Annotated in this window: 107 protein-coding genes and 7 tRNA genes (2 of these 114 cut by a window edge); 77 read left to right on the forward strand and 37 right to left on the reverse strand. The window is 72.9% G+C overall.

The window, feature by feature from the left end; all coding sequences use genetic code 11:
- From rplT to OG553_RS27375, 7 genes are all read left to right on the forward strand, one after another.
- Nucleotides 1-234 carry the 3' portion of a 50S ribosomal protein L20 gene (gene rplT, locus OG553_RS27345; protein WP_007263143.1) on the forward strand. 153 nt of this gene lie to the left of the window's left edge, so only the last 234 of its 387 coding nucleotides appear in the window; its start codon lies off the left edge, out of view; it ends in the stop codon at nt 232-234.
- Between the two features lie 180 nt (nt 235-414).
- Nucleotides 415-1,269, forward strand: a complete 855-nt coding sequence (locus OG553_RS27350; protein WP_405983154.1) for a TrmH family RNA methyltransferase — start codon at nt 415-417, stop codon at nt 1,267-1,269.
- A 55-nt stretch (nt 1,270-1,324) separates the two neighbouring features.
- A complete protein-coding gene (locus OG553_RS27355) occupies nt 1,325-2,623 on the forward strand; it encodes an ATP-binding protein (RefSeq protein WP_405981513.1) in 1,299 nt (432 codons plus the stop codon).
- 162 nt (nt 2,624-2,785) lie between these two features.
- Complete coding sequence (gene pheS / locus OG553_RS27360) at nt 2,786-3,913, forward strand: phenylalanine--tRNA ligase subunit alpha (protein ID WP_007263140.1); 1,128 nt, start codon at nt 2,786-2,788, stop codon at nt 3,911-3,913.
- Nucleotides 3,913-6,441, forward strand: coding sequence for a phenylalanine--tRNA ligase subunit beta (gene pheT, locus OG553_RS27365; protein WP_405981514.1), 2,529 nt, complete (start codon nt 3,913-3,915; stop codon nt 6,439-6,441). Before pheS ends, pheT begins: the two co-directional genes overlap by 1 nt.
- An 822-nt stretch (nt 6,442-7,263) precedes the next feature.
- Complete coding sequence (locus tag OG553_RS27370) at nt 7,264-8,601, forward strand: transcriptional regulator (RefSeq protein WP_405981515.1); 1,338 nt, start codon at nt 7,264-7,266, stop codon at nt 8,599-8,601.
- Nucleotides 8,602-8,654: 53 nt separating this feature from the next.
- Nucleotides 8,655-9,191 carry an NUDIX domain-containing protein gene (locus tag OG553_RS27375; protein WP_405981516.1) on the forward strand — a complete coding sequence of 179 codons (537 nt, stop codon included), beginning with the start codon at nt 8,655-8,657 and terminating at the stop codon, nt 9,189-9,191.
- Nucleotides 9,192-9,210: 19 nt separating this feature from the next.
- On the opposite strand, the gene OG553_RS27380 is transcribed toward OG553_RS27375, so the two are convergent.
- Nucleotides 9,211-10,113: a 3-hydroxybutyryl-CoA dehydrogenase gene (locus tag OG553_RS27380; RefSeq protein ID WP_405981517.1), complete on the reverse strand. Its 903-nt coding sequence runs from the start codon at nt 10,111-10,113 to the stop codon at nt 9,211-9,213.
- 154 nt (nt 10,114-10,267) lie between these two features.
- On the opposite strand from OG553_RS27380, the gene OG553_RS27385 reads away from it, so the two are divergent.
- Nucleotides 10,268-11,566: a glycoside hydrolase family 10 protein gene (locus OG553_RS27385; RefSeq protein WP_405981518.1), complete on the forward strand. Its 1,299-nt coding sequence runs from the start codon at nt 10,268-10,270 to the stop codon at nt 11,564-11,566.
- A gap of 1 nt (nt 11,567) precedes the next feature.
- Here OG553_RS27385 and OG553_RS27390 read toward each other — a convergent pair whose 3' ends face one another.
- Entirely contained in the window at nt 11,568-11,783 is a 216-nt protein-coding gene (locus tag OG553_RS27390; protein WP_285346032.1) for a DUF1918 domain-containing protein, read from the reverse strand.
- A gap of 59 nt (nt 11,784-11,842) precedes the next feature.
- Complete coding sequence (locus OG553_RS27395) at nt 11,843-12,763, reverse strand: DMT family transporter (protein ID WP_405981519.1); 921 nt, start codon at nt 12,761-12,763, stop codon at nt 11,843-11,845.
- Between OG553_RS27395 and OG553_RS27400 the strand changes: the two genes are divergently transcribed.
- The 3 genes from OG553_RS27400 to OG553_RS27410 are packed head-to-tail and all read left to right on the forward strand — an operon-like array spanning nt 12,762 to nt 15,543.
- Nucleotides 12,762-14,258, forward strand: a complete 1,497-nt coding sequence (locus OG553_RS27400; protein ID WP_405981520.1) for a PLP-dependent aminotransferase family protein — start codon at nt 12,762-12,764, stop codon at nt 14,256-14,258. The genes OG553_RS27395 and OG553_RS27400 overlap by 2 nt on opposite strands.
- A gap of 20 nt (nt 14,259-14,278) precedes the next feature.
- The gene (locus OG553_RS27405; protein ID WP_405981521.1) at nt 14,279-15,049 is read left to right on the forward strand and encodes an N-acetyltransferase; all 771 of its coding nucleotides are present in this window, start codon (nt 14,279-14,281) and stop codon (nt 15,047-15,049) included.
- Nucleotides 15,046-15,543: a GNAT family N-acetyltransferase gene (locus tag OG553_RS27410; RefSeq protein WP_405981522.1), complete on the forward strand. Its 498-nt coding sequence runs from the start codon at nt 15,046-15,048 to the stop codon at nt 15,541-15,543. Before OG553_RS27405 ends, OG553_RS27410 begins: the two co-directional genes overlap by 4 nt.
- Nucleotides 15,544-15,555: 12 nt before the next feature.
- On the opposite strand, the gene OG553_RS27415 is transcribed toward OG553_RS27410, so the two are convergent.
- A complete protein-coding gene (locus OG553_RS27415; protein WP_405981523.1) occupies nt 15,556-16,068 on the reverse strand; it encodes a hypothetical protein in 513 nt (170 codons plus the stop codon).
- A gap of 178 nt (nt 16,069-16,246) precedes the next feature.
- On the opposite strand from OG553_RS27415, the gene OG553_RS27420 reads away from it, so the two are divergent.
- From OG553_RS27420 to OG553_RS27445, 6 genes are all read left to right on the forward strand, one after another.
- Complete coding sequence (locus tag OG553_RS27420) at nt 16,247-16,771, forward strand: hypothetical protein (protein ID WP_405981524.1); 525 nt, start codon at nt 16,247-16,249, stop codon at nt 16,769-16,771.
- Between the two features lie 99 nt (nt 16,772-16,870).
- Nucleotides 16,871-17,899 carry an N-acetyl-gamma-glutamyl-phosphate reductase gene (gene argC / locus OG553_RS27425; RefSeq protein ID WP_405981525.1) on the forward strand — a complete coding sequence of 343 codons (1,029 nt, stop codon included), beginning with the start codon at nt 16,871-16,873 and terminating at the stop codon, nt 17,897-17,899.
- Complete coding sequence (gene argJ / locus OG553_RS27430; RefSeq protein WP_405981526.1) at nt 17,896-19,053, forward strand: bifunctional glutamate N-acetyltransferase/amino-acid acetyltransferase ArgJ; 1,158 nt, start codon at nt 17,896-17,898, stop codon at nt 19,051-19,053. Before argC ends, argJ begins: the two co-directional genes overlap by 4 nt.
- On the forward strand, nt 19,050-19,958 hold the full coding sequence (gene argB, locus OG553_RS27435; RefSeq protein WP_405981527.1) for an acetylglutamate kinase: 909 nt from the start codon (nt 19,050-19,052) through the stop codon (nt 19,956-19,958). Before argJ ends, argB begins: the two co-directional genes overlap by 4 nt.
- Entirely contained in the window at nt 19,955-21,175 is a 1,221-nt protein-coding gene (locus OG553_RS27440) for an acetylornithine transaminase (RefSeq protein ID WP_405981528.1), read from the forward strand. Before argB ends, OG553_RS27440 begins: the two co-directional genes overlap by 4 nt.
- Before the next feature lie 7 nt (nt 21,176-21,182).
- A complete protein-coding gene (locus tag OG553_RS27445; protein ID WP_007263124.1) occupies nt 21,183-21,722 on the forward strand; it encodes an arginine repressor in 540 nt (179 codons plus the stop codon).
- 24 nt (nt 21,723-21,746) lie between these two features.
- Here OG553_RS27445 and OG553_RS27450 read toward each other — a convergent pair whose 3' ends face one another.
- Nucleotides 21,747-22,433: a L,D-transpeptidase gene (locus OG553_RS27450; protein WP_405983155.1), complete on the reverse strand. Its 687-nt coding sequence runs from the start codon at nt 22,431-22,433 to the stop codon at nt 21,747-21,749.
- Between the two features lie 61 nt (nt 22,434-22,494).
- Nucleotides 22,495-23,997 carry a hypothetical protein gene (locus tag OG553_RS27455; protein WP_405981529.1) on the reverse strand — a complete coding sequence of 501 codons (1,503 nt, stop codon included), beginning with the start codon at nt 23,995-23,997 and terminating at the stop codon, nt 22,495-22,497.
- Nucleotides 23,998-24,256: 259 nt separating this feature from the next.
- On the opposite strand from OG553_RS27455, the gene argH reads away from it, so the two are divergent.
- Complete coding sequence (argH, locus tag OG553_RS27460) at nt 24,257-25,684, forward strand: argininosuccinate lyase (protein ID WP_405981530.1); 1,428 nt, start codon at nt 24,257-24,259, stop codon at nt 25,682-25,684.
- Between the two features lie 97 nt (nt 25,685-25,781).
- Here argH and OG553_RS27465 read toward each other — a convergent pair whose 3' ends face one another.
- Nucleotides 25,782-26,282, reverse strand: coding sequence for an HAD domain-containing protein (locus tag OG553_RS27465; RefSeq protein ID WP_405981531.1), 501 nt, complete (start codon nt 26,280-26,282; stop codon nt 25,782-25,784).
- A gap of 101 nt (nt 26,283-26,383) precedes the next feature.
- Between OG553_RS27465 and OG553_RS27470 the strand changes: the two genes are divergently transcribed.
- The 3 genes from OG553_RS27470 (at nt 26,384) to OG553_RS27480 (ending at nt 30,040) form a co-directional block, all read left to right on the forward strand.
- The gene (locus tag OG553_RS27470; RefSeq protein ID WP_405981532.1) at nt 26,384-26,932 is read left to right on the forward strand and encodes a TetR/AcrR family transcriptional regulator; all 549 of its coding nucleotides are present in this window, start codon (nt 26,384-26,386) and stop codon (nt 26,930-26,932) included.
- Complete coding sequence (locus tag OG553_RS27475) at nt 26,932-28,476, forward strand: MFS transporter (RefSeq protein WP_405981533.1); 1,545 nt, start codon at nt 26,932-26,934, stop codon at nt 28,474-28,476. Before OG553_RS27470 ends, OG553_RS27475 begins: the two co-directional genes overlap by 1 nt.
- Nucleotides 28,477-28,564: 88 nt before the next feature.
- Entirely contained in the window at nt 28,565-30,040 is a 1,476-nt protein-coding gene (locus OG553_RS27480) for a membrane-associated oxidoreductase (protein WP_405981534.1), read from the forward strand.
- Nucleotides 30,041-30,049: 9 nt separating this feature from the next.
- Here the strand turns inward: OG553_RS27480 and OG553_RS27485 are convergent, their stop codons facing one another.
- Entirely contained in the window at nt 30,050-30,670 is a 621-nt protein-coding gene (locus tag OG553_RS27485; protein ID WP_405983156.1) for a lysophospholipid acyltransferase family protein, read from the reverse strand.
- A 312-nt stretch (nt 30,671-30,982) separates the two neighbouring features.
- Here OG553_RS27485 and OG553_RS27490 point away from each other — a divergent pair, with 312 nt between their 5' ends.
- The 3 genes from OG553_RS27490 (at nt 30,983) to OG553_RS27500 (ending at nt 33,300) form a co-directional block, all read left to right on the forward strand.
- Entirely contained in the window at nt 30,983-32,161 is a 1,179-nt protein-coding gene (locus tag OG553_RS27490) for a glycerophosphodiester phosphodiesterase (RefSeq protein WP_405981535.1), read from the forward strand.
- 73 nt (nt 32,162-32,234) lie between these two features.
- Entirely contained in the window at nt 32,235-32,759 is a 525-nt protein-coding gene (locus OG553_RS27495; protein WP_405981536.1) for a sigma-70 family RNA polymerase sigma factor, read from the forward strand.
- 37 nt (nt 32,760-32,796) lie between these two features.
- A complete protein-coding gene (locus tag OG553_RS27500; RefSeq protein WP_405981537.1) occupies nt 32,797-33,300 on the forward strand; it encodes a GNAT family N-acetyltransferase in 504 nt (167 codons plus the stop codon).
- 88 nt (nt 33,301-33,388) lie between these two features.
- Here the strand turns inward: OG553_RS27500 and OG553_RS27505 are convergent, their stop codons facing one another.
- Nucleotides 33,389-33,805, reverse strand: coding sequence for a hypothetical protein (locus tag OG553_RS27505; RefSeq protein WP_405981538.1), 417 nt, complete (start codon nt 33,803-33,805; stop codon nt 33,389-33,391).
- Nucleotides 33,798-34,163: a hypothetical protein gene (locus OG553_RS27510; RefSeq protein WP_405981539.1), complete on the reverse strand. Its 366-nt coding sequence runs from the start codon at nt 34,161-34,163 to the stop codon at nt 33,798-33,800. Before OG553_RS27510 ends, OG553_RS27505 begins: the two co-directional genes overlap by 8 nt.
- A gap of 68 nt (nt 34,164-34,231) precedes the next feature.
- Between OG553_RS27510 and OG553_RS27515 the strand changes: the two genes are divergently transcribed.
- From OG553_RS27515 to cobT, 7 genes are all read left to right on the forward strand, one after another.
- A complete protein-coding gene (locus tag OG553_RS27515) occupies nt 34,232-34,885 on the forward strand; it encodes an HAD-IA family hydrolase (protein ID WP_405981540.1) in 654 nt (217 codons plus the stop codon).
- Between the two features lie 406 nt (nt 34,886-35,291).
- A complete protein-coding gene (locus OG553_RS27520) occupies nt 35,292-36,347 on the forward strand; it encodes a methionine ABC transporter ATP-binding protein (RefSeq protein ID WP_405981541.1) in 1,056 nt (351 codons plus the stop codon).
- On the forward strand, nt 36,344-37,012 hold the full coding sequence (locus tag OG553_RS27525; RefSeq protein ID WP_405981542.1) for a methionine ABC transporter permease: 669 nt from the start codon (nt 36,344-36,346) through the stop codon (nt 37,010-37,012). Before OG553_RS27520 ends, OG553_RS27525 begins: the two co-directional genes overlap by 4 nt.
- Nucleotides 37,013-37,118: 106 nt before the next feature.
- A complete protein-coding gene (locus tag OG553_RS27530) occupies nt 37,119-37,985 on the forward strand; it encodes a MetQ/NlpA family ABC transporter substrate-binding protein (protein WP_405981543.1) in 867 nt (288 codons plus the stop codon).
- Nucleotides 37,986-38,233: 248 nt separating this feature from the next.
- Nucleotides 38,234-38,950 carry a GNAT family N-acetyltransferase gene (locus tag OG553_RS27535; protein WP_405981544.1) on the forward strand — a complete coding sequence of 239 codons (717 nt, stop codon included), beginning with the start codon at nt 38,234-38,236 and terminating at the stop codon, nt 38,948-38,950.
- Nucleotides 38,951-39,074: 124 nt separating this feature from the next.
- Nucleotides 39,075-40,295 carry a precorrin-6y C5,15-methyltransferase (decarboxylating) subunit CbiE gene (gene cbiE, locus OG553_RS27540; protein WP_405981545.1) on the forward strand — a complete coding sequence of 407 codons (1,221 nt, stop codon included), beginning with the start codon at nt 39,075-39,077 and terminating at the stop codon, nt 40,293-40,295.
- Nucleotides 40,296-40,547: 252 nt separating this feature from the next.
- Nucleotides 40,548-44,234, forward strand: a complete 3,687-nt coding sequence (gene cobT, locus OG553_RS27545; RefSeq protein WP_405981546.1) for a nicotinate-nucleotide--dimethylbenzimidazole phosphoribosyltransferase — start codon at nt 40,548-40,550, stop codon at nt 44,232-44,234.
- Nucleotides 44,235-44,855: 621 nt separating this feature from the next.
- Here cobT and OG553_RS27550 read toward each other — a convergent pair.
- Entirely contained in the window at nt 44,856-45,146 is a 291-nt protein-coding gene (locus tag OG553_RS27550) for a hypothetical protein (protein WP_405981547.1), read from the reverse strand.
- Between the two features lie 79 nt (nt 45,147-45,225).
- The gene (locus OG553_RS27555; protein ID WP_405981548.1) at nt 45,226-45,456 is read right to left on the reverse strand and encodes an e9imm peptide; all 231 of its coding nucleotides are present in this window, start codon (nt 45,454-45,456) and stop codon (nt 45,226-45,228) included.
- Nucleotides 45,457-45,592: 136 nt separating this feature from the next.
- On the opposite strand from OG553_RS27555, the gene OG553_RS27560 reads away from it, so the two are divergent.
- The 3 genes from OG553_RS27560 (at nt 45,593) to cutA (ending at nt 47,079) form a co-directional block, all read left to right on the forward strand.
- Nucleotides 45,593-46,159 (forward strand): TIGR03086 family metal-binding protein, encoded by a 567-nt coding sequence (locus tag OG553_RS27560; protein ID WP_405981549.1) that lies wholly within the window; start codon nt 45,593-45,595, stop codon nt 46,157-46,159.
- Between the two features lie 109 nt (nt 46,160-46,268).
- Nucleotides 46,269-46,694 carry a hypothetical protein gene (locus tag OG553_RS27565; RefSeq protein WP_405981550.1) on the forward strand — a complete coding sequence of 142 codons (426 nt, stop codon included), beginning with the start codon at nt 46,269-46,271 and terminating at the stop codon, nt 46,692-46,694.
- Between the two features lie 67 nt (nt 46,695-46,761).
- Nucleotides 46,762-47,079, forward strand: a complete 318-nt coding sequence (gene cutA, locus OG553_RS27570; RefSeq protein WP_405981551.1) for a divalent-cation tolerance protein CutA — start codon at nt 46,762-46,764, stop codon at nt 47,077-47,079.
- Here the strand turns inward: cutA and OG553_RS27575 are convergent.
- Nucleotides 47,046-48,335: a helix-turn-helix domain-containing protein gene (locus OG553_RS27575; RefSeq protein ID WP_405981552.1), complete on the reverse strand. Its 1,290-nt coding sequence runs from the start codon at nt 48,333-48,335 to the stop codon at nt 47,046-47,048. The genes cutA and OG553_RS27575 overlap by 34 nt on opposite strands.
- Before the next feature lie 303 nt (nt 48,336-48,638).
- Between OG553_RS27575 and OG553_RS27580 the strand changes: the two genes are divergently transcribed.
- The 3 genes from OG553_RS27580 to OG553_RS27590 all read left to right on the forward strand — a co-directional run bounded on the left by OG553_RS27580 (nt 48,639) and on the right by OG553_RS27590 (nt 51,351).
- On the forward strand, nt 48,639-48,893 hold the full coding sequence (locus tag OG553_RS27580; RefSeq protein WP_405981553.1) for a hypothetical protein: 255 nt from the start codon (nt 48,639-48,641) through the stop codon (nt 48,891-48,893).
- Nucleotides 48,894-49,269: 376 nt separating this feature from the next.
- Nucleotides 49,270-50,493 carry a uroporphyrinogen-III C-methyltransferase gene (cobA, locus tag OG553_RS27585; RefSeq protein ID WP_405981554.1) on the forward strand — a complete coding sequence of 408 codons (1,224 nt, stop codon included), beginning with the start codon at nt 49,270-49,272 and terminating at the stop codon, nt 50,491-50,493.
- Nucleotides 50,494-50,535: 42 nt separating this feature from the next.
- On the forward strand, nt 50,536-51,351 hold the full coding sequence (locus OG553_RS27590) for a TrmH family RNA methyltransferase (protein WP_405981555.1): 816 nt from the start codon (nt 50,536-50,538) through the stop codon (nt 51,349-51,351).
- Between the two features lie 46 nt (nt 51,352-51,397).
- On the opposite strand, the gene OG553_RS27595 is transcribed toward OG553_RS27590, so the two are convergent.
- Complete coding sequence (locus OG553_RS27595; protein WP_405983157.1) at nt 51,398-52,573, reverse strand: serine/threonine-protein kinase; 1,176 nt, start codon at nt 52,571-52,573, stop codon at nt 51,398-51,400.
- Nucleotides 52,574-53,124: 551 nt separating this feature from the next.
- Between OG553_RS27595 and OG553_RS27600 the strand changes: the two genes are divergently transcribed.
- Nucleotides 53,125-53,310 carry a hypothetical protein gene (locus OG553_RS27600; RefSeq protein ID WP_405981556.1) on the forward strand — a complete coding sequence of 62 codons (186 nt, stop codon included), beginning with the start codon at nt 53,125-53,127 and terminating at the stop codon, nt 53,308-53,310.
- Between the two features lie 239 nt (nt 53,311-53,549).
- On the opposite strand, the gene OG553_RS27605 is transcribed toward OG553_RS27600, so the two are convergent.
- From OG553_RS27605 to OG553_RS27625, 5 genes are all read right to left on the reverse strand, one after another.
- Nucleotides 53,550-53,621 (reverse strand) — tRNA-Val (locus tag OG553_RS27605).
- Nucleotides 53,622-53,669: 48 nt separating this feature from the next.
- Nucleotides 53,670-53,741 (reverse strand) — tRNA-Val (locus OG553_RS27610).
- A 23-nt stretch (nt 53,742-53,764) separates the two neighbouring features.
- Nucleotides 53,765-53,836: transfer RNA gene (locus OG553_RS27615), tRNA-Val, on the reverse strand.
- 1 nt (nt 53,837) lies between these two features.
- Nucleotides 53,838-53,911: transfer RNA gene (locus OG553_RS27620), tRNA-Cys, on the reverse strand.
- Nucleotides 53,912-53,951: 40 nt separating this feature from the next.
- Nucleotides 53,952-54,024: transfer RNA gene (locus OG553_RS27625), tRNA-Gly, on the reverse strand.
- A gap of 180 nt (nt 54,025-54,204) precedes the next feature.
- Between OG553_RS27625 and OG553_RS27630 the strand changes: the two genes are divergently transcribed.
- The 4 genes from OG553_RS27630 to OG553_RS27645 all read left to right on the forward strand — a co-directional run bounded on the left by OG553_RS27630 (nt 54,205) and on the right by OG553_RS27645 (nt 57,682).
- Entirely contained in the window at nt 54,205-55,290 is a 1,086-nt protein-coding gene (locus OG553_RS27630; RefSeq protein WP_405981557.1) for a chorismate-binding protein, read from the forward strand.
- Nucleotides 55,287-56,108, forward strand: a complete 822-nt coding sequence (locus OG553_RS27635) for an aminotransferase class IV (protein ID WP_405981558.1) — start codon at nt 55,287-55,289, stop codon at nt 56,106-56,108. Before OG553_RS27630 ends, OG553_RS27635 begins: the two co-directional genes overlap by 4 nt.
- 72 nt (nt 56,109-56,180) lie before the next feature.
- A complete protein-coding gene (locus tag OG553_RS27640; RefSeq protein ID WP_405981559.1) occupies nt 56,181-57,005 on the forward strand; it encodes a GNAT family N-acetyltransferase in 825 nt (274 codons plus the stop codon).
- An 11-nt stretch (nt 57,006-57,016) separates the two neighbouring features.
- Nucleotides 57,017-57,682 (forward strand): hypothetical protein, encoded by a 666-nt coding sequence (locus OG553_RS27645; RefSeq protein ID WP_405981560.1) that lies wholly within the window; start codon nt 57,017-57,019, stop codon nt 57,680-57,682.
- On the opposite strand, the gene OG553_RS27650 is transcribed toward OG553_RS27645, so the two are convergent.
- Complete coding sequence (locus OG553_RS27650; protein ID WP_405981561.1) at nt 57,679-58,182, reverse strand: DsbA family protein; 504 nt, start codon at nt 58,180-58,182, stop codon at nt 57,679-57,681. The genes OG553_RS27645 and OG553_RS27650 overlap by 4 nt on opposite strands.
- 152 nt (nt 58,183-58,334) lie before the next feature.
- Here OG553_RS27650 and OG553_RS27655 point away from each other — a divergent pair, with 152 nt between their 5' ends.
- The gene (locus tag OG553_RS27655; RefSeq protein WP_405981562.1) at nt 58,335-58,775 is read left to right on the forward strand and encodes a hypothetical protein; all 441 of its coding nucleotides are present in this window, start codon (nt 58,335-58,337) and stop codon (nt 58,773-58,775) included.
- A gap of 14 nt (nt 58,776-58,789) precedes the next feature.
- Here the strand turns inward: OG553_RS27655 and OG553_RS27660 are convergent, their stop codons facing one another.
- A complete protein-coding gene (locus OG553_RS27660; protein ID WP_405981563.1) occupies nt 58,790-59,470 on the reverse strand; it encodes an intradiol ring-cleavage dioxygenase in 681 nt (226 codons plus the stop codon).
- A 249-nt stretch (nt 59,471-59,719) separates the two neighbouring features.
- Here OG553_RS27660 and OG553_RS27665 point away from each other — a divergent pair, with 249 nt between their 5' ends.
- Nucleotides 59,720-59,998, forward strand: coding sequence for a hypothetical protein (locus OG553_RS27665; RefSeq protein ID WP_405983218.1), 279 nt, complete (start codon nt 59,720-59,722; stop codon nt 59,996-59,998).
- On the opposite strand, the gene OG553_RS27670 is transcribed toward OG553_RS27665, so the two are convergent.
- Together OG553_RS27670 and OG553_RS27675 are read right to left on the reverse strand one after the other, a co-directional pair.
- On the reverse strand, nt 59,939-60,565 hold the full coding sequence (locus OG553_RS27670; RefSeq protein ID WP_405981564.1) for a CGNR zinc finger domain-containing protein: 627 nt from the start codon (nt 60,563-60,565) through the stop codon (nt 59,939-59,941). The genes OG553_RS27665 and OG553_RS27670 overlap by 60 nt on opposite strands.
- A gap of 211 nt (nt 60,566-60,776) precedes the next feature.
- Entirely contained in the window at nt 60,777-61,190 is a 414-nt protein-coding gene (locus tag OG553_RS27675) for an SsgA family sporulation/cell division regulator (RefSeq protein ID WP_030011909.1), read from the reverse strand.
- Between the two features lie 177 nt (nt 61,191-61,367).
- Here OG553_RS27675 and OG553_RS27680 point away from each other — a divergent pair, with 177 nt between their 5' ends.
- Entirely contained in the window at nt 61,368-61,805 is a 438-nt protein-coding gene (locus tag OG553_RS27680) for a TIGR02611 family protein (RefSeq protein ID WP_405981565.1), read from the forward strand.
- 83 nt (nt 61,806-61,888) lie between these two features.
- Nucleotides 61,889-61,960, forward strand: a tRNA-Val gene (locus tag OG553_RS27685).
- 68 nt (nt 61,961-62,028) lie between these two features.
- Here OG553_RS27685 and OG553_RS27690 read toward each other — a convergent pair.
- A complete protein-coding gene (locus OG553_RS27690) occupies nt 62,029-64,392 on the reverse strand; it encodes an SCO7613 C-terminal domain-containing membrane protein (protein ID WP_405981566.1) in 2,364 nt (787 codons plus the stop codon).
- 159 nt (nt 64,393-64,551) lie between these two features.
- Between OG553_RS27690 and OG553_RS27695 the strand changes: the two genes are divergently transcribed.
- Both OG553_RS27695 and OG553_RS27700 read left to right on the forward strand, forming a co-directional pair.
- Nucleotides 64,552-65,025, forward strand: coding sequence for an SRPBCC family protein (locus OG553_RS27695; RefSeq protein ID WP_405981567.1), 474 nt, complete (start codon nt 64,552-64,554; stop codon nt 65,023-65,025).
- 38 nt (nt 65,026-65,063) lie between these two features.
- Nucleotides 65,064-65,135 (forward strand) — tRNA-Val (locus OG553_RS27700).
- A 76-nt stretch (nt 65,136-65,211) separates the two neighbouring features.
- On the opposite strand, the gene OG553_RS27705 is transcribed toward OG553_RS27700, so the two are convergent.
- Entirely contained in the window at nt 65,212-65,937 is a 726-nt protein-coding gene (locus OG553_RS27705) for a 3'-5' exonuclease (RefSeq protein WP_405981568.1), read from the reverse strand.
- Nucleotides 65,938-66,168: 231 nt separating this feature from the next.
- Here OG553_RS27705 and OG553_RS27710 point away from each other — a divergent pair, with 231 nt between their 5' ends.
- Nucleotides 66,169-66,747, forward strand: coding sequence for a DUF4365 domain-containing protein (locus tag OG553_RS27710; RefSeq protein WP_362474168.1), 579 nt, complete (start codon nt 66,169-66,171; stop codon nt 66,745-66,747).
- Nucleotides 66,747-67,955 (forward strand): hypothetical protein, encoded by a 1,209-nt coding sequence (locus OG553_RS27715; protein WP_405981569.1) that lies wholly within the window; start codon nt 66,747-66,749, stop codon nt 67,953-67,955. The genes OG553_RS27710 and OG553_RS27715 overlap by 1 nt, the downstream gene beginning before the upstream one ends.
- Nucleotides 67,956-68,003: 48 nt before the next feature.
- Here the strand turns inward: OG553_RS27715 and OG553_RS27720 are convergent, their stop codons facing one another.
- Complete coding sequence (locus tag OG553_RS27720) at nt 68,004-68,666, reverse strand: response regulator (protein ID WP_405981570.1); 663 nt, start codon at nt 68,664-68,666, stop codon at nt 68,004-68,006.
- Complete coding sequence (locus OG553_RS27725) at nt 68,641-69,813, reverse strand: sensor histidine kinase (RefSeq protein ID WP_405981571.1); 1,173 nt, start codon at nt 69,811-69,813, stop codon at nt 68,641-68,643. Before OG553_RS27725 ends, OG553_RS27720 begins: the two co-directional genes overlap by 26 nt.
- Before the next feature lie 174 nt (nt 69,814-69,987).
- Between OG553_RS27725 and OG553_RS27730 the strand changes: the two genes are divergently transcribed.
- Nucleotides 69,988-72,273, forward strand: coding sequence for an MMPL family transporter (locus OG553_RS27730; RefSeq protein WP_405981572.1), 2,286 nt, complete (start codon nt 69,988-69,990; stop codon nt 72,271-72,273).
- A 39-nt stretch (nt 72,274-72,312) separates the two neighbouring features.
- Here OG553_RS27730 and OG553_RS27735 read toward each other — a convergent pair whose 3' ends face one another.
- Both OG553_RS27735 and OG553_RS27740 read right to left on the reverse strand, forming a co-directional pair.
- On the reverse strand, nt 72,313-73,029 hold the full coding sequence (locus OG553_RS27735; RefSeq protein ID WP_405981573.1) for a hypothetical protein: 717 nt from the start codon (nt 73,027-73,029) through the stop codon (nt 72,313-72,315).
- 73 nt (nt 73,030-73,102) lie between these two features.
- Complete coding sequence (locus OG553_RS27740; RefSeq protein ID WP_405981574.1) at nt 73,103-73,570, reverse strand: GNAT family N-acetyltransferase; 468 nt, start codon at nt 73,568-73,570, stop codon at nt 73,103-73,105.
- 346 nt (nt 73,571-73,916) lie between these two features.
- Between OG553_RS27740 and thrS the strand changes: the two genes are divergently transcribed.
- Both thrS and OG553_RS27750 read left to right on the forward strand, forming a co-directional pair.
- Nucleotides 73,917-75,893 (forward strand): threonine--tRNA ligase, encoded by a 1,977-nt coding sequence (thrS, locus tag OG553_RS27745; RefSeq protein ID WP_405981575.1) that lies wholly within the window; start codon nt 73,917-73,919, stop codon nt 75,891-75,893.
- Nucleotides 75,894-75,986: 93 nt separating this feature from the next.
- The gene (locus tag OG553_RS27750) at nt 75,987-76,547 is read left to right on the forward strand and encodes an HIT family protein (RefSeq protein WP_405981576.1); all 561 of its coding nucleotides are present in this window, start codon (nt 75,987-75,989) and stop codon (nt 76,545-76,547) included.
- A gap of 10 nt (nt 76,548-76,557) precedes the next feature.
- Here OG553_RS27750 and OG553_RS27755 read toward each other — a convergent pair whose 3' ends face one another.
- The 3 genes from OG553_RS27755 to OG553_RS27765 form a co-directional block, all read right to left on the reverse strand.
- Nucleotides 76,558-76,959 carry a DUF1992 domain-containing protein gene (locus tag OG553_RS27755; RefSeq protein ID WP_405981577.1) on the reverse strand — a complete coding sequence of 134 codons (402 nt, stop codon included), beginning with the start codon at nt 76,957-76,959 and terminating at the stop codon, nt 76,558-76,560.
- 41 nt (nt 76,960-77,000) lie between these two features.
- On the reverse strand, nt 77,001-78,683 hold the full coding sequence (locus tag OG553_RS27760; RefSeq protein WP_405981578.1) for a hypothetical protein: 1,683 nt from the start codon (nt 78,681-78,683) through the stop codon (nt 77,001-77,003).
- 246 nt (nt 78,684-78,929) lie between these two features.
- Entirely contained in the window at nt 78,930-81,134 is a 2,205-nt protein-coding gene (locus OG553_RS27765; protein WP_405981579.1) for an elongation factor G-like protein EF-G2, read from the reverse strand.
- A gap of 254 nt (nt 81,135-81,388) precedes the next feature.
- Here OG553_RS27765 and pgsA point away from each other — a divergent pair, with 254 nt between their 5' ends.
- The 18 genes from pgsA to OG553_RS27855 all read left to right on the forward strand — a co-directional run bounded on the left by pgsA (nt 81,389) and on the right by OG553_RS27855 (nt 101,307).
- A complete protein-coding gene (gene pgsA / locus OG553_RS27770) occupies nt 81,389-82,057 on the forward strand; it encodes a phosphatidylinositol phosphate synthase (protein WP_405981580.1) in 669 nt (222 codons plus the stop codon).
- Nucleotides 82,057-82,959, forward strand: a complete 903-nt coding sequence (locus OG553_RS27775; protein WP_405981581.1) for a phosphatidylinositol mannoside acyltransferase — start codon at nt 82,057-82,059, stop codon at nt 82,957-82,959. Before pgsA ends, OG553_RS27775 begins: the two co-directional genes overlap by 1 nt.
- Nucleotides 82,959-84,119, forward strand: coding sequence for a glycosyltransferase family 4 protein (locus tag OG553_RS27780; protein ID WP_405981582.1), 1,161 nt, complete (start codon nt 82,959-82,961; stop codon nt 84,117-84,119). Before OG553_RS27775 ends, OG553_RS27780 begins: the two co-directional genes overlap by 1 nt.
- 83 nt (nt 84,120-84,202) lie before the next feature.
- Nucleotides 84,203-86,704, forward strand: coding sequence for a hypothetical protein (locus tag OG553_RS27785; protein ID WP_405981583.1), 2,502 nt, complete (start codon nt 84,203-84,205; stop codon nt 86,702-86,704).
- A complete protein-coding gene (locus OG553_RS27790) occupies nt 86,704-87,696 on the forward strand; it encodes a phosphotransferase family protein (protein WP_405981584.1) in 993 nt (330 codons plus the stop codon). The genes OG553_RS27785 and OG553_RS27790 overlap by 1 nt, the downstream gene beginning before the upstream one ends.
- Nucleotides 87,696-88,697 (forward strand): aminoglycoside phosphotransferase family protein, encoded by a 1,002-nt coding sequence (locus OG553_RS27795; protein WP_405981585.1) that lies wholly within the window; start codon nt 87,696-87,698, stop codon nt 88,695-88,697. Before OG553_RS27790 ends, OG553_RS27795 begins: the two co-directional genes overlap by 1 nt.
- Before the next feature lie 48 nt (nt 88,698-88,745).
- On the forward strand, nt 88,746-89,288 hold the full coding sequence (locus OG553_RS27800) for a hypothetical protein (protein WP_405981586.1): 543 nt from the start codon (nt 88,746-88,748) through the stop codon (nt 89,286-89,288).
- A 136-nt stretch (nt 89,289-89,424) separates the two neighbouring features.
- Nucleotides 89,425-90,342 carry a pyridoxal 5'-phosphate synthase lyase subunit PdxS gene (gene pdxS, locus OG553_RS27805; RefSeq protein WP_007263067.1) on the forward strand — a complete coding sequence of 306 codons (918 nt, stop codon included), beginning with the start codon at nt 89,425-89,427 and terminating at the stop codon, nt 90,340-90,342.
- 8 nt (nt 90,343-90,350) lie between these two features.
- Complete coding sequence (gene pdxT, locus OG553_RS27810; RefSeq protein ID WP_405981587.1) at nt 90,351-90,941, forward strand: pyridoxal 5'-phosphate synthase glutaminase subunit PdxT; 591 nt, start codon at nt 90,351-90,353, stop codon at nt 90,939-90,941.
- A gap of 57 nt (nt 90,942-90,998) precedes the next feature.
- Nucleotides 90,999-91,751, forward strand: a complete 753-nt coding sequence (locus tag OG553_RS27815) for a YebC/PmpR family DNA-binding transcriptional regulator (protein ID WP_405981588.1) — start codon at nt 90,999-91,001, stop codon at nt 91,749-91,751.
- A gap of 122 nt (nt 91,752-91,873) precedes the next feature.
- Nucleotides 91,874-92,413, forward strand: coding sequence for a crossover junction endodeoxyribonuclease RuvC (ruvC, locus tag OG553_RS27820; protein WP_405981589.1), 540 nt, complete (start codon nt 91,874-91,876; stop codon nt 92,411-92,413).
- Nucleotides 92,410-93,036, forward strand: coding sequence for a Holliday junction branch migration protein RuvA (ruvA, locus tag OG553_RS27825; protein ID WP_405981590.1), 627 nt, complete (start codon nt 92,410-92,412; stop codon nt 93,034-93,036). Before ruvC ends, ruvA begins: the two co-directional genes overlap by 4 nt.
- Nucleotides 93,037-93,264: 228 nt before the next feature.
- The gene (gene ruvB, locus OG553_RS27830; protein ID WP_405981591.1) at nt 93,265-94,326 is read left to right on the forward strand and encodes a Holliday junction branch migration DNA helicase RuvB; all 1,062 of its coding nucleotides are present in this window, start codon (nt 93,265-93,267) and stop codon (nt 94,324-94,326) included.
- A gap of 164 nt (nt 94,327-94,490) precedes the next feature.
- Nucleotides 94,491-94,934, forward strand: coding sequence for a preprotein translocase subunit YajC (gene yajC, locus OG553_RS27835; protein ID WP_405981592.1), 444 nt, complete (start codon nt 94,491-94,493; stop codon nt 94,932-94,934).
- Between the two features lie 150 nt (nt 94,935-95,084).
- The gene (gene secD / locus OG553_RS27840; protein WP_405981593.1) at nt 95,085-96,890 is read left to right on the forward strand and encodes a protein translocase subunit SecD; all 1,806 of its coding nucleotides are present in this window, start codon (nt 95,085-95,087) and stop codon (nt 96,888-96,890) included.
- A gap of 3 nt (nt 96,891-96,893) precedes the next feature.
- Nucleotides 96,894-97,949, forward strand: coding sequence for a protein translocase subunit SecF (gene secF, locus OG553_RS27845; RefSeq protein ID WP_405981594.1), 1,056 nt, complete (start codon nt 96,894-96,896; stop codon nt 97,947-97,949).
- Nucleotides 97,946-98,503: an adenine phosphoribosyltransferase gene (locus OG553_RS27850; protein ID WP_362472013.1), complete on the forward strand. Its 558-nt coding sequence runs from the start codon at nt 97,946-97,948 to the stop codon at nt 98,501-98,503. Before secF ends, OG553_RS27850 begins: the two co-directional genes overlap by 4 nt.
- Before the next feature lie 380 nt (nt 98,504-98,883).
- Nucleotides 98,884-101,307: a bifunctional (p)ppGpp synthetase/guanosine-3',5'-bis(diphosphate) 3'-pyrophosphohydrolase gene (locus tag OG553_RS27855; protein ID WP_125817788.1), complete on the forward strand. Its 2,424-nt coding sequence runs from the start codon at nt 98,884-98,886 to the stop codon at nt 101,305-101,307.
- A gap of 101 nt (nt 101,308-101,408) precedes the next feature.
- Here OG553_RS27855 and OG553_RS27860 read toward each other — a convergent pair whose 3' ends face one another.
- From OG553_RS27860 to OG553_RS27870, 3 genes are all read right to left on the reverse strand, one after another.
- Entirely contained in the window at nt 101,409-102,659 is a 1,251-nt protein-coding gene (locus tag OG553_RS27860) for a mannosyltransferase family protein (RefSeq protein ID WP_405981595.1), read from the reverse strand.
- Between the two features lie 197 nt (nt 102,660-102,856).
- Entirely contained in the window at nt 102,857-104,086 is a 1,230-nt protein-coding gene (locus tag OG553_RS27865; protein WP_405981596.1) for a DUF349 domain-containing protein, read from the reverse strand.
- Between the two features lie 187 nt (nt 104,087-104,273).
- Nucleotides 104,274-105,056: a peptidylprolyl isomerase gene (locus OG553_RS27870; protein ID WP_405981597.1), complete on the reverse strand. Its 783-nt coding sequence runs from the start codon at nt 105,054-105,056 to the stop codon at nt 104,274-104,276.
- A 152-nt stretch (nt 105,057-105,208) separates the two neighbouring features.
- Here OG553_RS27870 and OG553_RS27875 point away from each other — a divergent pair, with 152 nt between their 5' ends.
- From OG553_RS27875 to OG553_RS27895, 5 genes are all read left to right on the forward strand, one after another.
- Entirely contained in the window at nt 105,209-105,919 is a 711-nt protein-coding gene (locus tag OG553_RS27875; protein ID WP_405981598.1) for an MBL fold metallo-hydrolase, read from the forward strand.
- Between the two features lie 8 nt (nt 105,920-105,927).
- Nucleotides 105,928-107,187, forward strand: a complete 1,260-nt coding sequence (gene hisS, locus OG553_RS27880) for a histidine--tRNA ligase (protein WP_405981599.1) — start codon at nt 105,928-105,930, stop codon at nt 107,185-107,187.
- 186 nt (nt 107,188-107,373) lie between these two features.
- Nucleotides 107,374-107,988, forward strand: coding sequence for a vitamin K epoxide reductase family protein (locus OG553_RS27885; RefSeq protein WP_405981600.1), 615 nt, complete (start codon nt 107,374-107,376; stop codon nt 107,986-107,988).
- Between the two features lie 40 nt (nt 107,989-108,028).
- A complete protein-coding gene (locus tag OG553_RS27890) occupies nt 108,029-109,381 on the forward strand; it encodes a replication-associated recombination protein A (protein ID WP_405981601.1) in 1,353 nt (450 codons plus the stop codon).
- 164 nt (nt 109,382-109,545) lie between these two features.
- On the forward strand, nt 109,546-110,223 hold the full coding sequence (locus OG553_RS27895) for an HNH endonuclease family protein (protein ID WP_405981602.1): 678 nt from the start codon (nt 109,546-109,548) through the stop codon (nt 110,221-110,223).
- Nucleotides 110,224-110,227: 4 nt separating this feature from the next.
- On the opposite strand, the gene OG553_RS27900 is transcribed toward OG553_RS27895, so the two are convergent.
- Nucleotides 110,228-110,944, reverse strand: a complete 717-nt coding sequence (locus OG553_RS27900) for a DUF2470 domain-containing protein (RefSeq protein ID WP_405981603.1) — start codon at nt 110,942-110,944, stop codon at nt 110,228-110,230.
- 259 nt (nt 110,945-111,203) lie between these two features.
- Between OG553_RS27900 and rpsD the strand changes: the two genes are divergently transcribed.
- Nucleotides 111,204-111,815, forward strand: a complete 612-nt coding sequence (rpsD, locus tag OG553_RS27905) for a 30S ribosomal protein S4 (protein ID WP_365156943.1) — start codon at nt 111,204-111,206, stop codon at nt 111,813-111,815.
- 17 nt (nt 111,816-111,832) lie between these two features.
- On the opposite strand, the gene OG553_RS27910 is transcribed toward rpsD, so the two are convergent.
- Nucleotides 111,833-112,497, reverse strand: partial view of an ATP-binding protein gene (locus tag OG553_RS27910; RefSeq protein ID WP_405981604.1) — the end only. 1,495 nt of this gene lie beyond the right edge of the window; only the last 665 of its 2,160 coding nucleotides appear in the window; its start codon lies off the right edge, out of view; it ends in the stop codon at nt 111,833-111,835.

Raw genomic sequence — 112,497 nt, forward strand, 5'->3', positions numbered from 1 at the left:
AAGCGCAAGGGCGACTTCCGTCAGCTGTGGATCCAGCGCATCAACGCCGCTGCCCGCCAGAACGGCATGACGTACAACCGCCTCATCCAGGGTCTGAAGGCCGCCAACATCGAGGTGGACCGCAAGATCCTCGCCGAGCTGGCCGTCAACGACGCCAACGCGTTCGCCGCGCTGGTCGAGGTCGCGCAGAAGGCCCTCCCGGCCGACGTGAACGCGCCCAAGGCTGCTGCCTAAAGCCTGGCCGGCCGCGCAAGCAGTCGGCATCCTCGGACCCGCAGGCGACCCGCCTGCGGGTCCGAGCGTTTTCCCCGCCCGGCGCAGGTGCCCCGTACCGCTCCCGCACCCGCCGTGCCCGCACCGCTCGCGCCCCGCGCGGCCCGCACCCCGAGAGAGACCGCAGAGACAATGGCCGACCTGGGTCACCACGAGCTGATCTCCCCCCGATCCCCGAGGGTGGCCGCCGCCCGGCGGCTGGCACGGCGCAACTTCCGCACCAAGGAGCGCCGGTTCATCGCCGAGGGCCCGCAGGCCGTCCGCGAGGCGGTCGAGCACCGCGGGGCCCAGGGCGCGACCCTGATCGAGCTGTTCGCCACCGTCGAGGCCGCCGAGCGCTACGCCGACATCGTCGAGGCCGCACTGCTGGCCGGGGCCCGGGTGCACTACGCCTCCGACGAGGTCCTCGCCGAGGTCTCGCAGACCGTGACCCCGCAGGGCCTGGTGGGCGTCTGCCACTTCCTGGACTCCCCGTTCGAGGAGATCCTGAAGGCCGGACCCCGCCTGGTCGCCGTCCTCGCCCACGTCCGCGACCCCGGGAACGCCGGCACCGTGCTGCGCTGCGCCGACGCCGCCGGAGCCGACGCCGTGGTGCTGACCGACGCCTCCGTCGACCTCTACAACCCCAAGTCCGTACGGGCCTCGGTGGGCTCCCTCTTCCACCTCCCGGTGGCCGTGGGCGTGCCGGTCGAGCAGGCCGTGGAGGGGCTGCGGGCCGCCGGGGTGCGGATCCTCGCCGCCGACGGGGCCGGTGAGGACGACCTGGACGCCGAGCTGGACGCAGGCACCATGGGCGGGCCCTCCGCCTGGGTCTTCGGCAACGAGGCCTGGGGCCTGCCCGAGGAGACCCGGGCCCTCGCGGACGCCGTGGTCCGGGTCCCGATCCACGGCAAGGCCGAGAGCCTGAACCTCGCGACGGCCGCCGCCGTGTGCCTCTACGCGTCCGCGCGTGCACAGCGGGCGCCCGGAGGGTGCCGCTCCGTGACCCCCAGCTAGTAATGTGGCCGCCCGGGGGCCCACTGAGCTACCCGGAGATGTGGGGTACGGGGACATGACCGTCGGTACGAACAGCTCGCCGGGGGCCGCCGGCGCGGCCGAGGGGCGGCTCCGGTACGCCGCCGGGCAGCCGGCCGCCGGCCGCCCCCGCGCATCCGCCGACGCACCCGGCGCCCCGGGCCCCGCGGTGCCCCCGGCCACGGCGGCCCCGGACGCGCTGGGCTTCGTACCGCCGCAGGCCGGGCGAGCCGCCGACCGCGAGGCCGCCGGGCGGCCGGCGGAGGGCCCCGCCCGGCCGGGCCGGGCCGCCCCGGAACCCGTCATCGACCCCGACGAACTGCCCGACGGGCTCGTCGTCGCCGACCACACCGGGCACGTCGTCTGCTTCAACCGGGCCGCCTCCCGGATCACCGCCATCCCGGCGGGCCAGGCCATCGGCGCCCCCATCGAACGCGCCCTGCCGCTGGAGGACCTCGAAGGCCGCCGCTGGTGGGCGCTGACCGACCCGTACGGGGGACTCGCCACCCGGCGCGGCCAGCCCGAGCGGAACCTGCTGCTGCCCGGCGGGCGCGAGGTGCTCGTCTCCGCCCGCTACGTGCGCACCCACCCCACCGGCCCCCTCAGCCGCCTCGTGGTCACCCTGCGCGGCACCGAGGCCCGGCGCCGCACCGAGCGCAGCCACGCCGAGCTGATCGCCACCGTCGCGCACGAGCTGCGCTCCCCGCTGACCTCGGTGAAGGGCTTCACCGCCACCCTCCTCGCCAAGTGGGAGCGGTTCACCGACGACCAGAAGCGGCTGATGCTGGAGACCGTCGACGCCGACGCCAACCGCGTCACCCGGCTGATCGCCGAACTCCTCGACATCTCCCGCATCGACTCCGGCCGCCTGGAGGTCCGCCGCCAGCCGGTCGACCTCGCCGCCGCCGTCGGCCGCCACGTCCAGGCCCTCACCGCCAACGGCCAGGCGCCCGAGCGGTTCCTCGTACGGGTCAGCAGCCCGCTGCCCGACTGCTGGGCCGACCCCGACAAGATCGACCAGATCCTCGGCAACCTCCTCGAAAATGCGGTGCGCCACGGTGACGGAACGGTCACCATCGACGTGGCACCGCACGAGAAGGGAACAGCCGTCACCGTGACCGACGAAGGCCCCGGGATCCCCGAGGAATCGATGGCCCGCGTCTTCACCCGCTTCTGGCGGGGGAGCAAGCGCGGCGGCACCGGCCTGGGCCTGTACATCGTCAAGGGCATCGTGGAGGCGCACGGCGGCACCATCACGGTCGGCCGCGGCCCCGGCGGCGGCGCCGAGTTCCGATTTATCCTGCCCGTGAGCGCCCCGGCCTACCTCACCCAGTAACCCTGCGGAGAGTCTCACCGGGCGGCCCACGGGCTCCTCCACCCCCGGCGGCCCTTAGACTCGTCCTTTGGCACCTTTGTGTCCTTGTGCCGATCGAGCCCGAGGCGTTTCGATCAAGTCGTGCGGGGACCCACCAGCCAGCCATCGGAAGTACGGGAAGAGATGTCGGCACCGAACAAGTCGTACGACCCTGTCGAGGTCGAGGCACTGAAACCGGAAGAGATCGAGCGCATGCGGGACGAGGCGCTCGCCGCCTTCGCGTCCGCCGGCGACCTCGACGAGCTCCGCGAGGCGAAGACCGCGCACATGGGCGACCGCTCGCCCCTCGCGCTCGCCAACCGCGAGATCGGCGCCCTGCCGCCCCAGGCCAAGGCCGAGGCGGGCAAGCGCGTCGGACAGGCCCGCGGCGCCGTGAACAAGGCCTTCGGGGCCCGCACGGTCCAGCTGGAGGCCGAGCGCGACGAGCGGGTGCTGGTCGAGGAGGCGGTGGACGTCACGCTGCCCTACGACCGCGTGCCCGCCGGCGCCCGCCACCCCCTGACCACGCTGATGGACCGCATCGCGGACATCTTCGTCGGCATGGGCTACGAGGTCGCGGAAGGCCCCGAGGTCGAGGCGGAGTGGTTCAACTTCGACGCCCTCAACTTCACGCCCGACCACCCGGCGCGCCAGATGCAGGACACCTTCTTCGTCCAGGGCCCCGAAGGCACCGCGGGCGACGAGTCCGGCGTCGTGCTGCGCACCCACACCTCCCCGGTGCAGGCGCGCTCGCTGCTGGAGCGCAAGCCCCCCGTCTACATCGTCTGCCCGGGCCGCGTGTACCGCACCGACGAGCTCGACGCGACGCACACCCCGGTCTTCCACCAGGTCGAGCTGCTCGCCGTGGACGAGGGCCTGACGATGGCCGACCTCAAGGGCACCATCGACCACATGGTCAAGGAGCTCTTCGGGGAGCAGACCACCACCCGGCTGCGCCCGCACTTCTTCCCGTTCACCGAGCCGTCCGCCGAGATGGACATGCAGTGCTACGTCTGCCGCGGCGAGTCGGTGGGCAACCCCGACCGCCCGTGCCGTACCTGCTCCAGCGAGGGCTGGATCGAGCTCGGCGGCTGCGGCATGGTCAACCCGAAGGTGCTCACCGCCTGCGGTGTGGACCCGGAGAAGTACAGCGGGTTCGCCTTCGGCTTCGGCATCGAGCGGATGCTGATGTTCCGTCACAACGTTGAAGACATGCGAGACATGGTCGAGGGTGACGTGCGCTTCACCCGGCCGTTCGGGAGTGAGATCTGATGCGCGTCCCGCTTTCCTGGCTGCGGGAGTACGTAGACCTCCCCGCGGGCGAGACCGGCCGTGACGTGGCCGCCAAGCTGGTCGACGCCGGCCTCGAGGTCGAGACCGTCGAGACGCTCGGCGCCGGCCTCAAGGGCCCCCTCGTCGTCGGCCAGGTGCTGACCATCGAGGAGCTCGACGGCTTCCGCAAGCCGATCCGCTTCTGCACGGTCGACGTCGGCACCGCCAACGGCACCGGCGAACCGCAGGAGATCGTCTGCGGCGCCCGGAACTTCTCCGTCGGCGACAAGGTCGTCGTGGTCCTGCCCGGCGCCGTCCTGCCCGGCGACTTCGCGATCGCCTCGCGCAAGACGTACGGCAAGACCTCGCACGGCATGATCTGCTCCGGCGAGGAGCTCGGCATGGGCGACGACGGCACGCACGGCATCATCGTGCTGCCGCCGGAGTACGAGCCGGGCACCGACGCGATCGAGCTGCTCCAGCTCGTCGACGAGGTCCTCGACATCGACATCACCCCGGACCGCGGCTACTGCATGTCCATGCGCGGTGTGGCCCGCGAGGCCGCCACCGCGTACGGCCTGCCGCTGCGCGACCCGGCGCTGCTCGACGTGCCCGCGCCGAACTCGTACGGCTACGCCGTGCAGATCTCCGACCCGGTCGGCTGCGACCGCTTCACCGCCCGCACGGTGACCGGCCTCGACCCCGAGGCGCGGTCCCCGATCTGGCTCACGCGCCGCCTCCAGAAGGCGGGCATGCGCCCGATCTCGCTGGCCGTCGACATCACCAACTACGTGATGCTGGAGCTCGGCCAGCCGCTGCACGCCTACGACCGCTCGCGCCTCGACGGCGCCATCGGCGTCCGCCGTGCCGAGCAGGGCGAGAAGTTCACCACCCTCGACGGCGTCAAGCGCACGCTCGACGCCGAGGACCTGATGATCACCGACAGCAGCGGCCCGATCGGGCTCGCCGGCGTCATGGGCGGCGCCAACACCGAGATCGCCGACTCCGTCACGGACCCGGAGACGGGCGTCGTCACCGGCACCACGGACGTCGTGATCGAGGCCGCGCACTTCGACTCCGTGTCGATCTCGCGCACCGCCCGCCGCCTGAAGCTCTCCTCGGAGGCCTCCAAGCGCTTCGAGCGGGGCGTCGACCCGCAGGCCGCCGCCGCGGCCGCGCAGCGGACCGTCGACCTCCTGGTGCTGCTCGCCGGCGGCACCGCCGAGGCCGGCGTCACCGAGCTCACCGCCCCGGGCGCCCCGCGCACCATCGCGATGGGCGCCGACCACCCGGACCGGGTCGCGGGCATGGAGTACGGCCGCGAGACCGTCGTGCGCCGCCTCCAGGAGATCGGCTGCGACGTCTACGGCCAGGACGAGCTCGTCGTCACCGTCCCCTCGTGGCGGCCCGACCTCGCCGAGCCCAACGACCTCGCCGAGGAGGTCATCCGGCTGGAGGGCTACGGGAACCTCCCGTCCACCCTCCCGCAGGTGCCCTCCGGCCGCGGCCTGACCGCGCGCCAGCAGCTGCACCGCCGGGTCGGCCGCGCGCTGGCCGGCGCCGGCTACGTCGAGGCGCTCAGCTACCCGTTCATCGGCGAGGCCGTCTTCGACCAGCTCCAGCTGCCCGCGCACGACGCGAGCCGCCAGGTCGTCAAGCTGGTCAACCCGCTGTCCGACGAGGAGCCGGCGCTGCGCACCACGCTGCTGCCGGGCCTGCTGGGCGCGCTGCGCCGCAACGACAGCCGGGGCAGCCACGACCTCGCGCTCTTCGAGACCGGCTCGGTCTTCCGTGCCGCCGCCGAGGCGGGCGTCGCCGTACGCCTGCCCGTCGACCGGCGTCCCACGGACGAGGAGGTCGCCACCCTCGACGCGGCCCTGCCCGCGCAGCCGCGGTACGCCGCGGTCGTGCTGGCCGGTGCGCGCGAGCAGGCCGGCTGGTGGGGCAAGGGCCGTCCGGCCGACTGGGCGGACGCCGTCCAGGCCGCCCGTGCGCTGGCCGTCGAGGCCGGCGCCGAGCTGGTCGTCCGCCAGGGCCAGTACGGCCCCTGGCACCCGGGCCGCTGCGCCGAGCTGGTCGTCACCCTCGACGGCGTCGAGCAGGTCATCGGCCACGCCGGCGAGCTGCACCCGCGCGTGGTCAAGGCCATGGGCCTGCCGGCCCGCACCAGCGCCATGGAGCTCGACCTGGACCGCCTCGCGGCGGCCGGCGGCGAGGCCGTGCAGGCGCCCCGGATCTCCACCTTCCCGGTGGCGACCCAGGACGTCGCGCTGATCGTCGACGCCTCCGTCCCCGCCACGGCGGTGGAGGACGCGCTGCGCAAGGGCGCCGGCGAACTGCTGGAGTCGCTGCGGCTGTTCGACGTGTTCACCGGTGAGCAGGTCGGCGAGGGCAAGAAGTCCCTCGCGTACGCGCTGCGCTTCCGCGCGGCCGACCGGACGCTGACGGCCGAGGAGTCCACGGCGGCGCGCGACGCCGCGGTGGCGCTGGCCGGCGAGCGGACCGGGGCGGTGCTGCGGGGCGCGTAGCGCTTGCCGCTTGAGCCGTACTGAGGGGCGCGTCCGGTGATCCGGACGCGCCCCTCACCCGTTCGGGTGGGACCCGGGCGCCCTGCGGGCCGTCCCCTACCCGCCCTTCCACCGTTCCCCGGGCGCTGCCCGGACCCGTACGGGCGCTCCGCGCCCGTCGCCTCAAACGCCGGCGGGGCTGAAATCAGCCCCGCCGGCGTTTGAGGCGCGGGGGTCCGGGGGCGGAGCCCCCGGGGAACGGGCGAAGGGCGGGTAGGGGACCTGCCCCGCGCAGCGGTGCGGCCGCGCACGGGCACACCCGCGCGGCTGGCTGCGGGCGTGCGTGCCGTGGCGCGGCAGCGCGGGGGCGGCCCCACCGCCGACGCCGCCCCCGCGGTACCGCGCCGCGGCCGACCGGTGCGGGTCCGCCCGGCCGGGGGGAGTGGTACGGCCCGGGCGGACCCGTGTCACCGGCGGAGCCGCTCCGCACCGGGCCGGTGGACGGACCCGGTACGGAACCGGCCCGGCCCCGGCGGGGTCCGGCGACCAACCGGACCGCGGCGGAGCCGTGGTGCGCCGCCCGCGCCCGCCATGGAGTGTCGGGCAGACAGCAGGGGCGGGCGGCGCGGTGCCGGGTCGTCGCACTGTACGAGGGGGAGCCGACGACCGGGCGGCCTCCTTGGCGAGGCTCTTAAGTGAACCGCCCCGGGGCCCCCGAGCGGCAGGGTGCGCAACGCATTTATGCGCGCACTCGGTTCACACCCCGTGTGAAGGAAACCCGGAACGCCCCCGCGCGCACCGCTCAGCCACTAGCCTGAGGCGGACGAGCCCTTGGAGGGGCCCATGCAGCCCAATGCACTGCTCGACGCCCTCCTCGCCGAGGCGGGCATGTCCCACGCCGGACTTGCCGCGCATGTCAACCAGGCGGGCCGGTCCCGCGGACTGGCCCTGCGCTACGAACACACCGCGGTCTCCCGCTGGCTGAAGGGGCAACGCCCCCGCGGCCAGGTGCCCGACCTGATCTGCGAGGTGCTGGGCGGGCGGCTGCGACGCCCCGTCGGGCTCGACGACATCGGGCTCGGGATCCCCGGCCGGCAGAGCCCGCACGGCACCCGGCTCAGCGGCTTCGTCGACCGCGCCACCGCCCTGTGGCGCTCCGACGAGCTGGGCCGGCCCGCGCAGCTCACGGCGCAGGCCCTCACCGGCACCCCGGCCGTGATCCCGGTGTGGGAGTGGGAGAACCCGCCCGAGGACGCCGACGTGTCCCGGGTGGGGCGGCAGCGGATCGGGCCCGAGCACATCGAGGTGCTGCGGGCCGCCCGGGTGCACTACGAGCTGATGTACCGCCGGGCCGGCGGGATGGCCACCCGCGCTCGGATCGTGCGCTTCCTCGGCAGCGAGACCGCCCCGATGCTGCGCGGCACCTACTCCGACGAGGTCGGCCGCCCGCTGCACCGGGCCACCGGGTCCCTGGTGGCGGTCGCGGGGATCTGCGCGTACGACTCCGACGCGCACGGCCTGGCCCAGCGCTACTTCCACCAGGCGCTGCGGCTGGCCAAGGCCAGCGGGGACCGGGGGCTCGGGGCGTACGTGATCGCCCTGCTCGTCAACCAGTCGCTGCACCTGAAGGAGTACCGGCAGGCGGTGGCCTTCGCCGAGGCCGCGCTGCGCGCCGCCGGCCCGGACACCACCCCGGCGCTGGGGGCCGACCTGTACGCGATGCAGGCCAAGGCGTACGCGCAACTCGGTGACACCCGGGCCGCGTTGGCGTGCATCCGGCGGGCGGAGGCGGCCGCCGAGCGGATCAGGCCCGGTACCGAGCCGGCCGAGACCGGGTACGTACAGCCCGGCCTGGTCAACGTACAGGTGGCGGAGGCCCTGTTGAGCCTGGGGGACCTGGCGGGGGCGCACGAGCAGGCGGCCGAGGCTGTGGGGACCCCGGCGCACGACCGGGGGCGGGTGCACCGGCTCGCGATGCTGTGCGAGATCCAGCTGCGGCAGGGGGAGGCCGACCGGGCGGTGGCCTCGGCGGCCGAAATGGCCGAGCGGGCCAAGGGGATGGAGTCGCTGCGGCTGCGGGACCGGCTGCGGGCCGTCCGGGAGCAGCTGCTGAGCAGCGGGTGCGCCGGCGCGGAGGAGACCGCGTACCTCATCGACGGGGCGCTGCGCGTTCCCCTGTGAGGGCGTCTGCTGCTGCCATGTTGCCACCAACGGATGCGGAAGGTGGCATTACCGTGCAGTGGACGAACCTGAGTGAGCAGACCGTGTACAAGAACCGCTGGTTCGATGTGAACCTCGCGGACGTGGAACTCCCCGACGGCCGGCACCTGGACCACTTCGTCATCCGGCTGCGGCCGGTGGCCGTCGCCACGGCCGTCAACGAGGCCGACGAGGTGCTGCTGCTGTGGCGGCACCGGTTCATCACCGACAGCTGGGGCTGGGAGCTGCCCGCCGGGGTGGTCGAGGACGGGGAGTCGGCGGAGGCGGCGGCCGCGCGGGAGATGGAGGAGGAGTCGGGCTGGCGGCCCGGCCCGCTGCACCACCTGATGACCGTGGAGCCCTCCAACGGGCTGACCGACGCCCGGCACCACCTCTACTGGGCGGACGGGGCCGCGTACGTCGGCGAACCGGAGGACGCCTTCGAGTCCTCGCGCCGGGAGTGGGTCCCGCTCAAGCTGGTCCCGGACATGATCGCCCGCGGGGAGGTCCCGGCCGCCAACATGGCGGCCGGGCTCCTCCTGCTGCACCACCTGAGGCTGAACCGCCCCTAGGCGGCCGCCTCCGGGCCGTTCAGCCGTACGGGTAGAAGCCCGAGCCCGTCTTGCGGCCCAGGCGGCCCGCGTCCACCATGCGCTGGAGCAGCGGGGGAGCGGCGTACAGCGGCTCCTTGTACTCGGCGTACATCGAATCGGCGATCGAGACGATGGTGTCCAGGCCGATCAGGTCGGACAGCTTGAGCGGGCCCATCGGGTGGGCGCAGCCCAGCTCCATGCCGTTGTCGATGTCCTCGCGGCTCGCGATGCCCGACTCGAACATCCGGATCGCGGACAGCAGGTACGGCACCAGCAGCGCGTTGACGACGAAGCCGGACCGGTCCTGGGCGCGGACGGCGTGCTTGTTCAGCACGTCCCGCACCAGGGCCTCGGACCGCTTGACGGTCTCCTCGCTCGTGGTCAGGGCGGGGATCAGCTCGACCAGCTTCTGCACCGGCGCGGGGTTGAAGAAGTGAATGCCGATGACCTGGTCGGGCCGCGAGGTCGCGACGGCCAGCTTGACCAGCGGGATCGAGGAGGTGTTGGAGGCGAGGATCGCGTCCGGGCGGGTGATCACCTGGTCCAGGACCTGGAAGATCTCCGTCTTGACCTGCTCGTTCTCGACGACGGCCTCGATGACGAGGTCGCGGTCGGCGAACTCGCCGAGGTCGGTGGTGAAGCTGAGGCGGGCCAGGGTGGCGTCCCGCTCCTCCTCGCTGATCTTGCCGCGTTCGGCGGCCTTGGTCAGCGAGTTGTGCAGCCGGGTGCGCCCGATCTCCAGGGCCTCCCCGGTGGTCTCGGCGACCTTCACCTCAAGACCGCTGCGGGCGCACACCTCCGCGATGCCCGCGCCCATCTGGCCACAGCCCACCACGCCGACCTTGGTGATGTCGTTCGGGAGGGTAGAGAGGTCCGTCACATCGTGCCTTTCGCTGCTCATCCATCGCGGGTCCCCCGTGTTCGGCAGTGGTAACTGCATCCCGGCGCCCGCCACGCCCCCCGACGTTACTCCCGCGTTGCCCCCGTCGGCGGGCCGGGGCGGGGCATGCTGTGCCCACGCAGAGCATTGTCACGGAGAGGAACGGAGTCGTCACATGGCGCACATCGGACGGCGGGGACTGCTGGCGGGCGCGGCGGGGGTGCTGGCCGCGACGGCCGCGGGCCCCGCGCCGGCGGGAGCGGCTGAGCCCGGGGCGGCAGCGGGGGCAAGGGGGACGGCCGGGCCACCGGGGGAGCCCCCGGCGCGGACCGCCGCCGGCGGCCGGGCGGGGACCGCGGAGTTCCGGGGGATGTGGATCGCGACCGTACAGAACGTCGACTGGCCCTCCGAGAGCGGGCTGGCCGCCCGGGAGCAGCGCGCCGAGCTGATCAAGCTCCTCGACACGGCCGTCGCGCGCCGGCTCAACACGGTCATCCTCCAGGTCCGCCCGGCCGCCGACGCGTTCTGGCCCTCGACGCGCGAGCCCTGGTCGCAGTGGCTGACCGGGACGCAGGGCAAGGACCCGGGCTGGGACCCGCTGGGCACGGCCGTCACCGAGGCGCACGCGCGCGGGCTGGAGCTGCACGCCTGGTTCAACCCGTACCGGGTGGCCAACCACACCGACCGCTCCCGGCTCGCCGCCTCGCACCCGGCTCGCCGCAACCCCGGCTGGACGGTCGCCTACGGGGGGAGGCTGTACTACAACCCGGGCCTGCCCGAGGTGCGGGCCTTCGTCCAGGAGGCGATGCTCGACGCCGTCTCCCGTTACCCGGTCGACGCGGTGCACTGGGACGACTACTTCTACCCGTACCCCGTCGCGGGGGAGTACTTCGACGACGACGACGCCTTCGCGGAGCACGGCGGGTCCTTCACCTCCCGGGCCGCCTGGCGCCGCAACAACACCGACACCCTCGTGCGCGAGATGTCACAGCGGCTGCCCGCAGTCCGCCCGGCGACCCGGTTCGGCATCAGCCCCTTCGGGGTGTGGCGCAACCAGGGCACCGACCGGCTCGGCTCGGCCACCCGCGCGCTCCAGGCGTACGACGACCTCTACGCGGACACCCGCAAGTGGGTCCTGCAGGGCTGGATCGACTACATCGCCCCGCAGGCGTACTGGCACATCGGGAACGCGGCCGCCGACTACGCCGAGGTCGTGCGCTGGTGGGCGAAGACGGTCGCCGGCACCGGGGTGGACCTGTACGTGGGCGAGGCGCTGTACCGCTGCGACGCCCGCAGCGACACCACCGCCTGGCGCGATCCCGCCGAGCTGTCCCGGCACCTGACCCTCGCGAGCCGGTACGCCGAGGTCCGCGGCCACGCGTACTTCTCCGGGAAGTACGCGGTCGCGGACCCCAATGGAGCGCTGGCCAGGGTCGTCGCCGACCACTACCCGACGGCCGTGCCGCCGCGCTGACTCAGCGCCAGGTGGCGGACTTGCCCTCGGGCTTGTCCGGGTGGCGGACGACGCAGTCGGGGCCGGGGGACATGACGGCGTCGTGCCCGTCCGGGAAGTGGACCCGGTACGGGGGGGCGCCGTTCTCGCCCAGGACCTCGACGATCTCGCCCACCCTGTCGTGCTGGCCCACGATCCTGCCGTGCTGCACCAGCTGGTCGCCCTCGGTCGCGCGCATCTGCTGACCTCCCTCGGAGCCGGTCCGATCCGGTGCCAGTAGTTTAGGCCGATCCTTGGCTATTTGACCCGTTGAGTCACGGTGATGCAGACCAGGACCGCGCAGGCGGCCAGCGGTGTGGCCGGGGACAGGTGCTCCCCGAGCAGCGCCACCGACCACACCAGGGTCAGCAGCGGCTGGGCGAGCTGGAGCTGGCTGGCGCGCGCGGTGCCGATCTCGGCCATGCCCCGGTACCAGACGTACAGTCCGAGGAAGGTCGACCCGGCCGCCACCCATACCAGGCCGGTCACCCCGTGCCAGTTCAGGTGCACCGGCTCGGACGCCAGCGCGAACGCCGTGCCGGTCAGGCTCAGCGGCAGGCACAGCACCAGCGCCCAGCCGATCACCTGCCAGCCGGGCAGCGAACGGGCCAGCCGGCCGCCCTCGGTGTAGCCGGCCGCGCACACCAGCAGGGCCCCGAACAGGTAGGCGTCCCCGGCGGAGGGGGCGCCGCCGCTCTGGGCCAGGGTGAAGACCAGGATCACCAGGGCCCCGGCGACGGCCGCCGCCCAGAAGCGGCCCGACGGGCGGTTGCCCGTGCGCAGCGCCGCGAAGGCGGCGGTGGTCAGCGGCAGCAGCCCCACCACGACGGCGGCGTGCGAGGTGGTGGAGGTGCGCAGGGCCAGCGTGGTCAGCAGCGGGAAGCCCACCACCACCCCGGCCGCCACCACGGCGAGACCGGCCCAGTGCTCCCGGGCCGGCAGCGGCACCCGCCTGGCCAGCAGGAAACCGCCCGCGACGGCGGCGGCCAGGACGCTGCGCAGCGCGACGAGGGACCAGGGGCCGAAGCTCTCCAGGCCCCAGGCGGTGGCGGGGAAGGTCAGCGAGAAGGTGACCACTCCGAGCAGGGCGAGGGCGGTACCGCTGCGTGCGGCGGTCCGGCCGCCTCCCACCTGCACCGCTATCGAGGTCGGGCGAGTAGCGCTATTCTGTGCTGTCATGTATGAGCGTAGCAGTGTGGCGGAGCTGGCAGAATCCCTGCGGTCCGAGCTCGACCGCTACCCGGCGGGTGGAAAGCTCCCGTCCAGCCGGGCCATGGTCGAGCGCTACCGGGTCAGTCCCGTCACCGTCTCCAGGGCCCTGGCGCAGCTCGCCGCCGAGGGCCTCGTCGTCACCCGCCCCGGCGCCGGCGCCTTCCGGGCCCATCCGCGTACGAGCGGCCCCGCGCCCGGGGACACCTCCTGGCAGGAGGTCGCGCTCAGCGCCGAGGGCGCCGGAGACGTCGTCCCGCGCTCCGTGGACGCCAGCGGGGTCGCGACCTCCCTCGCCGTACCGCCCGCCGGGGTCATCGAGCTCAACGGCGGCTACCTGCACCCCTCCCTCCAGCCCGAGCGGGCCATGGCGGCGGCGCTGGCCCGCGCCGGACGCCGCCCCGGGGCCTGGGGGCGGCCGCCCATGGAGGGGCTGCCCGAGCTGCGCGACTGGTTCGCCCGCGAGATCGGCGGCGCCGTCGGCTCGGTCGGAGCCGCCGACGTGCTGATCACCGCCGGCGGACAGAGCGCGCTGAACACCGCGGTCCGGGCCCTCGCCCCGCCCGGCGCGCCGATCCTGGTCGAATCGCCCACCTACCCCGGGCTGCTGGCCATCGCCCGCGCCTCCGGCTGCCGGCCGGTGCCGGTGCCGATGGACTCCGAAGGGGTCCGGCCGGAGCTGCTGGCCGCCGCCTTCGAAGCCACCGGGGCACGGGTCTTCGTATGCCAGCCGCTGTTCCAGAACCCGACCGGCGCCGTGCTGTCCGCCGCGCGGCGGACCGAGGTGCTGCGCATCGCGCGGGCCGCCGGGGCCTTCGTGGTCGAGGACGACTACGCGCGCAACCTCGCCCACGAGGACGCCGGCCCGCTGCCCGCGACGCTCGCCGCGCAGGACTCCGACGGGGTCGTCGTCCACGTCCGGTCCCTGACCAAGGCCACCTCGCCCAGCCTGCGGGTCGGCGCGCTCGCCGCCCGGGGGCCCGTGCTGGACCGGCTGCGGGCCATCCAGGTCGTCGACAGCTTCTTCGTGCCCCGGCCCCTCCAGGAGGCGGCGCTCGAACTCGTCGGCGCCCCCGCCTGGCCCCGCCACCTGCGGGCCGTCGCCGCCGAGCTGCGCCACCGGCGCGAGGTCCTCGCCGGCGCCCTGCGGCGGGAGCTGCCCGCCGCGGAACTGACCCACCTGCCCTCGGGCGGCTTCCAGCTCTGGGTGCGCCCCGGCGGGTACGGCGACGAGGCCGGCTTCGTGGCGGCCGCCCTGCGCGCCGGGGTCGCCGTCACTCCGGGCCGCCCGTACTTCTGCGCCGAACCGCCCGCCGCGCACGTCCGGATGAGCTTCGCCGGGGTGTCGGGGCCGGGGGAGCTGGTGGAGGCCGTGCAGCGGCTGCGGGGCGGGCTGCCCGGCGGGGCGGGCGGGGGTGCCGGCGGGCCGGGCGGGGGCGCGCAAACCCCGTTGAGCGGCGGGTGAACCCGCCCTAACCTGCGGGTATGACCGAGATAGTGATCACCTCCCTGGCCGTCCGTCCCGAACTGGCCCCCCGGCTCTGGGACATGGAGGACTCCTGGCCGGAGTTCGCCCAGAACGACCCGATCGCCTGGCTGCTCTACCCGCGCCTGGTGGCCGAGTTCCCCGAGTACGTCTTCATCGCCACCGACGGCGACGAGGTGGTGGCCCGGGCCTTCAGCGTGCCCTTCGCACTGCACACCCCCGAGCGCGGCGGGGTGCTGCCGGGGCAGGGCTGGGACCGGGTGCTGATGTGGGCCTTCTCCGACCAGCGGCGGGGCGTCCGGCCGGACACGGTCAGCGCGCTGGAGATCTCGATCGCCCGCGGCAGGCAGGGCGAGGGCCTCTCCGGCCGGATGCTCACCGCCATGCGCGAGGGGGCCCGTGCGGGCGGGTTCACCGAGGTCGTGGCCCCGCTCCGGCCCAGCGGGAAGCACGCCGAGCCCGAGACCCCGATGGCGGAGTACGCGTACCGCACCCGCGAGGACGGGCTGCCGTACGACCCGTGGCTGCGGGTCCACGTGCGCGCGGGTGCGGTCATCGACTCGGTGGCCCCGGTGTCGATGACCATCAGCGGCACCCTCGACCAGTGGCGCCAGTGGACCGGCCTGCCCTTCGACACCCCGGGTCCGGTGCGCGTACCCGGCGCGCTCAGCACCGTCCACTGCGACCCGGAGCACGACCGCGCGGTCTACCTGGAGCCCAACATCTGGGTGCGCCACCCGCTCGGCGCCGCCCCGGCGGTCTCCGGATGATCGTGGTCCGGGCCGCCGGCCCGGGCGACGGCGATTCCCTCGGCGAGATCCACGCCGCCGCCTGGGAGGCCGCGTACGCGCCCTTCTTCGCGCCCGAGTTCGCCGCCGAGGGCGTCCGCAGCCGGCGCACCCGCTGGCACGCGCGGCTCGCCGAGGACCGGCGGACGCTGCTGCTGGCCGAGGTGGGCGGCCGCCCCATGGCCATGTCCTGGTCCGGCCCTTCCACGACCCGGCAGGGCCTCGCGGAGATCCTCAGCTTCTACGCCCACCCCGACGGCTGGGGCACCGGCGTCGCCGCCGCGCTGATGGACGCGACGCTGGCCCGGCTGGCAGCGGACGGCTTCGCCCGCACCCACCTGTGGACCCTGCGGGACACCCCGCGGTCGCGCCGCTTCTACGCCAAGTGCGGGTTCGCCGGGACCGGGGCGGTGCGGGACACGGACTTCGGCGACGGCCGCCCGCTCGAACAGGTCGAGTACGAGCGGGAGTGCTGAGCCGGGAGCCCGCTAGGGCGTCTTGCAGCGCTGGCTCGTCAGGGCGAGCGCGACCCCGTCCTGATAGCCCTTGCGGTAGGCCGCGTCCTTGCTGTCGTCCTGCGGGTTCACCTGCTTGCAGGACTTGAGGGCGTCAGCGAGCCCCTGCCGGTAGCCGAGCGCGTACTGGTCCTGGGCCTGGGTCTTCGCCTCCTCGACCGGGGTGCAGGCGGTCCGCTCGCTCCGGTCGGGTGTGGGGGCGTTGGCCCACTCCACGATGTAGTTCCCCTGGGGAACGGGGATCTTCGCGGTCCCCTTGTGGATGATCATCTTGTACTTGCCGCCGGTCTCCGTGACCTTCAGGTCGCCGCTGAACCCCGACACGGTCAGGATCAGCTGGTCCGGCTTGGCGGGGTCCGGAGCCGCGGTGCACGAGGCGGCGGGCAGGACGCCCGGGGAGGCCGCGGCGGGCACGGCGGCGCCGAGGGCGGCCAGAGGGGCGAGCAGGGCGGTCAGGAGTGCCGGACAGACGCGTCGTTTCAGCATGTCGAGTTTCCGTTCCGTGAACGCGCAGAGGCGGCGGGCACGCCGGAATTCATGGCCCTCAAGTATATCGAGGGGTGCATATCCGGCTCCGTCCGCCCGCTCGACACCCCTGAGCCGGCGCGTGAGCATGGAAACGAGACCCCAGCCTCGTTCTGCCCTGCCGAAGGAAGTGATGGGCATGAGGACAAGTACCCGGCTGTCCGTCCTCACCCCCCTGCTGGTCTCCTCGCTCGCGATCGGGCCGGTGGCGTTCGCCCAGGTGCCGGACGCGGACGCGCGCGTGCCGGCTGCCGGGACGTGCAAGGTCTCCGCCGACGGCTACGGCGATCCGGGGGAGCAGAGGATCACCGGCAGCGGGTTCGGGCACGGCGGGACGGTGGCCGTCGTGGGCTCCGGGGGGTACGACGGGAAGGTTCTGGTGGGTGAGGCAGGTGACGTGCGGGTCGGCAAGCTGCCCCCGGGGACGTACACCGTCGACGGCGTCCCGTGCGACGGCGGGGGCGCGTCCGAGCCGGACGGGCAGCAGAAGCCGGACGCCAACGCCAGGGCCGAGTACGACAAGGGCTTCCAGGCGGGCTTCCGGGCCGTCAAGGCCGACTGTCAGGCCAAGCCGCCGCAGACCGCCCTCCCGCCCGACCAGAACTGGACGGACGGCTACAACGCCGGTGCCGCCCTCGCGGCCAAGACCTTCTGCGGAGGTTAGGGCGCCGACCACGCCGGGCGTGCCGTCCGGCCACCGGACAAGTCCTTTGCATAAAACTGCATAGGTACGTATAGTCATGCCATCGAGGAGGAGGGTCCGATGGTGGTACGTGTAGCGGTGGCCGGAGCGAGCGGATACGCGGGCGGTGAAGTCCTGCGCCTGCTGCTCTCGCACCCCGAGGTGGAGATCGGCGCGCTGACCGGCCACTCCAACGCCGGACAGGCCTTCGGTCCGCTCCAGCCGCACCTCGTCCCGCTCGCCGGACGGACCCTGGAGGCGACCACGCCCGAGGTCCTCGCGGGCCACGACGTCGTCTTCCTGGCCCTGCCGCACGGGCAGTCCGCCGCCGTGGCCGCGCAGCTCGGCGACGACGTCCTCGTCGTCGACATGGGCGCCGACCACCGGCTGAAGGACTCCGCCGACTGGGACGAGTTCTACGGCGCCCCGCACGCCGGCACCTGGCCCTACGGCCTCCCCGAGCTCCCCGGCGGCCGGGCCGCCCTGGCCGGGACCAAGCGCATCGCCGTCCCCGGCTGCTTCCCGACCGCCGTCTCCCTCGCCCTCTACCCCGCCTACCAGGCGCGGCTCGCCGGTCCCGAGGCCGTGATCGTCGCCGCCACCGGCACCTCCGGCGCCGGCAAGGCCCTCAAGGCGAACCTGCTCGGCTCCGAGGTCATGGGCACCGTGACCCCGTACGGCGTCGGCGGCGGCCACCGCCACACCCCCGAGATGGTGCAGAACCTCTCCCCGCTCGCCGGCGAGAAGGTCTCCGTCTCCTTCACGCCCCACCTCGTGCCCATGGCGCGCGGCATCCTGGCCACCTGCTCCGCCAAGGCCCTGCCCGGCACCACCGCGGAGTCGCTGCGCGCCGCGTACGAGAAGGCCTACGCCGACGAGCCCTTCGTCCGGCTCCTCCCCGAGGGCCAGTGGCCCACCACCAAGGCGGTGTACGGCTCCAACGCCGTCCACGTCCAGGTCGCGTACGACCGGTCCGCACAGCGGATCATCGCCATCAGCGCGATCGACAACCTCACCAAGGGCACCGCCGGCGGTGCGGTGCAGAGCATGAACATCGCCCTCGGGTTCCCCGAGGCACTGGGTCTTTCCACGATTGGAGTGGCGCCGTGAGCGTGACGGCTGCACAGGGATTCACGGCGGCGGGCATCGCCGCCGGGATCAAGGCGAACGGCAACCCCGACCTGGCCCTCGTGGTCAACAACGGGCCGCGACTGGTCGCCGCGGGCGTCTTCACCTCCAACCGCGTCAAGGCCGCCCCCGTGCGCTGGTCCGAGCAGGTCCTGCGCGGCGCGACCGTCAGCGCCGTGGTCCTCAACTCGGGCGGCGCCAACGCCTGCACCGGCCCCAAGGGCTTCCAGGACACCCACGCCACCGCCGAGAAGGTGGCACAGGTCCTGGGCGGCGAGCACAACGCCGGCGAGATCGCCGTCGCCTCCACCGGCCTGATCGGCGTCCTGCTCCCCATGGACAAGCTGCTCCCCGGCATCGAGACGGCCGCGGCCGCCCTCTCCGCCGACGGCGGCGAGGACGCGGCCATCGCCATCAAGACCACCGACACCGTCCACAAGACCGCCACCGTCACCCAGGAAGGGTGGACGGTCGGCGGCATGGCCAAGGGGGCGGGCATGCTCGCCCCGGGCCTGGCCACCATGCTCGTCGTCCTCACCACCGACGCCGACCTCGACAGCGCCACCCTCGACAAGGCCCTGCGGGACGCCACCCGCACCACCTTCGACCGGGTCGACTCCGACGGCTGCATGTCCACCAACGACACCGTGCTGCTGCTCGCCTCCGGCGCATCCGGCCAGGTGCCGGCGTACCAGGCCTTCGCCGACGCGGTACGCACCGTCTGCGACGACCTCGCCCGCCAGCTGATCGGCGACGCCGAGGGCGCCAGCAAGGACATCCGCATCGAGGTCGTCGGGGCGGCCAGCGAGCAGGACGCGGTCGAGGTCGGCCGGTCCATCGCCCGCAACAACCTGCTCAAGTGCGCCATCCACGGCGAGGACCCCAACTGGGGCCGCGTCCTGTCCGCCATCGGCACCACCAGGGCCGCCTTCGACCCGGACCGCCTGAACGTCGCCATCAACGGCGTCTGGGTCTGCAAGAACGGCTCCGTCGGCGAGGACCGCGACCTGGTCAGCATGAAGGACCGCGAGGTCCGCATCACCGCCGACCTGTCCACCGGCTCCGAGTCCGCGGTCATCTGGGCCAACGACCTGACGGCCGAGTACGTCCACGAGAACAGCGCGTACAGCTCATGAGCACCGCGAGGCGCCACACCGCGCTCCCCAAGGCCGAGATCCTCATCGAGGCCCTGCCCTGGCTCACCCGCCACAACGGCAAGATCGTCGTCATCAAGTTCGGCGGCAACGCCATGATCGACGAGGACCTGAAGGCGGCCTTCGCCCAGGACGTGGTCTTCCTGCGCCAGGCCGGCCTGCGGCCCGTCGTCGTCCACGGCGGCGGCCCGCAGATCAACGCCCAGCTCGACAAGCAGGGCCTGGTCAGCGAGTTCAAGGCCGGCCTGCGGGTCACCACCCCGGAGGCCATGGACGTCGTACGCATGGTCCTGGCGGGCCAGGTCCAGCGCGAGCTGGTCGGCCTGCTCAACCAGCACGGCCCGCTCGCCGTCGGGCTGACCGGCGAGGACGCCCACACCATCACCGCCACCAAGCACACCCCGCAGATCGGGGGCGAGGCCGTCGACATCGGCCGGGTCGGCGAGATCACCGCCATCGACACCGGCGCGATCGAGGCCCTGCTCGCCGACGGCCGCATCCCGGTCATCTCCTCCATCGCCCGCAGCGCCGACGACGGCCACGTCTACAACGTGAACGCCGACACGGCCGCCGCCGCGCTCGCCGCCGCGCTCGGCGCCGAGACGCTGATGGTCCTCACCGACGTCGAGGGCCTCTACGCGGACTGGCCCAACAGCGACGAGGTCATCAGCCGGCTCACCGTCAGCGAGCTGGAGAAGCTGCTGCCCGAGCTGTCCAGCGGCATGGTGCCGAAGATGGAGGGCTGCCTGCACGCCGTGCGCGGCGGCGTCAGCACCGCCCGTGTGATCGACGGGCGGGTCCAGCACTCGATCCTGCTGGAGATCTTCACCGACGAGGGAATCGGCACGATGGTCGTGCCCGACGCACAGGGAGGGGACAGCGCGTGAGCGCCAACCAGGAGACGGCCGGCCAGGAGACCGGCAACCAGCGCTACGCCGACCGCTGGAAGGGGGCGCTGACCAACAACTACGGCACCCCCGCGCTGGCCCTCGTGCGCGGAGAGGGCGCGCAGGTCTGGGACGCGGACGGCAAGCAGTACACCGACTTCGTCGGCGGCATCGCGGTCAACGCCCTCGGCCACGCCCACCCGGCCGTCGTCTCCGCCGTGACCGAGCAGATCACCACCCTCGGCCACGTCTCCAACCTCTACGCCTCCGAGCCCGTCCTCGCGCTCGGCGAGCGGCTGCTCCAGCTCTTCGGCCGCGAGGGGCGCGTGTTCTTCTGCAACTCCGGTGCGGAGGCGGTCGAGGCCGTCTACAAGATCGGTCGGCTGACCGGCCGGACCCACATGGTCGCCACCGGCGGAGGCTTCCACGGCCGGACCATGGGCGCCCTCGCCCTCACCGGCCAGCCCGCGAAGCAGACGCCCTTCCTGCCGCTGCCCGGCGACGTGACGCACGTCCCCTACGGCGACGTGGAGGCCCTGCGGGCCGCCGTCACCGAGGAGACCGCCTTCGTCCTCATCGAGCCCATCCAGGGCGAGAACGGCGTGGTCGTCCCGCCCGCCGGCTACCTGACGGCCGCCCGCGAGATCACCCGCGCCACCGGTACGCTGCTCGCCCTCGACGAGGTGCAGACCGGCATCGGCCGCTGCGGCAGCTGGTTCGAGTACCAGCAGCACGAGGGCGTCGAGCCCGACCTCGTCACGCTCGCGAAGGGTCTCGGCGGCGGCCTGCCCATCGGCGCGGTGGCCGCCTTCGGCCCGGCCGCCGACCTGCTCCAGCCCGGCCAGCACGGCACCACCTTCGGCGGGAACCCGGTGGCCTGCGCCGCCGGCCTCGCGGTGATCGACACCATCGCGGCCGAGGGACTGCTCGACCGGGTCAAGGCCCGCGGCGAGCGGCTGCGCTCCGGAATCGAGGCCTCCGGTCACGGGCTGGTCTCCCGCGTCCGCGGCTCGGGCCTGTTGCTGGGTATCGTGCTGACGGAGCCGCTCGCACCGAAGGTGCAGCTCGCGGCCCAGCAGGCCGGATTCCTGGTCAACGCGCCCGCCCCCGACGTGGTACGGCTGATGCCCCCGTTCGTCATCACCGAGGCCGAGGTGGACGCGTTCGTCCGGGCTCTTCCCGGCATCCTCGACGAAGCGGGACGATCCGGAGAATGAGACGACGATGAGCCAGGCGCAGGAACCCGAGCAGAACGGCGGCCCCTCCGTTCCGCAGACCCGCACCGCCCGCCACCGCCGGATCGTGGACATCCTCAACCGGCAGCCGGTCCGCTCCCAGAGCCAGCTGGCCAAACTGCTCGCCGACGACGGGCTGAGCGTCACCCAGGCGACGCTCTCCCGCGACCTCGACGAGCTGGGCGCGGTCAAGATCCGCAACACCGGCGGCGAGCTGATCTACGCGGTCCCCAGCGAGGGCGGCTTCCGCACCCCGCAGGCCCCGCTCGGCGAGTCGGCCAAGGAGGAGCGCATGCGGCGCCTCTCCGGTGAACTGCTGATCTCGGCGGAGGCCTCCGCGAACCTCGTCGTCCTGCGCACCCCGCCCGGCGCGGCCCAGTTCCTCGCCTCGGCGATCGACCAGGCCGAACTCCACGCCATCCTCGGCACCATCGCCGGCGACGACACCCTCATGCTCATCAGCCGCGACCCGGCCGGCGGCCAGGCCCTGGCCGACCACCTGCTGCGCCTGGCGCAGAAGGAGGGCTAGGGGCCGCCCCGTTCCGGCGGGTCTTCAGTACCGGGTCACGGCCAGGGGGCCGGTCTCCGTGCCGATCGCGATGTGCGGGCGGCGGCGGGGGTCGGCCCAGCGGAGCAGCTCGCGCATGGCGGCGCGGGGGACGGAGACGCAGCCGGCCGTGGCGCCCCTGCCGTTCACGTGAAGGAAGATGCCCGCGCCCCGGCCGCGCACCGGCTCCTCGTAGTTGAAGCCGATGACCAGGGCGTGCGCGTACTGCCGCTCGTACGTCACCAGGTGCTCGGACTCGCCCGGCGCGCAGTCGGCGGGCAGCGGCTCCGTCCAGCGGTTGTAGGCGGCCGAGGCGTTGTCCTGGCACCACCACGAACGGTCCGTCACCCGCCGGTACCGGTACGCCGTTCCGGCCGGCGCGTGCGCGATGCCGAAGGCGTACGGCAGCCCGTACAGGCCCGCCGGGGTGGTGTCCGTGCCCTGGACCCGGGTCGTGCCCTCGGTCAGGCCGTTCGCCCCGAAGCGGGCCGGCGCGCTGCCCGCCTCGAACCAGCGGCCCGCGCGCCGGTCCCACCAGGTCAGCACCCCGGTCGTGGAGCCGGGCGCGGGGGCGACGGCGGTGATCAGCTGGCTGCCGCCGCCGGTGTCGGCGAGGCGGGCGGGCAGCGGGTCGGGGCCGTACGGGAAGAGCCCGGCGAGGATCAGCGAGCCCGTGATCAGGGCGGTACGCAGCACACCCCAGACGGTACGGCCGGCGGGCGCGGGCGCCGCGCAGGCAGGCCGCGCGGCGGTGTCACAGCAGCCGCAGCCGGCGCACGTCCAGGACCCCGGCCGCCCGCGCCAGCAGCGCGCCGAGCTCCGCCCGGTGCGCCTCCCCCTCGCCGAGGGTGCTGAGCCAGTTCCAGTTGATCACGACGCTCCGCGCGTACGGGCCGGCCTCCGGGTCCGTCATCATGGCGACGGAGGCCCGCAGTTCGGCGCTCCCGCCCCGGCCGCGCAGCAGCCGGAACGCCGCCCTTCTGGTGTGCGGCGGCCACTCGGGGCCGGTCCGGTCGGCCAGCGCGGCGGCGTCCAGCCGTTCGGCCACGCGGAGCAGGCCGAGCGCGGCCTCGCGGGACACCGATGCGGACGGGTCCTCCAGCAGCGCGAGCAGCACCGCGTCCTCGACGACGAGGCCCAGCCTCCGCAGCGCGGCCAGGGCGGCGGCCCGCACCGCGCCGTCGGGGTCGTGCAGCAGGGGGTACAGCAGCGGCCCGTCGGCCTGTTCGGCCACCTCGCGGAAGCCCTTCACCGCGTACCCGCTCACCCGCTCCGGGTCCGTGACGAGCTCGCAGTAGTACGCGTACGGGTCGCCGCCGTCCTGGCCCAGCAGCCAGCGGGCGCAGGCCCGCACCTGACCGGCCCGGTCCGTCAGGTGGTCCACCGCCTCGGCCGCCCGCCCGGCCCGGCGCAGCGCGGTGACCCCGGCGGCCCGCACCGGCGCGAAGCGGGAGCCGAGCAGGGCGTCCACGGCCCCGTCGTCCGGCCCGTCCGCGGCCATCGCCGCCAGTGCGGCGTCGGTCCACGTCCGGCCGGTCACCGGATCGTGCTCGGTGGCGGCCCGCCGGGCGAGCTCCCGTGCGCCGTACTGCCCGCAGGCGGAGGCGACCCGGGCCGCGAAGCGGCGCGTCGGCCGGTCGGCGCTGCCCGCCAGTCGCTCGAACATGCCCTCGCGCTGCCGGGCGGTCAGCGAGTTCCAGCTCCAGGTCGTCGAGGCCAGCCCGGGGCGCCACCACGCGGCGAGGAGGGAGTACCGGCCGCTCAGGGCGGCCTCCAGCTGCTCCACCGCCCAGCCTCCGTGCTCGCGCCCGCCCAGCCGCAGGGCGAGCGGGACGAGTGCCGTGAGCACGTGGGCGGGGTCGTCGGCCATCGGCAGGTTCAGCGCCCGGCGGGCCCGGTCCCGGTTGCGGACGGGGTGCTGGGCCACCACCCGGCCCAGCACCCTGCGGGCGCGCTCGCGGACCTGCGGCACCCGGTCGGCGCACCGGACGAGGACGAGCTGGATCGGCGGCCTGCGCCACGCGGCGAGCGCGGCCTCGCGCACCCGCCCGTCGGCGTGGCACAACCGGACTTCCAGGCGGTCGGCGCCCTCCAGGCCGCCGGGGGACCGCGTCAGCCGGCGCACCTCCTCGTCGAAGGCGATCCAGGCCTCCGGGCCGTTGCCCAGGAGCCGGCCGGCGACCGGCGCGGCGTCCCCCTCCAGCAGGCCCCCGGCCACGCCGCGTCCCCACGAGGCGTTCTCGGCCGCGCTCCACATGTGCCCTCCCCGGTTCGTCTGCGCCCGATCGTAGGCGGCCGCTCCCGGCCCGCGCGCCTCGATATACGGGCTGGTCAGCGGTGGGGGACCGAAGCTCGATTGACGAAACATACGGAGGAGTGCATAGTTATGCCAACACCCCGGCCGGTCGTGCGTCGCATCGCGCCGTGAATCGTTTGACGCTGTACCGAGACGGCCTCCCCGCTTCCTGCGCGGCGGGGAGACCGTCGCACCACCACCCTCATGAGGAGCAGTAGCTGTGAGCAGCAACAACGGTGACGTCCGGCTCTGGGGCGGCCGGTTCGCCGACGGCCCGTCCGAGGCCCTCGCGAAGCTGTCCGCGTCGGTCCACTTCGACTGGCGCCTCGCGCCGTACGACATCGCCGGCTCGCGCGCCCACGCCCGCGTCCTCGCCAAGGCGGGCCTGCTCACGGCCGAGGAACTCGACCGGATGATCGCGGGCCTGGACCAGCTGGAGGCGGCCGTCGGCGACGGCTCCTTCACCGGCACCATCGCCGACGAGGACGTGCACACCGCCCTGGAGCGGGGCCTGCTGGAGCGCCTCGGCCCCGACCTCGGCGGCAAGCTGCGCGCCGGCCGCTCCCGCAACGACCAGGTGGCCACCCTGTTCCGGATGTACCTGCGCGACCACGCGCGGATCATCGGCGGACTGGTCGCCGACCTCCAGGACGCCCTGGTCGGCCTCGCCGAGGCGCACCCGGACGTGGCCATGCCGGGCCGGACCCACCTCCAGCACGCGCAGCCCGTCCTGTTCGCCCACCACGTGCTGGCCCACGTGCAGTCCCTGTCCCGGGACGCGGAGCGGCTGCGCCAGTGGGACACCCGGACCGCGGTCTCCCCGTACGGCTCGGGCGCCCTGGCCGGCTCCTCGCTCGGCCTGGACCCGGAGGCGGTCGCGGCCGATCTGGGCTTCGAGCGCGGCTCGGTCGGCAACTCGATCGACGGCACGGCCTCGCGCGACTTCGTCGCCGAGTTCGCGTTCGTCACGGCGATGATCGGGATCAACCTGTCCCGGATCGCCGAGGAGATCATCCTGTGGAACACGAAGGAGTTCTCCTTCGTCACCCTCCACGACGCCTTCTCCACCGGCTCGTCGATCATGCCGCAGAAGAAGAACCCGGACATCGCGGAGCTGGCGCGCGGCAAGTCGGGCCGCCTCATCGGCAACCTGACCGGACTGCTGGCCACCCTCAAGGCGCTGCCCCTGGCCTACAACCGGGACCTCCAGGAGGACAAGGAGCCGGTCTTCGACTCCTGCGACACCCTCGAAGTCCTGCTGCCGGCCTTCACCGGGATGATGGCCACCCTCACGGTCAACCGGGAGCGGATGGAGGAGCTGGCCCCGGCGGGCTTCTCGCTCGCCACCGACATCGCCGAGTGGCTGGTCAAGCAGGGCGTGCCCTTCCGGGTGGCGCACGAGGTCGCGGGCGAGTGCGTCAAGGAGTGCGAGGGGCTCGGCATCGAGCTGGACGAGCTCACGGACGAGCAGTTCGCGAAGATCTCGGAGCACCTGACCCCCGAGGTCCGCACCGTCCTCAACGTCCCCGGCGCGCTGGCCTCCCGCAACGGCCGCGGCGGTACCGCCCCCTCGGCGGTCGCGGTCCAGCTCACCGAGCTGAAGGCCGACCTGGTCATCCAGCACGCCTGGGCCGTCCACAAGCAGTAGCCGCACGGCCCGGAGGGGCGGTACGGGCCAGGGGCCCGTACCGCCCCTCCGGCGTGTCCGGCCCCTCCGGCGCGCCCGGGGGCGCCGCCGTCCGCCGCTACGCGGCCCAGTCGGCCAGCGCGTCGAAGTCCGCGCGGGTCAGGCCGATCCGCTCGTCCACGTACATCAGCAGGGCGTGCGCCGGGTGGTGCCGGTCGACGTACTCGTGGTCCATGGCGGTGATGTCGTCGTCGATCCAGGCGAAGGGCCGCGCGCCCGCGTACTCCAGGACGTACTGCGTCTTCCAGAAGGTGCCGCGCGGCGCCCGGCCGTGCATCACCGGCCAGTCGATGAAGGGGAGCCTCGGCAGTCCCAGGTGCGGTCCTATCCAGTCGTTCGCCTCGTCCTTCCAGGTGGTGGCCCAGACCAGGTCGTACGCGTCCGCCAGCGCGAGCAGCTCCGCGCCGTGGCCGTGGTTCAGCCAGACCCGCAGCGGCTTGCCGTCGGTGAAGCCGGTGGGCCGCATCCGGTGGGTGGTGTAGCCCTCGGGCCGGCGCTGGGCCTTGGCCGCGTACGGGTTGAGGGGGCCGTCGACGTCGATCAGCAGCAGTGGCTTCATGGCTCCAGGTTTCCTCTCGGGCCGCCCCTCGGGCAGCTCATTTTTCTTGATCCACTCGAATGAGTGAGACGTCAACGTCTCATTCGGGTTATGCTTGTCTCATGGCCATGGACCGTGACCAGGTGCTCCGCGACGCGGCGGCCCTGCTTTCCCGCAAGTCGACCGCGACGATGGACGAGGTCGCCCGCGCGGCCGGCATCGGCCGCGCCACCCTGCACCGGCACTTCGCCGGACGCGACGCCCTCGTGCGCGCCCTCGAAGACCTCGGCATCCGCGAGTTCGAGGGCGCCTTCGACCGGGCCCGCCTCGACGAGGGGACCGCCGTGGACGCCATCAGGCGCCTGATCGCCGAGACCGAGCCCAACGCCCAGCTGCTGGCCTTCCTCGTCACCGAGAACCAGCTCTTCGAGGGCGACCAGGTCAACGAGGGCTGGGCCCGCCTCGACGCCCGCGTCAACGCGCTCTTCAAGCGCGGACAGCAGGAGGGCGACATCCGCATCGACCTGAGCCCCGCATGGCTCACCGAGGCCCTCTACGGCCTCGTCGGGAGCTGTGCCTGGGCCGTCATGGACGGCCGGGTCGCGGCCAAGGACTTCCAGTACATGATCACCGAGTTGCTGCTCGGTGGCGCACGACGGAGTGTGGAGTGATGAGCCGAACCGAACAGCTGCACCGGCGGACGGGGACGGAGGAGAAGAGCAGGGGGCGCTGGCTCGCCCTCTCCGTGCTCGTCCTGGCCGTCCTGCTGGTCGCGGTCGACGCCACCGTACTCGGCCTCGCGACCCCCTCCCTCAGCGAGGACCTCAAGCCGTCCGGCACCCAGCTGCTGTGGATCGGCGACATCTACTCCTTCGTCATCGCCGGCCTGCTCGTCTCCATGGGCTCCCTCGGCGACCGCATCGGCCGCAAGAAGCTCCTCCTCACCGGCGCCGCCGCCTTCGGAGCCGTCTCGGTCCTGAACGCCTACGCGACCAGCCCCGAGATGATGATCGTCGCCCGCGCCCTGCTCGGCGTGGCCGGTGCCACCCTCATGCCGTCCACCCTCGCGCTGATCCGCAACATCTTCCACGACCCGCGCGAACGCAGCCTCGCCATCGGCATCTGGGGCGCCACCGCCTCCGCCGGCGCGGCCGTCGGCCCCGTCGTCGGCGGAGCCCTGCTCCAGCACTTCTGGTGGGGCTCGGTCTTCCTCATCAACCTCCCGGTGATGATCGCCCTGGTCCTCGTCGGCATCCGGCTGCTGCCCGAGTCCAAGAACCCCGTCGCGGGTCCCTGGGACCTGTTCAGCGTCGCCCTGTCCCTCGTCGGCGTCATCGGCGTCGTCTACGCCGTCAAGGAAGCCGCCACCCACGGTGCCACCCCCGGCGTCTGGATCGCCGCCGCCCTCGGAGCCGCCTGCCTCTACGGCTTCGTGCGCCGCCAGTTCACCCTCGCCTCGCCGCTGCTCGACATGCGGCTCTTCAAGCACCGCGGCTTCTCCGGCGCGGTCCTCGCCGACCTGCTGACCGTCTTCGGCCTGTCCGGACTCGTCTTCTTCCTCTCCCAGTTCTTCCAGCTGGTCCAGGGCCGCGACCCGCTGGAAGCCGGACTCGCCGAACTGCCCGCCGCCATCGGCGCGGTGGCCACCGGCCTGGTCGCGGGCAAGTACGCCCGCAAGTACTCCGTACGCGTCATCGTCACCGGCGGACTCGCCGCCATAGGCCTGGCCCTCGCGGCCCTCACCGTCATCCACCGCGAGACCGGCTACCCGCTGCTCGGGGCCGCCCTGCTCGTCGTCGGCCTCGGCGCGGGCTTCTCCTTCACCGTCACCGCCGACGTCATCCTCTCCAGCGTCCCCAAGGAGCAGGCGGGTTCGGCCTCCGCCGTCTCCGAGACCGCGTACGAACTCGGCGCCGCCCTCGGCATCGCCCTGCTCGGCTCCGTCGTCACCGGCGTCTACCAGGGCTTCACCGCCCCGGCCTCGGTCCCCGCCCCGGTCGCCGACGCCGCGCACGAATCGCTCGGCGGCGCCGTGGAGGCCGCCCGCGCCCTCGACCCGGCCACCGCCCACACCATGGTCAGCGCGGCCCAGGACGCCTTCGTGGACGGCCTGCGGCTCGCCTCCGGCGTCGGCGCCGCCGTCCTGCTGGCCACCGCCGCGGCCGCCTGGTTCCTCCTCAAGGGCCAGGAACTCCAGGAGGGCGTGGAGCACTGACGCCCCGCCAGGCGGTGGTGTCCCCGGGCGTCCCGGCCGGACCGTGCGGAATTGACAGTCCGTCGGGCCCCGGGACACCATCCCGGCGATGGAGATCAACGACCTGACCCCGGCCGAACGCCGCGTCGTCGACGCCTTCCCGCGCGGCGAGGCCGTCGACTTCCGCACGGACCCCGCCGAGACCTCCCACGAGGGAGCAGCCTGGGGCCCCGGACGCACCGTCCGCGCCGAAGTGCTGCGCAACCTCCTCGTCGGGGGCGAGGCCGAAGAGGGCCACGTCGCCGGAATCAAGCTCTACGGGGCGAGGATCACCGGCAAGCTCGACCTCAAGTACGCGGTCGTGGACCACCCGATCCGCATGCGGTCCTGCTGGTTCGAACGCAAACCCATGATGTACGGCGCCCAGCTGCGCGCCCTCGTCCTCGGCGACTCCACCCTGCCCGGCCTGACCGCCGCCACCGTCCGCGTCGAGATCGTGCTCAGGCTCTCCGGCTGCCGCATCGACGGCCCCGTCCGCCTCGCGGGTGCCAGGATCGCCGGCGGGCTCTTCCTCCAGGGCGCCGTCATCCGGCAGGGCACCCAGCCCGACGAGGCCGACGAGCCGCCGCTCCAGCTCAACCACGCGGAAATAGGCACGGACATCATGGCCGACGGGCTCACCGTCCACGGCCAGTTCCGCATCAACGGCGCCGGCATCGCCGGCCAGATCAGCCTCGACGACGCCCGGCTCGTCAACCCCGGCGGCATCGCCCTGCACGCCGAGACCCTCGTGGTCGGCACCGACCTGCGAGGCCACCGGCTGCACGCCGAGGGCATGGTCAACCTCACCGGCGCCCGGATCCCCGGCCAGGCCATACTGACCCGCGCCCGCCTGTCCAACCCCGGCGGCGTGGCCCTGCGCGCCAGCTCCGCCGTCATGGGGGAGTTCTGGCTGCGCAAGTGCCCCACCATCGACGGCATCGTCAACCTGCGCCGCAGCCAGTTCGACATCCTCTGGATCGAGCCGTCCGTCTGGCCGCCCATGGTCCGCACCGACGGGCTCAGCTACCGGCTCCTCCACCCCCACCTGCCCGCCGAGGAACGGCTGCCGCTGCTGGAGCGGGAGGAGGACGGCTACCTGCCCTACGCGTACGAGCAGCTGGCCGCCGCCTACCGCACCGTCGGCGACGAGGCGGCCGCGCGCACCGCCCAGCTGGCCAAACTGCGCCGCCACCGGCGCACCCAGCCCCGGCACACCCGGCTCTGGGGCCTCCTCCAGGACGCCACCGTCGGCTACGGCTTCCGGCCCATGCGCGCCGCGGCCTGGCTGCTCGCGCTGACCCTCACCGGGACCCTCGCGTACGGGATCACCCCGCCGCGGGCGCTCAAGGCGGGGGAGGCGCCGGAGTTCAACCCGCTCTTCTACACCCTCGACCTGATGCTGCCGATCATCGGCTTCGGGCAGGAGGGCGCCTTCGCACCGGTCGGCTGGTACCAGTGGCTGTCGTACCTGCTGATCGTGACCGGCTGGATCCTCGCCACCACCACGGCGGCGGGCGTCAGCCGGTCACTCCAGCGGCAGTGAGGCCGGGGCTCAGGCGGCCTTCGCCTTGGTCGCGTACATGTCCACGTACTCCTGGCCCGACAGACGCATGACCTCGGCCATCACCGAGTCGGTCACGGCGCGCAGCACGTAGCGGTCCCGGTCCATGCCCTCGTAGCGGGAGAACTCCATCGGCTCGCCGAAGCGGATCGTGACCCGGCCCGGGCGCGGCATGCCGGCGCCGCCGGGCTGGAGCTTGTCCGTGCCGATCACCGCGAACGGGACCACCGGGGCGCCCGTCATCAGGGTCAGGCGGGCGATGCCGGTGCGGCCGCGGTAGAGCCGGCCGTCGGGGGAGCGGGTGCCCTCGGGGTAGATCCCGAAGACCTTCCCCTCCTCCAGGATCCGGCGGCCCGTCATCAGCGCGGCGACGCCGCCGTTCGCACCGTCCCGGTCCACCGGGATCATGCCGGAGCCCGTGAAGAACCACGCCATCAGACGGCCCTTGAGGCCCTTGCCGGTCACGTACTCGTCCTTGCCGATGAAGTGGACCGTGCGGTCGCACACCAGCGGCATGATCATCGAGTCGATGAAGGTCAGGTGGTTGCCCGCCAGGATCACCGGACCCGTGCCCGGGATGTTGTCGAGCCCCTCCACCTTGGTGCGGAACATCAGGCGGATGACCGGTCCGACAGTGGCCTTGATGAGCGCGGTACGGAACAACGTGAGCCCTCCGGCATCGAAAAGCGGCTTTCGCACCACACGGCGGTAGTGCAGGTGAGGACGATACTCGCGGGCCGCCCCTGTTGGCACATCGGGTTCACGAGGTGGATACGCAGTGTTGACACACGTTTCCGCCATGTTCCGGTGGAGCCCACCCCCGCGCCACCCTGCTCCGCCTACCATCGCCACGCCGATCGCGGCCTCCACGCCCCCCGGAGATCCCGGGGCCGCGGGCCCGGTCCAGGACGAGGAGTGGCACTGATGACACAGGGTGGGGCAGCGCGGCGCACGGTGCTCGGAGCCGCCGTACTGGCGGCCGGAACCGGAATCACCGGACTGGCGGCGGGAACCGCCTCCGCCGCGGCGGACGACCGCTCCGAAGGCGGCCGGGGCGACCGCGGCGGATACCGCGACCTCCCCGTCCCGCTGGTCATCGGCCACCGCGGCGCCAGCGGCTACCGGCCCGAGCACACCCTCGGCTCCTACCAGCTGGCCCTCGACCTCGGCGCCGACGTCATCGAGCAGGACCTCGTCCCCACCAAGGACGGCCACCTCGTCTGCCGCCACGAGAACGAGATCGGCGGCACCACCGACGTCGCCGACCACCCCGGGTTCGCCGGCCGGCGCACCACCAAGACCGTCGACGGGGTCTCCGTCACCGGCTGGTTCACCGAGGACTTCACCCTCGCCGAACTGAAGACCCTGCGCGCGAAGGAACGTATCCCCGCCGTCCGCCAGCGCAACACCCTCTACGACGGCCGGTGGGCGGTCCCCACCTTCGAAGAGGTGCTCCGCTGGGCCAACCGCGAGGGCCGGCTGCGCGACAAGCGCATCTGGCTGCACGTCGAGACCAAGCACCCCACCTACTTCCGGGAGCTGGGCCTCGGCCTGGAGGAACCCCTCGCCAAGCTGCTGCGCCGCTACGGGCGCGACGGGCGCGACGCCGCCGTCTTCCTCCAGTCCTTCGAGCCCTCCAGCATCCAGCGGCTCTCCCGCCTGGTGTCCGCCCCGCGCGTGGTGCTGCTCTCCGCGGCGAACACCCGCCCCTGGGACTTCGAGGCGGCCAAGGACCCCCGTACCGTCGCCGACCTCGTCAAGCCCGAGGGCCTCAAGTGGATCGCCGGCTTCGCCCAGGGCATCGGCCCCACCCTCGACCTGATCGTGCCGCGCGACACGGCCGGCAGGCTCGGCACCCCCACCACCCTCGTGCGGGACGCCCACGCCAAGGGCCTGGTGCTGCACCCCTACACCGCGCGCAACGAGAACAGCTTCCTGCCGGCCGAGTACCGCAAGGGCGCCGACCCGGCCGCCTACGGTGACGCCTTCGGCGCCTTCAAGCGGTACTTCGAACTGGGCATCGACGGCATCTTCACCGACAACCCGGACACCGGACTCCTCGCCGCGGAGGCCTTCCGCCCCGGCCGCGGCGTCAACGGCTAGGCCCCCGCGCCCGAACGGGTGGGCCGGGCCCGGCGCCGAAACCGCCCGGCCCGGCACCCGCGTCCCGCCCGGCATGGACCTGATACAGGAACCCGACCTGCTCACGGAGCTGGGCCCGCTGCTCTCCGCCGAGGCGGCCGCGGAGGCCCCGGCCGCCGGAGTGGAAGCCGCCGACCTGGAACAAGCCGTCTGGGTGCGGTTGCTGGAGCGCGGCCCGCGCGCCCCCTTCCCCGCCGGCCGCGCCCGCTGGCTGCGGCGGGCGGTGCGCGCCGAGGCCCGCCGCGCCCGGCGGCGGGCGCGGCGGGAGGTCCCGTACGGGGCGACCCCGGCGGACGCGGCCCCGGAGCCCGAGGACGCCCTGCTGCACGGCGAGGAGAACCGGGCCCTCCGATCGGCGGTCGCCCGATTGCCGGGACGGTGTCCGGAGCTGATGGACGCACTTCTGTCGCCCAGAGACATGACTTACCGTGAAATCGCAGGAGAGTTGGGTATCTCACAAGGAAGTTTGGGGCCGGTACGTTCCCGTTGCCTGGGATGTCTGCGCAGAATGCTGGCTGTCGAGGTTGCGGCTCCTGACCCTTGGGGAAAGGAGCGGTAGACCGGAGAGCTACCAGGTGAGCGGGAGGCATGCGCACATGGGCATGAGCGTGACCATTTCGGCGGCGGCCGCCGAAGACGCCGAGCAGATTTTCAAGCTGCAGTATCTGGCGTTCCAGCGGGAGGCCGAGCTGTACGGCAACTACCTCATCCAGCCCCTCACCCAGTCCCTGGACTCCCTGAAGGCGGAGCTGGCCGCGGACACCGTCCTGGTGGCCCGGCTCGGCGACGAGGTGGTGGGCACGGTGCGCGGCAGCGTCGGCGAGGACGGCACGGCGAGCATCGCCAAGCTGTGCGTGCACCCCCGCCTGCAGGGCCACGGCCTGGGCGCCCGGCTGCTGCGCGGGGTCGAGGAGGCCCTCGCCGGGCACGCCGGCACGACCCGCTTCCGCCTGCACACGGGCCACAAGAGCGAGTCCAACCTGCGGCTCTACCGCAAGGCCGGCTACGCGCAGGTCGGCAACCGCACCGCCTCCGACGGCGTGCACCTGGTCATCCTGGAGAAGGACGCCAAGGACACCGACTACGCCGTCAGCGCGTAGCGGCCGTACGGTCCGGGGGCGTTCCGCAGCGACGGCGGGACGCCCCCGGACCGTATCCGGGGTCCGGATTCCCGCGGGGCACCACGGCTCAGCGCTTGGAGCGGAGCCAGAGCATCCCGGTGACCGGCAGGATCACCGGGATGAAGAGGTAGCCCATCCCGAAGTCCGACCACACGGTCGCGTCGGGGAAGGCCTCGGGCCGCACCAGCGTCCAGGTCCCGACGGCCAGTACGCCGGCGAGTTCGACGCCGCAGCACACGAGCGCCGCCCGGCGGGCCGTCTCCCCGCCGCGCACCAGCGAGTACGTGATGAAGGCGTAGGCCACGGCGGCCGCCGCCGAGAGCGAGTACGCCAGCGGAGCACGGTCGAACTCGGTGGAGATCTGGTAGGCCGACCGCGAGAGCGCGCCGACCACCATCACCCCGTAGAGCCACACCAGCAGCAGCCCCGGACCGGAGACCAGTCGCTTGCGCCCGGCGGGCGGGGCGGTCGTCGTGTCAGGCACCGGATCCCCAGATGTCGTAGAGCCGTACTTCCAGCACGGCGAGGACGACCGCGCCCGCGGCCACCGTCACCGAACCCCACTTGGTGCGCTCGGTCAGCGAGAGCATCCCGGCCGCCGGTACCGCCGTGAAGGCGCCCAGCAGGTAGGCCACGAAGATCACCGCGCCCTGTTCGGGCTTCTCGCCCCGGGCCAGCCGGACCAGGCCGATCACCAGCTGCGCCAGGACCAGCACGGTCACCACGGCCATGCCGATGAAGTGCCAGTCCTTGGTCGGCTGGTCCCGCCATGCGGCGTGGCCGCACCAGGCGGCGAGGGCGAGTGCGGCCGCGCCGATGGCGACCGTCAGGGCGACGAGCATGCAGCGAGGGTATTACGGGCCTAAAGACCCGATGCGCCCGCCCCTCGGGCCGGGCTTTCCTGGAAGACATGAAGCTGCACGCCGAAGCCCTGCTGTTCGACAACGACGGCACCCTCGTCTCGTCCATGGAATCGGTGCACCGCTGCTGGGCCCGCTGGGCCCGGGAGTACGGCATACCGGAGGAGGAGTTCGCCCGGGTGGAGCTGCACGGCCGCCCGGCCGCCGAGATCATCGCCGAGCTGCTGCCGGAAGGCGTACGGGCGCGGGCGCTGGCCCGCGTCGAGGCCCTGGAGGTGGCCGACGTCCCCGGCGGCGTCGTCCTGCTGCCCGGCGTCAAGGAGCTGCTGAACGCCCTGCCCGCCGGCCGCTGGGCGGTGGTCACCTCGGCCACCCGCCCGCTGGCCGAGGCCCGGCTGCGGGAGGCGGGGATCGACTTCCCGGAACTGGTGACCGCCGAGGACGTCACCCGCGGCAAGCCGGACCCGGAGCCGTTCCTGCTGGCCGCGCGTCGCCTGGGCGTGGATCCGGCCCGCTGCGTGGTCTTCGAGGACGCCCCCGCCGGGCTGGCGGCCGGACGCGCGGCCGGCATGCGGACCGTGGCCTTGACCACAACGCATCCGGCCGCCGAGCTCGACGCGGAGGTGGTCGTCAGCGACCTGTCGGCCGTGTCCGCGCTGGTCGGCGAGGGTGGAATCACGGTGGAGGCGGAGCGTCTGGGGTGACTGGTTCAGTCCAATCCTGTCCGGAATGCGGCCGGATTCCGTCCGCTATCCGGACAGCATTGATCGGTGAGTCGCCATGTCTGCTTTACTGGAGCACATGACCACGACGAGCAGCCGCACCCTTGCGACCGAGGCGACGATGACGCCCGGTGCTCGTTGTATGTGTCGAATGTGCGCCTTCTGAGGGCCCCCTTCACGCAGTCCCGCGCCCCGAAGCGAGACCGGCCGAGCAACTCCGCCAGCCCAGTCGCAGCACACCGCCGACTGATCCCCGGTACGGACCGCTCCTGCCCCGCGCACGCGTCGACCCCATCGTTTTGTGACGGTCAGACCCGTATCGCGTCCCCAGATGTTTGCCCCGTGCACGGCACCCGCACCCCGTGCACTCGACAGCGACGGAAATCCTGTGATCACCACATCGGGCCTCACGAAGGTCTACCAGTCCCGTGGCCGCGAGGTCACCGCCCTGGACGGCGTCGACCTCCACGTCCGCGAGGGCGAGGTCTACGGAGTCATCGGCCAGAGCGGCGCCGGCAAGTCCTCCCTCATCCGCTGCGTGAACCTGCTGGAGCGCCCCACCAGCGGCACCGTCACCGTCGACGGGGTCGAGCTCACCGCCCTCGCCGGCCGCGGCCGCCGCGCCGGCAAGGAACTCCGCGAAGCCCGCAGCCGCATCGGCATGGTCTTCCAGCACTTCAACCTGCTGTCCTCGCGCACCGTGCAGGCCAACATCGAGCTCCCCCTGGAGATCCTCGGCGTCTCCGGCCGCGAACGCTCCCGCAAGGCCCTGGAACTCCTCGACCTCGTCGGCCTCGCCGACAAGGCCAAGGCCTACCCCACCCAGCTCTCCGGCGGCCAGAAGCAGCGCGTCGGCATCGCCCGCGCCCTGGCCGGCGACCCCAAGGTGCTCCTCTCCGACGAGGCCACCAGCGCCCTCGACCCCGAGACCACCCGCTCCATCCTCCAGCTGCTGCGCGACCTCAACCGCCAGCTCGGCCTCACCGTCCTCCTCATCACGCACGAGATGGACGTCGTGAAGACCATCTGCGACTCCGCCGCCCTGATGAAGCGGGGCCGGATCATCGAGTCCGGCACCGTCGCCGAACTGCTCGCCACCCCCGGCTCCGAGCTCGCCGGCGAACTCTTCCCGGTCAGCGGCGCCGCCACCGGCCCCGACCGCACCGTCGTCGACGTCACCTTCCACGGTGAGGCCGCCACCCAGCCGGTCATCTCCCAGCTCTCGCGCACGTACAACATCGACATCTCGATCCTCGGCGCCGCGATGGACACCGTCGCCGGCCGCCAGATCGGCCGCATGCGCATCGAACTCCCCGGCCGTTACGAGGACAACGTGGTGCCCGTCGGCTTCCTGCGCGAGCAGGGCCTCCAGGTCGACCTCGTCGACGACGACTCCGACCTCGACTCCGAGATCGCCGCACTGGTCAAGGATGGTGCCAAGTGACCTGGTCCGAGATGCAGCCCCTGCTCACCCAGGGCACCTACGACACCCTCTACATGGTGCTGTGGTCCACCCTGGTGACCGTCCTCGGCGGACTGCCCGTCGGCATCCTCCTCGTCCTCACCGACAAGGGCGGCCTCCTGCAGAACCAGCCGCTCAACAAGGTCCTCGGCGTGATCGTGAACATAGGCCGCTCGCTGCCGTTCATCATCCTGCTGATCTTCCTGATCCCGGTCACCACCGCCGTCGTCGGCACCTTCATCGGCCCCACCGCCATGATCGTCCCGCTCGCCATCGGCGCCGTCCCCTTCTTCGCCCGGCTCGTCGAGACGGCCGTCCGCGAGGTCGACCACGGCCTCATCGAGGCCGTCGAGTCCATGGGCGGCGGCATCCCCACCCTCATCGGCAAGGTCCTGCTCCCGCAGGCCCTCCCGTCCCTGGTCGCCGGCGTCACCACCACCGTGATCACCCTCGTCGGCTACTCCGCCATGGCCGGCGCCGTCGGCGGCGAAGGACTCGGCTCCAAGGCCATCACCTACGGCTTCCAGCGCTTCGAGACCGGCTTCATGTTCGCCACCGTCGCCGTCCTCATCGCCCTCGTCACGGTGATCCAGCTGATCGGCGACGGCGTGGTACGCGTCCTCGCGCGCCGCGGCCGGACAGCCTGACAGCCTGATAGACCCCACCAGACTTCCCCAAAAAGGAAAGCCCGCACTTGTCGTGCTTGGGCCACCACCCCGCGAACACCCGCGAAAAGCAAGAAAGGCACTCTTCGTGCGCAAGAACACCAAGCTCACCGCCATCGCCGCCGTCTCCGCCGCGCTCGCCCTCGGCCTCACCGCCTGCGGCAGCTCCTCGGACCCGTCCACGGCCGCCAAGACCGACGGTGGCAAGGTCGACGAGACCAAGCCCCTGGTCATCGCCGCCTCCCCGAGCCCGCACGCCGACATCCTGAACTTCGTCAAGGACAAGCTCGCGGCCAAGGACGGCCTCAAGCTGGAGGTGAAGGAGTTCACGGACTACGTCCTGCCCAACACCGCCACCGAGCAGGGCCAGGTCGACGGCAACTTCTTCCAGCACAAGCCGTACCTCGACGACTTCAACAAGAAGAACGGCACGCACATCGTGCCCGTCGTGAACGTCCACCTGGAACCCCTCGGCCTCTACTCCAAGAAGGTCAAGGCCCTCACGGACATCAAGCCCGGCCAGACCGTCGCCGTCCCCAACGACACCACCAACGAGGGCCGCGCGCTCCAGCTCCTCGCCGCCAACAAGCTCATCACCCTCAAGGACGGGGTCGGCACCAGCGCCAAGCTGTCCGACATCACCGACAAGAAGGGCCTGGAGTTCAAGGAGCTGGAGGCCGCCACGGTCCCCCGCGCCCTGAACGACGTCGACGCCGCCGTCATCAACGGCAACTACGCCCTGGAAGCCAAGCTCTCCCCGGCCAAGGACGCCCTGGTCCTGGAGAAGGCCGAGGGCAACCCGTACGCCAACTTCCTGGCCGTCAAGGAAGGCAACCAGAACGACCCGCGCATCCAGAAGCTCGCCAAGCTCCTGAACTCCGACGAGGTCAAGAAGTTCATCGAGGAGAAGTACCAGGGCTCGGTCATCCCGGCCTTCGGCACCCCCGGCGCCTGACCCAGGACCCCCTGGTAGACGCCGCGTTCCCGGCCCCGCGCACCCACCAGGGCGTGCGGGGCCGCGGGCTTCCCGGAGCCTGCCCGCTTCCGGGCAGCCCGGCCCTGCACATCCCCCGGCCGATGCTGCATGCTGTGGCCTACGACCCGCACAAACGGTCCCGCACCGGCGGTCCCGTACGAACGGCCCCGTACGAACGGTCCAGCACGAACGGTCCCGCCCCACGGTCCCCAGGCATGGAGCTGCGCATGACTACCACCTTCCCGGACGTCACCATCAGCACGGACCGGCTGGTGCTGCGCCCCTTCGAGGAGGACGACGTCACCGCGCTCGCCGAGATGATGAACGACGAGCAGGTCACCGCCTGGACCACCGCCCCGCACCCCTACACCGCCGCCGACGCCCGCGCCTGGGCCACCGTCCTCTCCCACGCCGAACGCACCGAGGGCCGCGGCATCGTCTTCGCCGTCACCGAATTCCTCACCCAGCGCCTCGTGGGCGTCGTCCACCTCCGGAACACCGACTGGCGCACCCGCACCGCCGAAGCCGGCTACGTCACCGCCCCCTGGGCCCGCGGCGAGGGCTACGCCAGCGAGTCCGTCCTGGCCGTCGCCCAGTGGCTCCTGCGCGACCGACGCTTCGAGAGACTCGAACTGCGCACCGCCGCCGACAACACCGCCTCCCAGCAGGTGGCCCAGAAGATCGGCTGCATCAGCGAAGGCGTCCTGCGCAACGTGGCGATAGTGCGAACCCAGGCCGCCGACGGCAGCTGGACCGACACCCGCACCGACCTCATCGTCTGGAGCCTGGTCCCCGAGGACCTCGACGACACCGACGAGTACGACGTGTACGAGAGCCGCCACGCCCGCCCCGGCCCCTCCGGCCGCCCCGGCCACGACGACGGCTACCCCCTGCGCCGGCGCGCCGACGCACACGGCTACGCCGTCGGCGCCGACCGGCACTGACCCGATCACCGGGTAGTCTCACCATGACCCCCCGAGACCCCCTGAAACCCGCCGATCTCCCCTGACCAGGACGAAGGCGTCGAAGGCGGTTTCCCCCACCCCCCACCCCAGGAGACCGACGACGATGGCCGACCGGGTCACGGTGATCGGATGGGACGGCTCCCCCCTGACCGCGGCCGCCCGCTCCGCGCTCTCCGCCGCCACCCTCGTGGCCGGAGCCGCCCACCACCTCGCGCTCCCCGAGATCCCGCCCGGCGCGGAACGCATCCGCCTCGGCAGCCTCGGCCTCGCCGCCCGCCGCATCGCCGGCCACCGCGGCACCGCCGTCGTCCTCGCCGACGGCGACCCCGGCTTCTTCGGCGTCGTCCGCACCCTGCGCGCCCCCGAACACGGCCTCGAAGTCGAAGTCGTCCCCGCCGTCTCCGCGGTCGCCGCCGCCTTCGCCCGCGCCGGAATGCCCTGGGACGACGCACAGGTCGTCGTCGCCCACCCCCGCACCCTGCGCCGCGCCGTCAACGTCTGCCGCGCCCACACCAAGGTCGCGGTCCTCACCTCACCCGGAGCCGGCCCCGCCGAACTCGCCCTGCTCCTCGAAGGGATCCACCGCACCTTCGTCATCTGCGAGGAACTCGGCACCGACCGCGAACGCGTCACCGTCCTCACCTCCGACGCCGCCGCCGACCACAGCTGGCGCGACCCCAACGTCGTCATCGTCATCGGCGGCGCCGGCCCCGCCCCCGCCGCCGCCGACCCCGGCTGGCTCCTGGGCCGCGGCCCCGGACCCGCCCCCGCACGCGGCTGGGCCCGCCCGCAGCCCGCCGCCGACGGACCCCGGCCCGGCGAAGGGGAGTCCGTGCAGTTGCGCGCCGCCCAGCTCGCCCGCCTCGGCCCCCGCACCGGCGACCTCGTCTGGGACATCGGAGCCGGCACCGGAGCCCTCGCCGTGGACGCCGCCGCCCACGGCGCCGCCGTCATCGCCGTCGACGCCGACCCGCGCGCCTGCGAACGCGTAACCGCCGCCGCCCGCAAGCGCGGTGTCCAGATCCAGGTGGTCTCGGGCCGCGCTCCACACGTACTGGAGAACCTCCCCGAACCCGACGTCGTCCGCGTCGGCGGCGGCGGCCCCGCCGTCATCGCCGCCGTCGCCGAACGACGCCCCGAACGGATCGTCAGCCACGCCTCCACGCGCGACGAGGCCGAGGCCATCGGACGCACCCTCACCGAACACGGGTACGCCGTCGAGTGCGCGCTGCTCCAGTCCGTCGGCCTCGACCCCCGGACCTGGGCGGAACAGGAGCGTTCCGTGGTGTTCCTGCTGGCAGGCGAACGCCCCGTGACCCGCTGACACGGAGCCCGGGGTAGGCTGGCCGATCGTCGTACCGCCCTGGTGGACGCGCGACGTGGCGCAGTCCACAGCGGACCGTGCCGGTTTCTGGCCGACACGGAGGCCGACGAGCGCGACAATGCTCAGGAGTTGTTGTGCGTGGGCGGGCGAGACCGCGCACCGCGCGACGACCCCGCACGGCAAAGTCCGCACGGCGGGCCCTGTGGGCGGCCGGGCGATCGAAGAGGCAACACCGATGGGCGAGGGGTACGCATGACTGACACCGGCCAGGTCCCGGGCGAGGGTCACCCGGACAACACGGGCATGGTGGATCAGCAGGGCATTCCCGCTCCGGTCCCCCCGATGCCGCCCCTGCCCCCCATGCCGCCGCAGGCCCCGGCCGGCTACGCGTTCCAGGACCTCGTGGACGACCCTTCCGAAGCCGAGGACGAGGAACTGCTGCTGATGCCGAGCGGCCACGGGCAGGGCTCCTGGAGCGACCCGCAGGTGGTTCCCCCGGTCCCCGCCTTCCCCGGCGAATTCCCGGCCGAACCCGTCTACACCGAGTACCAGCAGGCCCCCGCCGCCGGCTACCCCGAGCCCGGACACCTCGGCTTCCCCGACCCCGGCTACCCCGAGGCCTTCCCCGCGCCCGGACAGCCCGCGCCCGGCTTCCCCGAGGCGGGCTACCCCGCCCCCGGCACCTTCGCCGACCCCGCCGCGTACAGCGCCGGCGCGCACGAGACCGGCGGCCGCGACTCCGGCTCACTCGACCTCGGCGGCCTCGTCGTCCCGCCCGCGGCCCCCGCCGCCGGGCAGGTCCCGCCCGCCTCCGCCGTGATGCCGCCGCGCCGCCCGCTGCACATGGGCCCGCCCGTGCCCGACGCCACCGGGGGAGTCGTACGCTCCCTCGCCGACCGGGGCCCGGCCGCCGCGCCGGTGGCGCCGGGCGTCGCGATGACCCCGGGCGTGCAGGTGGCTCCGGGGGTGCAGGTCGCTCCTGGGGTGCAGGTGGCGCCCGGTGTGCAGATGGCTCCTGGTGCGGCGGAAGCCGTGCCCGCCGAGCAGGGCGTTCCGGTCGAGCAGGCGGCGCCCGCCGAGCAGGGTGTTGCCGCTGAGCAGGGCGCGGTGCCGGCGCAGGCCGTTGTGGCCGAGGGCGTGACTGAGGCCGTGGTGGAGCCCGTGGTGGCGGAGGCCGTCGTGGGTGTCGAAGCCGTTGGTGCCGAGGTTGTCGGTGCCGAGGTCATTGGTGTCGAGGCCGTCGCCGTCGCGCCGGAGGCCGTCGGCGCTGAGCCGGTGGTGGCGCAGGCCGTGGTGGCGGAGCCCGCTCCGGCCCAGCCCGTCGCCGCCGAGCCCGTCGTGGTGCTGGCCCCCCAGGTGGCCGCCGCCATCCAGGCCGCCGAGGCCGCCGCCGAGGCCGCCGCCGCCCAGGCTGCCGAGGCCGTCGCCCCGGCCGCCGAGGCCCTGCCGGCTCCCGAGCCCCTGCCCGCCGCCGAGGCCGGTCCGGAAGCCGCGCCGGAAGCCGCGCCGGCCGACCCCGCCGCCGTCCCCGGCCCCGAGTACCTCGACGGGGGTCCCGTCCTGGCGCAGCCCGGTGAGGTCCCGCCGCAGGCCGGTAGCCCGTGGACGGCCGAACCGGTCGTCGCCGAGGGCGTCGCGGCCGAGGCCACCGCCGCCCCGGTCGCTGCCGCCCCGGTCGAGGCCGTCGCCGACCAGGCCGCGCCGGAGGCCGGGCAGGAGACCGCTCCGCAGGCCGCTCCGGCAGCTCCGGCCGCCGAGGAGGCCCCGGCGGCCCCCGAAGCCGCCGCTGAGGTCCTTGCCGAGGCCGCCGCCGAGGTCGTCGTCGAGGCCGTCGCAGCCCCCGGGGCGCCCGAGGCGGCCGCTCCCGCCGCCGACACCCCGGCCGAGGCCGCGCCGCCGGCCCCGGAGGCCGTACCCGCCGCCGAAGCCGCGCCCGAGGCGCCGGTGACCCCGGCCGAGCCCGCGCAGGCCGCCGAGCCCGCCGAAGCGCCCGGCGCCGTGGCGGCGCCCGTCACCGAGGCGGGCCCCGCAGAGACGGTGGTCCAGCCCGAGGCGCCCGCCGCAGCAGCCGCCGTCGCGCCGGAGCCCGCCGACGCGCCGCAGCCCGAGCCCGTACAGCCCGCCGGAGCCGCCGAGCCCGCCCCGGCCGCAGCGGAGGCAGCCGACGCCGCCGCCGAGGGCCCCGCCGCCCCGGCGGAGCCCGTCGGCGAGCCCGCCCCCGGGTACGCCGACGCGGAGCGCGAGGCCGTGCTGCGCGTCATGCGCGAGCGCCGCGACATCCGCAAGGGCTTCCGCACCGACCCCATCCCGCACGAGGTGCTGCTGCGCGTCCTGGAGGCGGCCCACACCGCGCCCAGCGTCGGCCACTCGCAGCCCTGGGACTTCGTCGTCATCCGCTCCGCCGAGACCCGCCGGACGATGCACGAGCTCGCCCAGAAGCAGCGCGAGGCGTACGCCAAGTCGCTGCCCAAGGGCCGGGCCAAGCAGTTCAAGGAACTGAAGATCGAGGCCATCCTCGACACCCCGGTGAACATCGTCGTCACCGCCGACCCCACCCGCGGCGGCCGCCACACCCTCGGCCGGCACACCCAGCCGCAGATGGCCCCGTACTCCTCCGCCCTCGCCGTCGAGAACCTCTGGCTCGCCGCCCGCGCCGAAGGCCTCGGCGTGGGCTGGGTGAGCTTCTTCGACGAGCGCGAGATGGTCCGCGCGCTCGGGCTCCCCGAGCACCTGGAGGTCGTCGCGTACCTGTGCGTCGGCTACGTCGACGAGTTCCCCGAGGAGCCGGAGCTGATGCAGGCGGGCTGGTCCCAGCGCCGCCCGCTGGCGTGGGTCGTCCACGAGGAGACGTACGGCCGCCGGGCGCTGCCCGGCGAAGCCCCGCACGACCTGCTCTCCGAGACCGTCGCCAGCATCCGCCCGCTCGACGCGAAGGCGCTCGGCGAGGCCTGGGAGCGGCAGAAGCGCATGACGAAGCCCGCGGGCGCCCTCGGCATGCTGGAGATCATCTCCGCGCAGCTGTCCGGCCTGTCCCGGGTCTGCCCGCCGCCGATCCCGGAGCCCGCCGCCGTCGCGATCTTCGCCGGTGACCACGGTGTCCACGCCCAGGGCGTCACCCCGTGGCCCCAGGAGGTCACCACGCAGATGGTGGCCAACTTCCTGGGCGGCGGGGCCGTCTGCAACGCCTTCGCCAACCAGGTCGGCGCCGAGGTCTGCGTCATCGACGTCGGCGTCGCCGGGGACCTCCCCGCCACCCCGGGCCTGCTCCCGCGCAAGGTCCGCCCGGGCACGGACGACCTGTCCGTCGGCCCCGCGATGTCCCGCGAGGACGCCATCGCGGCCATCGAGGTCGGCATCGAGACGGCGCGCGACCTCGTCGCGGCGGGCAACAAGGCGCTGCTGACGGGTGAGATGGGCATCGCCAACACCACGGTGTCGGCCGCCCTCATCTCCGTCTTCACCGGAGTCGACCCGGCGGAGGTCACCGGACGCGGCACCGGCATCAACGACGAGACGCACGCCCGCAAGGTCGACGTCGTACGCCGTGCCCTGGAGCTCCACCAGCCCGACCCCAACGACCCGATCGGCGTCCTGGCGGCCATCGGCGGCCTGGAGCACGCCGCGATCGTCGGCCTCCTGCTCGGCGGCGCCTCCCTGCGCACCCCGGTCATCCTGGACGGCGTGAGCGCCGGCGCGGCCGCCCTGGTGGCCCGCGCCATCGCCCCCGAGGCCCTGTCGGCCTGCATCGCCGGCCACCGCAGCGCGGAACCGGGCCACGTGGCCGCGCTCAACAAGCTCGGCCTGCGCCCCCTGGTCGACCTGGACCTCCGCCTCGGCGAAGGCACCGGCGCCCTCCTGGCCCTCCCCCTGGTCCAGAGCGCGGCCCGCGCGATGCACGAGGTGGCCACGTTCGACTCGGCGGGCGTGACGGAGAAGTAGCGGGTACGTACGTACGCGCACGGGCCGGGGCCGGACACCACAGGGTGTCCGGCCCCGGCGGCGTAGCGGCCCCCGGCCCGGGCCCGCTATCTCCCCCTCGAGGGGGTGGGGGCGGGTCGGTGGCTGCCCACCCGCCTCCCCGGGTGCGGGCCGGTGGGGTGGGGGAGCGGCATCCTCATGGGCGGTCTCGCAGCTGGTTTGGGGGTTTCCCGTCAGTCCCATCGTCCTTCCGCGTCGGGCCGGCCCGTCAAGGGCGCTCCTTCGTCGCGTCGCTTCGCGATGGCCTTCGGCCACCCTTGACAGACCGACCCGCCCCGGAAAGCCGAAAGACTGACGGGAAACCCCCAAAAGAACGGCACGGGGCAGGAGCAGAGGAGCGGCCCCGTCAGGGCCGAGGCGAGGGGCCAGGGACCGGCTACCCGCACGAGAGGCCGATCAGAGCGGCCTGCGGAGCCCCGGAGCGCGTCAGATCGCTACGCGCTCCTCATTCCTCAGCGTCCGTCGGCCGTCCTGGGCAGCTGCTGTCATGAGACGGCGGTCAGGGCAGCGAAAGGCTCCTCCAGGCGCGTCAGATCGCTACGCGCTCCCCGCGTCTCGGCGTCTGCGGCCCGTCTGGGGCGACTAAGCGGTCGGCTTCGGGGGCCTCTGGTGACCGCACTCCAACACCGTTCCGTTGGCGTCGGTCACGGTGTACTCAAGGACGACCTTGTGCGGATCGCCGTCCTCGTAGGGCCAGACGGTGATGCCGCCCTCCCAGACGACCGTGGTGAACCAGACGTCGATCCCTTCGGCTTCCGGGGCGACCGTGAAGACTTCACCGGGCTTCAGGTAGTAGTCCTCGCCGTACGGCTCGATGAAGAGACAGAGGTCGCTCTTGCCGGCGTTCTGCACGGGCAGCTTGTTGCGTCCCATTTCATCCCCCCAAGACCGGCATCCCCGATGATCCACCGCACTGTATCCGCCCACCCGAGAGAGCCCGCGACGAAGGGCGTCACAAGGCGATCGGCTGGTACGCCATGGCCTTGTCGACTACTTCCTCGGCCGACAGCTCCCGTTCCGGTGGCCAGAAGATCAGGTCGCTGACGTACCCGGACCGACAGGCGAGGGCCCTGTCGAGCCTTGTCAGCAGACCGTCCACCTCGGCTTCGGAGGTGTAGTCGGCGTCCATGATCCGCTGCACTTGCGAGACCGCTTCCGCCCGGCTCATCTGCACGGGGGCCATCAGGCACCTTTCCTTCGATATTGAGATGCGGACCGAGGCTGTCCGCAAGTGGGTCCACTGTGGGGTTGTCGGCGCATCCAGGGCCCCTGAACAGGGGCGGAGGTGCCCGTCACCATCGAGGAAAGGCGCGATCATCATGACCCAGGACATCCAGCTGCTCGAAAAGGCCCTGACCCACACGGCAGAGCTGCTCGGCAACACCACCCCCGGCCAGTACGGGCTGCCCACCCCGTGCGAAGACTTCGACGTGCGGGCCCTGGCCAACCACATGGTGGCCGGCAACCCCTACTACGTGACCCTTGCCGGTGGCGGTGCCCCCGACTTCGGGCTGTTCGCCCGGGACAACATCGGTGAGCGGCAGCCCGGTGAGGTCTATGCCGAGGGGGCCAAGGAGGTTCTGGCCGCCTGGCAGGGCGAGGGTGCGCTCCAGCGGCAGATGCCGCTGCCCGGGGGTGGGCTGGGGCCGCGCCTGGCGGACCTGCACCTGCTGGAGGCGGTGCTGCACGGCTGGGACCTGGCGACCGCCACCGGCCAGGACCGTGCGGGCGACCCGGACGCCGTCGAGGCCGCCTACCGGACCTGGTACGGCAACTACCCCGACGCCGTCCGTTCTCAGGCCGGCATGTTCGGCCCCTCGAAGGCCGATTCGGAGGATGCCCCACTGCTCGACCGGCTCGCCGCCTACTTCGGCCGCACGGTCTGAGGTGATGGGTCCGGCCCCGCCGGAAGGCGGGGCCGGTTGGGTTCCAAAGGCCAGGCTGCGAGGTTGAGTTCACGGTCGCGGTCGATCGCGAGGTACGTACTCTTGCCTCGTGATTGATCACGGTATTGCTCTGCCCTACCACCGCCTCCATGTCGTGCCTGCGGTCGTGGCTCTGGCCAGCCCGACGTGGCAGCGAGAGGTTTGGCTCGATCCGGGTCGGTTCGAGGGCCTCGACTACACGGTGCACGTGCTCTTCGACGACTTCTGCGATGCGAGCAACCCTCTGCCCTGGCTGGGGCAGTGCCTCCGTAGTGAGGAGGAGGTCGAGTTGATGGCGGGTCTCGGTGCCGCCTTCAGCGAGGTGCAGGCCTCGGTCGGCGCTGATGCGGGCGACGAAGACTATCTGGACGCACCGGGCTGGTCCGCCGTGGTTGCCGCAGCGGCCCGGCTGGCGCAGGTGCTGGTGGCCAACGATCAATCGGCGTTGAGCAAGCTGCACGACGCCGGCCATCGCTGGCCGCACGTCGATTCATGAGCGAGGGTGGAGGCTGTGTACCTGCCGTCCGGCCCCAACGGGTTTGTGTGGCGGATACGTTGTCGGTATGGCTGACTTCTTGATTGTGATCACTACCGTGGACACTCACGACGCCGCGCGGAAGCTGTCGCGGTCGGCGGTGGAGGCAGGTCTGGCGGCCTCCGGGCAGGTGACAGGACCGATCGAGACCACATATCGGCATCTCGGTGAGGTCGTCGAGGGGAACGAGTACCAGGTGACGTTCCGCACGGCTGGTGATCGGCGGGAGGCATTGGAGGGCCACATCGTCCACAACCACCCGTATGACTCACCTGAGGTGATCGCCTTCGGTATCGATGCCGGTCGTGCCGACTACCTGGATTGGATCACCCGCGCCACACGGTAGGCCTTCACACGCTCCAGCAGCGCGCTGACCGGGGCAAGGGCGTGGTGGGGCTCCAGCCGCTTGACCATCGCGTGTGCCCGCGCCGCCGGTCTGACCGACGAGAGTCCCTCGGAGAGGTCGAGTACCCGGCTCGTGATCGCGGTCGCGTGCTCGACCTCACCCGCGTCGAGGTAGGCAGATGCGAGCCAGGAGAGGTACAGCGCCTTGTCCCGTGCCCGGGTGTCGTCGTACCTGCTGAGGGCGTCCTCTAGCGCCGGGATGGCCCGAAGGGGCCGGTGCAACTCTGCCCAGCACCGCCCGGTCATGATCGCGATCTCGTCGTGGTCCACCCAGTAGACCCAGTCGGGCGCAGCAGCGTCGCTCACGCCGTGGATGGCCTCCTCTGCGGCCTTGAGGGAGTAGTCCGCTTCTCGGGAGTTGCCGGAAGTCGCGTGCTGCCACGCCAGCCGGTCCGCCAATAGCGCCCGCACCGCTGGTGCGGCGTCCCTGCCTAGTGCCTCGTAGGCGGCCGTGGCGAACTTGACCCCGGCGCTCCCGCCCACGGTCCATTCCAGGTACGCGAGAAACGCCAGCGAGTTGCCTTCAAGCGCCGAGTCCTGTGCTGCCCGGGAAGCCGCCAAGGCAGTCATGTAGTGGCTGCGGGCCTCGCTGTAGTGGCCGGCGTCGTATGCTGCCCAGCCGGCGAGCTGGGCCTGTTCGGCGATGATTCCCCGCAGGGCGCGCCCCGTGGGCTCGGAGTAGACGCCTTCATCGGCCAGTCGGGTCGTGCCCTCCAGCTCGCGGACGTACATGCGGTAGGTATCACCACCCCCGACGAAGTCATCCAGCCGCCTGAGCCGGGCGGTCCTCTGGCTCAGCTGTTCCGGCACGTCAGCGCCGATCCTTCGTCCCGATGCCAGCAACGACGACGGCTGTATGACGGCGATCCCGGCGCCCGCCATGAATCCTCGGCGATTCACATCGTTCTCCTGATCAGTCTGCTTCTCCAGTCGGCGAAGCCGTCGGGCCAGGGCGACGGCGCGGCACAGTTCCTGCTCCGGCACGCCGAACTCTGCGGCCAGCAGCGTCCGCGAGACCGGATCCGGAAGCCGCTCGTGGGTCTCCCACCTCGACACCGCCGCCTGCTCCAGGGGATAGCCCCGCCGCGCCGAGAGGTCTGCCGCCAGCCCCTCCTGAGTCCGCCCGCTCGCCGTCCGCAGGCGGCGAAGCAGTTGTCCGATCGGCTCCATGCCGTGGCCTGCGTCCTCGGTCTTCATCGTCGCCCCCCGGCCATGAAACGTGGCCATTTCCACGGAATGGCCATGCCTCCTGGCCCATCCATCCAAACGCCTGGAGCAGTTGACTGGTCACAGCCGCCTGACCGAGACCGTAGAGAGGTGCAGTGTCCCCCCAGAAGCGCAATGGTCACCGCCAGACCGTGTCCGGCAGCGTCAGTGACCTGCTCAATCGCGACACCCCCGTCTACAGGACGCAGACCGTGTCCGTGCCCAGTCAGGACCTGCTCGACCGCGCACGTCGCGGCTGGGAGTGCTTCCTCGACTCGTTCGAGGAGCCGCCCCATGAGTGAGCAGTACGAGTACGTCCCCCACCGCCTCCTCCGCCGCCGGGTACGCGACATCGCCTCGGGCGTTGAGGGCGTGCTGATGGCCGTGGTCAACGAGAACGTCTCCGACACCGGCATCGAGCGCTGGATGGAGCTGGCCTACATCCGTGGTGCGTCCGGGCGAGAGTTCACGACCGCCGTGGACAACGTCCAGCCCGCCGAGGAGCAGACCCAGACGGGCCGCAAACGTAAGGGTGGGAGGAGCGCGTAGCGGTCTGATGCGTCCCCGGGGTGCGCAGGGGGGCTGTGGTCGGTCTCTCGTGCAGGTAGCCGCGCTCTTGGTGCGGAATGGCAGGTGTGGGGGCCCGGGCAGGGCCCGGAGACTCGTCTCGTCGGTGGCGGCCCGTTCCTGCTGGTCCAGCCCCGGGGCCCCGGCCACTCCTGATCCGGGCCGCCGGGATCCCGCCATTCCCGCCCCGACCAGGCGAAACCCCCGTCCCGAAGTTCGGCCCCGCAGGTACCGTCGGCGCCCGTGGGACGTATCGTGGTCCCGGACGGGCGCCCCGCACCGTGTGCCCGACCAGCCGCTCCAGCGCAGCAGCGGCAGCCGCCGTCCACACCCCGCCGCATCAGGAGCCGCAACCGCCATGGCAAACCCGGCACACCCCGCCTACCCCGTAGGACTCCGTCTGGCAGGGCGCCGCGTCGTCGTCATCGGCGGCGGGCAGGTCGCCCAGCGCCGGCTGCCCGCGCTCGTCGCGGCCGGTGCCGACGTGCTGCTGATCTCCCCCTCCGCGACCCCGTCCGTGGACGTGATGGCCGAGACCGGCGAGATCCGCTGGGAGCGCCGCCGCTACCAGGACGGCGACCTCGACGGTGCCTGGTACGCGCTGATCGCGACCCGGGACCGGGCCGCCAACGACGCCGCCTCCGCCGAGGCCGAGAGCCGCCGGGTCTGGTGCGTGCGCGCCGACGACGCCGACGCCGCCACCGCCTGGACCCCGGCCACCGGCCGGGTGGAGGGCGTCACCGTCGCCGTGCTCAGCGGCAACGACCCGCGCCGCTCCGCCGCCGTGCGCGACGCGGTCGTCGAGGGGCTGCGCGACGGCTCCCTGACCGCCGCCCGCCCCCGCGTCCCCGGTGTCGCCCTCGTCGGCGGCGGGCCCGGCGACCCCGACCTGATCACCGTGCGCGGCCGCCGCCTGCTCGCCGAGGCCGACGTGGTCATCGCCGACCGGCTCGGCCCCCGCGACCTGCTCGACGAGCTCCCGCCGCACGTCGAGGTCATCGACGCCGCGAAGATCCCGTACGGCCGGTTCATGGCGCAGGAGGCCATCAACAACGCCCTCATCGAGCACGCCAAGGCCGGCAAGGCCGTGGTCCGGCTCAAGGGCGGGGACCCGTACGTATTCGGCCGCGGCATGGAGGAGCTCCAGGCCCTCGCCGCCGAGGGGATCGCCTGCACCGTCGTGCCGGGCATCTCCAGCTCCATCTCCGTGCCGAGCGCCGCCGGGATCCCCGTCACCCACCGCGGGGTGGCGCACGAGTTCACCGTGGTCAGCGGCCACGTCGGACCGGACGACCCGCGCTCCCTCGTCGACTGGGCGGCCCTCGCCAAGCTCACCGGCACGATCGTCATCCTCATGGGCGTCGACAAGATCGGCCTGATCGCCGAGGCCCTGGTGCGCCACGGCCGCTCCGCCGACACGCCCGTCGCGGTCGTCCAGGAGGGCACCACCGCCACCCAGCGCCGGGTGGACGCCACCCTCGCGACCGTCGGCGAGACGGTCAAGGCGCAGGAGGTCCGGCCGCCCGCCGTCATCGTGATCGGCGACGTCGTCCGCGTCAACGCACCCCTCGCCGGCGCCTGACAGGCCGTTGGCACCGCACCCAGGACAAGGCAGTATCACCCTGTGGCTGATCTCATCACCATCGAAGACCCCGACGACCCGCGCCTGCGCGACTACACGGGCCTGACCGACGTCGAGCTCCGGCGCCGCCGCGAGCCCGCCGAGGGCCTGTTCATCGCAGAGGGGGAGAAGGTCATCCGGCGGGCCAAGGACGCCGGGTACGAGATGCGCTCGATGCTGCTGTCGGCCAAGTGGGTCGACGTCATGCGCGACGTCATCGACGAGCTCCCCGCCCCGGTCTACGCCGTCAGCCCGGACCTCGCCGAGCGGGTCACCGGCTACCACGTGCACCGCGGCGCGCTCGCCTCGATGCAGCGCAAGCCGCTGCCCACGGCCCAGGAGCTGCTGTCGTCGGCGCGCCGGGTGGCCGTCATGGAGGCGGTCAACGACCACACCAACATCGGGGCCATCTTCCGCAGCGCCGCCGCCCTCGGCATGGACGCGGTGCTGCTGTCGCCGGACTGCGCGGACCCGCTGTACCGGCGCTCGGTGAAGGTGTCGATGGGCGCGGTGTTCTCCGTGCCGTACGCCCGCCTGGAGGCCTGGCCCAAGAGCCTCGACACGGTCCGGGAGGCGGGCTTCAAGCTCCTCGCCCTCACCCCGCACGAGAAGGCCTCGCCGATCGACGTGGCCGCCCCGCAGACCCTGGACCGGGTCGCGCTGATGCTGGGCGCGGAGGGCGACGGGCTGTCCACGCAGGCGCTGGTCGCCGCCGACGAGTGGGTGCGCATCCCCATGGCGCACGGCGTGGACTCGCTGAACGTGGGTGCCGCCGCGGCCGTCGCCTTCTACGCGGTGGCCGGCAGCGGCCGCGCGTAGTCGCGGTCACGTTCGAAGGGGTGCCCGCCGGCCGGCGGGCACCCCTTCAGAGTTTCTGCGCGAGGGCGATGCCCAGGGCCACGATCAGGGTGACCACGACGAACACGATCAGCCGCTGCCGCAGCAGCTTCGGGTCCGGCCGCGACGGGCGGCGCCCGGTGCCGGTCGTACGCGGGCCCGTGCGGCCCCCCGTGCGCCCGGCGGTGGATCCGGGGTTGCGGGACGACGAGGGCCGCGACTGGGGGCCGCTGTGGGGCCCCTGCGGCCTGGCGACGGGGGTCGCGCCCCCGGTACGCCGCTCCGTGCTGCGGTCGGCCTGGCCCGCGGCCCGCCCGTCGGGCCGCGCCACGGGCCGCTCCACGCGGGCCCGCTGCGCCGGCGGGCGTCCGTCGCCCAGCCCCTGCGCCTCGCGGGCGGCGATCTCCTTCAGCCGCATCGACAGCTGGAGCGTGGTCGGCCGTTCCTCGGGGTCCTTGGCCAGGCAGGCCCGCACCAGCGGCGCGAGCGCGTCCGGTACGCCGACCAGGTGCGGTTCCTCGTGCACCACGCGGTACAGCATCACCTCGGAACTGCCGTGCCCGAAGGGCGAGTCGGCGGTTGCCGCGTACGCGAGGGTGGCACCGAGCGCGAACACGTCGGTGGCCGGGGTGACTGCGGCGCCGCGCACCTGCTCGGGCGCGAGGAAGCCGGGGGAGCCGACGGCGGTGCCCACATGGGTGAGGGTGCTCGCACCGGTCGCCCAGGCGATGCCGAAGTCGATGATGCGGGGGCCCTTGGGGGAGAGCAGGATGTTCGAGGGCTTCAGGTCCCGGTGGACCACCCCCGCCTCGTGCACGGCGACCAGGCCCTCGGAGAGCGCGGCGCCGATCGCGGCGATCTGCGCGGCCGTCAGGGGCCCTTCCTCGGCGACCTTGTCGTGCAGCGAGGGGCCGGGCACGTACTGGGTGGCGAACCAGGGGCGCTCGGCGTCCAGATCGGCGGCCACCAGCCGTGCCGTGCAGCCGCCGCGGATCCGCCGGGCGGCGGACACCTCGCGCGCGAAGCGGGAGCGGAACTCCTGGTCCTCGGCCAGGTCGGGCCGGATCACCTTGAGGGCCACGCGCTGGCCGCGCCGGTCCGACCCCAGGTAGACCACGCCCATACCGCCGGCTCCGAGCCGCCGGTGCAGTCTGAACGAGCCGACGACACGCGGGTCCTCGCGCCGGAGCCGCATCATCGCCATGTCCACCCCGCTGACGGTCGTCCTGCTGACCTGGCACAGCTTACGGACCATCCGGCACGAGCGCTCAGAGGCCGCGCCCTCCCGGGGAGATTCGATTGTCAGTGCGGGGCGGGCCACTTGAGGGTGTGACAGCTCCCGGCCCCTTCCGGCACCCCGCCCCGCCGCCCTCTCCCAAACCGCCCTCGGGCCAAGGGGATTGGCGCCCACGCGGCTTCCCGGGCGGGCCGGCTCCGGGGGTGCTGCGCCCGCCCCGGCGGGCGGGGTCGTCAACGCCCCGTACGAAGACATGCGTGTGCGGGGAGTGACGGAAGTGAGCGAAGTCACTACGCTCCGATAGCCCCCTCCGGGAAGACCCCCATCACGGGGGAGCGATCTCCACCCAGGGGAGTACGCGGGGACCGGCCTCGTCATCCTCCTGGAGGCCCGGCAATGGGTACGAGGGCATGAGGCCAGGGCCCTTCCGGCGGCCTAGTGTTGAAGACAAGCGGCGGGTGGCGCACTCGTCCCCCGAGGTCACGGGCCCGCCGCTGCCAGACGACAGGGAGAGGACCATGGCGGACTTCGCACGGCAGGGACGCAAGGCATTCGCGTTCAACGGCCATGAGTCCGGTACGCGCCACCCGCTGGTGGCCGCGGCCATGGTCCTCCCCCTGGCCGCCCTCCTGCTCTTCCTCTTCGGGGGCTTCGAGCAGGTGGCGGCGCAGGCGTCGTCCGTGGGCGTGATGCTGGGGCGCTGAGCGGCGCCCCGGGTCCGGAAGAGCGGTCCGGACCGGGACATCGGCCTGTCGTACCCCGTGGGGACGGGGGCGCGACGGACGGCAGGTGAAGGGTGCTGCCCGTACGACTGGGGAGTCGGACGGGCAGCACCCTTTTTCGCGCGTCTGCATTTCGCATGCCCGTATGTCGCGCATCCGCATTCAGAGGGCGGAGAACGCGGAAGCCCCGGCCGTCGAGACGGCCGGGGCTTCCGGTGCGGTGCGCGATACTGGGATTGAACCAGTGACCTCTTCCGTGTCAGGGAAGCGCTCTCCCGCTGAGCTAATCGCGCGGGGACCCTCTTCGCGTGATGCGAAGCCGCAGGTCGGGCGGTGTTGCGTGCGCGATACTGGGATTGAACCAGTGACCTCTTCCGTGTCAGGGAAGCGCTCTCCCGCTGAGCTAATCGCGCGGGTGGATCCGTGAGGATCCAAGTGGACGATACTGGGATTGAACCAGTGACCTCTTCCGTGTCAGGGAAGCGCTCTCCCGCTGAGCTAATCGTCCTTGGAGGTGGAGACGGGATTTGAACCCGTGTAGACGGCTTTGCAGGCCGTTGCCTCGCCTCTCGGCCACTCCACCTCGGAGTGTGCAGGGGTTCTCGGGAAGATCCCCCACTCAGAGCGGACGACGAGACTCGAACTCGCGACATCCACCTTGGCAAGGTGGTGCTCTACCAACTGAGCTACGTCCGCAGTGTCACCGTGTTCGCTCCGGGGTTTTTCCCGGCGCTCCCTGGCGACGTGTTGAACTCTAGCGGATTCCCGGGCCAGCTCAAAAACGCGTTTCCGCAGCGTGCTGCCACCCGATCACCAGAGGTCACCCGTCGGTCACCTCACCGGCGCCATCGCGCCACCGGTCATAGACTCGCAGCCGTGCACGACCTGCCTCCCCTGGCCCGCTTCGGCGGCCTTCTCGCGACCGACCTCCGAGACGTCACAAGCGACCCCTCGGCCCTCGACTCCACCGGGTTCTGGGCGGTGACCGCAGACTTCGAAGGCCGGCTGGTCTGCGCGCGCTTCGGAGACATACGCCCCGACCCCGTACCCGCGCCCGTGCCCGGCGCCTGGCGGGGGCCGGCGGCGGGCCGCTGGTCCTCCTCGCTCGACCGCTCCGCGTACGTCGCGGGCGTCCGGCGGATCCGCGAGTACATCGCGGCGGGGGAGGTCTACCAGGCCAATCTCTGCCGGGTCATGTCCGCGCCCCTGCCGGACCCGGCCACCGCCGACGTGGACGCCCTGACCTCGCTCCTCGCGCGCGGCAACCCCGCCCCCTATGCAGGAACGATTCGGCTCAGGGCCCACGGCGTCGAGATCGCCACCGCCTCCCCCGAGCTCTACCTGAGCCGCGACGGCCGCCACATCGAGTCCGGCCCCATCAAGGGCACCGGCCGCACCGCCGCCGACCTGCTGCCCAAGGACCACGCCGAGAACGTGATGATCGTGGACCTCGTACGCAACGACCTCGGCCGCGTCTGCTCCACCGGCTCCGTCACCGTCCCCGAGCTGTGCGCCCTGGAGGAGCACCCCGGCCTCGTCCACCTCGTCTCCACCGTCAGCGGCGAACTCGCCGAGGACGCCGGCTGGCCCGAGCTGCTCGCCGCCACCTTCCCGCCCGGCTCGGTCACCGGCGCCCCCAAGTCCTCCGCCCTGCGGATCATCGAAGAGCTGGAGACCGCCCCCCGCGGCCCCTACTGTGGGGGCATCGGCTGGGTCGACGCCGACCGCGGCACCGCCGCGCTCGCCGTGGGCATCCGCACCTTCTGGATCGACCGAGAGGCACCCGGCGGCCCCCGCCTGAGCTTCGGCACCGGCGCCGGGATCACCTGGGGCTCCGACCCGGAACGGGAATGGGCCGAGACCGAGCTGAAGGCCGCCCGGCTGGTCGCACTGGCCTCCGGACAGCCCCTGCCCGGCGTACACGAGACGACGCACGACCTGAGTGGAGGAACCGTACGGTGAGGATCTGGCTCGACGGCACGCTGCGCGACGCCGATGACGCGAAGGTTTCCGTACTGGACCACGGGCTGACCGTGGGCGACGGGGTCTTCGAGACGCTCAAGGCACAGGACGGCACCCTCTTCGCCCTCACCCGCCACCTGGAGCGGCTCACCCGCTCCGCGCGCGGCCTGGGCCTGCCGGACCCCGACCTCGACGAGGTCCGCCGCGCCTGCGCCGCCGTACTGGAGGCGAACCCCGTCCCGCTCGGCCGGCTCCGGATCACCTACACCGGCGGCACGTCCCCGCTCGGCTCCGACCGCGGCGACGCCGGACCCACGCTCACCGTCGCCCTCGGCGAGACCGCCCGCCGCCCCGACACCACCGCCGTGATCACCGTCCCGTGGGTCCGCAACGAGCGCTCCCCGCTGACCGGCCTCAAGACCACCTCGTACGCCGAGAACGTGGTCGCCCTCGACCGCGCCAACCGGGCGGGAGCCTCCGAGGCCCTCTTCGCCAACACCGTCGGACAGCTCTGCGAGGGCACCGGCTCCAACGTCTTCGTCGTCCTCGACGGCGAGCTCCACACCCCGCCCGTCGCCTCCGGCTGCCTCGCGGGCATCACCCGCGCGCTGGCCGTCGAATGGACCGGCGCGAAGGAGACCGACCTCCCCCTCGACGTCCTGGAGCGCGCCGAGGAGGTCTTCCTGACCTCCACCCTGCGCGACGTCCAGGCCGTCCACCGGGTCGACGGACGCGTCCTGACCGGCGTCCCCGGCCCCGTCACGGCCAAGGCCATGCGGGTCTTCGACGAGCGCGCCGCCTCCGACATCGACCCCTGAGCGATCCGCCGGGCGCCCCGAGCCGCCCCACGCCCCGTGGTCACGGCGGCGCGGGGCGGGTAGAACTCGACGATGACCACCACCCTGCGGCCGAGCGGGCCGCTGCAGCAGAGCGACTCCGGCGCGCGCTCGCGCCCGTACGAGGTCCGCGTCAACAGCAGGCGCGTCGGGGCGCTGCTGATCGCCGCCGACACGCCCTTCGGGCCGACGGTGGGGGAGATCCGGGACCTGGCCATCGAAGAGCCGGACCGCCGCCGCGGCCGTGCCACCGTCGCGGCGCTCGCCGCCGAGGAGGTGCTGCGCGGCTGGGGCTGCCGCCGGGTGCGGATCTCGGTCCCGGCCGGTTCCCCGGGCGGCCTGCGGCTCGCCGCCGCCCTCGGGTACGCCGAGTCCAGCCGCAACATGGCCAAGGAGCTCCCGGCCGCCCCGCCCGCCCTCTCCGAGGGGGTCCTGGGCCGGCCCATGACCGACGCCGAGTACGCGGCCTGGGAGGTGCGGGCCCGCGCCGACTACGCGGCGAGCTGGGTGGCCCGGGGGATGCCGGAGGAGGCAGCCCGGGCCAAATCACTGGCCGACCACGACGAGCAGCTCCCGCGGGGGCTCGCCACCCCCGGGGTCACCTTCGCCGTCCTGGAGGCGGCCGGCGCCCCCGTCGGCCACGTGTGGGTCGCGGCCGCCGGGGAGGGCTCGTACGTCTACGACGTCGCCGTCGCCGAGGATCACCGCGGCCACGGGTACGGCCGCGACCTGATGCTGCTCGCGGAGCGCACCGCCATCGCCGCCGGACACCGGGTGCTGGCGCTGCACGTGTTCACCGCCAACACCCCGGCCCTGCGCCTGTACGAGTCCCTCGGCTACCGGCCGACCGACCTCAACTACGGCAAGGACCTCATCTAGCCTGGGCACCGATGGGTGCCGAGGAGCGTGAGCGCAAGGTGTACCGGCCGCTGCGGCGGGCCGGTCTGGAGGTGGTCCCGGACGCCGTGCCGGAGGGTGTGATGCCGTTCGTCGGCGCGTACGGGCGCGAGGACGTCGCCGGGGGCTTCTCCCACGACTACGACACCCCGGGGCTCGTGGAGCGGCTCAACGAGGACTGGTACGGGCTCGCCGTCGCCACGGGCCTCTTCGACCACCGGCGCGAGTTCCTCGTGATGCTCCCGCAGGGCAACCGGACACACGCGGCCTACCTGCGGGACATGCGCGAGGGCTACCACGTGGAGCCGCCCGCGCTCTGGACCCGTGTCCGGCTGCTGGAGCGCTGGGACGTCATGGGCCGGGGCGCGGCCTCCGCCTTCCTCGGCCTGTACGCGGGCCACCCGGGCTTCGGCATGATGGCGCTCGACAGCAGCGTGTACGTCATCTGCTCGACGGGCGAGAGGGGCGTCGACGTGGTCGCGGTGGCCCACCCGTACCGCTCGGAGACCGTCCTGCGGCATCTGGAGTGGATAGCGGGCTACGACGGTCGCTGGGGTCACCGCGAGTACAAGCAGCGGATCGCCGCCTGGCTCGCGGCCCACGGCCGGACCGCCACGGCGGAAGCGGGCGCGCCCGCCGTGGCGCGGGACGGCTCCTAGGCCGTCTCTTCCGCGAGCAGCCGGTCCGCGATCTCCTCGATGCGGGCGCGCAGGCCCTCCTGGCTCTTGCCGCCGTCCAGGCGCTCGCCGCCGATCACGTACGTCGGGGTGCCGGTCACGCCGATGGCCTTGCCCTCGGCCTGGTCGGCGTCGACGATCAGGATGTGCCGGCCGTCGATCAGGGCGGTGTCGAACTCCTCCACGTCCAGGCCGAGTTCACGCGCGACGTCCAGCAGTACGGCCTCGCCGCGCTCGCCCAGTTCGGCGGTGCGGGCGAGCAGGGCCTCCGCGTACGGCCAGCCCTGGCCCTGCTCCGCGGCCTCCTCGGCGGCCTGCGCGGCGGCGAAGGCGTGCTTGTGCTTCTCCAGCGGGAAGTGCCGCAGCCGGACGTCCAGCCGGTCGCCGTAGCGGGCCCGCAGGGCGCGCACGTCGTCCAGGGCGCTGTGGCAGTCCGGGCACTGGAGTTCGCACCAGACTTCGAGGATCACGGAATCGGTCATGCGGACAGTCTCCCAGACCCCCTGAGGAGGAGGTCCGACCCCGAGATGTCCCGGAGATCCGCGTGGACGGGCCCGCGGACATGGCCGCCGCGACGCGGGCCGGTGCAGGATGGAAGGGACAGACCGCGCACTGCCGACCGCCGGAGGACCGCATGCTCGCCGAGACCATTTGTTCCGCGGTGTCCGCGGCGGGCCTGGGCATCGCCGCGCTGACCGCGTACCGCAAGCGCTTCCTCGCCGCGACGCGGATCGCGGCGTACTCGCTGGTGCCGGTGGCCCTGGTGCTGACCGGCGTGGTGGAGTGGGTGTCCGGGATGGTCTTCAAGCCGACCGTCTGGATCGGCTTCGGGCTGCTGGGCCTGGCCTGGGTGCTGTTCATGACCACCCGGGCCGTGGAGCGCCGGGGCCTGGGCCGGGCGCCCAAGGCCCCGAAGGCGGCCGGGGGCGCCCCCGGCCGGGAGGCCGTCGCCCCGGGCGCCTCCGTGCCGTCCCTGGGGACGGGCGGCCGTCAGGGCGCCGGACCGGCCCCCGCGGCGGCCCCGGCGGAGGACTTCTCCGACATCGAGGCGATCCTCAAGAAGCACGGCATCTGATTCCGCGCGACGGCCTACGCGAGGCCCACGGTGAACGCCGCGCGGTAGCCGGTGCCGTTCGGTGCCGGGGCCAGGGTCATCCGCCCGTCGGCGGCCCGGTAGCGGTCGTCGTTGCCGTTCGGGTCCCGGGGGGCCTTGCGGCGCGCGTACGGCTGCTGCCCGTAGACCTCCTTCAGGAAGGCGTCGGGCAGGAAGAACTGCGAGGTCGTCTCGGACCGCCCGTCGGGGCGGACCTTGAAGTGGATGTGCGGGGCCAGCCCCGCGTACCAGCCCGGGACGATCGTCTCGAAGACGCAACGGCCGGCGGCGTCGGTGACCTGGACCCCGCGCAGCCAGGTCTGCTTGCCCTCCGAGTACACGCCCGAGGCGTCGGCCTGCCAGATGTCGACGGCGGCGCCCGCGAGCGGCCGGCAGCCGTCCTTCGCGCGCACCACCGTCAGCTCCAGCCGCAGCGGTACGCCCTCGCGGCCCTCGGTGACGTCCGAGCGGGTCCGGCCCCGGCCGACGTAGTTCGGGCCGGCGCCCGAGGTCACCGCCAGCACGCAGTCCGGGGTGGCGCCGCCCGACGGGGCCGGTGCGGCCCTGCCGGGTGTGGCCGGGCGGGCGCAGGACGCCGTCAGCGCGGCGATCCCGGCGGATCCGGCGGTCAGCAGGAGGGCCCGCCGGCTGGTCGGGGAAATGCCCTTGTCGGTCATGCGGAGCCTCTCGCGCGTGCGCCCGGGGCCGCCCGGCGCGGACGGCCGCCCACCACGCCCACCGTCCCGCACCCCGGTGTCCGGCCCCGCGACCGACACACGGCCGACCGGGTTCGTAGCGGATGCCGGGACCGCGCGGGGGAGAAGCGCGGGGGAACCACCTGATCTGGGGAGAGACGGCGAACTGCCGGGCCGATCATGGCGTGTTGGGGGCGGGGCCGGGGCGCGCTGCGCGATCATCGCCCCGACATGCCCGACACATCGCAGGGTGAGCCGACCGCTCCCGCCTCCGAGGCCCCCATCGCCCGGGCCACCGCCACTCTGGCCCCCGATGCCGCCCAGGCCGCGGCCGCCGCCGTGACCGTTGCCGCGCCCTCCGCCGTGACCGTCGCCACGGCTTCGGCTTCGGCTTCGGCCGAAGGGCGGGGGTGCCTCTTCGCGCTTTCCCAGCCGCCGCTGATGATCTTCCTAGCGGTGGTCGGGACCCTGCTGCTGCTCGCCGCCCTGCACGACCTCTACCTGCTCTGAGCCCTCGGGCCGGACGTCCGCCTCCTTGCGGCGGGCCCGGTACGCGGCCACGTGCAGCCTGTTCCCGCAGGTCCGGCTGTCGCAGTAGCGGCGAGAGCGGTTCCGGGACAGGTCCACGAAGGCCCGCCGGCAGTCCGGGGCCTCGCAGCGGCGCAGCCGCTCCTGCTCGCCGGAGACCACGATGAAGGCCAGCGCCATGCCGCCGTCCGCCGCCAGGTGGTCGCCCACCGAGGCGCCCGGCGCGAAGTAGTGCACGTGCCAGTCGTAGCCGTCGTGGTCGGTCAGCTGCGGGGTGGTGCCGGCCGTGGCCACGAGCTCGTTGATCAGTACGGAGGCCGCACGGGAGTTCGGTGCCGCGAAGACCTGGGCGAACTTGCCCCGGACCGTCCGCACCCCGGCGAGGTCGCGGGCGCCGAGCTCGCCGACGTCGCTGATCGCGTGCTCCTCGACGAAGCCGCGCAGCGACCCGAGGTCGGACAGTCCGTCGGGCTGCTCCGGTTCGGCCGCTGTGTTCACCAGCGCGACGACGACGTCGAGCGCGCGACGGGTGTCGTGGGGGATCTGCACGGGGTCGCTCCCTGGGTGCCGGGCCTTGCGGCGGCGGGCCGCTGCCGCCCACTGGGGGCCGACAATAGCGCTTACCGCCGGAAAGGTACCCGAGCACACCGGCGCCGCCCCCGCGGGTGGCTTCCGCGGAGACAGCGCCGGCACTGCCGTATGTGGTTGTCCGTCGCGCACCGTCGCCCCGAGTCGGACGGTGGCGGGCCGGGGGCCTGGCTCAGCTTTCGGCCAGGATGTGGGACAGCTCCTTGTCGAGGTCGAAGTGCCGGTGCTCGGTCCCGGGTGGGACCGCGGCGTCCGTCCGCTTGAGGAACGACTCGAGGGCTCGGGCGGGTGCTTCGAGCAGCGCTTCTCCCTCCGGTGAGCTCAGGGCGATGCAGACGACGCCCTGACCGTGGCTGCGGGACGGCCAGACGCGGACGTCGCCGGTACCGGTGGGCCGGTGGAGGCCCTCCGCGAGGAGGTCGCGGGCGAATACCCATTCGACCGTCTCCTCGGCGCCGGTGTGGAAGGTGGCGTGCACGGCGTAGGGGTCGGCCGTGTCATACCGCAGGCCCGCGGGAACAGGCAGTGAGGACTCGCTCGACACAACGAGGCGCAGGTGCAGCTCGCAGCTGACCGTGGTGTTCATAAGCGCCAGGGCCTTTCGCTCAGTGTGCGCTCGGGGATTCGCACGTCGGCGAAATCGACATGCCACCTACGGTGCCGTTGTAAACCCCTCTGACCGTTTTGCGGACCTCTGGGTCCCTCGGACGGCGGATCCAAACCGGCATTCACGTGTGCTTCGGGCTCCGGTAGATTCGGCGCCATGAATACGGGGAGTGACCGCGGAACCAACGAATCCGCCAACACCGAGCCGGCCGCCGACGAGGCGCCGCACGAGTCGAAGGCGCCCGCCTTCATCAAGGCCAACCGCAGCCTGCACCTGAGCTGGCAGGTCGGCGTCTTCATCGTCGGCCTCGCCGTCATCGGCGCCGGCGTCGCCATGCTCGTCCTGCCCGGCCCCGGCTGGGTCGCGATCTTCGCGGGCCTCGCGATCTGGGCCACCGAGTTCGCCTGGGCCTCCCTGGTCCTGCGCTGGACCAAGCGCAAGGTCACCGAGGCCGCGCAGAAGGCCCTCGACCCCAAGGTCCGGCGCCGCAACATCATCCTCACCAGCGTCGGCCTCGCCATCGCGGCGGCGCTGATCGGCTTCTACCTGTGGAAGTACGGCCTCACCCTGCCGTGGGACATCAAGGACCAGTGACCGGCCGGTCCGGTGCCGGACCGGTGCCGGTTCGGGGGTGGCACGGAGCACCGCTGACATGCGGTAATGTTTGCGGTGCGTCCGGGCGATTAGCTCAGTGGGAGAGCACTTCGTTCACACCGAAGGGGTCACTGGTTCGAACCCAGTATCGCCCACCCGGAGCAGAGGCCCGGAGACTCGGAAGAGTCTCCGGGCCTCTGTCGTACGCCCGGCCCCCCGCGCCTCAGCGCAGCCGCCCGACCGCCTCCCGCAGCCGGCGCGCGTCACGCAGCCGCTTCTCGTACGTCGCGCCCACCACCAGCAGCAGCAGGCCCGCCAGGGCCGGCGGCAGCCAGCGCGGCAGCACGCCCACCACCTGCACCACGTACGGGGCCAGCTCGTGCAGGGCCACCGCGGTCAGCACCGCACCGCCCAGCAGCAGCGGCGCCCGGAGCCGCCGCCGGGCTCCCGCCAGGGTGAGGGCCAGCGCCGCCGTCCCCAGCAGCAGTGGCCGCTGCCAGTGCGCGTCGCCCCAGGCGGCCACCAGGCTCGGCAGCAGGGCCGCCCCCAGACCCGGCCCGTACGCGGACCAGGACGAGGCCCCCGGATCGCGGCGGCGGCGCAGCAGCCCCACCGCCAGCGCCGGCACCGCCACCGGAAGCGCGTACGCCTCCGGCACCGCCACCCCCCACGCCGCCAGCCGCACCCAGGCGGCCGCCACGAACAGCACCCCCGCCGCCCAGCCCAGGCCGCGCCGCTCCGGCCGCAGCGCGGCACCCGCGCACACCGTCCCGGCCAGCCCGAGCACCAGTGCCAGCACCGGCGCGTCACCCGCCGCGAGCGCCACGGCCACCGCCAGGACCCCCGCCCCGGCCCCCGCCGCCTCCGCCGCGACCCGCACCGGGCCGAGCCGGGGCGCCAGTGCCGCCACCAGCGCCGGTACGGCCGTCACCGCCACCGCCCGCCAGGACCACGGCAGCCCCGCCACCGAGCCCGCCGCCACCGCCAGGGCGGCCGCGTACCCGATGGTGCCCACCGCGAAGCCCGCCCGCACGGGCACCGCCGCGGCCCTGTGGGCGGCTCCCAGGGCGCAGCAGGCGCCCAGCAGCCCGAACACCGCGAAGGTGGCCGCCCGGCCGTCCAGGGCGGCCAGGGACACGCTGAGGGCCCCCACGCCCGCGCACCCCCCGGCCGCGAACGCCACCGCCCGCGCCGGAGCCCGCACCGCGGCCGCCCCGGCCGCCGCCGCCACCCCGAGCTGCGCGGCGAACACCGCCCAGACGGGCAGCCCCGCCGCCATCGGGGCCGTGAACAGCGCCGCCCAGCCGCACACCACCGCCGCGGCCCCCGCCACCGGCCGCGGCAGCGCCCCGCCCGGCAGCCACAGCGCGGCCGCCGCGAGCAGCAGCGCCACCGCGAGCCCCGCAGCCGGCCCGCCCTGGGGCGGGGTCGTCCCCGCCCACACCTCGCGCAGCACCGCGGCCCGGGCCACGAGCACCACCGCCACCGCGGCCAGCCCCGCGAGCGCCCCGAGGGCCGCCACCGCCGCCCCGGCCCGCAGCAGCCCGCGCCGCACCGCCCCCGGGGCCGCGCCCGAGCCCGCACCCGCCCGCACCGCCGCCGCCGACAGCGCGAGCCCCGCCGCCACCCGCGCCGCGACCGCCCACCACCCGTGGCCCGCCCCGGCCGGGACCAGCGCCCCGGCCGCCGACACCACCGCCAGGCCCCCCACCAGGGCGGCCGCCGAAGCCCGGGGCTCGCGCCGGGCCACCGCCACGCCCAGCAGGCCCCCCGCCGCCAGCAGCAGCGCCGGCCCGGCCGCACCCGGCTCCGCGAGCGACCGCACCAGGCCCACCGTCAGCGCCATGCCGCCCAGCACCCCCGAGCACACCCACGCGGGCACCCGTACCGCCCGGCGCGCCACCGCCGCCGCCAGGGCCGCGTCCAGCGCGGCCGTCGCCAGCAGCGCCGCGCCGGCCCCCAGCGGGCCCGCCCCCGCGGCGGCCGCCGCCAGCGGCAACGGCAGCTGCGCGGCCCCCACCGCGGCGAGCAGGGGCAGCCGCAGCCGGCCCAGGGCCGCCCCGTAACCGGCCCAGACGCCCGCCAGCACCGCCGACGCCCAGGCCGAGTACGCGACCGGCTCGGCACCGGACAGCCCGACGGCGTGCACCGCGTACGCGTCCAGCACCGTCAGCAGCAGCCCCAGGCCCGCGACCGCCTCGGCCGTCGACCGCAGCCCGCGCCGCAGCAGCGCGGCGGGCGCCGCGAGCGCGGCCGCCGTCAGCAGCGCCAGCACCGCCGAGCGGCCGCCGATCCCCAGGGACCCCCAGCTGACCAGCGTGAACGCCAGCGCTGCCACCGCCAGCAGCACCGCGCCCAGCGTCAGCAGCACGTTCTGGGCGCTCGGCTTCGACGCCGGCGCGACGGGCGGGGGAGGCCCGAACGGCTCCGCCGGCCCGAACTGCCCGGTGGCGGGCACCGGCTGCGCCGCCAGGACCCGCAGCAGCCAGTCCCGGCGGGCCAGCAAGTACCCGCGACGGGCCTCCAGTCGGGCGAGCTCGCCGTCGATGAGCGCCAGCTCGTGGGCCGGCGGCAGGGGGGTGTCCATAGCCGGAGTGTGGCGCCCGTCACGCCATCAGGACATGGGCGTGCGTACTCATATGGACCGTGAGTACCTACTCGGGAGGCCCCGGGCGGTGGCGCGGGCGCGGGCCGGGGGATCGGGAAAGCCCCGCGCCGGGGCGCCCGGCCGGGCCAGACTGGAGCCATGCCGCGCTGGACGCACTACCGCTTCCGCAGCGTGTGGGACCTCGACGCCCCGCCCGCGCTCGTCTACGCCCTGCTCGCCGACGCCGCCCGCTACCCGGACTGGTGGCCCCAGGTCCGCCGGGCCGAGCGGATCGACGAGCGCAGCGGGACCGCGCTGATCCGCTCGGCCCTCCCGTACGGGATCCGCGTCACCCTCACCGACCTGCTCCGCGACCCCGCGCGCGGAGTCCTCGAAGCGGCCATCGGCGGTGACATCGAGGGCTGGGCGCGCTGGACCGTACGCCCCCTGGGGGCGCCGGGCGCGGGCCGCACGCGGGCGGTCTACGAGCAGGAGGTCGAGGTGCGGGCCGCCCTGCTGCGGAGGTTCGCGCTCGCCGGGCGGCCGCTGTTCCGGCTCAACCACGCGCTGATGATGCGGGCCGGGCGGCGCGGCCTGCGGGCCCTGCTGGCCGCTCCGCCGGAAGCGGTTTGATCCGGCCCCGAGGCTCTTGTATTGTTCAGTGCGTTCCCGGGCGATTAGCTCAGCGGGAGAGCACTTCGTTCACACCGAAGGGGTCACTGGTTCGATCCCAGTATCGCCCACCGGGACAGGCCGGTCCGTCTGATGACGGACCGGCCTTCCGCATTTCCCGGGCCCGTCCCCCGCGGGCCCCGCTCCTCAGGCGGCCTGCGGCAGCTCCGGGCGCAGCGGCCAGTGCGGGTCCACCGCCTCCGGAGTGCCCTGCCGGGCGAACCACGCCTGGAGCCCCCGCGCCTGTGCCGCGTGCCACACCGCCTGGAGCGTGTGCAGCTCCGCCGGGGTCAGCCGCTCCAGCCGTGCCGCGAACCTGCGCCCGACCGCCCGTACGACCTCCATGGCCGCCTGCGCGTCCGCCGAGGCGTCGTGCGCCCCCTCCAGCTCTATCCCGTAGTGCGCGCACAGGTCCGTCAGCGTGCGGCGGCCCTTGCGGTAGCGGTCCAGGTGCTTGTCCAGGACCCGCGGATCCAGCACCGTCAGCGGCCTGTTGTCCAGGTACCGCGCCAGCGTCGACGCCCGGTGCCGGCGCAACTCCCGGTCCAGCAGCGTCAGGTCGAACGGCGCGTTCATCACCACCACCGGCCGCCCCGCGATCCGCTGCTCGCCCAGCGCACGGGCTATCTCCTCCACCACCGGCGCCGGCCACCGGCCGTTGCGCTGGAGGTGCTCGTCGGTCAGGCCGTGCACTTCCGTGGCGCCCGGCGGCACCGGAACGCCGGGATTGACCAGCCACCGAGTGGAGCGGACCCGGCCGCCCGCACACTCCTGCACGACGAGCGCGGCGGACACGATCCGGTCCTGCTCGACGTCCACCCCGGTGGTCTCCGTGTCGAAAGCGGCCAACGGCCCCTCGTACCAGCGTGTCATGGCGAACTCCTCGTCCCCGGTCGGCGGACGGGCCGCACCGGGCACCTCCGCCCCATGACGCGCCGAACCCCCGCCGAATCCGTGATACCCGTGCCGTTTGCCCCGTACGCCGTTTGCGGGCAGCCGGGTACGGAGACAACTCCTGCGGGGGGTCGCACGCATGACCGGTCGTCACCCCGCCACTCCCGTTCACCGTTCACGGCAGGGCCCGGAAGGCATGGGGAGCCGGCCATGGCGCTCACACAGCCCGAACCGGGCGGGGTGCTGCACGGACAGGGCGATCCGCCGACCGGACCGCTGCGCGGCACACTCGCCACCACCGCCTGCATGGAGACCCTCCAGGTGGGCTACCTGCACGCCGTAGCGGCCGCGGCCGGCTGCTCGCTCTCCCAGCCCTTCCCCGACAACGGCGTCGACTGGCACGTCAGCCACGGCGCGCCCGAACACGTCGTCGACGACGAGGTGACCATCAAGGTGCAGCTCAAGGCGACCTACCAGATACCGCCCCGCCCCGCCGGGGCCAGCTTCGGCTTCACCCTGGACAACGAGCACCTGGTGAAGCTGGCGCGGACACCGGTCGCCGTTCACAAGATCCTCGTGGTGATGCTCGTACCGCGGCAGCGGGAGCAGTGGCTGAGCGCCGGGCACGACCGGCTCGACCTGCGCCACTGCTGCTACTGGACCAACCTCGCCGGTCACCCCGTGACCGGCCGGCGGCGCACCACCGTACGGATCCCCACCGAGCGGATCTTCGACGACCGGGCGCTGTGCGAGATCATGACCCGGGTCGGGTCGGGAGGGACACCCTGATGGACCGGTACCCAGCGCACCTCGAACCGCTGCCCCGCCCCGGACCCGCCCCCGGCACCCCCGATCCCGGGCAGGTCGACCCGCAGGTCCTCGGGGCGCTGCTGCACCGGCACGGCTGGCTGCGCCGGGGCGGGGCGGCGGGCCGCTACGGGCGCTGGACCCCGCCGGACCGGGCCGGGACCAGCCTGCTCGTCCCCGAGAGCCGGGGCTTCCCCGACTGCGCGGACCTGGTGGAGGAGGCGCTCACCGCGCTGTCCCGCAGCGGGGTGCCCTCGGCGCGGGAGGTGCTCCTCGGGCTCAGCGTGCCCAGCGACGAGGTCCGCTGGGAGCGGGAGGTGCCGCAGGGGCCGTACGGGTTCCAGGGCGAGGCCGCCTGGCCCGCGCAGGAACGGCTGCGCTCGGCCGCCCGCCGGCTGCTGCTGGCCGGAGCCCTCGCCGACCGGGCCTGCGCCGGGTACTACGGTGCCCGGCACCGGGCACAGGCCGAACGCTTCCTGGACGGGGTGCTGGTGGGGCCCGCCCCGGGCGGGCGCAGGCTCGCCGCGTACGTACCCGTGGCCGGGGGCCGCGGGGCGGTGACGCGGCTGCACCACGCGCTGCACGCGGCGCGGGAGGCGGTGGACTACCGGCGGGCGACCGGCGGCATGGAGGCCTTCGACGCCGCGGTGGCGGCGGGGGTCAGCCGGGAACTCGCCGAGGCGCTCGTCTCCCTGGTCCGGGGCTCGGAAGGGGCCCGGATCTCGCTGGCCTGGGCACCTGCGGCCGGTGTCCCGGCCGGGTGCGCGGCACGGCCCGAGCCGGTGGAGTTCTCCCCGGGCGACCTGCCGGTGCTGCGCGAGGCCGCCGCCCGCTACACCCGGGCCGAACCCGCCGTCGCCGTCCGGCTCGCCGGGGCCGTGGTCCGGATGCGGCGCTCCGCGTCGGGCGGCGGGGGGACGGTCCGGCTGCGGGTGCTGTCGGGCGCGGAGGTCCCGTACGTACGGGCCGTCCTGGACGAGGAGGGCTACCGGACGGCCGTCCACGCCCACCTCGCCGGAATGCCGGTACGGGTCAGCGGCCGGCTCTCCCGCCGGGGCGGCTTCCGCAGGCTGGCGCGGGCCACGGACGTGACGCCGGTCGCACTCGACGAGATGGAGCGGGACCGGCTGATGAAGTCCCTGGACGCGGCCTGCGACCCGGAGGACGTGCTCCCCGCGGACGACGACTAGAGGGCCGGACGGCGCGGGCGCGCATCGGGACGCGGCCCGGCACCCGGCTCAGGTTCCGGGGAGGATGCGGCGCGTTTCGTAGGCCCACATCGCGATCTCGACCCGGTTGCGGGCGCCGAGTTTGGCCATCAGGCTGGCCAGATGCGTCTTCACCGTGCTGAGGCTGATGTGCAGGGCATCGGCGATCTCGGTGTTGGTCAGCCCGCGGGCGACGGCGAGGAGCACCTGCTCCTCGCGGGCGGTGACGGGGGAGACCGGCTGGGCCGCGGGCCGGCCGGCGGGCAGGTCCGCGAACGCCTGGAGCAGACGGACGGTGACGCTGGGCGCGATGAGCGCCTCACCGTCGGACGCCGATCGTACGGCCTGCGCCAGGAGGTCCGGTCCCGTGTCCTTGAGGAGGAAGCCGCGGGCGCCGGCGCGCAGGGAGCCGTAGACGTACTCGTCGAGGTCGAACGTGGTGATGACGACCACGGCCAGTGGGTCGGCGACGCCCGGGCCGGCGACCAGCCGGGTGGCCTCCAGCCCGTCGAGTACGGGCATGCGGATGTCGAACAGGCAGACGTCGGGGCGTAGTTCGCGGGCCATGCGTACCGCTTCCCGCCCGTCGGCGGCCTCGCCGACCACCTCGATGCCGGGCTGGGCGTTCAGGATGATCCTCAACCCGGTGCGGATGATCGTCTGGTCGTCAGCGACGAGGACGCGAATGGACACGGCTCTCGCTCCTCGCCCTCGGCAGTTCGGCTTCGACGTGCCAGCCCCGGTCGGTACCCGGGCCGGCCCGTAGTGTGCCGCCGAGCAGGGTCGCGCGCTCGCGCAGTCCGGTGAGTCCGTATCCGTCGCGACCCCGGCCGGTGCGCCGGCCGTTGTCGCGCACGCTCACCCGTACCGCGTGCCGTTCCGCGGCGACCCGGACGACGAGCTCGGTCGCGTCGACCGCATGGCGCAGCGCGTTGGTCACCGACTCCTGCACGATCCGGTAGACGGCCGCGTCCACGGCCGGGGTCAGCGCGTCCAGTTCGCCGTCGAGCCCCAGGTCGACCCTGAGGCGGCCACCCGGGGTGCGCACCAGGCGCTCCAGATCCGCGACTCCGGCCGGGGGCGCCAGCTCGGCGCCGACCCCGCGGTCGCGCAGCGCGGCGACCATGGCGCGCATCTCCTCCAGCGTGCGCGCCCCTTCCTCCTCGACCCCCTCCAGCGCCTCGACGGCGGCGGACGGGTCGGTGCCCGCGAGCACCCGGCCGGCCTGGGCGATGATCACCATGGCCGACACGTGGTGGGCCACCGTGTCGTGCAGCTCCCGGGCGAGCTGCTCGCGCTCGCGGGAGCGCACCTGCTCCAACTGCCGCTCGCGAGCGGTCACCCGGAACCGCACGGCAGCCCCGACCACGCCGGGCAGCAGCAGGAAGACGAGGCCCACGGCCTTTTCGACGACCGGGGTCCCGTCCACGGCGACGCACAGCGAGCCGGCCGCGAGGACCACCGCGCCGCCCAGCACGACCTCGCGTCCCGATCCCCACCGGGGCAGCGCGTACACCAGCACCAGCACGACCGCGCCGGTGTACAGGCCGACGGGCCCGCGCGGTGCGGCGACGAGCGGGGCCACCGCGAGCAGGGCCACCGAGCCGAACGCCAGCGTCACCGTCGCCAGCGGGCGGGTCCGGCGCCACAGGGGCAGCAGGCACAGCCATGCGGTCAGCACCACCGCCACCGGCCGCCACACGACGTCCTCGCGCAGGGTGGTCTCCAGTGCCACACCGGCAAGGCCCGCGGCGAGCAGCGCCCAGTCCCGCCGTACCCGGGCGGGCGCGCCGGGCGGCCGGGGTTCGGTCCACAGGGTTCGCAGGTCGTCTCGCAGCACGTACTCAGCCTAGGGACCGCGCCGCGCCGCGCATCGGCCGAAAGTACGGGCCCGCACTCCGACTTGGGGCCGACGGATCGGCGGCCCGCGGGCCGATGGCGCGGAGCGCCGTGGCGACGAGCCTCGGAACCGGCGGCCGTACGAGGACGGCCGACGAGGCGGTTGGAGGACCCGATGCTGTCGAAAGCCCTGTTGCGCCTGGGTGGGGGCGCCGCCCGCCGTCCCTGGCGGGTGATCGCGGCATGGCTGGTCGCCGCCGCGCTCGCCGTCCTCGCCGCCGTCGCCCTCGGCGGGCGGACCGCGGACACGATGACCGCTCCGGGGCTGGACTCCCAGCGGGCCGCGGAACTGATCGAACGGGCCGGCACCGGCCAGGAGGGGATGACCGCCCACGTGGTCGTCACCCCCCTCGCCGGCGGTGCGACGTTCTTCGACGACGCCGACGGCGCGCGCACCGCTCTCACCCGGCTGCGGGCCGAGGTGACGCGGCTGCCGCACGTGCTCGGCACGAGCGACCCGGCGGGGGCGCTCGACGCGGGCGGGGACACCGCCGTGCGAGGCGGCCTCGTCTCGGCCGACGGGCGGATCGCGGTCGTCCGCGTGCAGTACCCCGACCAGAGCCGGCTGTCGGCCGAGGACCTCGACGCCCTCGTCGGACTCGGCGACCGGCTCCGCGCCGAACTGCCGCTGCGCGTCGAGATGGGCGGGGACCTCTTCTACGCCTTCTCCGACCCCGACGGCGGCGTGAGCGAGCTGATCGGCCTCCTCGCGGCGGCCGCGATCCTGTTCCTGGCGTTCGGTTCGCTCGTCGCCGCCGCGCTGCCGATCGGCATGGCCGTCTTCGGGCTGACCGTCGGGGTCGCCACGATGACGGTACTGGCGGGGGTGACGGACGTCCCCGCCTTCGCACCGGTCCTGGGCAGCATGGTCGGGCTCGGAGTGGGCATCGACTACGCGCTGTTCGTGCTGGCCAGGCACCGGGAGTACCTCGCGCGCGGGCTCGATCCGCACGAGGCGGCCGGTCGGGCGGTGGCCACGGCGGGGCGGCCGGTGGTCTTCGCCGGCGGCACCGTCGTCGTGTCGATCCTCGGCATGGCGGTCGCGAACGTGCCGTTCATGACGGTGGGCGGGCTCGCCGTCTCGATCGTCGTCCTGACCATGGTGCTCGCGTCGGTGACGCTGCTGCCGGCCTTCCTCGGCGCGGCCGGCCCGCGCCTGGGCCGGGCCGGCCGGATCGCCCGGGCCCTTCGGGCGGGGCGGCCCGGCCGGTCCGGCCGGCGGCGGGACACGGAGGCGGGCGCCGTCCCCGCCGCCGGGTGGCGGCGCTGGATCGGGCACGTCAGCAGGCACCCGGCGGCGTACGCGGTCGGTGCGGCGGGGCTGCTGCTGACCGCGGCGCTGCCCGTGCTCGGCCTGCGCGTCGGCCTGCCCGACGACGGCTCGCTGCCGCAGGGCCGTACCGAGCGCCGGGCCTACGACCTCGTCGCCGAGGGGTTCGGCCCGGGCACCAACGGCCCCCTCGTCATCGCCACGGACCCCGCCGGTGATCCGGGAGTGCTGGACCGGCTCGTCGGAGCGGTCGCCGCGGATCCGGGCATCGCCTCCGTCGCACCGGCGCACGTCGACCGGGCCACCGGCATCGCGACCCTCGTGGTGTTCCCGACCACCAGCCCCCAGGACAAGGCCACGGCCGGCACCATCGCCCGGCTGCGCACCGACGTGCTGCCCGCGGCGGTCGGGCACGGCCCGGCCAGGGCCCACGTCGGCGGCGCCGCGGCGAGCCTGTCCGACGTGGGCCGACGCACCAGCCAACGCCTGCCGGTGTTCGTCGCCGCCGTGCTGGCGATGTCGTTCCTGCTGCTGATGCTGGTCTTCCGCTCGATACTCGTACCGCTCAAGGCCGTGCTGCTGAACCTGCTGAGCATCGGCGCGGCCTACGGGATCATGGTCGCGGTCTTCCAGTGGGGATGGGGAGGCGCGCTCATCGGGCTGGAAGCGACGGTTCCGATCGTGTCGTTCATCCCGATGTTCCTCTTCGCCATCCTGTTCGGCCTGTCGATGGACTACGAGGTGTTCCTCCTCTCCCGCGTGCGCGAGGAGTACGTGCGCACCGGCGACAACGCCACGGCGATCGTGGAGGGCGTCGCGGGTACCGCCAGGATCATCACGTCGGCCGCGCTCATCATGGTGGCCGTCTTCCTGTCCTTCGCCGTCGCCGATGACCCCTCCGCCAAGATGTTCGGGCTCGGCCTGGCCACCGCGATCCTCATCGACGCCACGGTCGTCCGCATGGTGTTGGTACCGGCGACCATGACGCTCCTCGGCCGGACCAACTGGTGGCTGCCGAAGTGGCTGGACCGGATGCTTCCCCGCGGCCCGGTCGGCACCGACGCCACCGACGCCACCGACGCGGAATCCACGGGCGAGGCGCCGTCCACGGCTGGTCGACCGTCCCGGTGAGGTCTTCGAGCCGTGCTCGCGCGATCGGCCGGACAGGTCCTACGGGGCGACCGGTGCCGCGGTGTCCGGGCTCTTCGGGGGCTTGGTGCCGGCCAGGGGGGTCACCGGGTCGCCCCGCTCGACGGTGACCGGGACACCACCGGTGATCCTCTCCAGCCGCTCCTTCAGCTCCTTCGACGCGGCCCCCGCCTCGGTGCTCGTCACCACGACCCCGGACGCGTCCCGGGCCGCCGAGAAGGTGTACATCGGGAAGGCCGACCGGCCCTGGTCGGCGGTGAGCCGCTCCACGGCGGCCATGAGCGCGCGGTGCGTGTACCGGCTCAGGTACAGGTCGGCGCGGCCCGGGTCGACGGAGGGGTCGGCCTTCCGGGCGGCCTCCAGCAGCAGGCGGCCCCGGGCGAGGTCGGTCACGCACACCGCGACCCGGCCCGCGGGCCGGTCGGTGGTGAGGGTGCCGTACACGTCCGCGAAGGCCCCGTAGCCCTGGGCGCCGACGGCCTGGGACAGCCTCGCGGCCTCGGGGGTGTTCGCGGGCGTCCCGTCGATGGTGGTGGGCGGGGCGCCGGGCCCGGAGGGGTCGGCCCCCGGGCAGGCCGGGGCCCCGCCCGCCGGCGGGGACGCCGGCGCCGAGGGCGCCGCGGACACCGGCGCGGGCGGCGCGGGAGGCTTGGCCGCCGCGCCGGAGCCGGCGGTGGTCCCGCAGCCGGTCAGCAGCGCGGCGGCGATACAGGTGAGCGTGACTGCGGTACGGCGCATGGTTCCTCGTTCCCCTGGGCTTCGGGCGCCCCTGGGACGTACCCGCCCGCCGCGCGGTTCCCGCGCCGACGGGCTACCGGCCCCCGCCCAGCGTGAAGGAGGCCATCCGCAGGCCCGGGACGGGGGAGAAGTCCGAGCCGCGGGTGAAGCCGAGGCGTTCGTACAGGGCGACCGCCGGGGCGTTGTCCGCGCCGGTGGTGACCTCGACGGGGCGGCCCGGGAACAGCTCCGCCAGGGCGTGGCGGACCAGCAGCGAGGCGATGCCCCGGCGGAACCAGGCCGGGTCCACGCACAGCCGGTCGACGGACACGCCGTCCCGGCTCTCCTCCCAGGCCAGGAACCCCGCGACGGCGCCCGCCTCCGTCACCGCGCCCAGCCAGCGCAGCGGCCGCGCCCGCATCGCCTCCAGGCCCTCGCCGAGCGCGGGGATGCCGTCGAAGCCGATCAGCTCCGCCTCGACCGCGTACGCGGCCAGACCGATCCGGTGCACGGCGGCGGCCGTCGCGTCGTCGGCGAGGTCCAGCGGGCGGGGCTGCGGCATCGCGGGCCGCTCCTTTCGGGGTCGGGCGGGAACGGTCACGCTACCCGCGCCGCGGCGGGGGACCGGGGGAATTTCCGGGCCGGCTCCGCGGCGGGGCCGGCCCGGTGCCCCGCCGGCCCCGGCACGGCGCGTCCGCCCGGCCCACAGGGCCGGAAACCGGGCCCGCCGGCCGGTCTCGCGGCGTGTCGCCGGCCGGACCACGAGGGCCGGCCGCCGCGTCCGCCGCCCGGTCCCGCGGCGGGGCCCGGGGGCACCCCGGTTAACCGTTTCGCGGCGCAGCCGTTCGGCTCGGTACGATTCAGGCGCGCGGCGTTCGCCCGCGCACCCCCTGAGTCAGGAGAGACCGGTGTCAGACGTCCGTGTGATCATCCAACGCGATTCCGAGCGGGACGAGCGCGTGGTGGCCACGGGCACTACGGCGGCGGAGCTCTTCGCCGGCGAGCGCACCATCGTCGCCGCGCGCATCGCCGGTGAGCTGAAGGACCTCTCGTACGAGGTGCGGGACGGCGAGACCGTCGAGCCGGTGGAGATCTCCTCCGAGGACGGCCTCAACATTCTGCGCCACTCGACCGCGCACGTCATGGCGCAGGCCGTGCAGGAGCTGTTCCCCGAGGCCAAGCTCGGTATCGGCCCGCCGGTCCGCGACGGCTTCTACTACGACTTCGACGTCGCCAGGCCCTTCACTCCCGATGACCTGAAGACCATCGAGAAGAAGATGCAGGAGATCCAGAAGCGCGGGCAGAAGTTCGCCCGCCGCGTGGTCTCCGACGAGGCCGCCCGCGAGGAGCTCGCGGACGAGCCGTACAAGCTGGAGCTCATCGGCATCAAGGGCTCCGCGTCGACCGACGACGGTGCGAACGTCGAGGTGGGCGGCGGCGAGCTGACCATCTACGACAACCTGGACGCCAAGACCGGCGAGCTGTGCTGGAAGGACCTCTGCCGCGGTCCCCACCTGCCCACCACCCGCAACATCCCGGCGTTCAAGCTGATGCGCAACGCGGCCGCCTACTGGCGCGGCAGCGAGAAGAACCCGATGCTCCAGCGCATCTACGGCACCGCCTGGCCCTCGAAGGAGGAGCTGAAGGCGCACCTCGACTTCCTCGCCGAAGCCGAGAAGCGCGACCACCGCAAGCTCGGCAACGAGCTCGACCTCTTCTCCATCCCGGACGAGATCGGCTCCGGACTCGCCGTCTTCCACCCGCGCGGCGGCATCATCCGCCGGGTCATGGAGGACTACTCGCGCCGCCGGCACGAGGAGGAGGGCTACGAGTTCGTCTACTCCCCGCACGCCACCAAGGGCGCCCTCTTCGAGAAGAGCGGCCACCTGGACTGGTACGCGGAGGGCATGTACCCCCCCATGCAGCTCGACGGTGGTACCGACTACTACCTCAAGCCCATGAACTGCCCGATGCACAACCTGATCTTCGACGCGCGCGGCCGCTCCTACCGTGAGCTCCCGCTGCGCCTGTTCGAGTTCGGCACCGTGTACCGGTACGAGAAGTCCGGCGTGGTCCACGGCCTGACCCGCGCCCGGGGCTTCACCCAGGACGACGCGCACATCTACTGCACCCGCGAGCAGATGGCCGAGGAGCTCGACCGCACGCTCACCTTCGTGCTGAACCTGCTGCGCGACTACGGTCTGACCGACTTCTACCTGGAGCTGTCCACCAAGGACCCGGAGAAGTTCGTCGGCTCGGACGAGGTCTGGGAGGAGGCCACCGCGGTCCTCCAGCAGGTCGCCGAGAAGCAGGGCCTCCCGCTGACCCCCGACCCGGGCGGCGCGGCCTTCTACGGCCCGAAGATCTCCGTGCAGGCGCGCGACGCCATCGGCCGCACCTGGCAGATGTCGACCGTGCAGCTGGACTTCAACCTGCCGGAGCGCTTCGACCTGGAGTACACCGGCTCGGACGGCTCCCGCCAGCGCCCGGTCATGATCCACCGCGCGCTGTTCGGCTCGATCGAGCGGTTCTTCGCGGTGCTGCTGGAGCACTACGCGGGCGCCATGCCGCCGTGGCTCGCCCCCGTCCAGGCGGTCGGCATCCCGATCGGCGACGGGCACGTGGAGTACCTGCAGGAGTTCGCCGCCGCGGCGAAGAAGCAGGGCCTGCGGGTCGAGGTGGACGCCTCCTCGGACCGCATGCAGAAGAAGATCCGCAACCACCAGAAGCTCAAGGTCCCGTTCATGATCATCGTCGGTGACGAGGACATGGCGGCGGGCACCGTCTCCTTCCGCTACCGCGACGGTTCGCAGGAGAACGGCATCCCGAAGGACGAGGCGCTGGCCAAGCTGGCCAAGGTCGTCGCCGACCGCGTCCAGGTCTGATCCAGGTCCGGCCAGGACGGCGCACCCACGAGCGGGGCCCCCGGAAAGTGATCACTTTCCGGGGGCCCCGCTCGTTCCTCCGGACGAGGTCATATGCTGCATGGCATGACGATTGAGCCGGAGCGGCAGAACGGTGTGGGCACGCACGACGGGTTCCAGCGACTGTGGACCCCCCATCGGATGGCCTACATCCAGGGCGAGAACAAGCCGACCGGCCCGGAAGCCGGGGACGGTTGCCCGTTCTGCGGGATTCCGGAGATGTCCGACCAGGACGGCCTGGTCGTGGCGCGCGGCAAGCACGTGTTCGCCGTGCTGAACCTCTATCCGTACAACGGCGGCCACCTCATGGTCGTCCCGTACCGGCACGTCGCCGACTACACGGAGCTCGACGGTCCGGAGACGGCGGAGCTGGCGGACCTGACCAAGCGGGCCATGGTCGCGCTGCGGAAGGCGTCCGGGGCGCACGGTTTCAACATCGGACTCAACCAGGGCAGCGCAGCCGGCGCCGGCATCGCCGCGCACCTGCACCAGCACATCGTGCCCCGCTGGGGCGGGGACACGAACTTCATGCCCGTCGTCGGCCACACCAAGGTGCTGCCGCAACTGCTCGCGGACACCCGCCAGATGCTCGCCGACGCCTGGCCGAACGACTGACCCGACCCGGTCAGCCCGCAGGGCCCCCGCGCCGCTCCGCCAGGACCGCCTCGACGTCGAACTCGCGGAGGCCGAGCGGCGGGCCCGGCGGGGGCCGGCGCAGGGCCGTGCGGATCTTCTCGTTGACCTCCGCGAGGATCTCCCGGGCCCGGCGCTCGGTGGCGGCCGCCAGGGCCGCCTCCCGGGCGTCCTCGGCCTCCTTGCGCAGGGCCAGCGCCGGCGGGAGCACGGCGAAGCCCTCGCCGTGCAGCTTGCGCCTGATCCACCACATCTCGTCGTACGGGGCGTCCAGCGAGGCCATCGGCTTGCCCCAGCCCGGCAGCTCCTCGAACTCGCCCCGGTCGGCGGCCTCCCTGATCTGCCGGTCCACGAAGGACTCGAAGCTGACACCGGGCGGCTTGCGTTCGGTCATGACGGTTCCTTCCCGCGGCGGCCGGGACCCCTCCAGCCTACCTACGCGTCGTAGACGTCCGCCTTGCGCGGGGACGGCTCCTGGATCAGGCCGTTCATGATCGAGGAGCGGTTGGTGAAGGCCGCGGTGTCCACGCCGTTCTCCTCCAGCACCTTGAACGTCGCCGTGTGCACCGACCGCAGCACGGGCGCCACGGTGCGCAGGGCGTCGTCCGCCATGAAGCGGTGGCGCCACATGGAGCCCGCCCAGACGTGCCGCAGGCCGAAGGGCTCGGGCAGGACCAGCTTGCCGCCGAAGTACTCCAGCAGCGGCGGGTACCAGGTCAGCGGGGCGCGCGCGGCGAGCCGGACCACCTCCATGGTGTCCACCAGCGGCAGGGGGCGCTCCACGGTCTCCCAGAAGCGGATGGACTTGGGGACCTCGATCACCGGGGCCTTGGACTTGGTGGTGAAGAGGCCGTGCACCGGGCCGAGGGCGTGGGCGGTGACGTCCACGCGCAGGGTCTTGTAGAGGACGGTGACGGTGACCAGCATCGTGATGACGAGCTGGCCGTCCCACAGCGGGTACTGGATGCCGAGGTAGTGCCGGTTGCCGGCGCTGAACTGCTGCTCGTTGCAGATCCGGGTGATCTCGTGCGGCTTGACCAGGAAGGTGTCGACGTTGTCGCCGCTGGGGCGGGCCACCTCGGCGGCGCCCTCGCCGACGGGGGTGACGATCCAGTGCTGGATGGAGGCGGCCGGGAAGCCGCCGGTGTGCAGGGGGCCGCGCTCCAGCTTGCGCAGCTGGGAGTCGATCGCGCGTATGACGTCCCAGCTGCGGAAGGGGTGGATCTCGTGCCCGTCCTTCTTGGGGTTCAGCTCCTCGGCCATCTGCCAGCTGCCCCAGCGGGTGCCCATGCCGAGGATGCCCTTGGGGCCGGCGTAGAAGACGGAGTTGCTGCGGTCCTCCGCGGTCAGCTTCGCCAGCTGGTGGCGCAGGTCCTCGCGGGCCTTCTCGTCGGGGTTGCCGGGTACCGCCTCGGGGATCTTGGCGGCGACGGGGGCGCCCCCGCCGAGCAGGCCGTCCCAGCGGGAGCGCAGGTCCGCGGCGGTGTTCTCGCAGATCCGGCGGGCCAGGTACCAGCCGAGGACGGGGGCGATGATCGAGCCGAGCAGGTAGAGCTCCAGCAGGCCGCTGCCGGGCTGGCGGTACACCACCCGGTAGAGCAGCACCGCGCCGACGAGGACCACGCCGACCAGCAGGGCGGTGCCGATCCAGGTGCTCTTCCTGCCCTCGCCCTTGGAGAGGGTCTTGCGCAGCTGGAACAGGCCGAGCCAGAGCAGCAGTCCGGGCAGGAACACCACTCCGGCGACCAGCATGATCAGGCGCAGCTTGCGGTCGCGCTCCTTGCGGATGCGGGAGGCGGCCAGGCAGTGCTCGACGACGGTCTGCGGGTCGGCGCCGAAGGACTGGATGAGCGGTTTGCGGCCGCCGCCGAGGGTGCGGGCCTCGACGGCACGGCAGAAGGCCTCGCCGAGGTTGGGTTCGAGGAGGGAGATCTTCGGGGCCTTGACCGAGGCCGGGTGGTTCTCGCTGTTCGCCCCGAGTATGGAGGACAGGGCGGTGTCCTTGCCGCCGTCGCGGTACGCGGCGGAGGCGAGGGCGTTGGTCGCCGCGGTCTGGCCGCCGCCCCCCTGGAGAGGAATCTGTGCTCCGGGCCTGAAGTCGAAACCGTCGTCCGCCACCGCTGCCCCCATCGCCGTGCCACTGTGCTCTTTGCCCGTGGTGCCGTCGTGCTAGTCGTGCTGGTCGTGTTCCGCCGCGATCGGCGGCGTGTCGCGCCCGGTCGTGCCGGGCCCCTGTCGCGCTCCGTCGTGGTCCGTTGTGCTCTCCGTCGCGGCGAAGAGCCTATATGCGTACCCGTCCCCGTGGTCATGGGACAGGGAAATACCGCCCACCGCAAGCCGGTTGGGTGGGCGGTATCCGGGGTGCTATGTCAACTGGCTTCCCTTCTCGGCCTGTTCGCGCATCTTGTCCGCGAGGTGCGGCGGCATCGGCTCGTGCCGGGCGTACGAGCGGCTGAAGCGGCCCGTGCCGTGGGAGACGGAGCGCAGGTCCACGGCGTAGCGGCCGATCTCGATCTCGGGGATCTCGGCGCGCACCCGGGACCGGCCTGGGCCGGACGGCTCGGTGCCGACGACGCGGCCGCGGCGGCCCGCGAGGTCGCTCATGACCGGGCCGACGTACTCGTCGGGCACCTCGACGTCGAGCTGTGCGACGGGTTCCAGCAGGTGGATCGGGATCTCTGCGGCGGCTTCGCGCAGGGCGAGGGCGCCGGCCGTCTGGAAGGCGGCGTCGGAGGAGTCCACCGAGTGCGCCTTGCCGTCGCGCAGGGTGACGCGTACGTCGACCAGCGGGTAGCCGGCCGCGATGCCGCGGGCGGCCTGGGCCCGTACGCCCTTCTCGACGGACGGGATGAACTGGCGGGGGACGGCGCCGCCGACGACCTTGTCGACGAACTCGATGCCGCTGCCGGGCGGGAGGGGTTCGACCTCGATCTCGCAGATGGCGTACTGGCCGTGGCCTCCGGACTGCTTGACGTGCCGTCCGCGTCCGGCGGCCTTGGCGCCGAAGGTCTCGCGGAGGCTGACCTTGTGGGGGACGGGGTCGACCTGGACCCCGTAGCGGGTCTTGAGGCGTTCCAGTACGAGGTCCTGGTGGGCCTCGCCCAGGCACCACAGGACGAGCTGGTGGGTGTGCGGGTTCTGCTCCAGCCGCAGGGTGGGGTCCTCGGCGACGAGGCGGGCCAGCCCCTGGGAGAGCTTGTCCTCGTCGGCCTTGCTGTGGGCCTCCACGGCGAGGGGGAGCAGCGGCTCGGGCATCGGCCAGGGCTGCATGAGGAGGGGGGCGTCCTTGGCGGAGAGGGTGTCCCCGGTCTCGGCGCGGGTGAGTTTGGCCACGCAGGCGAGGTCGCCGGCGATGCAGGTGCCGAGGGTGCGCTGCTGTTTGCCGAAGGGGGAGGTGAGGGTGCCGATGCGTTCGTCGACGTCGTGGTCCTCGTGCCCGCGGTCCTCCAGGCCGTGTCCGGAGACGTGGACGGTCTCCTCGGGGCGCAGGGTGCCGGAGAAGACGCGGACCAGGGAGACGCGGCCGACGTAGGGGTCGGAGGAGGTCTTGACGACCTCGGCGAGCAGCGGTCCGGCCGGGTCGCAGGTGACGGCGGGGCGGGGGGAGCCGTCGGGGGCGGTGACGGCGACGGGGGCGCGTTCGGCGGGGGTGGGGAAGCCGCCGGTGATCAGTTCGAGGAGTTCCACCGTGCCCAGGCCCTGGCGGGCGCCGTCGGCGGCGGGGGCGGCCATCAGGACGGGGTGGAAGGTGCCCCGGGCCACGGCCCGCTCCAGGTCGTCGATCAGCGTCTTGACGTCGATGTCCTCGCCGCCGAGGTAGCGGTCCATGAGGGTCTCGTCCTCGCTCTCGGCGATGATCCCCTCGATCAGGCGGGAGCGGGCGTCGTCGATGAGGGCCAGCTCGGCGGGGTCCGGGTCGCGTTCGGCGCGCTCGCCGGAGGTGTAGTCGTAGACGCGCCGGGAGAGCAGGCCCAGCAGGCCGTGCACGGGGGCGTGGCCGTCGGAGCCGGCCGGTCCGTGCAGCGGGAGGTAGAGCGGGATGACGGCGTCCGGGTCGTCGGCGCCGAAGATCTCTCCGCAGACGGCGGTCATCTGGGAGTAATCGGCGCGGGCTGCCTCCAAATGGGTGACGACGATGGCGCGCGGCATGCCGACGGCCTCGCATTCGTCCCAGACCATCCGGGTGGCCCCGTCGATCCCGTCGGAGGCGGAGACGACGAAGAGGGCCGCGTCCGCGGCGCGCAGACCGGCCCTGAGTTCCCCGACGAAGTCGGCGTATCCGGGGGTGTCCAGGATGTTGATCTTGATTCCGGCCCATTCGACGGGGACCAGGGACAGCTGGACGGAGCGCTGGCGGCGGTGCTCGATCTCGTCGTAGTCCGAGACCGTGCCCCCGTCCTCGACCCGGCCGGCCCGGTTCACGGCCCCCGCGGTCAGGGCCAGGGCCTCGACCAGAGTGGTCTTCCCGGCGCCGCTGTGGCCGACCAGCACGACGTTCCGTACGGAATCGGGGCGGTCGGCCGTCAGTGCCCTGCCGGCGGCTCCGGCTTGGTGTGATGTGGCTCCCATGCTTCTCGTGCCTCCTGGTGTCGCGGTGAGGAGGGTGATCGGGGTCCTTCGAGCTTTGCACTGCCGTCACACTGCGTCCATACGTGGTACCGGCCACGGTCGGGTGCGCGGCGGGAGGGTGACGGGAGGCCGTGGCGGGTACGGACCCGGAGCGAACCGGTGGGTGCGCGGCGCTGCGGGCGCGGGGCGCTGGCTACGATGGGCCAGCCGGTGGCCGTTGTGGCCGCGCGGCCCAGCGACCCTCTGGGAAGGCCATGCTGAACAAGTACGCGCGTGCGTTCTTCACGCGTGTTCTCACGCCGTTCGCCGCGTTTCTCCTGCGCCGGGGGGTGAGCCCGGACGCCGTCACCCTCATCGGCACCGCCGGAGTGGTGGCCGGAGCGCTGGTCTTCTTCCCCCGCGGCGAGCTCTTCTGGGGAACGATCACCATCACCCTCTTCGTCTTCTCCGACCTGGTGGACGGCAACATGGCCCGCCAGGCCGGCAGCTCCAGCCGGTGGGGGGCGTTCCTCGACTCCACGCTCGACCGGGTGGCCGACGCGGCGATCTTCGGCGGCCTCGCGCTCTGGTACGCGGGTCTGGGCGACGACAACGTGCTGTGCGCGGTGGCGATCTTCTGCCTGGCCAGCGGCCAGGTGGTCTCGTACACGAAGGCCCGCGGCGAGGCGATCGGCCTGCCGGTCGCCGTCAACGGGCTCGTCGAGCGCGCCGAACGCCTGGTGATCTCCCTGGTCGCGGCCGGCCTGTCCGGACTGCAGACCTTCGGGGTCCCCTCGTGGATCGGGGTGCTGCTGCCGGTCGCGCTGTGGGTCGTGGCGGTGGGCTCGCTGGTCACGCTGATCCAGCGGGTGGTCACCGTACGCCGCGAGGCGGCCGAGGCCGACGCGGCGGCCGCCGCCGGTGCCGAAGGCGGGGCGATCTGATGGGCAAGGCACAGGACAAGCTGGTGGACGGGCTGTACGGGCTCGGCTGGGCGGGCGTGAAGAAGCTCCCCGAGCCCGCCGCGGTGGCCCTCGGCCGCAAGATCGCGGACGTGGCGTGGAAGCGGCGCGGCAAGAGCGTGCTGCGCCTGGAGTCCAACCTGGCCCGGGTGGTGCCCGACGCGACCCCCGAGCGGCTGCGCGAGCTGTCGCACGCGGGCATGCGCTCGTACATGCGCTACTGGATGGAGTCCTTCCGGCTGCCCGCCATGGACCCGGAGCGGTTCGGCGAGGACGTCCAGCTGAAGGACGACCACATCCTGCGCGAGGCCATCGCCTCCGGCCGCGGGGTCATCGCCGCCCTGCCGCACCTGGCCAACTGGGACCTCGCCGGCGCGTGGGTCACCGGCCACCTCGGCGTCCCCTTCACCACCGTCGCCGAGCGGCTCAAGCCCGAGTCCCTCTACGACCGCTTCGTGGCCTACCGGGAGAGCCTGGGCATGGAGGTCCTGCCGCACAACGGCGGCGCCTCCTTCGGCACCCTGGCCCGCCGGCTGCGCTCCGGCGGGCTGATCTGCCTGGTCGCCGACCGGGACCTGTCGGCCTCCGGGGTAGAGGTGGACTTCTTCGGCTCCCGGGCCCGGATGCCCGCGGGCCCCGCGCTGCTGGCGCAGCAGACCGGCGCCGTCCTGCTGCCGGTCACCCTGTACTACGGCGACACCCCCAAGATGTACGGCCGGTTCCACCCCGAGGTGGAGGTGCCCGCGCAGGGCACGCGGACCGAGAAGACCGCCGCCATGACCCAGGCGGTGGCGGACGCCTTCGCGTCGGGCATCGCGGAGCACCCGGAGGACTGGCACATGCTCCAGCGGCTGTGGCTCGACGACCTGGAGGAGCGGCCGTAGTGAAGATCGGCATCGTGTGCCCGTACTCGTGGGACGTGCCGGGCGGCGTCCAGTTCCACATCCGCGACCTGGCGGAGCACCTGATCCGCCAGGGCCACGAGGTGTCGGTACTGGCCCCGGCGGACGACGAGACCCCGCTGCCCCCCTACGTGGTCTCGGCGGGACGGGCGGTGCCGGTGCCCTACAACGGCTCCGTCGCCCGGCTGAACTTCGGCTTCCTCTCCGCCGCCCGGGTCCGCCGCTGGCTGCACGAGGGCGTCTTCGACGTCATCCACATCCACGAGCCCGCCTCGCCCTCGCTCGGCCTGCTGTCCTGCTGGGCGGCGCAGGGCCCGATCGTGGCGACGTTCCACACCTCCAACCCCCGCTCGCGCGCGATGATCGCCGCGTACCCGATCCTCCAGCCGGCGCTGGAGAAGATCAGCGCCCGGATCGCGGTGAGCGAGTACGCCCGCCGCACCCTCGTCGAACACCTGGGCGGGGACGCGGTGGTCATCCCCAACGGCGTCGACGTCGACTTCTTCGCCAAGGCCGACCCGAACCCCGAGTGGTCCGGGCAGACCCTCGGCTTCATCGGCCGCATCGACGAACCCCGCAAGGGCCTCCCGGTGCTCATGGCCGCCTTCCCCGCCATCGCCGAGGCCTGCCCGGACGTACGCCTGCTCGTGGCCGGCCGCGGCGACGAGGAGGAGGCCGTGGCCTCCCTCCCGGAACACCTGCGCTCCCGGGTGGAGTTCCTCGGCATGGTCTCCGACGAGGACAAGGCCCGCCTGCTGCGCAGCGTGGACGTCTACGTGGCCCCGAACACGGGCGGCGAGAGCTTCGGCATCATCCTGGTCGAGGCCCTCTCGGCGGGCGCGGCGGTGCTGGCCGCGGACCTCGACGCCTTCGCCCAGGTCCTGGACCAGGGCGCGGCGGGCGAACTCTTCGCCAACGAGGACGCCGCCTCCCTGGCCGCGGCCGCCACCGCCCTCCTGCGCGACCCGGCCCGCCGCGCGGAACTGAGCGCCCGCGGCTCGGCGCACGTACGCCGCTTCGACTGGTCGACGGTGGGCGCGGACATCCTGGCGGTCTACGAAACGGTCACCACCGGCGCGGCCGCCGTCGCCACCGACGAACGCGTCCCCCTCCGCACCCGCCTGGGCTTCACGCGGGAGTGACCGGCCGCGCCGCCGTGCGTAGAACCTGCGGCGGTGTGGGTAGCCTCGCCCCTGCAGGGGCTGGGTGATCAGGGGGAGCCATCGTGTCCATCAGGCCGCGCTACCGACGTGTTTCGGGGTTACAGAGGCAGTTCTTCAACCGTGAGGGACTGCTCGCCACGTACGACGAGGAGCTGGCGGCCATCGCCGGCGGGCCCCGCGTCCTGAACCTGGTGGGTGTCGGCGGCATCGGCAAGTCGCGCCTCCTCCAGCAGCTCCGCGCCCGCACGCCCGACACGTGCAGGACGGCGCGGCTGGACCTCCAGCTGCCGACCCTGCGCCAGCAGGAGGACGCCCTGGCCGTGCTCCGGACGGAGTACGGGGCCCAGGGGGTGAAGTTCGACCGCTTCGACATCGCCTACGCCGTGCTGTGGCAACGGGTCCACCCCCAGCTGCAGATGGACCGGAGGAACACCCCGTTCGCCGAGGAGAGCGAGGTGCTGTCCAAGATCCTGGACGATGCGATGGGCCTGCCGGTCTTCGGGACGGCGGCCGGGCTGGTGCGCCTCACGAAGCGGTCGATCTCCAACCGCCAGCGTCGGCAGCGGATCGAGGCGGACCAGACGCTGCAGGAGCTGGACGGCCTGACCAACGCCGAGCTGGGCCATGCCGTGACCTACCTCTTCGCCGAGGAACTGCGCGAATCGGCGCGGGACAGCCCGTACGTCCTCTTCGTGGACGCCTACGAGGCGATGGTGCCGACACCGTTGCCGGGCGGGCGGAGCTTCGCCTCCGACGCCTGGGTGCGTGATCTGCTGGGCCAGCTGCACGGCGGTCTCACCGTCCTGGCCAGCCGGGAACCGCTGCCGTGGGCCGCGTACGACCCGGAGTGGGCGAGCGTGATCCGCAAGGCTCCGCTCGGCGGGCTGCCCATGGATGCCCGCCTGGACCTGCTGGCCCAGGCGGGCATCGTGGAGATCCCCCGCCAGCGGTCCATCGCCGAGGCCAGTGAGGGAGTGCCGTTCTACCTCCACCTGGCCGTGGACACCCACGTGCAGAACGGCGGGCCGGTCGAGGACGCGGGGACCTCCGAGGAGATCGTCCAGCGCTTCCTCCAGCACGTGGCTCCGGACGAGGTGCGGATCCTCGAACTGCTGAGCATCGCGAGGACCTTCGATCTCGACGTGTTCCGGGCCGTCGGCCGGACCTTCGACCTCCCCACGAACCTGCTGACCTGGGAGTCACTGACCGCCTACTCCTTCGCGTACCCGCTGTCCCAAGGCTGGTACAGGCTGCACCAGCTGATGATCGCGGCCCTCCAGAGGCATCTGTCCGAAGCGGTGAGCCGGCAGGTCCACGCCGTGCTGCGACAGCATTGGGAGGCCCTTGCCGACCGAATGGGCACCGGCGCGGAGGAGGCCGGCGTCGCACGCTCCTCCCCGTTGCGGGAGGCGGTCTACCACGGAGTCCACGCCGGGAACCTGGAACCGGAGGAGGTCCTCGGGCACGCCGACCGGGCCCTGGGCATGAGCGGCCGACAGGCCGTCGACGGGATGGTCAAGGACCTCAGGGACCACCTCGCCCGGTCCGCCGTCACGGGCCGTGGGCCTTCCGGCTCCGAGGGGATCCGTAACGCCGCCGACTGCCTGGAGGCCGAGGCCAGGCTCGATCTCGGCGACGCGGCCGGTGCGACGGCACTGACCTCCGTGCGCGACACCCCGGTCCGCTCGCTCGTGGCGGCCCGGCTGGCACTGGCCGGAGCGAACGCACGCAGGATCGCGGGGGAGAGCAGCCTGGCCGCGCAGATCTTCGAGCGGGTCTGGGAGGGCCACGAAGGAGAGGCCAGGGCCTTTGCCGGTTTCTGCCTGGCGGACATCCGGATGTGGCAGGGCGACTTCGCAGCGGCGTTCGCGCTCGCCGAAGAGGTCGAGGGGATCTGCGCACCCGGACAAGGCGTCATCCGGGGCGACCTGAAACGGCTCATGCACCTGGGGCACCGGTTCCTGATGGACTTCGACCGCGCCGGATCGCTGCTGCTGCAGGCGGAGGCTGAGTACCGGGCGGCCGGCGCGGCCATCGGGCTCGCCAACATCCGGACGAACCGAGCCGAACTGCTGGTCTTCACCGACCCCGAAGCGGCAGTGGCGGAAGCGGCCGCGGCGCTGGAGGTCCAGCGCGACCTCGGTGCCCAGCACGAGATCGGGAAGGCTTACACGGCCATGGCGATCGCGCAGACCAGGCTCGGCCGCCTCGACCGGGCCGAACAGTCGTTCCGCAACGCCAACACTGCCCTGGACCTCGCCGGCTACCGGTCGGGCCGGGCACGCGCCGACATGTTCCGGGCTTTCATGCACCTGCGGCGGGGTGAGCGCGCGAGGGCCGGGGAGCTGCTCCTGCACGCCGCGCGCGAGTTCGAGGCCTGCGAGGTCTACCCTTCGCTGATCCTCGCCATCCACCGGGCCGCCGAGCGGACCGGGCTCGGCGACCCGGAACTGACGGCGATGGCCGACCGGGTGCGGCCGGCCGTCAGGCCGCTGGGCGACCCGGAAGCCGTGCGCCACCGCACGGAGCACGTGCTGTCGATGTTCGTCGAGGTGAACGAGTGATGTGGCGGGAACTGTACGAGCAGGCCGTGGACTCCGCCGATGCGGCGGCCGGGTACTACAACCGCAACGTGGGGCTACCGACCCCCGAGGGCAAGGTCAACGTCCGGATCCCGATCGCCGCGGCGGACACCATGGACGTCCGGCTCTGGCAGGAGGAGGACGTACTCGCCTGCATCCGGCCGTACGTCGGCCGGGTCCCGGAGCTGCGCCACGTCAGCAGGACACCACGCTTCCAGGTCCACCACTTCATCGCCGGCCGGGTCCTCGACGGCTTCTCGCCGCGCGGGGCCGAGGTCCCCCCGCACGTGATGGACGACGTCGTCACCCTCATGGAGCAGCTGACCCGCATCCCCCGTGAGAAGGCTCCGGCCCTGCCCGCACACTGGCCCGGCCCGGGGGACAGCCCGGGATTCGGGCGCCTGCTGGCCGACCTCACCGAACAGGTCCACTCCACGTACGTGGCGGAGTACCGGGAGGCCTTCCACCTGCTCGGCATCCCCGAGGACCCCCTCACCGTGGTCCGGCCCCTCTGGGGCGGGCTCACGTCCAGGCCGTTCGTGCTCCTGCACGCGGACCTGCACCGCAAGAACATGATCGCCGCCGATGGTGCGACGTGGTTCCTGGACTGGGAACTGGCCCTGTGGGGTGACCCGATGTACGAGATCGGCATCCACTTCCACAAGATGGACTACCCGGAAGGCCAGCGTGCCGAGGTCTTCCGCCGGTGGCGGGAGAGGCTGCGCCCCGAGTACACGGAGGGTCCCCCCGAGGACCTCCGGCTGTACATGGACCACGAGAAGATCAAGTCGGCCGTGGTCGACACGGTCCGCTACTCGAAGCAGCTGGCGGCCTCGTCGCCCGCGGAGCGGGAGTTCCTCGAGATGCGGCTCGTGAAGAAGATCAACGCGGCCCGCCGGGTCTGGGGCTCACCGCCCGAGCTGACCCCCGCGCGGGTCGCCGAAGCCCTCGCTCCCTGGTGGAAAGGCCGGTAGTGGACGCCGCAGCCCTGTACGAGGAAGCCCGCAGGCGCGATACCGGCCAGTCGGGGTACTACAACCGGAACGTCCGGGTGGAGACCCCCGACGGCCCGGCGATCGTCCGGATGCGAACCCACGGGGCCGAGGTCATGGACCTGGCCCTCTGGCGGGAACCGGAGGTACTCGCTGCCATCGCGGAGTACGTCCCCTCTGCTCCACGCCTCCTCTACGCGGGCACGGACCCGGAATTCCAGATCCACGGCTTCGTCCCGGGCCGGCGGGTCGACACGCTGGCGGCCGACGGGGACGGGCTGCCCGACGTCGTGCTGCGGGCCGTGGAGGGGCTCTTCGCGGACATGCTGCGAGTGCCGGCGTCGGCTCTGCCCCGCATACCGGGGGACTGGCCGGGAGAGGGCGACACGCCGGCCTTCGCCGACCGGCTCACCACGCTGGTCCAGACGATCCGGCACCGGGGCGACCGGATGGCCGAGGGGCTCTACGAGGCCCTGGGGGTGCCGAAAGATCCCTGCGGCCTGCTGCGGGAGCGCTTCCGCGGCATGGCCGCGCGCCGGATGGGACTGCTGCACGCGGACCTCCACCGGCAGAACATGATCCTCACCGACAGCGGGCGGGTGGCCTTCCTCGACTGGGAGCTCGCCCTCTGGGGGGACCCGGTCTACGACCTGGCCGACCACCTGCACAAGACGGGCTACACCGCGGACCAGGCCCGTGAGGTCATGGCGGGATGGGAACGGGCCGCGCCCGAGGAATGCCGGGCGGGATGGCGCCCCGACCTCGGCCACTACCTCGCCTTCGAGTCGGTGAAGTCCGCCGTGGTCGACACGGTCCGCTGGGGGCGCCGGATCGCAGGTGCCGAGGGCGCCGGGGAGCGCAGACGGCTCGCGGAGGAACTCGCCGCCAAACTCGCCGCCGCCCGGCCCCACTGGGAGGCGGGAGCACGGAGCGGACCGGAGCCGCGTGACATCGAGCAGGCCGTGGACCGCTGGGTCGGCTGAGCCGCCTCCTTCGTCCCGTGGCCGCCCGGGACGGTAGTGTCGCCGCCCGTGATCGAAAACCTTGTCTGGATCGCCGTGGCGCTCGCCGTCGTCGGGGTCTACCTCAGCTGGACCGCCGGGCGGCTGGACCGGTTGCACACGCGGATGGACGCCGCCCGGGCCGCACTCGACGCGCAGCTCGTGCGGCGGGCTTCCGTGGTGCTGGAGGTGGCCACCTCCGGGGCGCTCGACCCCGCGTCCTCGCTCGTGCTGTACGAGGCCGCGCACGCCGCGCGGCAGGCCGAGGAGGAGCACCGGGAGGTCGCCGAGAGCGAGCTCAGCCAGGCGCTGCGGGCGGTGTTCGCCGACGCGGACCAGGTGGAGGTGCTGAAGGCCGCCCCGGGCGGGGTGGAGGCCGCCGAGGAGCTGGCCGCCGCGGTGCGCCGGGTGCCCATGGCGCGCCGGTTCCTCAACGACGCCGTACGGGCCGCCCGCGCGCTGCGCCGACACCGGAAGGTCCGGTGGTTCAGACTGGCGGGACACGCGCCGTTCCCGCTGGCCTTCGAAATGGACGATGAGCCTCCGGTGGACCTCGCGGACCGCCCCGCCTGAGGTTCATAGAGCCGCGGGGGACAAATGAAAGAGCCACCGGCTCCACATTGGCCCTTGTAGTGGACTGGTCGGTGGGGTTTTCTCAGCCGAGTACCGCCCGTCTTCCTTTCGCGTTCGTTTCGAGTGAGGTCAACCCGTGAGCACGCTTCCCACCTCTTCCCAGTCCGCTGAGTCGGCGATCGGCACCTCCCGCGTCAAGCGCGGCATGGCCGAGCAGCTCAAGGGCGGCGTGATCATGGACGTGGTCAACGCCGAGCAGGCGAAGATCGCCGAGGACGCCGGCGCCGTGGCCGTCATGGCCCTGGAGCGGGTCCCCGCCGACATCCGCAAGGACGGCGGCGTGGCCCGCATGTCCGACCCGAACATGATCGAAGAGATCATCGAGGCCGTCTCCATCCCGGTCATGGCCAAGTCCCGCATCGGCCACTTCGTCGAGGCCCAGGTCCTCCAGTCCCTCGGCGTCGACTACATCGACGAGTCCGAGGTCCTGACCCCGGCCGACGAGATCAACCACTCCGACAAGTGGGCCTTCACCACCCCCTTCGTCTGTGGCGCCACCAACCTGGGCGAGGCCCTGCGCCGCATCGCCGAGGGCGCGGCCATGATCCGCTCGAAGGGCGAGGCCGGCACCGGCAACGTCGTCGAGGCCGTCCGCCACCTGCGCCAGATCAAGAACGAGATCGCCCAGCTGCGCGGCTACGACAACAACGAGCTGTACGCCGCCGCCAAGGAGCTGCGCGCCCCGTACGAGCTCGTCAAGGAGGTCGCCGAGCTCGGCAAGCTCCCCGTCGTGCTGTTCTCCGCCGGTGGCGTCGCCACCCCGGCCGACGCCGCCCTGATGCGTCAGCTCGGTGCCGAGGGCGTCTTCGTCGGCTCCGGCATCTTCAAGTCCGGCGACCCGGCCAAGCGCGCCGCCGCCATCGTGAAGGCCACCACCTTCTTCGACGACCCGAAGGTCATCGCGGACGCCTCCCGCAACCTGGGCGAGGCCATGGTCGGCATCAACTGCGACACCCTCCCCGAGGCCGAGCGCTACGCCAACCGCGGCTGGTAGTCACTGCCATGACCACCCCCGTTATTGGTGTCCTGGCCCTCCAGGGCGACGTACGGGAGCACCTGATCGCCCTGGCCGCGGCGGACGCCGTGGCCAGGCCGGTCCGGCGCCCCGAGGAGCTCGCCGAGGTCGACGCGCTGGTGATCCCCGGCGGCGAGTCCACGACCATGTCGAAGCTCGCCGTGCTGTTCGGCATGCTGGAGCCGCTGCGCGAGCGCGTCCGCGCCGGCATGCCCGTGTACGGCACCTGCGCCGGCATGATCATGCTCGCCGACAAGCTGCTCGACGGCCGTGAGGACCAGGAGACGCTCGGCGGCATCGACATGATCGTGCGCCGCAACGCCTTCGGCCGGCAGAACGAGTCCTTCGAAGCGAAGATCGACTTCGCGGGCATAGACGGCGGCCCCGTCGAGGGCGTCTTCATCCGCGCCCCGTGGGTGGAGTCGGTCGGCGGCAGCGTCGAGGTGCTCGCGACGTACGACGGCCACACGGTCGCCGTGCGCCAGGGCAACGTCCTCGCCACCTCCTTCCACCCCGAACTGACCGGCGACGATCGCGTCCACGCGTACTTCGTCGACATGGTGCGCGCTGGGCTGTGACGAGGTCCCGGTAGGATCGTCGCTGAACACTGTTGGTTACGCGAAGGAGACAGGCGGATGTCCGGCCACTCTAAATGGGCTACGACGAAGCACAAGAAGGCCGTGATCGATGCCAAGCGCGGCAAGCTCTTCGCGAAGCTGATCAAGAACATCGAGGTCGCGGCGCGTATGGGCGGCGCCGACATCGAGGGCAACCCGACGCTCTTCGACGCCGTCCAGAAGGCCAAGAAGCAGTCGGTCCCGAACAAGAACATCGACTCCGCGGTCAAGCGCGGCGGCGGCCTCGAGGCCGGCGGCGCCGACTACGAGACGATCATGTACGAAGGCTACGGCCCGAACGGCGTCGCGGTGCTCATCGAGTGCCTCACCGACAACCGCAACCGTGCCGCCTCCGACGTCCGCGTCGCCATGACCCGCAACGGCGGCTCCATGGCCGACCCGGGCTCGGTCTCGTACCTGTTCAACCGCAAGGGCGTCATCCTGCTGCCCAAGGCCGAGCTCTCCGAGGACGACGTCCTGGACGCGGTCCTGGAGGCCGGTGCCGAAGAGGTCAACGACAACGGCGAGACCTGGGAGATCATCTCCGAGGCCACCGACCTGGTCGCGGTCCGCACCGCGCTCCAGGAAGCCGGCATCGACTACGACTCCGCCGACTCCAGCTTCGTCCCGACCATGCAGGTCGAGCTCGACGAAGAGGGCGCGCGCAAGATCTTCAAGCTGATCGACGCGCTGGAGGACAGCGACGACGTGCAGAACGTCTTCGCCAACTTCGACGTCTCGGACGAGGTCATGGAGAAGGTCGACGCCTGACCGGCGCCGCGCCCTCCCGCTCTTCCTTCGGCGGGCCGACAGGACACACCCTGTCGGCCCGCCGTCGCATTGTCGGTGCGGGCGGATAGCCTGCACGGACAGCTGTCGGAAGAGGGGGCGGAGTGCGCGTACTGGGTGTGGACCCGGGGCTGACCAGGTGCGGCGTCGGCGTGGTCGAGGGAGTCGCGGGGCGGCCCCTGACCATGATCGGCGTCGGGGTCGTGCGGACGCCCGCGGACGCCGAGCTGGGGCACCGGCTCGTCGCGATCGAGGCCGGCATCGAGGAATGGCTCGACGAGCACCGGCCGGAGTACGTCGCCGTGGAGCGGGTTTTCAGCCAGCACAACGTGCGCACCGTGATGGGCACCGCCCAGGCCAGCGCCGTCGCCATGCTGTGCGCCGCGCGCCGCGGGATACCGGTCGCACTGCACACCCCGAGCGAGGTCAAGGCGGCCGTCACCGGCAGCGGCCGCGCCGACAAGGCGCAGGTCGGGGCCATGGTGACCCGGCTGCTGAGGCTCGCCGAACCGCCGAAGCCGGCCGACGCCGCCGACGCCCTCGCCCTCGCCATCTGCCACATCTGGCGGGCCCCCGCCCAGAACCGCCTCCAGCAGGCGGTCGCCGCCCGGCACGCCTCCGTCCTGAAGGGCCGTACCCGATGATCGCCTTCGTCAGCGGCCAGGTCGCCGCGCTCGCCCCCGCCCTGGCCGTGATCGAGGTCGGGGGAGTGGGCATGGCGGTGCAGTGCACGCCGAACACCATCGCGGGGCTCCGCGTGGGCGAGCAGGCCAGACTGGCCACCTCGCTGGTCGTACGGGAGGACTCGCTGACCCTGTACGGCTTCGCCGACGACGACGAACGCCAGGTCTTCGAGCTGCTCCAGACCGCGAGCGGGGTCGGCCCCCGGGTGGCCCAGGCGATGCTCGGGGTGCACACCCCGGACGCGCTGCGGGTGGCTTTCGCCGCGGGGGACGCGAAGGCGCTCACGGCGGTGCCGGGGATCGGGCCGAAGGGCGCGCAGAAGCTGCTGCTGGAGCTGAAGGGGAAGCTGGGCGCGCCGGGCGTGGCGGTCGGGGCGCAGCGCGCGCCGGTGGCGGCGGGGCCGGCGCCGTGGACCGAGCAGCTGACCGCCGCGCTGATCGGGCTGGGGTACGCGTCGCGGGACGCGGAGGAGGCGGTGTCGGCGGTTGCGCCGCAGGCCGAGGCGGCCATTGCCTCCGGCGGTTCCGCGCCCGTTCCGCAGCTGCTGCGGGCCGCGCTCCAGTCCCTGAACCGGGCCCGCTGACGGCTTCCCGCCGTGCCGCTGCGCGGGGCCGTCCCCTCCCCGCCCTTCCTCCGTTCCCAGGGGCTCCGCCCCTGACCCCGTTGCGCTCAAACGCCGCGCGGGCTGGATTCGCGGAGCGAATTCCAGCCCCGCCGGCGCTCGAGGCGCGGGGGTCTGGGGGCGGAGCCCCCAGAGGCCGGGCCGCACCCCGACCACCACCGCAACGACGTAGAAGGCAGACTGAACACCGTGAACTGGGACGACGAGAGCGACGACCGGATCGTGGCGGCCGCCGCCGACGGGGAGGACACCGCCGTCGAGGCGGCGCTGCGCCCGAAGGACCTCGGTGAGTTCGTCGGCCAGGAGAAGGTCCGCCAGCAGCTGGACCTCGTGCTGAAGGCCGCCCGCCAGCGCGGTGCCACCGCCGACCACGTGCTGCTGTCCGGCGCGCCCGGACTCGGCAAGACCACCCTCTCCATGATCATCGCCGCCGAGATGGGCGCGCCCATCCGGATCACCTCCGGCCCCGCCATCCAGCACGCGGGCGACCTCGCCGCGATCCTGTCCTCCCTCCAGGAGGGGGAGGTCCTCTTCCTCGACGAGATCCACCGCATGTCCCGGCCCGCCGAGGAGATGCTGTACATGGCCATGGAGGACTTCCGCGTCGACGTGATCGTCGGCAAGGGCCCCGGCGCCACCGCCATCCCGCTGGAGCTGCCGCCCTTCACCCTCGTCGGGGCGACGACCCGCGCCGGCCTGCTGCCCCCGCCGCTGCGGGACCGCTTCGGGTTCACCGGCCACATGGAGTTCTACGCCCCCGCCGAGCTGGAACGCGTCGTCCACCGCTCCGCCGGCCTCCTCGACGTCGAGATCGACACGGCAGGGGCCGCCGAGATCGCCGGCCGCTCCCGCGGCACCCCGCGCATCGCCAACCGGCTGCTGCGCCGTGTCCGGGACTACGCGCAGGTGAAGGCCGACGGGGTGATCACCCGTGAGGTGGCCGCCACCGCCCTCCAGGTGTACGAGGTGGACGCGCGCGGGCTCGACCGGCTGGACCGGGCCGTGCTGGAGGCGCTGCTCAAGCTGTTCGGCGGGGGTCCCGTCGGGCTGTCCACCCTCGCCGTCGCCGTGGGGGAGGAGCGGGAGACGGTCGAGGAGGTCGCCGAGCCGTTCCTCGTCCGGGAAGGGCTGCTCGCGCGCACCCCGCGCGGCCGGATCGCGACCCCCGCCGCATGGGCCCACCTGGGGCTCCTCCCGCCGCAGCAGGCCGGCGGCGGACCAAGCGGACAACAGGGCCTGTTCGGGGCCTGACGGCGCGGAGGTTCGACCGGTCAGGAACTGCGGTGCCATGCTGGGCGTTGTTCCATCGGTGCGGACTCGCCTAGACTCCGCCGATGCCGACCCTTCGGGTCGGCGTGCCCACCCCCGTAGAAATGGCCGCTCCCTGGCGCGGCCGTGCGAAGGATCCTCGTCCCGTGAACAACATCAGCTTCTTGCTCCCGTTCATCGTGCTCATCGGGGCGATGTTCCTGATGACCCGGTCCGCCAAGAAGAAGCAGGCCCAGGCCTCTCAGATGCGCGACCAGATGACCACCGGCACCGGCGTGCGCACCATCGGCGGCATGTACGCCACGGTCAAGGAGATCGGCGAGGACACCGTCACCCTCGAGGTGGCCCCCGGTGTCCACGCGGTCTACGCGAAGAACGCCATCGGTGCCGTGCTGGAGGACGCCGAGTACAACCGGATCGTCCACGGCTTCTCCGAGACCGCGGAGGAGGACGCCCCGGTCGTCCCCGACGACGCCTCCTCGCTGACCGAGGGCGACGCCCCCAAGCTCGACCTGGGCAAGAAGGACGAGCCCAAGGGCGACGACGAGCCGAAGGACGGCAAGACCGACGGCGAGCCCGGCGCCAAGTAGCGGCCGGCAGGGGCCGCGGTGGTGTCCGACCGGCATCCGCCGCGGTTCCCGCAGTGAACTTCTGCGGGGGGCAGGGGTCCCCACCACACATTTCGTGGCCGTCCGCGCGCTGACCCGGCGCGGGACGGTTGGACAGGGAGAAACGACAAGGTGGCAGCACCGAAGAAGGGCCGGCGGCCCACGGGGGCTCAGGGGAGGCCGGGGCGCGCCCTGGCCTTCATCCTGATCGCGATGGTGGCGCTCACCGCGGGGATGTTCCTCACGAAGCAGACGACGCCCCGTCTGGGCATCGACCTCGCCGGTGGTACGAGCATCACGCTCAAGGCGAAGAGCGAGCCCGGCAAGCCGGACGCCGTCAACGAGACCAACATGAACACGGCGGTCGGCATCATCGAGCGCCGCGTCAACGGTCTCGGCGTCTCGGAGGCCGAGGTCCAGACGCAGGGCCGCGACCACATCATCGTGAACATCCCCAAGGGGGTGAACGAGCAGCAGGCCCGCCAGCAGGTCGGTACCACCGCCCAGCTGTACTTCCGCCCCGTGCTGGCCTTCGCCGACGGCGCTCCCGCCGCTCCGGAGCCGAAGCCGAGCACGTCCCCGGGTACGTCCCCGAGCCCCTCCGCGAGCGGCTCCGGCGCCCCGAAGGCCGAGGGCTCCAAGCCCTCCGGCCAGGCCACCCCGTCGTCCAGCGCCACTTCCCAGGGCCGTGTGCTCAGCGAGGCCCTCAAGGCCCCGGGCACCCCCACTCCCTCGCCCTCGGCGAGCGAGTCGAAGAAGGCAGACGACAACAAGGCCACGCCTTCCGCCCCGGCCCCCGCTCCGACCCCCTCGGCCGACCCGGCCGTCGCGGACCTGCAGGCGAAGTTCGCCGCGCTGGACTGCACCAAGGAGGACCAGCGCGCCGCGGCCGGCAAGGGCGTGAAGCCCACCGACCCGATGATCGCCTGTGGCCAGCGCGGCAACGCCTGGGGCAAGTGGGTCCTCGGTCCGGCCCAGGTCGACGGCCAGGACGTGAAGGACGCCCAGGGCGTCATCGACCAGCAGCGCGGTCAGTGGATCGTCACCATGCAGTTCACCGACAAGGGCGCCGACAAGTTCGCCAAGATCACCGGTGAGCTGGCCACCAAGCAGTCCCCGCAGAACCAGTTCGCGATCGTGCTCGACGGCGAGGTCATCTCCGACCCGTCCGTCAGCCAGGCGCTGACCGGCGGCAACGCCGAGATCTCCGGCGGCTTCACCCAGCAGTCCGCGCAGGACCTGGGCAACATGCTCTCGTACGGCGCCCTGCCGCTGTCCTTCCAGGAGGACAGCGTCACCACCGTCACCGCCGCGCTCGGCGGCGAGCAGCTGAAGGCGGGCCTCATCGCCGGCGCCATCGGCCTCGCGCTCGTCGTGATCTACCTGCTGGTGTACTACCGGGGCCTGGCATTCATCGCCATCATCAGCCTCCTGGTCTCCGCGATCCTCACGTACACGATCATGGCCCTGCTGGGCAAGGGCATCGGCTTCGCCCTGAACCTGCCCGCCGTCTGCGGCGCCATCGTCGCGATCGGCATCACGGCCGACTCGTTCATCGTGTACTTCGAGCGCATCCGCGACGAGATCCGCGAGGGCCGCACCCTGCGTCCGGCCGTCGAGCGCGCGTGGCCGCGCGCCCGCCGCACCATCCTGGTCTCCGACTTCGTGTCGTTCCTCGCCGCCGCGGTGCTCTTCATCGTCACCGTCGGCAAGGTCCAGGGCTTCGCCTTCACGCTGGGTCTGACCACCCTCCTCGACGTGGTCGTGGTGTTCCTGTTCACCAAGCCGGTCATGACCCTGCTGGCCCGTACGAAGTTCTTCTCCAGCGGACACCCGTGGTCCGGGCTGGACCCGAAGCGGCTCGGCGCCAAGCCGCCGCTGCGCCGGTCCCGCCGGAGCGCGCCCGTTCCCGCCCCCGTCGACGCAAAGGAGGCGTGAGAGATGTCGAAGCTGGGAGATCTCGGCGCCAAGCTGTACCGCGGTGAGGTCGGCTACGACTTCGTCGGCAAGCGCTTTCTCTGGTACGGCGTTTCCATCCTGATCACCATCACGGCGATCGTGGCCCTGGCCGTCCAGGGCCTCAACATGGGCATCGAGTTCAAGGGCGGCGCCGTCTTCACCACCCCGAAGACGGCCGTCTCCGTCGCCCACGCGACCGAGAGCGCGGAGAAGGCCTCGGGGCACGACGCGATCGTCCAGGAGCTCGGCACCGGCGGCCTGCGCATCCAGATCTCCGGTCTGGACACCGACTCCGCCGCCTCCGTGAAGAAGCAGCTCGGCACCGACCTCAAGGTCGACGCGAACCAGATCAACGCCGACCTGGTCGGCCCGAGCTGGGGCGAGCAGATCGCCAACAAGGCCTGGACGGGCCTCGGCGTCTTCATGGTCCTCGTGGTGATCTACCTCGCCATCGCCTTCGAGTGGCGGATGGCCGTCGCCGCGCTGATCGCGCTGATCCACGACCTCACCATCACCGTCGGCGTGTACGCGCTGGTCGGCTTCGAGGTCACCCCGGGCACCGTGATCGGTCTGCTGACCATCCTCGGCTACTCCCTCTACGACACCGTCGTCGTCTTCGACGGTCTGAAGGAGGGCTCGAAGGACATCACCAAGCAGACCCGCTACACCTTCAGCGAGATCGCCAACCGCAGCATCAACGGCACGCTGGTCCGCTCGATCAACACCACCGTCGTCGCCCTGCTCCCGGTCGCCGGCCTGCTCTTCATCGGCGGCGGCTTCCTGGGCGCCGGCATGCTCAACGACATCTCGCTGTCGCTGTTCGTCGGCCTCGCGGCCGGTGCGTACTCCTCGATCTTCATCGCGACCCCGCTGGTCGTCGACCTGAAGGAGCGCGAGCCGGCGATGAAGGCGCTGACCAAGCGGGTGCTCGCCAAGCGCGCCGCCGCGGCCGCCAAGGGCGAGGACCCCGAGGGCGCCGCCGCGGACGACGCCCCGCAGGTCGTGGCCCAGGGCGGCCAGGGGAGGCGGCGCCGGTGACCGCGCCCTCCTCCACGCCCGAACTCCGCGAGCTGCTGCTCGGCCGGATCAAGGACGTCCCGGACTACCCGAAGCCCGGCGTGGTGTTCAAGGACATCACCCCGCTGCTCGCCGACCCGAAGGCCTTCGCGGCGCTGACGGAGGCGCTGGTGGAGCTGGCCGTCCGGTACGGCGCCACCAAGATCGTCGGCCTGGAGGCGCGCGGGTTCATCCTCGCCGCCCCGGTCGCCGTCCAGGCGGGCATCGGCTTCATCCCCGTGCGCAAGGCCGGCAAGCTGCCGGGCGCCACGCTCGCGCAGTCGTACGAGCTGGAGTACGGGACCGCCGAGATCGAGGTCCACGCGGAGGACCTGTCGGCCGGTGACAAGGTCATGGTCATCGACGACGTCCTCGCGACCGGCGGTACCGCCGAGGCGTCGCTGGAGCTGATCCGGCGGGCCGGTGCCGAGGTGGCCGGGGTGGCCGTTCTGATGGAGCTGTCGTTCCTCCCCGGTCGGGAGAAGCTGGCCCCGGCGCTCGCGGGTGCGCCGCTGGACGCGCTGATCGTGGTCTGACGTCTGACGTCTGACGATGCCGATGCGGCGGGTGCCTGGGATGTCCCGGGTGCCCGCCGTTTTCGTGTGCGGCGCCGCTGCCGGGGGCTCTGCCCCCGGACCCCCGCGCCTCAAACGCCGGCGGGGCTGGGGTGGCTCAAACGCCGGCGGGGCCGGGGTGGCTGGATCCCTGGCGGGGCCGGGGTGGCTGGATCCCCGGCGGGGCTGAATACAGGTGGGACGGAATACAGGCGGGCCTGAGCGGGCCTCGGGTCGTGTCCCGGGGAGCGACCGCGGAGAACGGGGCGGCGGAACCCTCGCTACCATGGGTTATCCGGACCTGACCGGGGCCCCGGACATTCCCCCAGACTCCGTCCGGGGGGACCCCCAGAGGAGCGCTCTTGCCAGACGAGGTCCAGCCACTCTCCGCCGCACAGCCCGACCCGAAGGCCGACCCGGCCGCGGCGGCCGCTGCCACGCCCCCGCCGGCCCCGCCGGTCAAGCCCGTGCCGGCCAGGCCGGCCGGGTCCTCCAACCGGGTGCGCGCCAGGCTGGCGCGCCTCGGCGTGCAGCGTTCCAACCCGTACAACCCGGTCCTGGAACCCCTGCTCCGCATAGTCCGCAGCAACGACCCGAAGATCGAGACGGCGACGCTGCGGCAGATCGAGCAGGCCTACCAGGTCGCCGAACGCTGGCACCGCGGCCAGAAGCGCAAGAGCGGCGACCCGTACATCACCCACCCGCTCGCGGTGACCACCATCCTCGCCGAGCTGGGCATGGACCCCGCCACCCTGATGGCCGGCCTGCTGCACGACACCGTCGAGGACACCGAGTACGGCCTGGAGCAGCTGCGCCGCGACTTCGGCGACGCGGTCGCCCTCCTCGTCGACGGCGTCACCAAGCTCGACCGGGTCAAGTTCGGCGAGGCGGCGCAGGCAGAGACCGTCCGCAAGATGGTCGTCGCCATGGCCAAGGACCCGCGCGTCCTGGTGATCAAGCTCGCCGACCGCCTGCACAACATGCGCACCATGCGCTACCTCAAGCGGGAGAAGCAGGAGAAGAAGGCCCGCGAGACCCTTGAGATCTACGCGCCGCTGGCTCACCGCCTCGGCATGAACACGATCAAGTGGGAGCTGGAGGACCTCGCCTTCGCGATCCTCTACCCCAAGATGTACGACGAGATCGTGCGGCTCGTCGCCGAGCGGGCGCCCAAGCGCGACGAGTACCTCGCCGTCGTCACCGACGAGGTGATGGTCGACCTGCGCGCCGCCCGGATCAAGGCCACCGTCACCGGCAGACCCAAGCACTACTACAGCGTCTACCAGAAGATGATCGTCCGCGGCCGTGACTTCGCGGAGATCTACGACCTGGTGGGCATCCGCGTCCTCGTGGACACCGTCCGGGACTGCTACGCCGCCCTCGGCACGGTGCACGCGCGCTGGAACCCGGTCCCCGGCCGGTTCAAGGACTACATCGCGATGCCCAAGTTCAACATGTACCAGTCGCTCCACACGACGGTCATCGGGCCCAGCGGCAAGCCGGTCGAACTCCAGATCCGCACCTTCGACATGCACCGCCGCGCCGAGTACGGCATCGCCGCGCACTGGAAGTACAAGCAGCAGACCGTCGCCGGCGCCTCCAAGGTCCGCACCGACGTCCCGCAGGCCGCCAAGGGCAGCGCCGGCCAGGACACCGTCAACGACATGGCGTGGCTGCGCCAGCTGCTCGACTGGCAGAAGGAGACCGAGGACCCGGGCGAGTTCCTCGACTCGCTGCGCTTCGACCTCTCCCGCAACGAGGTGTTCGTCTTCACCCCCAAGGGCGACGTCATCGCGCTGCCCGCCGGCGCGACCTCCGTGGACTTCGCGTACGCGGTCCACACCGAAGTCGGCCACCGCACCATAGGGGCGCGGGTCAACGGGCGGCTCGTGCCGCTCGAATCGACCCTGGACAACGGCGACCTGGTCGAGGTGTTCACCTCCAAGGCCGAGGGCGCGGGCCCGTCCCGCGACTGGCTCGGCTTCGTCAAGTCCCCGCGGGCCCGCAACAAGATCCGCGCCTGGTTCTCCAAGGAGCGCCGCGACGAGGCCATCGAGCACGGCAAGGACGCCATCGCGCGGGCCATGCGCAAGCAGAACCTGCCGATCCAGCGCATCCTGACGGGCGACTCCCTCGTCACCCTGGCGCACGAGATGCGCTACCCCGACATCTCCTCCCTGTACGCGGCGATCGGCGAGGGCCACGTGGCCGCGCAGGGCGTCGTGCAGAAGCTGGTGCAGGCCCTCGGCGGCGAGGAGGCCGCCAACGAGGACATCGAGGAGAGCGTCCCGCCGTCCCGCGCCCGCACCAAGCGGCGCGGCAACGCCGACCCGGGCGTGGTCGTCAAGGGCGTCGAGGACGTGTGGGTGAAGCTGGCCCGCTGCTGCACCCCGGTGCCGGGCGACCCGATCATCGGGTTCGTCACGCGCGGCAGTGGCGTATCGGTTCACCGCGCCGACTGCGTCAACGTCGACTCCCTCTCCCAGCAGCCCGAGCGGATGCTGGAGGTGGAGTGGGCGCCGACCCAGTCCTCCGTCTTCCTGGTCGCCATCCAGGTCGAGGCGCTGGACCGGTCCCGGCTGCTGTCGGACGTCACCCGGGTCCTGTCGGACCAGCACGTGAACATCCTCTCGGCGGCCGTGCAGACCTCCCGGGACCGGGTGGCCACCTCCCGGTTCACCTTCGAGATGGGCGACCCCAAGCACCTGGGCCACGTCCTGAAGGCCGTACGGGGCGTCGAGGGCGTCTACGACGTCTACCGCGTCACCTCCGCCCGCCGGCCGTAGGCCGCAGGCCGTAGGCCGCAGGCCGGGCCCGGCACCGCAGACGGCTGTGGGCGCCACCCCCGAGGGGGTGGCGCCCACAGCCGCGTCGGGGACCGGCCCGGTCAGGGGCAGCCCCACCAGACGAAGTTGAGGTTGCCGCCGAAGAGCGCGGAGACGGCCGTGGCCGAACCGAGGATCCACACCACGGTGCTCCTGCGGGCCCGGGCGAGGGCCAGCGCGAAGGGGAACAGCAGCGGGAACGCCGGCATGATGAAGCGCATCTTCGAGAAGTAGAAGCCCGCTCCGCCCAGCGCCATCAGCATGATCATGGCCGCGAAGACCCAGACGACCATGGGGGGCCGGCGCCTGCGCGTCATCAGGACGAACAGCACCACGGCCGTGACCACCGTCAGCGAGACCACCACGTGGTTGAGGGTGGTGTGCACCTCGGTGAAGGTCTTCTTCAGCTCGTTGAGGGTGTCGAAGCCGCCGTCGTAGACCGATCCCCACCGGCGCTGGAGCTCGAAGTAGCCGTCCCAGCGGCCGAAGTGCCAGCCGACGTAGCCCACGTACCCGAACCAGCCCAGCGGGGCGATCAGCGAGGCCGCCACGATCCGGCCCACGGCCGGACGCTGCGCACGCCGCTTGCGGCGCCACTGCACGTACTCCCAGACGCCCGCCAGCACCACGGCCGCGACGATCGCCGAACCGGAGGGGCGGGTCGCCCCGGCGAAGAAGGCCAGCACGCCGGCCGTCAGCCAGGACTTCGTCATCACCGCGTACATCGCCCACACCGAAAGGGCGAGGAACAGCGGCTCGGTGTACGCCATCGACTGGACCAGGGCCGCCGGCACGATCGCGAACAGGGCGCAGGTGAACAGCGCCACCCGGCGCCCGTAGATCTTGTCGGTGACGGCGAAGATGCCCCACGCGGCGACCAGCGAGGCGAACAGCGCCAGCCCCAGCGCCACCCCGCTCACGGGCAGGTGCGTGGCGTACGAGATCCACCGCACCAGCGTCGGATAGACCGGGAAGAACGCCATCTGGCAGCTCGGTCCCGCGAAGGCGCAGGGCGAGGGGGTCGCCAGCGGAGCCGTCAGGCCGTTCTCGGCGATGTGCAGGTAGTAGACGGCGTCCCAGCGCCCGCCCAGGATCTCCAGCGGCTTCACGCCCTTGCGGTCGGCCCAGAGCGCCATCACGAGGAGCCCGGTGGCGCGCAGCGCGACGTGGACCAGCAGCGCCTTGCGGGCACGCTTCAGACTGGCGAGTACGCGCCGCCCGGCGCCCAGGGGCGCCGAGTCCTTCTTGCTGGTGACCGGCCGGGCAACGAGGAGCGGGTCGGGGACATCAGCGCGTATCTGGGTGTGCGTCACATTCGATCCTGGTCGTTGCCCGGCAGAAGGCCGCCGGGGCGGCACCGTACAACGGTACACAGGTGACAGGTGCTGCCCGTGCGCACCCTGGGCCCGAGCCGCGTAACGAACAGGACTCACAAAAAGGACGGGCACCACCGGACGGAACCGGCGGTGCCCATCGATCGCCGCCCTCCTCGCGGAAGGCCGCGGCGGCGTCAGCCGCCGAACTCCTCCAGGCCCTTGAGCGCCTGGTCCAGCAGGGCCTGCCGGCCCTCCAGCTCACGCGCCAGCTTGTCGGCCTTCGTGTTGTTGCCGGCCGCGCGCGCCGCGTCGATCTGGCCGCGCAGCTTGTCGACGGCCGCCTGCAGCTGCCCCGTCAGACCGGCCGCACGGGCCCGCGCCTCCGGGTTCGTACGGCGCCACTCGCCCTCCTCGGCCTCCTGGATGGCCCGCTCCACGGCGTGCATCCGGCCCTCGACCTTGGGACGGGCGTCGCGCGGCACGTGGCCGATGCCCTCCCAGCGCTCGTTGATGGAGCGGAACGCGGCCCGCGCCGCCTTCAGGTCCGTCACCGGGACGAGCTTCTCCGCCTCGACGGCCAGCTCCTCCTTCAGCTTCAGGTTCTCGACCTGCTCGGCGTCGCGCTCCGCGAAGACCTCGCCGCGCGCCGCGAAGAACACGTCCTGGGCACCGCGGAAACGGTTCCACAGGTCGTCCTCGGACTCGCGCTGCGCCCGGCCGGCCGCCTTCCAGCTGTCCATCAGCTCGCGGTAGCGGGCGGCCGTCGGACCCCAGTCCGTCGACTTCGACAGCGACTCGGCCTCCGCGACCAGCTTCTCCTTGGCCTTGCGGGCGTCCTCGCGCTGCGCGTCCAGCGCGGCGAAGTGGGCCTTGCGGCGCTTGGAGAAGGCAGAGCGGGCGTGCGAGAAGCGGTGCCACAGCTCGTCGTCCGACTTGCGGTCGAGCCGGGGCAGACCCTTCCAGATGTCCACCAGCGCGCGCAGCCGCTCACCGGCGCTGCGCCACTGGTCGCTCTGCGCCAGCTGCTCGGCCTCGGTGACCAGGGCGTCCTTGGCCGTACGGGCCTCGTCGGCCTGCTTGGCCTTCTGGACCTTGCGCTCCTCGCGCCGCGAGTCCACCGACGCCACCAGCTTGTCGAGCCGGACGCGCAGCGCCTCCAGGTCGCCCACGGCGTGGTGCTCGTCCACCTGGGTACGCAGGTGCTCGATCGCCGTCTGGGCGTCCTTGGCGGACAGATCGGTGGTCCGAACCCGCCGTTCGAGGAGGCCGATCTCGACCACCAAGCCCTCGTACTTGCGCTCGAAGTAGGCCAGGGCCTCCTCGGGGGTGCCCGCCTGCCACGAGCCGACGACCTGCTCGCCCTCGGAAGTACGCACGTACACGGTGCCGGTCTCGTCGACTCGGCCCCACGGGTCGCTGCTCACAGCGCCTCCTCCACCTGATGCCCGCCGGGGTGGACCCCGGGCATCGTCCACAGTTTCCTGGGGCGGGCAGCGCCCGCCCTGCACAACGCCAACATAGGCGACCGCCGGGCCGGCTGTCCGCATCCCGCACGACGGAATATCGACGTACGGGCGGCGGGCCGGCCGGGCCCGGGGCCGCGGTGCCCCGTCAGTTCTTGGTGACGGTGCCCTTCTCGATGGTCACCGGGGTCTTGGGGGCCCCGTCCTGGGCTCCGTCGGCGGTCCCGGCCTTGGCCACCTCCTCCAGCACCTTCAGACCGGCCGCGTCGATCTTCCCGAAGGGGGTGTAGGACGGGGCGAGCGGGCTGTCCTTGTAGACGAGGAAGAACTGGCTGCCGCCGGTGCCGGGACGGCCGGTATTGGCCATCGCGACCGTGCCGGCCGGGTAGACCACCTGCCCCTGCCCGTTCGGCTTGCCCAGGGAGTCCAGGTTCTCGTCCGGGATGTTGTAGCCGGGGCCGCCCGTGCCGGTGCCCTCCGGGTCGCCGCACTGGAGGACGAAGATCCCGCCGGTCACCAGGCGGTGGCACTTGGTCTTGTCGAAGAAGCCCTTGTCGGCGAGCGACTTGAACGAGTTGACCGTCTGGGGGGTCTTCGCGGCGTCCATCTCGAACTTCACGTCGCCCGCGCTGGTCTTCAGGTCGAAGGTGTACTTCGCCTTGTCGTCGATCGCCATGGCGGGGGACGGGGACTTCTTCGGCGTCGGCGCCGACGGCGACGCCGAGGGGTCGGCCGCCGAGTCCTCGGTGTCCTTCCCGTCGAACACGCCGCCCACCACGAGGCCGACCAGCGTGGCGATCACCACGGCCGAGGCCGCACCGATGACCGCCAGGCGCTGCCGCGATTTGCGCCGGGCCTCCGCGCGGCGCTTCTGCTGGCGCTCGTACTTCTCCCTGGCGAGCTGTCGCCGACGCTGATCGCTCGTGACCACCGGGTCGTCTCCTTGTACGTCTCTGGTACCGCTGTCCGGGCTGGGTTAGGCCGTACCGTATATGGGTTCGCTGTGTAATGAGGGGCGCCGGTAGGCTCTGAGCAGCAGATTCCGATCCGCTGCCTCCCGCCGGACGACGATTGAGGACGAACGTGCTGATTGCCGGATTCCCCGCCGGGGCCTGGGGCACCAACTGCTACCTGGTCGCCCCCGCCGCCGGTGAGGAGTGCGTCATCATCGACCCGGGCCACCAGGCGGCCCAGGGCGTCGAGGAGACGTTGAAGAAGCACCGGCTCAAGCCCGTCGCCGTCGTCCTCACCCACGGCCACATCGATCATGTGGCCTCGGTGGTCCCGGTGTGCGGAGCACACGACGTACCGGCCTGGATCCACCCCGAGGACCGCTACATGATGAGCGACCCGGAGAAGGCGCTCGGCCGCTCCATCGGCATGCCGCTCATGGGGGAGCTGACCGTCGGCGAGCCGGACGACGTCCGCGAGCTGACCGACGGCGCCGCCCTGGAACTGGCCGGGATGGAGTTCTCGGTGGCGCACGCGCCCGGGCATACCAAGGGGTCGGTGACCTTCCGGATGCCCGAGCGGGCGGACGTACCGCCCGTCTTCTTCTCGGGCGACCTGCTGTTCGCCGGCTCCATCGGACGCACCGACCTGCCCGGCGGCTCCCACGCCGACATGCTCCAGTCGCTGGCCCGCGTGTGCCTGCCGCTGGACGACTCGACCGTGGTGCTGTCCGGCCACGGTCCCCAGACCACCATCGGCCGCGAGCGCGCGACCAACCCGTACCTCCGGGAAGTCGCCGCGGGCCTGGGGGACGGCACCGCCGCCCCACGACGAGGAATGTGACGAGTTTCGTGAGCACCTTCAAGGCCCCCAAGGGCACCTACGACCTGCTTCCGCCCCGGTCCGCCACCTTCCTGGCGGTGCGCGAGGCGATCGCCGCACCCCTGAAGAACTCGGGCTACGGGTACGTCGAGACCCCCGGCTTCGAGGACGTGAAGCTGTTCTCCCGCGGGGTCGGCGAGTCCACCGACATCGTCTCCAAGGAGATGTACACCCTCACGACCAAGGGCGGCGACGAGCTGGCCCTGCGCCCGGAGGGCACCGCCTCCGTACTGCGCGCGGCGCTGCAGGGCAACCTGCACAAGCTCGGCGGCCTGCCCGTCAAGCTCTGGTACTCCGGCTCCTACTACCGCTACGAGCGGGCGCAGGCGGGCCGGTACCGCCACTTCTCGCAGGTCGGAGCCGAGGCCATCGGCGCCGAGGACCCGGCCCTGGACGCCGAGCTGATCATCCTCGCGGACCAGGCGTACCGCTCGCTGGGCCTGCGCAACTTCCGCATCCTGCTGAACTCGCTCGGCGACAAGGAGTGCCGCCCGGTGTACCGGGAGGCGCTCCAGGGCTTCCTGCGCGGCCTCGACCTCGACGAGGAGACCGTCCGCCGGGCCGAGATCAACCCGCTGCGCGTCCTCGACGACAAGCGGCCCGAGGTGCAGAAGCAGCTCGTGGGCGCCCCGGTGCTGCGCGACTACCTGTGCGACGCGTGCAAGGCGTACCACGAGGAGGTCCGGGCCCTGGTCACGGCCGCCGGGGTCGCCTTCGAGGACGACGAGAAGCTCGTGCGCGGCCTCGACTACTACACCCGCACCACCTTCGAGTTCGTCCACGACGGCCTGGGCTCGCAGTCCGCGGTCGGCGGCGGCGGCCGCTACGACGGCCTGTCCGAGATGATCGGCGGCCCGGCGCTGCCGTCCGTCGGCTGGGCGCTCGGCGTGGACCGCACCGTCCTCGCCCTCGAAGCGGAGGGCGTCGAGCTGGACATCCCCGCCGCGACGTCGGTGTTCGCGATCGCGCTGGGCGAGGCCAAGCCCGCCGTCTTCGGACTGGTGACCGAGCTGCGCCGGGCCGGGATCGCGGCCGACATGTCCTACGGTGGAAAGGGCCTCAAGGGCGCCATGAAGGACGCCAACCGCAGCGGTGCGCGCCTCGCCGTCGTCGCGGGCGACCGCGACCTCGCCGAGGGCGTCGTCCAGCTCAAGGACATGGAGTCCGGCGAGCAGGCCGCCCTGGCCGTCGCCGACGTGGTCGCCGAGGTGCGGGCCCGTCTGGCCTGACGCCGAGCCGTCCGCCGGGGGCGGGGCGGGGGAGTCCTCCCCGCCCCGCCCCCGGCGTTCTGCGGGGTCCCGCCCGGGGTGTCTTTCGCGCCGTCCTTATCTCCCGCGAACGGATGGCGCACAGCGCCGTACGGCACAATGGCCCCTGCTTGATGACCTTGCGGAAGCGGAGCGGGCGGGATCGGGATGACGACAACAGGCGCAGGCGCGGACACCGCTCCGCGGACCTTCGGCGGGAGCCGGGCGCTGGCCCTGCTGCTGGTCATCACCGGAGCGGCGGGCCTGCTGGCCGCCTGGGTGATCACCATCGACAAGTTCAAGCTGCTGGAGGACCCGAACTTCGTCCCGGGCTGCTCCCTGAACCCGGTCGTCTCCTGCGGCAACATCATGAAGAGCGAGCAGGCGGCCGTCTTCGGCTTCCCCAACCCGATGCTCGGCCTCGTCGCCTACGGCATCGTGATCTGCGTCGGCATGAGCCTGCTGGCCGGGGCCCGGTTCGGCCGCTGGTACTGGCTGACCCTGAACGCCGGCACCCTCTTCGGCGTCGGGTTCTGCGCCTGGCTGATGTACCAGTCCCTGTACAACATCAACTCGCTCTGCCTGTGGTGCTGCCTGGCCTGGGTCGCCACCATCCTGATGTTCTGGTACGTCACCTCGCACAACGTGCGCCAGGGCCTGCTGCCCGCCCCCGGCTGGCTGCGCGGCTTCCTGGACGAGTTCACCTGGGTGCTGCCCGTACTGCACATCGGGATCATCGGCATGCTGATCCTGACCCGCTGGTGGGACTTCTGGACCTCCTGAGTCCCGCCGGGCTGTCGGTGGCCTCGCATAGGCTTCCGGTGTGGAACCAGATCTCTTCACCGCCGCAGCCGAGGACCGCCTGGAGAAGGACCCCGCGAGCTCCCCGCTCGCCGTCCGCATGCGCCCGCGCAACCTGGACGAGGTCGTTGGCCAGCAGCACCTGCTGAAGCCCGGCTCCCCGCTGCGCCGGCTGGTCGGGGAGGGCGCCGGAGGACCGGCCGGAGCCTCGTCGGTGATCCTCTGGGGCCCGCCCGGCATCGGCAAGACCACCCTCGCGTACGTGGTCAGCCAGGCCACCCGGAAGCGGTTCGTCGAACTGTCCGCGATCACCGCGGGCGTCAAGGAGGTCCGGGCCGTCATCGAGGGCGCCAAGCGCGCCGCCGGCGGCTACGGCAAGGAGACCGTCCTCTTCCTCGACGAGATCCACCGCTTCAGCAAGGCGCAGCAGGACTCCCTGCTGCCCGCCGTGGAGAACCGCTGGGTCACCCTGATCGCGGCGACCACGGAGAACCCGTACTTCTCGATCATCTCCCCGCTGCTTTCGCGCTCCCTGCTCCTGACCCTGGAGCCGCTGACCGACGAGGACCTGACCGCCCTGATGCGGCGCGCGCTGGCGGAGGAGCGGGGCCTGGGCGGGGCCGTGTCCCTGCCCGCCGACGCCGAGGCGCACCTGCTGCGCATCGCCGGCGGAGACGCCCGGCGGGCGCTCACCGCACTGGAGGCGGGGGCCGGCTCGGCCATCGCCAAGGGCGAGGAGGAGATCACCCTCCAGACGCTGGAGGAGGCCGTCGACCGGGCGGCCGTCCGCTACGACAAGGACGGCGACCAGCACTACGACGTGGCCAGCGCCCTGATCAAGTCGATCAGGGGCTCGGACGTGGACGCCGCGCTGCACTACCTGGCCCGGATGATCGAGGCGGGGGAGGACCCCCGGTTCATCGCGCGGCGCCTGATGATCTCCGCGAGCGAGGACATCGGCCTGGCGGACCCGACGGCACTGCCGCTGGCCGTGGCGGCCGCCCAGGCGGTGGCGATGATCGGCTTCCCGGAGGCCGCGCTGACCCTCTCGCACGCGACGATCGCGCTGGCGCTGGCCCCGAAGTCGAACACCGCCACGACCGCGATCGGCGCGGCGCTGGCCGACGTGCGGGCGGGGCTGGCCGGGACCGTGCCGGCGCACCTGCGGGACGGGCACTACAAGGGCGCGGCCAAGCTGGGGCACGCGGTGGGGTACGTCTACCCGCACGACGTGCCGGGCGCGATCGCCGCGCAGCAGTACGCGCCGGACGAGATCCACGGGAAGCGGTACTACGAGCCGACGCGGTACGGGGCGGAGGCGCGGTACGCGGACGTGGTGGACAAGGTCCGCGAGCGGCTCCGCGGGGGCCCCTGACCCGGCGGGGCTATGAATGGCCGCGCCGGCGTTTGAGGCGCGGGCGCGGTAGCGCCGTGTCTTGAGCCGCGCCCGGCGATTGAGGGCGAGAACGGGTGAAGGGCGGGTAGGGGACAGCCCGCGCAGCGGTGGCCCGGAGGGTGCGGGGGGCCTAGGCTCCGGGCATGCACCGCCGTGCCCTGCTCGTCGCCGCCGCGCTGCTCGCCGCCGGGTGCCAGAGCGCGGGCGTCGCGTACCGTCCCGTACCGCTCGCAGGGGCGGGGTTCCCCCCGGACAAGACCACCGCCGAGGTACAGCTGGCCGGGCTGAGCGTCGAGTGGGGCAAGAACTGGCAGACCTACGAGCGCGAGGAATTCGGCCGGTACTGGTCCGACGAGACCGACGCGGTCGGCGGGCGCAACGGCTGCGACACCCGGGACGACGTGCTGCGCAGGGACCTCTCCGAGCTGCGCGAGGGGGACCGCAACCCCTGCGTGGTGGTCTCCGGGGTGCTGCACGACCCCTACACCGGCAAGGAGCTCCCGTACTCCTACCGGCGGGCCTCGCAGATCCAGACCGACCACGTCGTCGCGCTGGGCGCGGCCTGGCGGGCGGGCGCGTACGCCTGGACGCCGCAGCGCAGGCTGGAGTACGCCAACGACCTCGACGTGCTGCTCGCCGTGGACAAGCGGACCAACCAGGACAAGGGCAGCAGGACCGCCGACAAGTGGCGGCCGCCGCGGCAGGCCTACTGGTGCGAGTACGGGCGCCGCTACACCGGCATCAAGGCCAAGTACCGGCTGTCCGTCACGCCGCCCGAGAAGCTCGCCCTCCAGGAGCTGCTGGCGGCGTGCCCCCGTTGAGGCCTCAGCGCGCGGCGGCGGCGAACAGGGCGCGCATGGCCCGGCGCAGGCCGCAGACGTCCGCGACCGGCTCCGGGAAGTCGAAGCGGGCGTCGAAGGCGGCGCGCCCGGGCCCGCCGGTGAAGCGCACGCGCAGCCCGAGCCGGTCCAGGGCCAGCGGGACGGCCGTCATCCCGGCCGTCTCCCGGGAGCCCAGCAGCCCGCACAGGTCGGCGACGCGCTCGGCGTGGGCGGCGGCGAGGTGCTGGAGGAGCTCCGTCTCGTGTGCGGCGAGCGGGTCGGGCTCGGCGGCCGCCAGGTCGTCCGGGTCCACCGGCCCGGCGCCCCACAGGTCCTCCAGCGCGATCTCGCCGAGCTCCAGGCGCAGCATCATCCAGGCGGGGCGGCCGGCGTACGGCGGGTCCTGCGACTCGGTCAGCCCCAGAAGCTCGCCCACCGGGTGCCGCTCCGCGAGCAGTGCCGCGCAGACCGAGCGGTCGTCGCCGCGGACCGGCGTCAGCCACCCGGCGAGGCGGGCGCGGGCTCGGATACGATGGGGCACGGACACCGGCGCCACGTCCGTGATCTCGATCACGGCGGGGAGGTCGTCGTCCTGGGCGTGAGCGGCAGCCCTGGCAGCCGCGGATTCCCCTGACACCAGGAGGATCACGTCCCCGTCCGGGGTGACGGTCCGCGCGGCCGGCACCCCTGTCCACCACTCCGCCTGGTCGAAGGACCGCACCTGGTCGAAGGCACCCGGCAGCGTGAGGGATACTGAGGCGTTGGACTCTACGAGGGTTCGTACGCGTTCGGCTCCGGTGAGCTGCCGAACGCCTTCCCTGGGACGCGGCTGACCTTGCTTATCGTCGGCGCAAGCGGATTCTGTTTCGTCTGAATCCGAACTGCGGCGCGCACTGGGCAGGGGGATCCCATGTGGTCGAGACATTACGTCCTCCTCGATAAGGTAAGCCTCACCTAACTTACATGGAGGTAGGTTCCCCGTGAACCAGAAGCGACCCAAGGTCAAGAAGTCTCGCGCTCTCGGCATCGCCCTGACGCCGAAGGCCGTCAAGTACTTCGAGGCCCGCCCCTACCCGCCGGGCGAGCACGGCCGTGGCCGCAAGCAGAACTCGGACTACAAGGTCCGTCTGCTCGAGAAGCAGCGTCTGCGCGCCCAGTACGACATCTCCGAGCGCCAGATGGCCCGCGCGTACGACCGCGCGAAGAAGGCCGAGGGCAAGACGGGCGAGGCGCTGGTCGTCGAGCTCGAGCGTCGTCTGGACGCCCTGGTCCTGCGTGCCGGCGTCGCCCGCACCATCTACCAGGCCCGCCAGATGGTCGTCCACGGCCACATCGAGGTCAACGGTGGCAAGGTCGACAAGCCGTCGTTCCGCGTGCGTCCCGACGACGTCATCACGGTCCGCGAGCGCAGCCGCGAGAAGCACCCCTTCCAGGTTGCCCGCGAGGGTGGCTACGCCGGTGAGGGCGAGACCCCGCGCTACCTGCAGGTCAACCTGAAGGCCCTGGCCTTCCGCCTCGACCGCGACCCGAACCGCAAGGAAATCCCGGTCATCTGCGACGAGCAGCTCGTCGTCGAGTACTACGCCCGCTGATCCAGCGGCCGTAGCCCTCACAGGCTGGTATCGGCCCGCCGTCCCCTCCGGGGGGCGGCGGGCCTTTGCGTTGCCGGGCGCCGGCCGGGCACCCACTGCGCCCGCAGCACCAGCGCCTCCACCGTCAGCTGCCGTCCCTCCGCCGCGTACGCCGCGTACCGCTCCGGGCCCAGCACTTCCCCGGCCCGCTCCTGGCACGCCAGCCGGGGCGCGTTGAAGTACCCCGACCCGAACAGCCGCAGCCCCACCCCGTCCCACATCGGCTCCGCCGCCCCCTGGAGCACCGCCGCCTCGGCCGCCGCGCCCTCGGTGACCGTGACCAGCGCCAGCAGCTCCACCGCCAGCACCAGCCCGACCAGGTCCCGGAAGGTGTGGTTCACCGTCACGCACTCGGTGAGCAGCCGCCGCGCCCGCGCCGGGTCCCCCGCGTCCAGGGCCGCGTACGCCAGGACGTACAGGGCGTACGCCTTCGTCCAGCGCTCCCCGCGCTCCAGGCAGATGTCCAGGACCTCCTCGCACAGCGGGACCGCGGCCGCCAGATCGCCCTGGAACGCCAGCGCCATCCCCAGCTCCACCTGGCACATCAGCACGTTGCCGTTCAGCTCCCCGGTCTCCCGGTAGCGCTCCAGCGCCTCGCCCAGCAGCTCGCCCGCCCGGTCCATCTCGTCCGAGACCAGCGCCA

This window comes from Streptomyces sp. NBC_00158, from assembly GCF_045160885.1.
Classification (GTDB): Bacteria; Actinomycetota; Actinomycetes; order Streptomycetales; family Streptomycetaceae; genus Streptomyces.

What these genes read in the sequence shown, in the direction of transcription:
- OG553_RS27355 (WP_405981513.1), top strand. Translation starts at nt 1,325, where the DNA reads ATGACCGTCGGTACGAACAGCTCGCCGGGGGCCGCCGGCGCGGCCGAG.
- pheS (WP_007263140.1), top strand. Translation starts at nt 2,786, where the DNA reads ATGTCGGCACCGAACAAGTCGTACGACCCTGTCGAGGTCGAGGCACTG.
- pheT (WP_405981514.1), top strand. Translation starts at nt 3,913, where the DNA reads ATGCGCGTCCCGCTTTCCTGGCTGCGGGAGTACGTAGACCTCCCCGCG.
- OG553_RS27370 (WP_405981515.1), top strand. Translation starts at nt 7,264, where the DNA reads ATGCAGCCCAATGCACTGCTCGACGCCCTCCTCGCCGAGGCGGGCATG.
- OG553_RS27380 (WP_405981517.1), bottom strand. Translation starts at nt 10,113, where the DNA reads ATGAGCAGCGAAAGGCACGATGTGACGGACCTCTCTACCCTCCCGAAC.
- OG553_RS27385 (WP_405981518.1), top strand. Translation starts at nt 10,268, where the DNA reads ATGGCGCACATCGGACGGCGGGGACTGCTGGCGGGCGCGGCGGGGGTG.
- OG553_RS27390 (WP_285346032.1), bottom strand. Translation starts at nt 11,783, where the DNA reads ATGCGCGCGACCGAGGGCGACCAGCTGGTGCAGCACGGCAGGATCGTG.
- OG553_RS27400 (WP_405981520.1), top strand. Translation starts at nt 12,762, where the DNA reads ATGTATGAGCGTAGCAGTGTGGCGGAGCTGGCAGAATCCCTGCGGTCC.
- OG553_RS27395 (WP_405981519.1), bottom strand. Translation starts at nt 12,763, where the DNA reads ATGACAGCACAGAATAGCGCTACTCGCCCGACCTCGATAGCGGTGCAG.
- OG553_RS27405 (WP_405981521.1), top strand. Translation starts at nt 14,279, where the DNA reads ATGACCGAGATAGTGATCACCTCCCTGGCCGTCCGTCCCGAACTGGCC.
- OG553_RS27410 (WP_405981522.1), top strand. Translation starts at nt 15,046, where the DNA reads ATGATCGTGGTCCGGGCCGCCGGCCCGGGCGACGGCGATTCCCTCGGC.
- OG553_RS27415 (WP_405981523.1), bottom strand. Translation starts at nt 16,068, where the DNA reads ATGCTGAAACGACGCGTCTGTCCGGCACTCCTGACCGCCCTGCTCGCC.
- OG553_RS27420 (WP_405981524.1), top strand. Translation starts at nt 16,247, where the DNA reads ATGAGGACAAGTACCCGGCTGTCCGTCCTCACCCCCCTGCTGGTCTCC.
- argC (WP_405981525.1), top strand. Translation starts at nt 16,871, where the DNA reads ATGGTGGTACGTGTAGCGGTGGCCGGAGCGAGCGGATACGCGGGCGGT.
- argB (WP_405981527.1), top strand. Translation starts at nt 19,050, where the DNA reads ATGAGCACCGCGAGGCGCCACACCGCGCTCCCCAAGGCCGAGATCCTC.
- OG553_RS27445 (WP_007263124.1), top strand. Translation starts at nt 21,183, where the DNA reads ATGAGCCAGGCGCAGGAACCCGAGCAGAACGGCGGCCCCTCCGTTCCG.
- OG553_RS27455 (WP_405981529.1), bottom strand. Translation starts at nt 23,997, where the DNA reads ATGTGGAGCGCGGCCGAGAACGCCTCGTGGGGACGCGGCGTGGCCGGG.
- OG553_RS27465 (WP_405981531.1), bottom strand. Translation starts at nt 26,282, where the DNA reads ATGAAGCCACTGCTGCTGATCGACGTCGACGGCCCCCTCAACCCGTAC.
- OG553_RS27470 (WP_405981532.1), top strand. Translation starts at nt 26,384, where the DNA reads ATGGCCATGGACCGTGACCAGGTGCTCCGCGACGCGGCGGCCCTGCTT.
- OG553_RS27475 (WP_405981533.1), top strand. Translation starts at nt 26,932, where the DNA reads ATGAGCCGAACCGAACAGCTGCACCGGCGGACGGGGACGGAGGAGAAG.
- OG553_RS27480 (WP_405981534.1), top strand. Translation starts at nt 28,565, where the DNA reads ATGGAGATCAACGACCTGACCCCGGCCGAACGCCGCGTCGTCGACGCC.
- OG553_RS27485 (WP_405983156.1), bottom strand. Translation starts at nt 30,670, where the DNA reads ATGTTCCGCACCAAGGTGGAGGGGCTCGACAACATCCCGGGCACGGGT.
- OG553_RS27490 (WP_405981535.1), top strand. Translation starts at nt 30,983, where the DNA reads ATGACACAGGGTGGGGCAGCGCGGCGCACGGTGCTCGGAGCCGCCGTA.
- OG553_RS27495 (WP_405981536.1), top strand. Translation starts at nt 32,235, where the DNA reads ATGGACCTGATACAGGAACCCGACCTGCTCACGGAGCTGGGCCCGCTG.
- OG553_RS27500 (WP_405981537.1), top strand. Translation starts at nt 32,797, where the DNA reads ATGGGCATGAGCGTGACCATTTCGGCGGCGGCCGCCGAAGACGCCGAG.
- OG553_RS27510 (WP_405981539.1), bottom strand. Translation starts at nt 34,163, where the DNA reads ATGCTCGTCGCCCTGACGGTCGCCATCGGCGCGGCCGCACTCGCCCTC.
- OG553_RS27515 (WP_405981540.1), top strand. Translation starts at nt 34,232, where the DNA reads ATGAAGCTGCACGCCGAAGCCCTGCTGTTCGACAACGACGGCACCCTC.
- OG553_RS27535 (WP_405981544.1), top strand. Translation starts at nt 38,234, where the DNA reads ATGACTACCACCTTCCCGGACGTCACCATCAGCACGGACCGGCTGGTG.
- cbiE (WP_405981545.1), top strand. Translation starts at nt 39,075, where the DNA reads ATGGCCGACCGGGTCACGGTGATCGGATGGGACGGCTCCCCCCTGACC.
- cobT (WP_405981546.1), top strand. Translation starts at nt 40,548, where the DNA reads ATGACTGACACCGGCCAGGTCCCGGGCGAGGGTCACCCGGACAACACG.
- OG553_RS27550 (WP_405981547.1), bottom strand. Translation starts at nt 45,146, where the DNA reads ATGGGACGCAACAAGCTGCCCGTGCAGAACGCCGGCAAGAGCGACCTC.
- OG553_RS27555 (WP_405981548.1), bottom strand. Translation starts at nt 45,456, where the DNA reads ATGGCCCCCGTGCAGATGAGCCGGGCGGAAGCGGTCTCGCAAGTGCAG.
- OG553_RS27560 (WP_405981549.1), top strand. Translation starts at nt 45,593, where the DNA reads ATGACCCAGGACATCCAGCTGCTCGAAAAGGCCCTGACCCACACGGCA.
- cutA (WP_405981551.1), top strand. Translation starts at nt 46,762, where the DNA reads ATGGCTGACTTCTTGATTGTGATCACTACCGTGGACACTCACGACGCC.
- OG553_RS27575 (WP_405981552.1), bottom strand. Translation starts at nt 48,335, where the DNA reads ATGAAGACCGAGGACGCAGGCCACGGCATGGAGCCGATCGGACAACTG.
- OG553_RS27580 (WP_405981553.1), top strand. Translation starts at nt 48,639, where the DNA reads ATGAGTGAGCAGTACGAGTACGTCCCCCACCGCCTCCTCCGCCGCCGG.
- cobA (WP_405981554.1), top strand. Translation starts at nt 49,270, where the DNA reads ATGGCAAACCCGGCACACCCCGCCTACCCCGTAGGACTCCGTCTGGCA.
- OG553_RS27595 (WP_405983157.1), bottom strand. Translation starts at nt 52,573, where the DNA reads ATGGCGATGATGCGGCTCCGGCGCGAGGACCCGCGTGTCGTCGGCTCG.
- OG553_RS27600 (WP_405981556.1), top strand. Translation starts at nt 53,125, where the DNA reads ATGGCGGACTTCGCACGGCAGGGACGCAAGGCATTCGCGTTCAACGGC.
- OG553_RS27640 (WP_405981559.1), top strand. Translation starts at nt 56,181, where the DNA reads ATGACCACCACCCTGCGGCCGAGCGGGCCGCTGCAGCAGAGCGACTCC.
- OG553_RS27645 (WP_405981560.1), top strand. Translation starts at nt 57,017, where the DNA reads ATGGGTGCCGAGGAGCGTGAGCGCAAGGTGTACCGGCCGCTGCGGCGG.
- OG553_RS27650 (WP_405981561.1), bottom strand. Translation starts at nt 58,182, where the DNA reads ATGACCGATTCCGTGATCCTCGAAGTCTGGTGCGAACTCCAGTGCCCG.
- OG553_RS27655 (WP_405981562.1), top strand. Translation starts at nt 58,335, where the DNA reads ATGCTCGCCGAGACCATTTGTTCCGCGGTGTCCGCGGCGGGCCTGGGC.
- OG553_RS27660 (WP_405981563.1), bottom strand. Translation starts at nt 59,470, where the DNA reads ATGACCGACAAGGGCATTTCCCCGACCAGCCGGCGGGCCCTCCTGCTG.
- OG553_RS27665 (WP_405983218.1), top strand. Translation starts at nt 59,720, where the DNA reads ATGCCCGACACATCGCAGGGTGAGCCGACCGCTCCCGCCTCCGAGGCC.
- OG553_RS27675 (WP_030011909.1), bottom strand. Translation starts at nt 61,190, where the DNA reads ATGAACACCACGGTCAGCTGCGAGCTGCACCTGCGCCTCGTTGTGTCG.
- OG553_RS27680 (WP_405981565.1), top strand. Translation starts at nt 61,368, where the DNA reads ATGAATACGGGGAGTGACCGCGGAACCAACGAATCCGCCAACACCGAG.
- OG553_RS27690 (WP_405981566.1), bottom strand. Translation starts at nt 64,392, where the DNA reads ATGGACACCCCCCTGCCGCCGGCCCACGAGCTGGCGCTCATCGACGGC.
- OG553_RS27695 (WP_405981567.1), top strand. Translation starts at nt 64,552, where the DNA reads ATGCCGCGCTGGACGCACTACCGCTTCCGCAGCGTGTGGGACCTCGAC.
- OG553_RS27705 (WP_405981568.1), bottom strand. Translation starts at nt 65,937, where the DNA reads ATGACACGCTGGTACGAGGGGCCGTTGGCCGCTTTCGACACGGAGACC.
- OG553_RS27710 (WP_362474168.1), top strand. Translation starts at nt 66,169, where the DNA reads ATGGCGCTCACACAGCCCGAACCGGGCGGGGTGCTGCACGGACAGGGC.
- OG553_RS27715 (WP_405981569.1), top strand. Translation starts at nt 66,747, where the DNA reads ATGGACCGGTACCCAGCGCACCTCGAACCGCTGCCCCGCCCCGGACCC.
- OG553_RS27730 (WP_405981572.1), top strand. Translation starts at nt 69,988, where the DNA reads ATGCTGTCGAAAGCCCTGTTGCGCCTGGGTGGGGGCGCCGCCCGCCGT.
- OG553_RS27735 (WP_405981573.1), bottom strand. Translation starts at nt 73,029, where the DNA reads ATGCGCCGTACCGCAGTCACGCTCACCTGTATCGCCGCCGCGCTGCTG.
- OG553_RS27740 (WP_405981574.1), bottom strand. Translation starts at nt 73,570, where the DNA reads ATGCCGCAGCCCCGCCCGCTGGACCTCGCCGACGACGCGACGGCCGCC.
- OG553_RS27750 (WP_405981576.1), top strand. Translation starts at nt 75,987, where the DNA reads ATGCTGCATGGCATGACGATTGAGCCGGAGCGGCAGAACGGTGTGGGC.
- OG553_RS27755 (WP_405981577.1), bottom strand. Translation starts at nt 76,959, where the DNA reads ATGACCGAACGCAAGCCGCCCGGTGTCAGCTTCGAGTCCTTCGTGGAC.
- OG553_RS27765 (WP_405981579.1), bottom strand. Translation starts at nt 81,134, where the DNA reads ATGGGAGCCACATCACACCAAGCCGGAGCCGCCGGCAGGGCACTGACG.
- pgsA (WP_405981580.1), top strand. Translation starts at nt 81,389, where the DNA reads ATGCTGAACAAGTACGCGCGTGCGTTCTTCACGCGTGTTCTCACGCCG.
- OG553_RS27775 (WP_405981581.1), top strand. Translation starts at nt 82,057, where the DNA reads ATGGGCAAGGCACAGGACAAGCTGGTGGACGGGCTGTACGGGCTCGGC.
- OG553_RS27790 (WP_405981584.1), top strand. Translation starts at nt 86,704, where the DNA reads ATGTGGCGGGAACTGTACGAGCAGGCCGTGGACTCCGCCGATGCGGCG.
- pdxT (WP_405981587.1), top strand. Translation starts at nt 90,351, where the DNA reads ATGACCACCCCCGTTATTGGTGTCCTGGCCCTCCAGGGCGACGTACGG.
- OG553_RS27815 (WP_405981588.1), top strand. Translation starts at nt 90,999, where the DNA reads ATGTCCGGCCACTCTAAATGGGCTACGACGAAGCACAAGAAGGCCGTG.
- ruvA (WP_405981590.1), top strand. Translation starts at nt 92,410, where the DNA reads ATGATCGCCTTCGTCAGCGGCCAGGTCGCCGCGCTCGCCCCCGCCCTG.
- secF (WP_405981594.1), top strand. Translation starts at nt 96,894, where the DNA reads ATGTCGAAGCTGGGAGATCTCGGCGCCAAGCTGTACCGCGGTGAGGTC.
- OG553_RS27885 (WP_405981600.1), top strand. Translation starts at nt 107,374, where the DNA reads ATGACGACAACAGGCGCAGGCGCGGACACCGCTCCGCGGACCTTCGGC.
- OG553_RS27895 (WP_405981602.1), top strand. Translation starts at nt 109,546, where the DNA reads ATGCACCGCCGTGCCCTGCTCGTCGCCGCCGCGCTGCTCGCCGCCGGG.